This window comes from Sorangium sp. So ce1014 (genome assembly GCF_051521505.1).
Taxonomy (GTDB): domain Bacteria; phylum Myxococcota_A; class Polyangia; order Polyangiales; family Polyangiaceae; genus Sorangium.
This window is the reverse complement of record NZ_CP150356.1, coordinates 9,897,532-10,012,036: the sequence shown is the minus strand read 5'-3', so window position 1 is coordinate 10,012,036 and position 114,505 is coordinate 9,897,532. Positions and strand designations below refer to the sequence as shown.

Genomic DNA, 114,505 nt, shown 5'->3' with positions numbered 1-114,505 from the left:
GGGCCGGGCATCACGACGGAGGCCCACCTGCTCGGCACGCCGGCGTGCATGGCGCCCGAGCAGATCCGGGGGCAGGCTGCGGACGCGAGGACGGACGTCTACGCCCTCGGCGCGCTCGCCTACTACATGCTGACAGGCAAGCTCCCGTTCCTCGACTCGATGCTCGCGACGCTCCTGCACATGCACCTCTGGGTGCACCCGCCGAGCCCGAGCCGCGAGGCGCCCGTGAGCCCCGAGCTCGACGGCGTGGTGCTCCGCGCGATGGCGAAGGATCCCGCCGCGCGGCACCAGACGGCGGGGGAGTTCATCGAGGGGTTCCGGGCGGCCGTGGCCGCGGCGCGGAAGAGCGTCGCGCCGCTGCGCGGGGGCCCGGAGGAGCGCCGGGTGGGCGCGATTCACGTCGAGGTGTACGCGGAATGCGGCGCCACGGACGAGCCCGACGACGCGCTGCTCGCCGACCTGGACGGGGTGCTGCCGCTCGTGTCGCGCTTCCTCGCGGCGAGGGGCTTCGACGCGGCGATGGAGACGGGCAATACGCTGCTGTTCTTCAGGGAGCTCGCCGCCCCGGAGCCGTCGGACCGGGCGGCGCGACGGGAGATCGTGGAGGCCGCGCTGCTGCTCGAGCGCGCGCTCGTCGAGCGCGGGGGGCGCGACGCGAGGGTGCACGTGAACCTGTGCCTGCACGCGGGCCGGGTGCTGATGCGCTCGTCGGAGGTCGTCGGCGGAGAGCTCATGGAGCTCGATGCGTGGGCGCCGGAGATCCAGCTGCCCGGCGTCCTCGCGACGGCGGCGATGCTCGACGGGCTCGAGCTCGACGCGGAGCCGCCGGAGCACGCGCCGGGGCTCCGGCGCGTGACGGGCCAGACGACGGCGCCGAGCCCGCGCTAGCTCGGGACGTCAGGCATCCTGCCGACGAGGCCAGGCGGCGCTGCGGCCCTGGCGGCGCGGGAGGTCGGGGCGCGCCGCTACTGCGGCAGGTAGAGATAGGGATCCGCGACCCTGCCGATCGCGATATCGCGCGTCTGCTTCGCGTAGTACGTCGAGCCAGGTTGCGTGCTCCAGGTGTGTCCCGCGATCGCGCCGGTGGTGCTGCTCGCATAGAGGCGCATGACGCCCCGCCCGACGCCCGCGTGCCAGGAGCCGTCCGCGTTGTGCCGGGTGTCCGTCGTCCCGTGGCCCGTGGTGCTCGCGTCGAGGACGGCGAGCGCGTACTGGCTCGTCCCCGCGACGAGCGGGTAGGTCGCCGAGCGCAGCACCGCGGGCCCTGCCGCGATGGCGACGTGCCCGGAGGCCGTGTTCCCCCACGGATACTCGATCGCGATGATGTCGCCCTCCTCGATCTGGCTCACCGTCAGGACCTGCTCGAAGCCGACCTCATTGATGATCCTGTCGTGGTAGAGGACGGCGTTGGGGCTTGTGCTGCCGAACCACGTGGTCATGTCGTAGCTGGACAGATCATAGGCCCGCTTGAGGACGTGGGTGACGAACGACGCGCACAGGCTGCGGCTCCGGTACGCCGTCGCCCCTTCGATGCCGGCCCATTGAACATAGCTCGTGCCGCTGCCGTATTCGTTGTTCTCCGGGGCGATGTGGGTCACGAGGGTGTCGGCCCACCGGAAATGGATGGGCTCCCCGGCCGACTGGCCCTCTGCCGGGAGCGGCGCGAGCAGGCTCAATCCCGAAAGGACGACGGCCGGAAGCGCGCGAACAACGGATCGTGAGCTCATGCACTTGATTGCATTCATGCTTTCCTCCCGTGTGGAATCGATGGTCCCGCGTGGGCTGGGTATACCAGCACCAGCGGCTCCGCCGGCGTCGCGGTGGGGCGCCGGCCAAGCGAAGTGGGGGCACGAAGCTGCTCAACATACGCCGCTCGCTCGGCCGCTACAATCACCGTCGCGACAGCGAGCACGCGCGTCGCTCGGGTCGACGCGTCGGTTCGACGCTCGGGTCGACGCTCGGGTCGACGTGGGATTCCACACTCGGTTCCACACTCGGTTCCACGCGAGATTCCATTCGAACAGTGTTCCCTCCATTTCCACAGCCTGTCTCCTCCGGACGACACCCGTGCACGTCAGCTCCAGGCGCTCGCGAGGACGCTCCAGGAGAAGATCGTTCGCTCGGGGGGAGGCCCAGCGGCGCCGGCCGGCTCGCCGGCCCCTATCTCTGCCGTTTTGTTGACAGATCCGCGCAGTTGGATTGGATGGCCGCGTGCCCCCCGCGAAGCGCGCATCGACCGACCCCCACCCCGTCCTGACGCTCGGCGACGCGCTGGAGCACTACGCCTCCTGGCCGAGGCCCACGGTGATCGTCTCCGACGGCGCTTATGGCGTCTCCGGCTTTCCCGGCGACCCGCCGACGCACAAGGAGCTCGCCGCGTGGTACGCGCCCCACGTCGCCGCCTGGTCGGAGCGCGCCTTGCCGTCCGCCACCCTGTGGTTCTGGGGGACCGAGATCGGCTGGGCGACCGTGCACCCGCTGCTCGATCAGCACGGCTGGGAGTACCGGAGCTGCCATGTGTGGGACAAGGGGATCGCCCACATCGCGGGCAACGCGAACACCCGGACGCTGCGCAAGTTCCCGGTCGTGAGCGAGGTGTGCGTGCAGTACGTGCGCAAGGTCCTCCTGGAGAGCGGCGGCGCGGGGCTGCCCCTCAAGGACTGGCTACGGCACGAGTGGGAGCGCTCGGGCCTCCCGCTGCGCCACACGAACGAGGCGTGCGGCGTGAAGAACGCCGCCACGAGGAAGTATTTCACGCGCTGCCACCTCTGGTATTATCCTCCGGCCGAGGCCTTCGAGCGGCTCGTCGCGTTCGCGAACGCGCACGGCCGCCCCGAGGGGCGGCCCTACTTCTCGGTCGACGGCAAGCGGCCGCTGACGGGCCCTGAATGGGCCAGCCTGCGCGCGAAGTTCCATTGCGAGGTCGGGGTGACCAACGTCTGGCGCGAGCCCGCGGTCCGCGGCGCCGAGCGCTTCAAGGAGGAGACCCGCTCCGTCCACGGCAACCAGAAGCCCCTCAAGCTGCTCGATCGCATCATCCGGGCCTCTTCCGATCCGGGCGATGTCGTCTGGGAGCCGTTCGGCGGGCTCTGCTCGGTCGCGGTGGCGGCCTTCGCCGCGGGGAGGCGCTGCTACAGCGCCGAGATCGCGCCCGCATACCACGCCGTCGCGTCGAGCCGCCTCGCGAAGTGCATGCCGCGGCCGCGCGCCGAGATCTCGGCGGCGTGACGGCCGGTGTCGGGCTCGCTCCTCCGCATGGTACCCTGCTCCCCCATGGCGACGCCGAGGATCGTGACGGTGGGAGGAGGAACGGGCCATTACACGCTCCTCACGGGCCTGCGCGACCTGAGCGCTCGCATCACCGCGATCGTGACCATGATGGACTCGGGCGGGAGCTCCGGCAGGCTCCGGGACGAGTACGGTCTCCTGCCCCCCGGCGACTTCACACGTTGCCTCGTCGCCCTGTCCGAGCACCCGGCGGCGCTGAAGGAGCTGCTCGGCCATCGCTTCAGGTCGGGGAGCCTCGGCGGGCACACCCTGCGCAATCTGATATTCACCGCGGTGCAGGAGATCACCGGCTCGCTCCCCCTCACGGTCGAGCGCCTGCACGAGATCTTCTCCGTCAAGAACCGCGTCCTCCCCGTCACGATGGATCAGGTCGATCTCGTGATGCACCTCGAGAACGACCGGACCCTCCGCGGGGAGGCGTCGATTGACAACCTCTCCGACATGCTCGATGCGCCCGTGCTCTCGGTCTATCTGGATCCCGAGGCCAGGGCCTATCCAGCGGCGCTCGAGGCGATCGCGGACGCGGATCTCATCATCCTCGGGCCGGGCGACCTCTACACGAGCCTCGTCCCGAACCTCCTCGTCAAGGGGGTGCGCGAGGCCATCGCGGCGAGCCGCGCCCGCGCGCTGTTCGTGTGCAATCTCATGACGAAGCCCAACGAGACGCCCGGTTACACGGTCGAGGACTTCGTGGGGACCATCGCGATGTACCTCGGGGAGGCCCGGCTCGATGCGGTGCTGTTCAACGACGTGTGGCCCTCGGCCAGCTTCCCGGAGTACGCCTCCGCCGGCTCCGAGCCGGTCGTGACCTCGCCGGACAGGCGGCTCGCCTCCGACCTCCTCGTCCCCGCCGACCTGCTGTTCGGCGGCAAGCTGATCCGCCACGACCCGCACAAGCTCTCGTCCGCGATCGTGTCGCTCGCCCGGGAGCGCGCGTGGTGGTGAGCCCCTGAGGACGTCCGGCGCCCGCATGGAGTGCACCGATCGCGCGGGAGCGCTCGGTGCGGGATCATTTGCCACGCCTCACCAGGTTGCCCCATCGCTGGCGGGCGCCCGCGCACGCGACTCGCCCCGGCGGCCGCGGCAAGTGGCTCGGCTCATCGTCGCTGCGGCGTCCGTTGCGCCGTCGTCCAGATTGGTATGTGCTTCGCATAGAGCCGGGCTATCGCCATCTCAGAGGCTGATCATTTCAGGACGAGGTAGAGCGCTATGACCACCATCGGTAATGACCAGTACACTTCGACCGGGTACAAGAACGGAATCTACGAGGGCGGCGCGCAGGAGGGCGGCTCGCAGGAGTCGAGCTCGCAGCAGGCGCAGGGCGGCGAGGGCGGGGTGAGCCTCGACATGCTGCTCAAGTTCGCCAAGGACATCCAGGGCAAGGTCAAGGACGTCCCGTACATCGTTCCGCTCGCGATCGGCGGGGCGGCGTTTGCGCTCGGCGTGCTCGCGAGCTCGAAGATCCTGCGCCAGCTCACCCTCGTCGCCGGCGGCTACGTGGTCAAGTACGCGATCCAGAACGCCCCCAGGGATCAGATCGTCGACTTCGCGAAGAAGGTCGTGTCCGATTCGTTCAAGGCCTCGTCGCGGGTCTGAGCGCCCGCGCGTCGAGCCGCCGGGCCGCCGCGCCCGCGGCCCAGGAGGCTGCTCCGCAGGCCGCCATGACGGCCGCCATCGGTCGCGCGGAGCCGTCGTTCAGGAGACCGACCAGCGACGAGGCGCCGGCCGCGATCGCGAACTGAGTCGAGCCGAGCGCCGCGGAGGCGAGCCCGGCGCGGGCGCCCTGCCCGTCCATTGCCAGCGCCGTCGCGTTGGAGCCGATGAAGCCGAGGCTCGCCACGAATGCGAAGAGCGAGCCGACCATGGCGGGGAGCCCGCCCCAGCGGCTGACCGCGACGGCGAGGAGGACCGCGCCGACCGCGGTGATCGCGGCCGTCGCCCGCGCGAGCAGCCAGGCCGGCGAGCGACGCCCGAGCAGCCGGTGGTTCACCTGGGCGCCGGCGATGAGGCCGAACGCGTTCGCGCCGAAGAGCCAGCCGTAGTGCTGGGGCGAGACGTGAAATAGCTCGATGAGCACGAACGGCGAGCCCGAGATGTACGCGAACATGCCGGCCTGCGCGAAGGCGCCCGTCAGCGTGTACGCGACGAAGGCGCGATCGCGCCCGAGCTCGCGCAGGTGCGCGCCGATCGCCCGGAGATCGAGCCGCTCGGTCCGCGCGACAGCCGTCTCGGGGAGCGCCGCGGCCATCAGCGCCAGGCAGCCGAGGCCGAGCGCGGCGAGCAGCGCGAAGATGACCCGCCAGCCGGCGACGAGGAGCAACCAGCCGCCGAGGGTCGGCGCGAGGATGGGCGCGGCCCCCATGACGAGCATGAGCAGCGAGAGCAGCCGCGCGGCGGCGGCCCCTTCGTAGAGGTCGCGGACCACGGCCCGCGTCACGACCTGCCCCGCAGCGCCGCCGACGGCCTGGAGGAAGCGCAGCGCGATGAGCGACTGCACGTTCGGGGCGAGCGCGCACCCGATCGAGGCGAGCACGTAGAGCGCAAGACCGGCGTACAGGGGGCGCTTGCGGCCGAACCGATCGGTCAACGGTCCGTAAGCGAGCTGGCCCAGCCCGAGCCCCGCGAAGTACGCCGCGAGCGTGAGCTGCACCGCGGACGCGGTGGTGCCGAGGTCGCGCTGCAGCGTCGGCAGGCTCGGCAGGTACATGTCGATCGAGAGCGGACCCAGCGCGGTGAGCGCACCGAGGATGAGGGCGAGGAAAACGGGGCTCCTTCGCGGGACGGGCGAGCTCAGCATCTTGGGCGGACGAGCTATGTAGGACTCGCGGCGCCCCTCGGCCAGGGACGCCCGGTGCTCGCGGCGGATGCGAGCTCCGGCTTCCTGCGTCGGCAGCGCGGCGTCGCTCCATCGAGCACGTCCATCGCGTCCTGCCCGGCCTGTCTACCTGCGCAGGAGGCGCCCCTGCCGGGTCTTGCCCGTCAGCACGCCGTCCAGGGGAAGGCGTCGAAGGCGGCGTCGACCCCTCGGTCCACGGCCCGCTCGATCGCGCGGAGCACCCACCGCGTCGTGGGCCACGTTCGCCGGCCGATGAAGATCTGGTGCGAGAGCTGGTAGGCGAGATCTCCGTCCTTCAGGATCTCGGCGGAGTGCTCCACCAGCGGAACGGACGCATCGGTGACCGGGGCAGGGGAGTGCCCGCAATTGCCCGCCACCACGGTCGTGATGCCCTGAGCGACCATCGGCGCGAGGACGTCCTCGTGATCCGGCAGCGGGAGGAGCCAGTCGATGTGCGAGTGGATATCGATGAAGCCGGGCGCGACGGCGAGCCCGCCGGCGTCGAGCGTCCGCCCTCCCGCGAGCGCGCCCGGCCCGGCGATCGCGGCGACCTTGCCCTTCTGGATCCCCAGGTCCGCCAGGTAGCGAGGCTGGCCGCTGCCATCGAGGATCGTTCCCCGCGAAATGACGAGTTCGAACTCCATCCGCCGCCTCCTTGGGAAGGTCTGTCACGAACCATGCGATCCTGAGGAATTCAAGCGAAGCGGGGGCATGGGGGTTCCCCCGCGGGCATCACGCGCGATAGCCTCGAGCCCGTCTTTTTGCCTCAGGGAGATGCTCGCGTGATGGAGATCGCTTCGCATTCGCTGCTCGCGGAGTTTTTCGCCAGCTGTCCTGAACTGCTCTTCGTCGCGTCGGCCGCCGGCGGACTGCTCCACGAGAACGATGCTCTGCGAGAGGTCATCGGCCCCGCGAGCGAGGAGGGCACGATGCTCGCAGAGCTCGCTCACCCGGAGGATCGAGCCGCGTTCCTGGAGGTGTGGGCGAAGCTCGAGCAGACGGGCGAGCCGGCCTCGTTCCGCGTCCGCCTTCGCGACGCGCGTGGGGCATACCGGCCGCTGTCGTGCAAGGCGAAGCGATCGCCCGATCGCAGCGCGGTCTTCGGGGCGCTCCGGGCGATACCCGAGGTCGCCGAGGAGGAGCTGGCGACCCTCCGCAACAAGGCGCGCGTCCTGGACAGCATCGCCAAGCACGTCGACAACATATCGTTGTGGGCGCTCGATCCCGACGGGGTCTGTTTCTATCACGACGGCAGGGGGCTCGAGAGCGTCGGGCTCAAGTCCGGGCAGCTCGCCGGGGTCAACTGGATCGAGTTCTATGGAAAGCAGCCAGATGCAGGCGGCCCCGACATGCCCGACACCGAGATGCGCGACATGCGCACGTGGTTCGACGGGGAGGTGCGCCGCTTTCGCACGGAATCGCTCGGTATCCACTGGGACAACTGGGTCACCCCGCTTCACGACCGGCGCGGCGAGCCCGGGGGCGGCGTGCTCGGGTTGTCGTTCAACATCTCGGCGTCCAAGCGCACAGAGAACGAGCTGCGCGCTCAGCTGCACCAGATCGAGGCGCAGCAGCAGGTCATCCGCGATCTCTCCACGCCGATCATCGAGGTCTGGGACGGCGTGCTCACGCTCCCCATGGTGGGGACGGTCGACAGCGTGCGCACCGCCGACGTCATGGACAGCCTGCTCTCGAAGATCGTCGAGAAGCAAGCGCGCTACGCCATCCTCGACCTCACCGGCGTCGAGGTCGTCGACACCCAGGTCGCGAGCCACCTGATCGAGCTCGTCACCGCGATCCGGCTGCTCGGGGCCGACGGCATCGTCGCCGGCATCAAGCCGAACGTCGCGCAGACCATGGTCTCGCTCGGGCTCGATCTCTCGCAGCTCAACACGCAGCGAAACCTGCGCGCCGCGCTCAATTACGCGATCCGGAGCATGACCCGCGCCGAGTCGCCCGCGCGCTCCGGCCATCCGCCCGCCGGCAAGGCGCCGGCGAGCTGACGGCCCTGCGCCAGCGCTGTCTGGCGCGCGCGCGGCGAGCGCGCTAGTCGGTCCTCGTGCGCATGCGGATCGAGCAGCTCATCGAAGGCGGCTGGTTCGCCCTCCTCGATCCGTGGCTCCCGCGCGCGGAGGCGGACGCGCTCTTCGAGGCGCTGCGCGCCGGGGTCGCGTGGCGGCAGGACAAGATCAAGCTCTTCGGCAGCGAGTTCCTCCAGCCGCGGCTGTCGGCTTGGTACGGCGACCCCGGCGCGGCCTACACCTACTCGGGGCTGACGCTGGCGCCCGAGCCATGGTCGCCGCCGCTCGCCGAGCTCAGGGCGCGCGTGGCGTCGGCGTGCGCCGAGCTCCCCGTGGCCGAGCCTCCGCGCGCGTCGCGCCCGGCGTTCAACAGCGTCCTCTTGAATTATTACCGCAGCGGCGCCGACTCCATGGGCTTCCACGCCGACGCGGAGAAGGAGCTCGGGCCGAATCCGCTGATCGCCTCCGTGTCGCTCGGCGCGCCGCGCCGCTTCGTCATCAAGCCCGCCCGGAAATGGAAGGACGCTCCCGCCGTGGAGCTGGAGCTCGGCGGGGGAAGCCTGCTGGTGATGGGCGGGACCACCCAGCACCATCACCGCCACGGCGTGCCCAGGCAGCGCGGCGCGGGGCCGCGCATCAACCTGACCTTCAGGCACATCCTTGCGCAGGGCCCGCGCGCCGGGGCGGGAACGTAGCGCGGCAGCGCCGCCCTCGCGACGGCGCGCTGCGATGCGAGGTCGGCCCGCCGGTCCTCGCAGCGCGCCCCGTCAGGCGAGGTCGCCGCCGCCGAGGAGCAGCGCAGCGAGCTCCGCGGCGCGCTCCGGCGCCGCCACCTCCTGGGCAGCGACCGTAATTGCGCGAATGTTCTCGGTTTTCCAGCCGTCGCAGCCCCGCTCGCGCCCCGGGGCGGCCGCGACGATCCGGACACGCAGGAGCTCCCCGGACGCCACGACGGCGAGCTCCACGCCCCCGCCGCCCGACCCGTCCTCGTCGCGAGAGATCGGCACCACGACGGCGCCGCGCGCCTCGAGCGCCCGCGCGAGCCGCGCGCCCGGCGCCTCGGCCGGGCCGAGCGGCGGCGCGCCGCCGAGCGGGCGGAGCGCCGTGGCGAGCTCCACGGACGCGACCGCCTCGGCGGCGCGCGTGCCGGCGCTGCGCACGGCGCGCTGCAGCCGCTCCGCGCGCTCGCCGTCGCGGTCGAGCGCGGCGCGGTCCGCCGGGTCGAGCCGCACCACGCAGCGGACCAGCGGGACCCCGCCGCTGCCCGGGACCTGCGCTGCCTCGAGCCGCGCGCGGCGGAGCATCGCCGCGCCCCGCGCGTCGCCCGAGGCGTCGAGCAGCGCCGCCGCCCCGCCGAGGACCGCGTCGGGGTGCGGCCGCTCCGGCGCGGCCGGGAGCGCGGCCTCCCGGTAGACCTGGTTCCACCCGCGCCCGGCGCCGGGCAGGCGCAGGAGCAGCGTCAGATCGGCGAGCTCCGTCTCCGGGGTGCGGACCGCGCTCGCGAACGCCTCCTTCACCGCCGCGAGGCGGGCCGCGTCCGCCGTGAGCGCCGCGAACGCGGGCGCGTCGACGGCGAGCGAGAGGCGCGACGCGCTCACCTCGCGCGACCCCATCGTCCACCGCTGGGGCGGCCCGGCGACCGCGAGCTCGGCGCCGACGACGAGGGCGGAGAGCCCGCGCTCGCCGCGCGCCTCGAGCAGCGCCGCGACGGCGGCCTTCAGCGCGGTCAGCGCCGGGATCACGCCCCGCCCATGCGCCCGCGCCGCGCCGTCCGCTGCTCCTCGAGCGCGGCGTCCGCCTCGAGCGCCGCCTCGGCCTCGCGCTGCGCCTCGGCGTCGACCGCGCGGTGCCCCTCATGGACGCGCTGGGGCTTCGACTCGGTGACGGCCGCCTCCGCCATGGCCACCGCCGTGTGCCGCAGGTCGTCGTACGGCTTCGCCAGGTCGAAGATGACCTTTGTGTTGCCCTGGCTGAGGTTCGCGAGCGCCTCGAAGCGCCGGAGCTCCATCGCCCCGGGCGAGCGCGCGAGGATGCTCGCCGCCTCGGCGAAGTTCTTCGCGCTCTCCACGTCGGCCTCGCTCTTGATGACCACGTAGCGCCGATCGCGCTCGGCGATGGCCCCCTTCGCGAGCACCTCCTGCATCTGCGGCGGCAGCGCGATGTCCTGGAGGCCGATCATATCCACGTGCAGCCCCCACGCCTCCGCGACCGCCTCGACCTGCGCGCGCACCTTGGCGGCGACCTCCTCGCGGTGCGCGAGCAGCTCGTCGAGCCGCGTCTCGCCCACCACGTCGCGCAGCACGACCTTCGCGCGGTCCTTCATCGCCGTCTCGTAGTTCTCGACGGCGAGCGTGGCCCGCTCCGGATCGACGACGCGGTAGTAGACGACCGCATCGACCATGGTGGTCACGTTGTCGCGGGTGATCACCATCTGCTGGAGGAGATCGCGGTTCTTCATCCGCGTGTCGATGCGCCGGAGCTCCTGGATCCCCGGGAGGTACAGCGTGATCCCGGGGGTCACGCGGCCGGTCAGCTTGCCGAGCGTGAAGCGCAGCGCCACCTCCCACTGGTTGATCTGCCGCAGCCCCGACAGGAGGTAGAAGACCGCGAACGCCGCGAGCAGGGTGAGGATCAGGGACATCGCCTGCGACTCTAGCAGAGCGCTCCGCGATGGCCGCGCTGCCGGACGCTCGCGCCGCGCGGCCACCGCGGGCGCCCCGGCGCGGCTTCGCGCTGGTGTCGCTGCGCGGGCGGTGTACCCTCGCTCCCGCGATGGGTGACGAGCCGAGCCAGCCGTTGCGCGACGGGCGCTACGTGGTCACGCGCGCCCTGGGCGAAGGGGCTCAGGGGCACACGCTCGAGGCGGTCGACAAGCGGCTCGGCAAGCTCGTCGCGATCAAGCGGTTCCATATCCGCGGCGCCTCGAGCTGGAAGAGCGTGGAGCTCGCCGAGCGCGAGGCGCGCGTGCTCGCCTCACTCTCGCATCCGAGCCTGCCGGCCTACCTCGATCATTTCGAGGAGGACGGAGCGCTCTTCCTCGTGATGGAGAAGATCGACGGCGAGAGCCTGGGCGCGATGCGCCGCCGCCGCGCCGTGCTCGGGCCGGACGAGGTCGTCCGGTTCTTGCGGGACGCCTCGGGCGTGCTCGACTACCTGCACGGCCGCGCGCCGCCGGTCATCCACCGCGACATCAAGCCGAACAACGTGATCCGCCGGCCCGACGGCTCCTTCGCGATCGTCGACTTCGGCGCGGTCCGTGATCGCCTGCGCCCCGAGGGCGGGAGCACCGTGGTCGGCACCTTCGGGTACATGGCGCCGGAGCAGTTCCAGGGGCGCGCGCTGCCGGCGTCGGACGTCTACGCCGTCGGCGCGACCGCGCTCTGCCTGCTCACCGGCGAGGAGCCGGAGAACCTGCCGCACCGCGGGCTCGCGATCGACGTGCCCGCGGCCCTCGGCGGCCGCGCGGATCCGCGCCTCGTCCGGGCCCTCTCCGCGATGCTGGAGCCGGATCCGGAGCGCCGCGCCGCGCGCCTCGCGCCGCTGCTCGCGGAGCTCGACGCGGGCGGCGCGTCCCCCGAGCGGCCGCGCGCCGGGCGCCCCTCGGAGCGCGACGCGCGCAAGGCGTACAGCGACGCGCGCAAGGCGGAGCGCGACGCGCGCAAGGCGTACCGCGACGCGCGCAAGGCGGAGCGCGACGCGCGCAAGGCGGCGCGGCGCGCGCACGAGCAGGAGCGGCGCCCGCGCGGGCCCGAGGGGGTCACGGCGCCGTGGCGCGGCCTCGACGGCCTCCCGCTCGTGGGCGCGATGTTCGGCCTCACCGTCGCGCGCATCGCGGTCGGCCTCGCGCTCGGGGTGGTCGTCCCGACGGTGCTCACGCTGCTGTCGCTGGTGTTCGGCCGGGTGCTGCGCGAGCAGGCCGCGCCGAGCGTGCGCCGGGCCGGCCGCGTCGCCGAGCTCGCGCTGCTCCGCGCCACCCGCGTCGTTCGCGGGCGCCCCGCGCCGGACGGCGCCGCCCAGCGCGATCAGGGCGCGGCGGCGCGCGTGCGCGTCGAGGACCAGGAGCCCCCCGGGCGATCGCGCATCCACGACGTCGATCTCGACGAGGCGCAGGACGAGGAGCTCGGCGACATCGAGGCCGACGAGCGGGCCAGGTCGAGCGCCGCGTCGAGGCCGCCGCGCACGGGCAGGCGCTGAGCGCCGGTCGCGCTCGCGCTCCGGCCGGGCGCGGCGGTCAGATGCGCCCGCGCGCGGCGTCGAGCTTCAGGCGGAAGACCTCGACGATCGCCTCGGCGAAGATCCTCCGGCTCATCTTCGAGTGGCCGGCGCGGCGGTCGACGAACACGATCGGCACCTCGACCACGCGGAGCCCTTTGCGGAGCGCGCGGTAGGTCGTCTCGATCTGGAACGCGTAGCCGTTCGAGCGCACGCTGCCGAGATCGAGCGAGAGGAGCGCGCGCCGCGTGAACGCCTTGTAGCCGGTCGTGAGGTCGCGGACGCCGACGCCCAGGAGGGTCCGCGCGTAGAGCGAGCCGCCCTTCGAGAGCGCGTGCCGCCCGAGGCCCCAGCCCTCGACGCCGCCCCCCGGCACGTTGCGCGAGCCGAGGACCACGTCCGCGCCCCGGGCGATCGCGTCGAGGAAGGCTGGCAGGTGGCCCGGGTCGTGCGAGAGATCCGCGTCCATCTCGAAGGCGACGTCGTAGCCGCCGTCCAGCGCGCGCTGGAACCCCTCCAGGTAGGCGGTGCCGAGCCCGAGCTTGGCCGGGCGGTGGAGCACCTGGACGCGCCCGTCGCGGGCGGCGAGCTCATCGCCGAGGGCGCCTGTCCCGTCCGGCGACGCGTCGTCGACGACGAGCACGTGCGCGTCCGGGACCGTCGCGAGGACGGAGCTCACGAACTCGGCGAGGTTGTCTCGCTCGTTGTACGTCGGCGTGATGATGAGGATTCGGGGGGCCATCCTGGCTCGGCGCGGCGCGAGCGGACGCTCGCGCGCGGATCTACCAAAACGGCGGCGCGAGCGGAAGGATCTGCGGGGGGCGCGCCCGGGGCCTCGCCGGTTGGCGGTTGCCGGAAACGTGCGCGCCAGTTAATTTCCTTTCCCGACAGGGCGTCCGCTCTGCATCGGGCCGATCGGCTGGAACAGCCTCGGTCAACTCGTGGGGTCACACCCTGCGCACAGGGGTGCGGCCCTGAACCTGAACAGCGCGGCACCGACGGAGACAAACATGGCGAGCCAGAACGTCCACACCCTCACCGACCAGAATTTCGAGTCTGAAGTCCTGAAATCCCCCGTCCCCGTTCTCGTGGATTTCACGGCCACCTGGTGCGGGCCCTGCAAGGCGCTCGCCCCGATCGTCGACAAGATCGCGGACGATTTCCAGGGCAAGGTGAAGGTCGCCAAGCTCGACATCGACGGTGCTCCGGAGACCACCCGCAAGTACGGCGTGCGGAGCGTTCCGACGGTGATGGTGTTCCAGGGCGGCGAGAAGAAGGGCGTGCAGGTCGGCCTCACGAGCCGCGACAACCTGCTCCGGCTCCTCGGCGTCTGAGCGAGAGCTCCCCCGCCTCGAGGCCCGCGCGACGCAGCCCCGCGGCGCCGACCGAGCGCCTCGCCCGCTCGAACGCCGGCCAAGCGCCGGCCAGACGCCGGCCTAACGCCGGCCAGACGCCGACCGAACACCTCGCTCGATCGAACGCCCCGCCCGACCCACCGGCCCCGGCGCGCTCGCGCCACGACGCCCCGGCGAGAGGCCGCTTCGTCGCGTGCGCCGCGCGCGCTGAGGCTTTGCTTGACCGTCGCGCGCGAGGTGACTACGTATCGCGCCGGCCACTTTCCCAGGAGTTCGTGATGGCGACGAAGATCGCAATTAACGGTTTTGGGCGCATCGGACGTTGCATTGTCCGCGCGCTCGTCGAGCGCGGCGTGAAGGATATCGAGCTGGTCGCCATCAACGACCTGACGGATCCGAAGACCCTCGCCCACCTCTTCCAGTACGACTCGGTCCACCGCGAGTTCAAGGCGGCGAAGGTCGGCGCTGGTGACAAGCACATCAGCATCGGCGACCAGAAGATCGAGATCCTCGCGCTGAAGGACCCGGCCGAGCTGCCGTGGAAGAGCCTCGGCGTCGACATCGTCCTCGAGTGCACGGGCCTCTTCACGGACAAGGCCAAGGCCGCCGCTCACCTGAACGCCGGCGCCAAGCGCGTGATCATCAGCGCGCCGGCCAAGGGCCACGACCTCACGGTCGTGATGGGCGTGAACGACGAGCTCTACGACGCGCAGAAGCACACGATCATCTCGTGCGGCTCCTGCACGACGAACTGCCTCGCCCCCGTCGCCAAGGTGATGCTCGACAACTTCGGCATCGTCCGCGGCCTGATGACGACGGTGCACTCGTACACGAACGACCAGCACCTGCTCGACGTCCCGCACCGGAAGGGCGACCTGCGCCGCGCGCGCGCCGCCGCGGTCAACATGATCCCCTCGAGCACCGGCGCCGCCAAGGCGCTCTCCGAGGTCATCCCGGCGCTCAAGGGCAAGTTCGACGGGCTCGCGATCCGCGTCCCCACGGTCGACGTCTCGCTCGTGGACCTCACCCTCGAGACCGAGAAGCCGGTCACGAAGGAGAGCATCCACGCCGCGATGAAGCAGGCCGCCGACCAGGGTCCGATGAAGGACATCCTCGACTACACGGAGCGGGAGCTCGTCTCGGGCGACTTCATCGGCACGCCCGCGTCCAGCACGTTCGACGCCACCATGACGTCGGTCCTCGGCGACCGCTTCGCGAAGATCTTCTCGTGGTACGACAACGAGTGGGGCTTCTCGAACCGCATGATCGACCTCGCGCGGCTCGTGGCGAAGAAGGGCGTGTAGCGCCGTGAAGCTCACCGGAATCCGCTCCGTCGAGGACCTCGCCGCGGCCGGCGACGCCGGCGGCCTCAGCGGCAAGCGCGTCTTCATCCGCGTCGACTTCAACGTCCCGCTCGACAAGAAGACGGGCAAGATCACGGACGACTCGCGCATCCGCGAGGCGATCCCGACGATCAAGCTCGTCATGGAAGCGGGCGCGAAGGTGATCCTCGCGTCGCACCTCGGCCGCCCGAAGCCGGGCAAGACCGAGGGGCTCTCGCTGGAGCCGTGCGGGGGGCGGCTCAGTGAGCTCACCGGTTACGAGGTCCACCTGCCCGACGACTGCGTCGGCGACTCGCCCAAGAAGGTCATCTACGACCTGCGCGCGGGCCAGGTCTGTCTCCTGGAGAACCTCCGCTTCCACCCGGAGGAGGAGAAGGACGACGAGGGCTTCGCGCGCCAGCTCAGCGAGCTCTGCGACGTCTACGTCGACGACGCCTTCGGCGCCGTGCACCGCGCCCACGCGTCGGTGCACGCGCTGCCGCGCCTCGTGCGCGAGCGCGCCGCCGGCCTGCTCCTCCTGAAGGAGCTCAAGGCGCTGACCCGGCTCACCGATCGCCCGGAGAAGCCGTACGTCGCCGTCCTCGGCGGCGCCAAGGTCTCCGACAAGATCGACGTCGTCGACGCGCTCCTCAACGTGGTCGACACCCTGTGCATCGGCGGCGCGATGGCGAACACCTTCCTCGCCGCGCAGGGCAAGAACGTCCAGAAGAGCCGGATCGAGGAGGACAAGCTCCCGCTCGCGCGCACGATCATGAGCAAGGCGCGCGACCGGGGCATCCAGCTCCTGCTGCCCGTCGACGCCGTCGTCGCCTCGAGCATCGACGCGACGGAGGGCGAGCCCGCGTCGGTCGACGCGATCCCCGAGGGCACGATGGCGCTCGACATCGGCCCCCGCTCGATCGAGCTGTTCGGCAAGGCGATCGAGAAGGCGAAGACGGTTTTCTGGAACGGCCCCATGGGCCTCTTCGAGACGCCCGCCTTCTCCAGGGGCACGTTCGACGTCGCGCGCATCATGAGCGGCGCGTCCGGCTTCACGGTGGTCGGCGGCGGCGACAGCGCGGCGGCGGTCAAGCAGGCCGGCGAGCAGATCGCCCAGGGCTTCGACCACATCTCGACCGGCGGCGGCGCTTCGCTCGAGCTCATCGAGGGCAAGCGGCTGCCCGGCGTCGAGGCGCTCCGGTCGGCCGAGGTGAGCGAGTGAAGCCCGTGAACGACGGGGGCACGCCCGAAGCCACGGGCGTCGCCCCGCGGGCGGCCTCGCGTCGTCCGCTCATCGCCGGCAACTGGAAGATGAACGCCGGGGGGCAGGACGCCTGCCCGCTGGCGGCGGCCGTCGCCAAGGCGACCCGCGAGCTCACCCGGGCCGAGGTGGTGATCGCGCCGCCGTTCACCGCGATCGCCGCCGTGGCCCACGAGCTCGCGGAGGCGAGGAGCGAGATCGGCATCGCCGCGCAGAACATGAGCGCCGAGGTCTCCGGGGCGTTCACCGGCGAGATCGCCTCGGGCATGCTCAAGGACGCGGGCGCGACCTGGGTCATCCTCGGCCACAGCGAGCGGCGGCAGCTGTTCGCCGAGACCGACGAGTCGGTCGCCCGGAAGGTCGCCTCGTCGATCGCGGCCGAGCTGCGCCCCATCGTCTGCGTCGGCGAGACGCTCGAGCAGCGCGAGGCGGGCGAGACGCTCGCCGTGGTCGAGCGCCAGGTCCGCGCCTTCCTCGACGAGCTGGCCAAGCAGCCCGGCTTCGGCGTCATCGCCTACGAGCCGGTCTGGGCGATCGGGACGGGCAAGGTCGCCCGCGCCGAGGACGCCCAGGAGGTGCACGCGTTCATCCGCGGCCTGCTCGCGAAGGCCTCGGAGGACCTCGCTCTCGTCACGCGCATCCTCTACGGCGGCAGCGTCAAGGCCGACAACGCCGATGCGCTGCTCGCCCAGGACGATATCGACGGCGCGCTGGTCGGCGGGGCCTCGCTCGACGCCGCCGGCTTCGCCAAGATCGTCGAGGCCGCGCACCGACTGGCGGAGCGCGCCGAACAGGGGTAGATCGCGGGCCGCTCCCGTCTCGCGACGGGAGCGCCGGCCTGCCCCCTTGCCCCCTGGGCCCGTCGCGCGGGCCAGATCACCCAGCCGAAAGACGCCGATGCTTCACACGTTCCTCAACATCGTGCACGTGTTCGTCTGTCTGTTCCTGATCCTCGTCGTGCTCCTCCAGCAGGGCCGCGGGGGCGGGATGGGCTCGGCCATGGGCGGCGCGACGGCCCAGGTGTTCGGCGGCCGCGGCGCCGGCAACTTCATGACCCGCCTCACGGCCGCCTGCGCCGCCGTCTTCATGGCGACGAGCGTGTCGCTCGCTTACCTCTCGTCGGCGGGCGACCGCGCGCTGCGCGAGTTCGAGCAATCCCAGGAGAAGTAGGCCCGCGTGCTACGGCCCGCTCCCGCGTCGGGGAGGGAAGCGGGCAGGGCGCTCGACGCAGGGTCGTCCGCGGGAGGGGCCGTGGCCTCCGCCGCCCCTTTCGCGCGCGACCTTGCCCTCGTCGCCCTCGCCAAGGCTGCGGTTTCCGCGCTGGTCCTCGCGCTCGGCTTCCGGGCCGTGAGCGACGACGACTTCGCGCGCGTGGTCCTCGCGCAGGCGTGGGCCCACGCGCCCCGGCTCGACCCGACCGGGACGAGCTGGCTCCCGGCCCCGTTCTGGCTCCACGGCGCGCTCTTCCGCGCTCTTGGGCCCGTCCTCGCGCCGACCCTCGAGGTCGCCCGTGGCGTCGCCTTCGCGCTCGGCGTCGCGTCGGCCGCGCTCGTCTACATCTCCGCCCGCTGGATCACGGGCGACCGCCGCGCCGCGCTCGCCGGTGCGCTGCTCGCGGGCGCGTTTCCGTGGAGCGCCTGCCTCGGCGTGGCGACGGTCCCCGAGCTGCCGACCGCGGCCCTCTCGCTCGTCGCGGTGGCGTCGCTCGTCACGCCGCCGGCCGGGCCTGCGCCGCCGCCCGGGCGCGCCCTCCTCGGCGCGCTCGCGCTCGTGCTCGCGACGCTCTCCCGTTACGAGCCCTGGCCTGTCGCCGCCGCCTTCGCGGCGATGGCGCTGCTCGCGGCCGCCCGCCTCGGCCAGAGCCGCGCCGCGCAGGCGAAGCTCGCGCTCGCGGCGCTCGCGGCGCTCGCCGGGCCCGCCGCGTGGATCGCATGGAACCGCGTCGCCCACGGGGAGGCGCTGCACTTTCTGGCCCGCGTCGCCTCCTACCGCAGCGCGCTCGGCCCGGGCGATGACGGCACCCTGCTGCGGCTCTTCGCGTACCCCGCCGCGATGGTCCGCGAGGAGCCGGAGCTCTTTCTGAGCTCCCTCGCCCTCGCCCTCATCGCCTGGCGCGCCCGCCGCGGCGCCGCATCGGGGAGCGCCCGCCCGTTCCCGCCGCTCCTCCGCGCGGCCCGTCCGTACGCCCTCCCCGGGGCGGTCGCCGCCTTCCAGATCGCGGCGCTCTCGCTCGCCCTCGTGCGCGACGGCGCTCCCACGCATCACCCCGAGCGCGCGACCCTCCTCGCGTTGCTCCTGCTCGCCCTCGCCGTGGGGGATCTCTCGGCGCGCGCCTTCCGCGGCGCCTCGGCCGGGGCGCGCAGGGCGCTCGGCGGCGCTCTCCTGGCCGTGCTCTGCGTCGGCGTCTTCTTTCGGCCCCACCTGCGCCGTGAGCATTTCAACCCGCGGACGGACGAGGTCGCCATCGGCCGCGCCGCCGTGGAGCTCACGCCTCCCTCGGCGCCCGTCCTCGTCGAGGTCGCCGACTATGGCCACCTCGCGGCGCTCGCCGCCCTGGCCCGTCCCGGGGGCGCGCACCCGGATCGCTCGATCGATCCGCGCGATCCCCCCGTCCGGTCGAGCTTCGACGACCCCGCGTCGCTCGCGCGTCGCGTCGCCGGCCTGGGCGCGGCCTACCTCATCGGGCGCGTCAGGCCGCCCGCGATCGCCTTCGCCGGCCCGCCGCTCGCGACGCGCGGCGCCTGGGGGCTCTGGGCCGCGCCCTCGGCGGCGGGCGCCTTGCGGGCCGCCCCGGAGGACGGTTCCCGGCGCCCGGCGCCTCCCGCCGGCCCTTCGCCGGAGGAGGCGCCGTGAGCCAGCCCGCGAGGCCGTTCTTCGCGCACGCGTCGGCGTGCATCGACGAGCCCTGCGACATCGGCGAGGGGACGACGATATGGCACTTCTGCCATGTCTCCGCGGGCGCGCGGCTCGGCCGCGCCTGCGTCCTCGGCCAGAACGTCTTCGTCGCGGGCGGCGCCGTCATCGGCGATGGCGTCCGGATCCAGAACAACGTGTCTCTCTATGACGGCACCCTGGTCGAGGACGACGTGTTCCTCGGCCCCTCCGCCGTCCTCACCAACGTCATCAACCCGCGCGCGCAGATCGACCGTCGCGCCTTCCTCGACCGGACGCGCATTCGCCGCGGCGCCACCGTGGGCGCCAATGCCACCGTCGTCTGCGGCGTCACGATCGGTCGCCACGCGTTCATCGGCGCCGGCGCCGTGGTCACGCGCGATGTCCCCGACTATGCGCTCGTCACCGGCGTGCCGGCCCGGCGCGCCGGCTGGATGAGCCGGCATGGTCACAAGCTCGTCGCCTCGCGCGACGGCCTGATGCGCTGCCCCGAGAGCGGCTATCGCTACGAGCGACGCGGTGACGTCGTCCGTTGCCTCGATCTCGACGAGGACGCGCCGCTCCCGGCGCCCCGCGCCGCGGCCGGCCGCCATTACCGCGATCTCCCCGGAGCGGAGGACCTCGAGAGTTGACGCCGCCTGTCCCCTTCTTCGACCGTGCTCGCGGCGATCTCGCCATGCAGGACGAGCTCACCGCCGTGTTCCAGTCGGTCGTCCAGAGCGGCCGCTACATCCTCGGTCCGGAGGTCGATGCCTTCGAGTCGGAGTGCGCCGCGTATCTCGGCGTCCGGCACGCGATCGGCGTCTCGTCCGGCACGGACGCGCTGCTCGCCGCGCTGATGGCGCTCGGCATCGGCGCCGGCGACGAGGTGGTGTGCCCCGCGTACACGTTCTTCGCGACCGCGGGCGCCGTCCATCGCATCGGCGCGCGGCCGGTCTTCGCGGACGTGCTCCCCGGCTCCTTCAACCTGGATCCGGCCTCCCTGGCGCGCGCCCTCACCGCGCGCACCCGGGCGGTCATCGCCGTCCACCTCTTCGGTGGCTGCGCTCCCATGGACGAGCTCCTCGCTGTCGCGGGGGGCCGCGGCGTGCCGGTCATCGAGGACGCGGCCCAGGCCTTCGGCGCCGAGCGCGCGGGCCGCCGCGCGGGCGCGCTCGGGCTCATGGGGTGCTTCTCGTTCTTCCCGACCAAGAACCTCGGCGGCTTCGGCGACGGCGGGCTCGTGACCACCGACGACGGCGAGCTCGCCGCTCGCGTCCGGGCGCTGCGGGCGCACGGCGCTCGCAGGAAGCACCACCACACGCGGGTCGGCGGCAACTTCCGGCTCGACGCCCTCCAGGCGGCGCTCCTCCGGCGCAAGCTCCCGCGGCTCGGCGCGCTCCTCGACAGGCGGCGCGAGCACGCCGCGCAGTATGCCGCGCTGCTCGGCGGGGCGGGCCTGCCCCTGTCGTTGCCTGACACCGGCGCCGCCGGGCACAGCGTCAATCAGTACGTCATTCGTCTCGACGACGCGTCGCTGCGCGACCCATTGCGGAGCTCCCTGGCCGAGCGGGGGATCGGCACCGAGGTCTACTATCCAGCGCCGCTCCACCTCCAGCCCTGCTTTGCGTCGCTCGGCCCGCCGGCCGGCGCTCTTCCCGTCGCGGAGTCTGCCGCGCGCGAGACGCTCGCGCTCCCCATCTTCCCTGAGCTCACGCGCGAGGAGATCGCCCGCGTCGCGCGCGCCGTCACGGCCTTCTTCGTCTGACCGGCGTCGCGGCGGTGCTCCGTCGGTGGCTGCTGCCTCCTCCGATACTCCCGCTGCGAGGGCGAGGGATGTTTGCGCGTTGCGCGCGAGCGGCCCGCTCGGCGTTCTCTGCGCGCGCGCGCTGGGCTAGCCTCCCGCGCATGGCGTCGATCGTCCAACCCTCGCTCGAACGGATCGTCCAGGCGCAGTTGGCGGTATGGCCGGAGCACGAGGATTTCCTGCGGAAGCGCTTTGCTGCGACCGAGCTCGGCTTTGCGGAGCGCGTCGCGTCGCTCGCGCTGCGGCTCGCCGGCGACGACCTCCCGCGCATCTGCGCGGACTACAAGTGGATGTGCGAACGCATCCTCGAGGAGGAGCTCTCCTTCCGGCGCACCGGCCGGTATCGCCTCTCGACGCTCGCCGAGGCCCGGCGTGAGGTCTACGACGACCACGCTTACATGACGCAGTACATGCACGGAGTGCTCCTCTCCCACATCTTCTGGGCGAACCACACGGCGGTCATGGAGTACTACGTCGACACCTTCCTCGCGTCGAACCCACCGGGGTACCGCCACCTCGAGATCGGCCCTGGCCACGGCCTCTTGCTCTACTTTGCCGCCGAGGATGCGCGCGCGGGCGCGGTCACCGCGTGGGACCTCAGCGCGGCGAGCCTGGACGCGACCGGGCACGCCATGCAGGCGCTCGGGGTGCGGCGCGCGCCGCGCCTCGTGAGGCGCGACTTCGCCGATGCCGTGGACGACGGCGAGCGCTTCGACAGCATCGTGATCAGCGAGGTCTGCGAGCACCTCGAGGATCCCCGAGCCGCGCTCCAGAGCCTGCGGCGCTCCCTCGCGCCGGGCGGACGCCTCTTCGTCAACGTGCCGGTCAACAGCCCCGCGCCCGATCACCTGTACCTGCTCCGAACGCCGGAGGAAGCGGTCGATCTGGTCGCGAGCAGCGGCTACGCCATCGCTGAGACGCGCTTCTTCCCCATCACCGGCTACTCGCTCGAGCGGGCGCGCAAGACCGATAGCACGATCTCGTGCGTCGTCGTCGCTGGCCATCCGGCGTAATCGCGTCTCCACGACGTGGCCTGCCCTGCGGCGCTCCTCCGCTGAGCGGGCCCGGCCGCCGAATGGATCGGGACCCCCACGCATCCAACGCGATCCGGGGCAGCAGCCGTTCGGCTGCGCGTCCCGGGCAGCCCGGCAGGAGCGCTTGTTCCACCCCGGAGGCGGGTGTATTTTTGCGCCGCCCCGGGGGCCGTACGGCGTTCAACATCCCAGGGAGCCGTGTCCCATGTCGACGTTCGCGGAGCTGAAGCGTAACCTCAAGAAGGATTTCTCGCAGCTCAAGGGGGTCCGCCTCGCCGTGCTTGCGGACTCCGCGACCCAGCTGTGGGTCCAGGCGCTGCGTGGCTCGGGTTACGAGAGCGGTCTGAACATCGAGATCTACGAGGCCGACTACGATCAGATAGAGCGTCAGATCCTCGACACGTCCTCGGAGCTCCACCGCTTCAAGCCGCGGTTCGTGCTCGTGTTCTACGCCGCCGAGAAGCTGCTCGCCAGGTTCCAGGAGCTCCCGCTGGACGCAAGGGCCGGCTTCGCGGAGGGCCACATCGACACCCTCAGGCAGCTCGTCGACGTCCTGGGCCAGCACCTCGCGGCGACCGTGATCTGCACGAACTACCCCGAGATCGACGATGGGGTCTTCGGGAGCTTCGCCAACAAGGTCTCCTCGTCCTGGGTCTATCAGATTCGCAAGGCCAATTTCCAGCTGATGGATCTTGCCCAGTCGGTCCCCAATCTCCTCGTCAGCGATCTCAGCCTCCTCTGCAGCCAGCTCGGCCGCGACGCGATGACGGATCGCAAGATCGCGATCACCACGGACCTGCTCTTCAGCATCGACTTCTTGCCGGTCGCCGCGCGGAGCGTCGTCGACATCGTCGCGGCGGCGTCGGGGCGCTTCAAGAAGTGCCTCGTGCTCGACCTGGACAACACGCTGTGGGGTGGCGTCATCGGAGATGACGGCGTCGAGGCCATCGAGATCGGCGGCCTCGGCGTGGGCGCCGCCTACTCGCAGCTCCAGCGGTGGGCCAAGGAGCTCAAGAACCGGGGGGTCCTGCTCGCGGTCAGCAGCAAGAACGACCCGCGCGTCGCGGCCGAGCCGTTCCAGGTGCACCCCGACATGGTGCTCCGCCTGGACGACTTCGCCGTCTTCTGCGCGAGCTGGGAGAACAAGGTCGACAACATTCGACATATCCAGTCCATCCTCGAGATCGGGTTCGACTCCATGGTCTTCGTCGACGACGACCCGGCCGAGCGGGAGATCGTCCGGAGGAACCTGCCCGACGTGTGCGTCCCCGAGCTGCCTGACGACCCGGCCCTGTACCTGCCCTATCTGCAGCGGCTGAACCTCTTCGAGACCACCTCGTCCACGGCGGAGGACGGGGCGCGCACGCGGCAGGTTCGAGAGGAGGGCCGGCGGCGGGAGCTGAAGGCCACGTTCGCCACGGAAGAAGAGTTCCTGCGGAGCCTCGAGATGACCGCCGAGGTCGAGCCGCTCACCGCGTTCAACCTCCCTCGGGTGGCCCAGCTCATCCAGCGCTCCAGCCAGTTCAATCTCCGGACGATCCGGTACTCCGAGGACGAGGTGCACCGCATCGCGCGGTCGCCGCACCACCTGCCGTTCGCGGTGAGCCTGACGGACAGGCTCGGCAGCTACGGGCTGGTGAGCGTCGTCTTCCTCGAGCGGGCAGGCGACGCGCTGTTCATCGACACGTGGCTCATGAGCTGCCGGGTCCTGAGGAGGGGGCTCGAGAGCTTCGTGCTCAACGCCCTCGTGGACCGGGCTCGGCGCGAGGGCTACGCGACGATCGTCGGGGAGTATGTCCCCACCAAGAAGAACGAGCTCGCGAAGGACCATTACAAGACTCTGGGCTTCTACCCGCGCGACGGGCGGTGGCACCTCGACGTCCGCGACTACGAACTTCGCACAACCTTCGTCCATTCAAAGGTCTTGCCCCATGGCGAATGAAATCCTGAGCCAGATCAACGACATCATCAGGAAGGTGCTCGATAGCGATGACATCGTGGTTCAGGAGACCACCACGGCGAAGGAGGTGCCCGACTGGGATTCCCTCTCTCACGTTCAGATCGTGGCTGCCATCGAGAAGCACTTCAAGATCACCTTCACCTCGAGGGAGATCCATTCGTTCAAGAACGTCGGGGAGATGTGCGCCGCGGTCGCCGCGAAGCGCGCGAAGTAAAGCGCGCCGGACGGGCCGACGTGAACGCCCGCCCCTCGCGCCGGCGCGACGCCCGCCTGACGGCGGAGGTCGTCGCGGCAGCGGCCTCCCTCGGCGGGGCGGAGCACGCTCACGGTGCAGGTCGAACCTTGAACACCGTCACACATGTCGTTTAGCTCGCTTCAGTTCCTTCTCTTCTTCCCTGTCGTCGCGGCGATCTATTATCTCCTTCCGCACCGGCTGCGCTGGGTTCATCTCCTCATCGCCAGCTGCGTCTTTTACACGGCCTTCAATGCGGCCTACCTCGTCCTCGTCCTCGCGATGGCGGCCGTCGACTACTCGGTCGCGCTCGCGATGGCGAGGGCGGACGACTCCCGCCGGAAGCTCTACCTTGCCGTGAGCCTCACGATGAACCTCGGGATGCTGGGGTTCTTCAAGTACTACAACTTCGCCGTCGAGAGCGTGAACGCAGCCCTGTCGCTCGCGCGCGTGGGCGGGTCGGCTCCGGCGCTGGACATCCTCCTGCCGCTCGGCCTCTCGTTCCACACGTTCCAGGCGATGAGCTACACCATCGACGTCTACCGCGGCGATCAGGAGCCTGAGAGGCACTTCGGCATCTATGCCCTCTACATGCTCTTCTTCCCGCGCCTCTCCGCCGGGCCCATCGAGCGCGCGCAGCACCTGCTTCCGCAGCTCCGCGCCGAGCACCCCTTCGACTACGGGAGGGTCACCGACGGGCTCAGGCAGATGGCCTGGGGCTTCTTCAAGAAGACGGTCGTCGCGGATCGCCTCGCCCTCGGCGTGGACACCCTCTACCGCGAGCCTCGCCAGTACGGCGGCGTCGAGCTGACCCTGGCCTCCGTCTTCTTCGCGCTCCAGCTCTACGCTGATTTCTCCGGATACTCGGACATCGCCGTCGGCGCGGCCAAGGTGTTCGGCATCGACGTGACGAACAACTTCAGGCGTCCCTACTTTGCCACGAACCTGTCCGAGTTCTGGCGGCGCTGGCACATCTCTCTCTACAGCTGGTTCAACGATTACGTCTTCTCCCCGCTCGCGATCGCGATGCGCCATCGGGGCCAGATCGGCGTGGTCCTCGCCGTCGTCCTGACGTTCACCTTGAGCGGGCTATGGCACGGCGCCGCGTGGGGGTTCCTCGCGTGGGGGTTGCTCCAGGGGCTCGCCATGGCCTTCGAGACGCTCACGCGCAAGAAGCGCGCGAAGCTCATCAAGCGGCCCTCGCGCCTCGCGAGCGCCCTCGGCGTCGCGCTGACCTTCTCGTTCGTATGCTTCACGTTGATCTTCGTCCGCGCGAGGACCCTGAGCGACGCGGTCTACATCGTCACGCACCTCGGCTCGGGGCTCGCGGACTTCGCCGGGGACGCGCTCCGCCCCGGGCACCTCGCCCTGACGGTGGGCTCGCTGGGCTACTACAAGGAAGATTTCGTCATCGTGCTGCTCGCCACGCTCGTCATGCTGGTCGTCGAGCTCGTCCATGAGCGCCTCGATCTGCGGTCGTTCTTCGCGGCGAAGCCCGCCGCCCTTCGCTGGGCGGCCTACTACGCCCTCGGCGCGTCCATCCTGCTGTACGGCGCGCACAATGCGACTCAGACCTTCATCTACGTGCAATTCTAACGATGAAGCGATTCATCCTGAAGGCCTCGCTCCTCCTGTTGCCGTTCGCGCTCTACGCGCTCTGCATCGTGGTCATCGACCCCTTCGAGCGGTTCGGCGTGGGCCGCTTCATGCCTGTCCACGACAAAAGCAAGGTCGCGATCGCGTTCAATAGCCTTTTGTGGAAGGTCATCGAGTTCAACCGGGCGCCGCACCCGAACATCACCCTCGGCGCGTCCAAGATGAACCTCTTGACCCCGGACCTCCTGAAGGAGGCCTCCGCCGTCGACTACCACAACCTCAGCGTGGGGGGCGGGTCGGCGCTCGAGTTCATCCACCTGTTCTGGTTCGCGGCGAGCAGGGCGAAGCTCGAGCGGGTCGTCTTCGGGATCGGGATCGAGAACTTCAACGAATACATCAATCGTGACAGCGTGAAGGGCGCCGAGGCCACGGCGAGCAACCCGCTCCTCTATGTGATCAACCGCGATGTGGCCTCGGCGGCGAAGCACCTCGTGCTCATGAAATACTTCGGCGCAGCGCCCCCCTCGACCGCTCCGCCGATGAGAAAGGACGAGTTCTGGGAGGTCCAGCTCGACGAAGCGACCACCAGGATCTTCGCGAAGTACCGCTTCAACGAGGGCGCCTACGGCGAGCTCGCGGAGATCTCCGCGTATTGCCGGGAGCGGGGGATCGAGCTGACGTTCGCGATCCTGCCCAGCCATGCCGACGTGCACGAGCGGCTTCGGCAGCTCGGCGTCGAGGAGGAGTGGAAGAGCCTGCCTCTGCGGCTCGGCCAGCTCGGCAAGACCCACGACTTCGACGTCGACGACGAGCTCACGGCGAGCAGGGACAACTTCACCGACCCGTTCCACTTCGGTCCCGACGCCGCGCGTCGCCTCGCCGGCGCGATCGGGTCCGACGGCGGCGCTCGCGCCCGCTGAGGCGGCGCGGGCTCGCCGGGGCTCGCCTTGGGGCGGAGTTCCCACGGCGCCGGGCCGCGCGCCCCTGTCTGTGCTAGACGTGCGCGCCATGAGCGTCGAGGTCGGCATCGTCGGACTGCCCAACGTGGGCAAGAGCACCCTGTTCAACGCCCTGACGGCCGCGAAGGCCGAGGCGCAGAACTACCCGTTCTGCACGATCGAGCCCAACGTCGGCGCCGTCCCTGTCCCTGACGACCGGCTCGCGACGCTCGCCAAGTACATCAAGAGCGAGAAGATCCTCCCCGCCATGGTGCAGGTGGTCGACATCGCCGGCCTCGTGCGCGGCGCGAGCACGGGCGAGGGGCTCGGGAACAAATTCCTCAGTCATATCCGCGAGGTAGACGCGATCCTCCACGTTGTCCGCTGCTTCACGGTCGCGGACGTCGTGCACGTCGACGGCGGCGTCGACCCGCTCCGCGACATCGACACGATCGAGACGGAGCTCATGCTGGCCGACCTCGGCTCGCTCGAGGGGATGGTGGAGCGCACGCGGAAGCAGGCGAAGGGCGACAAGGAGCTTCTCCCGAAGATCGCGCTCATGGAGCGGTGTCTCGAGGCGCTCCAGGCGGGCAAGCCGGTCCGCGGGCTCTCCTTCGACGACGAGCAGCGGAAGGTCGTGAAGACCTTCGGCATGATCACCGCGAAGAAGGTCCTCTACGTGGCGAACGTCGACGAGGCCGACGCCTCCGGCGCGGGCCCGCTCGCGGCGAAGGTGCGCGAGCGCGCTGCCTCCGAGGGCAGCGGCGTCGTGCCGGTCTGCAGCAAGCTCGAGGCGGAGCTGAACGAGCTCGCGCCAGACGAGCGCACCGAGATGCTCGAGAGCCTCGGCATGAAGGAGCCGGCGCTCTCGACGCTCGCGCGCGAGGCCTACCGGCTCCTCGGCCTCCAGAGCTACTACACGGCCGGTCCCAAGGAGATCCGCGCCTGGACCATCCCGGTCGGGTGCACGGCGCCGCAGGCCGCAGGGGTCATCCACAGCGATTTCGAGAAGGGCTTCATCCGGGCGGAGGTCTACAACGTGGGGGACCTCGTCGAGCACCGGACCGAGGCCGCCATCCGCGCCGCCGGCAAGCTGCGCGTCGAGGGCAAGACGTACGTCTTCCAGGACGGCGACGTCGCGCACTTTCTCTTCAACGTCTGACTGTCCATTCCTCGGGCGCGCCCGCTCGCCGCCGCCGGCCCTCCCGAGCGCGCTCGCCGCGCCCCTGCATCGCGCTGCCCCCCGGTTCGCGCCGCACCCCTGCTTCGGGGGCGGCGCGGCACCGCCGTTGCTCCTCCGCTGTGCGCGCAGGCGCGGTGTGCCGGCCGCGACCGCCGGCGTTCCGTCGACCTTGCGCCTTCGTGGACGGAGGCAGGACGGTGCCCAGGGCGACGAGCGGCGGCGCGTGGTGTGTGCTGGTTCTCCTCACCTCGTCGGGGAGCGCCGCGGCGGGCTGCGTTGCCGCCGCGGCCGACGTCCCGCCCGAGGAGGTGGGCGCCCCGGACCCGGGTAGCGACGCGGCGCCGGCGCCCCGTCCGCCCGCGCCGTGCGCGCTGCCGCCCGGGTTCCTGGTGGGCGCGCCGCCCCGCTTCCCCGCGCCGCCCGCGCCGCCCCTCGGCCACAGGCCCTCGGCGGCTCCAGGCGGCGATGTCTTCGGTCGCTTCCTGCGGTCCACCGTCGTGTTCTGCGGGCCCGACGAGCGGCCGTACTTCCTCCGTTACCGCTTCTACCTCACCGGCCCGCTCTCGGGCCGCTGGCTGCGCCCGCCGCTGGTCCAGCCGCTCTGAGCGCGCCGCCCTGCCGTGCGGCCGGCCTCCTCGCCGCGCATTGGCCCATGGCGGCAGCGCGGCGTCCGGTTTTTTGACCCCCAGGATCCGCTCGGCTACCTCCTTCGCCCTCACGGGACGAAAGGACGATCATTTGGGCGCACTCAAAGGATCCATCTCATTCTCGAAGTTCTATGTCCGCGGCGAGCTCCCCGACGGGTTCCGCGACAGGTTCGCCGAGCGCATCCAGCTCCGCGCGTTCCGGCCGCTCACGGTCGAGGAGGACGCAGAGCAGCGCGCCGGGTGGTGCTCCATCGAGAACCCGCTCGATTGCGAGCTCGATCACGGCAAGATCTTCTTCAATTCGTACCTCAACCTCGGCCTCAGGACCGATCGGTGGCAGGTGCCCTCGGCGCTCTTCAAGGCGCACTTCGCCGAGGCGGAGCGGGAGCACCTCGCCAAGCGCGGGCGCGAGAAGCTCGGGCGGCGCGAGAAGGAGGAGCTCCGGGCGGTCGTGTCGAGGAAGCTCCGCGCGCAGCTCATGCCGGTGATGAAGGTCGTGGACCTCTCGTGGAACCTGGAGGCCGGCGTCGTGCGGTTCTGGAACCAGTCGCCGCGCGCGCACGAGGGGCTCGCGGAGCTCTTCGAGGACACCTTCGAGCTCGATCTCGTGCCCGAGAGCCCCTACACGGCCGCCCGCGAGCTCGGCTTGACGAGCGAGCAGCTGGCCGCGTTCGAGGTGCTCAAACCCACCGTCTTCCACGCCGAATCGCCCCTTGGAGGTGCCCGGTGAGCCTCGCCGAGCTGATCGAGCAGCGCCGATTCGTCGGCCGGGAGTTCCTTGTCTGGCTCTGGTTCGAGAGCGAGCTCTTCGAGGGCCGCTTCTCCCTGGACGCCCTCGGCGTCTGCGAGCTCTGGCTCGAGGGGCAGATCACGCTCGTCCAGGAGAAGGAGCAGAGCCGGCTCAAGGGCGCGGCGCCGAGCAGCGCCCCCGAGGCCCACGAGGCGCTGCGCCAGGGCAAGCTCCCCTCGCAGGCGCGCGTCCGCGTCACCCGCGGAGAGCTCGATTACGCCTTCCTCTTCAACGCCGACGCGTTCGCGCTGGCGGGCGTCAAGATCCCGAGCGTCGTCAAGGACGCCGCGGACGAGCAGTTCTACGAGCGCATGTACCTCATCGAGGAGCTCGAGACGCTCTTCACCGCGCTCTACGGCGAGTTCCTCGCCCTGCGGCTCAGCGCTGCGTGGGAGACCGGCGTGGCGCCGTTCGTCCGCGCCTGGGTCCGGGGCGAGCCGGTCGACGTGGCCGCCTATCAGAAGCTCCGGGGCAAGCTCGCGCCTGTCCGCGGCGCGGCGAGGTCGAGGACGACCCCGCCGCCCGCGCAGGCGCCCGAGCGCGCGGCGCGCGTGGTCGCCTGAGCCCGCCCTCGGCCGAGCGCCGGCCGCGTCGCGCGCGGCCGGCGCGCTCGCGCCGCTACTTCCCCTTCACCTTGCCGTGGATCTGCTTCGCCTGCGCGAGGTGCTCGCGCAGCTGCGGCAGCGTCGCGGCGGCGAAGGCCTTCAGATCGGCGTCCTTCGCCTCCTTCGCGGCTTTCTCGAACTTCTCGACGTCGTCCTCGTGGTCGTCGACCATCGCGCTCATGTAGGCCCGGTCGAACTCGGCTCCCGTCTTCTTCGACAGCTTGTCGACCTCCTCGCGGTGGTCCTGAGCGAGCTCTTGCGGCACGAGGAGGCCCTTCTGCTGCGCGAGCTGCGCGAGCCGCTTGTTCGCCGCCGAGTGGTCGTCGATCATCCGCTGCCCGAAGCGCTTCACCTCCGGGCTCGCGGCGCGCTGCTGCGCGAGCTGCCCGAGCCGCACCTCGAGGAGCCCCCCCTGGCCCGCCTTCTCGATGAACTCCCGATCGGACTTGCTGAGCTTGGTGTCGCCGGCCTGGGCCTGCTGCCCTGTCGAGCCCTGCCCCTGCGCAGCCGTCGAGGCCGGCAAGATCGCCGCCCCCAGCATGATGGTGAATAGAACAGGCTTGAGCATCTCAGTCCCCTCCTTGTCCGGCTCTCACCGGGCGGCCATGCCGAGCGCTCCATGGAACCGGCACGGCCGGACTCCACTGCTCGGCGCCTCCGGGTCGAGCCACCCGGCGTTTGTCGTGAGACCCTGGCGCTCTGGCAAGGGGCAGCGAGCATGGGGCGGCCCGCCCGCGGCCGCGCGGCAGGTGGGCGAGCGCATGGCGGCGGTGAGCGGCGAGCGGCGAGCGGCGAGCGTTTCATCGAACGAGCGCTGAAGGAGCCGGCGCGAACGGAGCGGACGGCGATGACGAGCCGGGACAACGCACGCGCCGAGGCGGGTGATTCGAGTTGACAGATCCATCCTGCCGGGCCTTGTATCGAGGCGGATGGACTCCGGAGCGACGCGCGCGCGCGGATCGGACAAGGCCCGTCTGGCCTTCGTCGGCGTCTATCCTCCGCCTTATGGAGGCGTGAGCGTCCATGTCCAGCGCGCAGCGCATCTGGCGCAGCGCCGGTTCGACGTGGAGGTCATCGACGTCCATGCGCCTCCGTCGCTGCCCACCGCGCCGACGTCCTTCCCCGTCTACCGGTGCGGCGCCGGGAGGGCCCCGATGCGCCTGCTTCGCGCGATGGCGCACCTCAGGCGCCGGGGGCGCGACCTCGTTCATTTCCACGTCTCGGCCCTCACGAACTTCAGGACAGCGGCGATCCCCCTTTTGGCGTCGCTGCCGCCGGGGACCTCGAAGCTCATCACGATTCACGGCGGGAGAATCATCTCGAATTACGAGCGTAGCGGCGGGCTCGCGAAGCGCCTCGCGGCGACCGTCCTCCGGCAGTTCGACCACTGCATCGCCGTCAATCGTGACCAGGTTCGGTTCCTGGAGCAGCTCGGCGTGGCTCCCGGCCGGATCTCGTGTCTCCCCGCCTTCTTGCCGCCGACGCCGGTGCGCGACGCGACCCTCGATGCCCGGGTCGAGCCGCTGCGGAGGGCGACAGGCGACCTCCTCCTCGTGTCCGGATTCGCTTTGCGGCTCTATGGCTTCGACGTCGCGATCGAGGCCCTCAAGCTCCTCCACCGCGAGACGGGAGCGAAGCCCGGCCTCATCGTCGTATTTTATACGCAGTACGACAGCACGTACGTCGCCGAGGTCGAGCGAGGGCTCGCCGAGTATGGCAGCGACCACAGCCTCGTCTTCCGAGATCTCGATCCAGGCAGCTTCTCCTACCTGCTCAGCCTGGCCGATATCTTCCTCCGGCCGACGACGACAGACGGCGATTCCGTCGCGCTCCGCGAAGCCGGCTACCTGGGCAAGCAGGCGATCGCCTCCGATTGCGTGGCGCGTCCCGAGGGCGCGTCCCTGTTCGAGACAGGGAGCGCGAGCTCACTCCGGCGCGCTATAGAGCGCGCGCTGTCCGACCGGAGCCATGGCCAGCTGTCGCTCGGCTCGGACGACAACGCATCGAAGCTCATGGTGATCTACGAGCAGCTCCTGGGTCGCTGAGGGGCCCGCGGCGGCGCTCGTGCCCGGGGGGGGCAGCGCGGGAGGCGGCGCCGCGTTGCAGGGCAAAAGACCCCAAGAACTGGGCCCCGGCCGCTCGCTCTGTCTACCCTCGGCGCCTGTGGTCGGCGATTTCTTCAAGCGCCTCACGAACGGCGTCGTGTTCCTCCTCGCCGCCCTGACCTTCTTCCTGGTCCCCGTCGGCAGGAAGACGGCCGCGCAGCACCTCGTCGCGATCGTCTCGACGCCGCCCGCCAGGGAGGCCGCCTCGGCTTTCGCCCACATCGCTCGGCGCATCACCACGGAGGCGCGTACCGAGCTCGACAAGCTCCGCAACCCGCCGCCCGCGCCGCGCGAGCCGAAGCCGCCGACGGCGAAGGTGAGACCGCCGTCCTAGCCCCGGCCCTGGAGGCCCGCGCTGGGGTGGGCGCGCGCAGGGCTCAGCCCTTGCGCGGATCCTTCACGTTCGGGTGCTCGTTGTAGAAGGCGTCGAGGCTCTCCCGGGAGATCTCCGCCTCGATCTCGCCGTCTCTCAGGATCTTCGCCTGACAGCCGAGGCGGCTGCTCGACCGCACGTCGAACGCCTTGTCGAGGATGTCCTCCTCGTCTTCCTCGGCCTCGCTGAGGAGCTCGCGCCCCTTCGTGACGTACACGTGGCAGGTCGAGCACGCGCAGACGCCGCCGCACGCGTCGCCCTCGGGGGCGCCCACGGCCTTCGATGCCTGGAGCACGGTCGATCCCACCGCGACCTCGGTCTCCCATGCGCGACCGTGCGCCAGAAAGCGGACCTTGACCATCAGCTCCTCCTCGCTTCGATGCCCGTCGATGCCGCGCTCGGGCCGCCCGTCTCGGTCGGCGCGCGGCTCGCGTCGTCCCCTCGGTGCTCGGCCAGGTGCGCGTCCACGCCCCTCGCCGCCGCGACCTTCGCCTCGACGTCCTCGACCTGCTTGCCCGCGATCGCCTTGGCCACGGCGCGGTCCATCCGCCGCCCCGCCCACGCGCGCGTCGCCTCGTCGAGCGCGTCCGTCCGCGCCTGGATCAGCCCCGGCCTGTCCCCGCGGATCGCCGCGTCGAGGGCGCTCAGCGCCCCCTCGATCGCCACGCGCTCGCCTGGCTCGAGCAGATCGGCGTCCGCGGCGAGCGCCTTGCGCGTCGCCATCGCCACGCGCTCGCCCTCGACCCGCGCCTCGACAAGCCTCCGCTTGAGCAGGTCCTCCTCCCCGTGGTCCAGCGCCGCGAGGAGCATGTTCTCCACCTCCTCGTCGGTCAGCCCGTAGCTCGGCTTCACCTCGACCTTCTGCTCGACCCCTGTCGTCAGCTCGCGCGCGGTCACGCCGAGCAGCCCGTCGGCGTCGACGCGGAACGTCACCTCGAGCCGCGCCATGCCCGCGGGCATCGGCGGGATCCCCTTCAGCACGAAGCGCGCGAGCGACCGGCAGTCGGCGGCGAGCTCCCGCTCGCCCTGCACGATGTGCAGATCGAACCCGGTCTGGTTGTCCGCGTAGGTCGTGAAGGTCTGCCGCGCCCCTGCCGGGATCGTCGTGTTCCTCGGCAGGATCTTCTCGGCCACGCCGCCCATCGTCTCGATGCCGAGCGACAGCGGCAGCACGTCGAGCAGCAGCACCTCGTCCGCGCGCTCCATCGAGCCGGCCAGGATGTCGGCCTGGATGGCCGCGCCGAGCGCCACGACCTCCTCCGGATCGATGTCCTTGAGCGGCGCCTTGCCGAAGAGCTTTGCCACGTGGTCGCGCACGTAGGGCACGCGCGTCGCGCCGCCCACGAGGATCACGCCGTCGACGTCCGCCGCCTGGACGCCCGCGTCGCGCAGCGCGCGGCGGCAGGCGACGCCCGTGCGCTCCAGGAGCGGCGCGATGAGCGCGTTCAGCTCGTCGCGGGTCACGGTGACCAGCTTCGACCCAGGCTGGCCGGAGCTCGCCTCGCCCGCCTGCACGGGCAGCTCGATCTCGACCCGCTCCGCGTCGGTCAGCGCGTGCTTGATGCTGCGGGCGGTGTCGAGCGCGAGCCGCACCACCTCGGGTGTACGCCGCGTCGCGCCCATCTCCTGGAGCAGCCGCTCGGCGAGCGCCCGGTCCATGTCGTCGCCGCCGAGCGCGCTGTCGCCCCCGGTCGACTTCACCTGGAAGACCCCGTTGTCGAGCAGGAGGACGGTGATGTCGAACGTCCCGCCGCCGAGATCGTAGACGGCGAACAGGCCGTTTTGCTGCTTGTCGAGCCCGTACGCGAGCGCCGCGGCCGTCGGCTCGTTGAGCAGGCGCAGCACCTCCAGCCCGGCCAGCCGGCCGGCGTCCTTTGTCGCCTGCCGCTGGGCGTCGTCGAAGTAGGCCGGCACCGTGATCACCGCGCCGCCGACGGACCGGAGCTCGCGCTCGGCCGAGGTGCGGAGCTCCTTCAGGATCTCCGCCGACACCTCGACGGGCGTCACGACCCTGTCGCGCACCTTGAAGCGCACGCTCTTCGCGTCCTCGGGGCCCCTCGGCTCCACGAACTCGTACGGCCCGAGCCGCCGCGTCTCCGGGTCGTTCGCGCCACGGCCCATGAAGCGCTTCACGCTGACGATCGTCTCGCGCGGGTGGCCCTGCGCCAGCCGTCGCGCGGTGTGGCCCACGATCGCGTTGCCGCGGTCGTCGTAGTGCACGACCGACGGCACGAGCCGCTCGCCGTTGCAGTCGTCGATGACCACCGGCCGGCCGTCGCGCACGCGGGCGACGATCGAGTTCGTCGTCCCGAGATCGATGCCGATCGGACTGGGCCTTGCCTTGGGGTCGAAAATTTCGAGGAGGGTCATGTCTGATCCGCGAGTTCTTCTTCGATTGCGCTCACTTCGTCGAGGAAGCGCCGGATGTAGCGGAGCTCGCTCAGCATGGCGAGCACGCCCTTCAGCTGTTCCGGGTCGTTCCCGGCGGCGGCGAAGGCCGCCTGGATCGCGGCGAGGGTCGCCTGCTCGCGCGCCCGCATCGCGCCGCCGAGGCGCGCGATCCGCGCGGGATCGCCCCGCTTCGCCGCCTCGGAGAGCTCCTCGCGCGACTCCATCATCTCCATCAGCAGGGCAGGGGAGGCCTTCTGCTCGCCCTCCTCCCCCCGCGCGATCCCGGCGCGCTGGAGCAGCGCATCGGCCCGGCGGATCGGATCCCTGAGGACGCGCAGCGCGTCGTTCGTCTCGATCGCGCGCCCCAGCGCGAGCCTTCGCTCGGCCGCGGGGGCGCCCGCGTAGCGATCGGGGTGGAGCGCGCGCGAGAGATCGCGGTGGCGCTGCTCCAGCGCGCGCAGGTCGAGGTCGAACCGAGGCTCGACGCCCAGGATATCGAAGGGATCGGTCATCACGTGCTCTGGGAGGGGCGCCTCGGCGGCGAGGGCGGGCGCTCCCTGCGGCGGCTCAGGCCACCGTGAACGAGTGCCCGCAGCCGCAGCGAGTCGCCTCTTGCGGGTTCTTGAACTTGAAGCCCTGGTACATGAGCGTCTTCTCCCAGTCGAGCACCGAGCCGCCCAGGTAGAGGATGCTCTTCTTGTCGCAGAGGACGCGCACCGTGGCCTTGTCCGGCTCGGTGAACTCCAGGACGAGATCGCCGGAGCGGGGCGGCTTGTCATCGAACTCGATGACGTAGGAGAACCCGGAGCAGCCGCCGCCGCGGATCCCGACCCGGATGGCGCCCTCGGGCGTGCCGCGCTTGGCGAGCTGGGCCCGGACCGCCTGGACCGCCGCGTCGCTCACCGCGAGCGTCCGCTTCGGCTTGGCCTCCGCCTCTGCCGCGGCCCCGTTGCTCTGCGCGGGCGCGGCATGGGCCGTCGTGGCGGGCGCGGGGTAGGCCCCGGCGTCCGCCGGCCTTGTCGTGGTCGTCTCCTCGCTGCTCTGCATGGCGCTGCTCCCTCTGCGGTGCTCCGGGCGCCTCCGCCCCGAAGCCGGTGCTGTTACTCCGCGCTGGCCGACGCGGCGCTCTTGGCGGCGCCTGAAGGCGCCGCGCCGGTGAGCTCCCTCTTCGCCTGCTGCTTGGCCCGGAAATCGGCGATCGCGCTCTTGATCGCGTCCTCGGCGAGGACCGAGCAATGGATCTTCACCGGCGGCAGGTGGAGCTCCTCGGCGATCATGCTGTTCTTGATCGTCTCCGCCTCGTCGATCGTCTTGCCCTTCAGCCACTCGGTCGCGAGCGACGACGACGCGATGGCCGAGCCGCAGCCGAACGTCTTGAACTTCGCGTCCTCGATGACGCCGCCCTCGCCGACCTTGATCTGCAAGCGCATGACGTCGCCGCAGGCCGGAGCGCCGACGAGCCCGGTGCCGACCTGCTCGTCATTCTTGTCGAGCGTGCCGACGTTCAGGGGGTTCTCGTAGTGCTCGATGACCTTATCGCTGTATGCCATGGCTCTCTCCTCGACCGTTTCCTTTCGTCTCGAAACCTTGCTCTGCCGGGCCGGCGCTGTCCGCGCCGCGCCTCAGTGGGCCGCCCATTGCACGCTGTTGATGTCGATCCCCTCTTTGTGCATCTCGTAGAGCGGCGACATGTCGCGCAGCTTGTTCACCTTGCGGATCACGAGGTCAGCGACGAAATCGACCTCCTCCTCGGTGGTGAAGCGCCCGAGCCCGAAGCGGATGGACGAGTGGGCGAGGTCGTCGCCGATGCCCATCGCGTGCAGGACGTAGGAGGGCTCCAGGCTGGCGCTCGTGCACGCCGAGCCGCTGGAGACCGCCACGTCCTTGATCGCCATCATCATGGCCTCGCCCTCGACGAAGCTGAACGACACGTTGAGGTTGCCCGGCAGCCGCCGATCGGGCGAGCCGTTCAGCTGGATGGCGTCGAGCTCTTTCCAGAGCCGGGTCCGGAGCCGCTCGCGCAGCGAAACGATGCGCGCCGACTCCGCCTCTCCCTCCTCGATGAGGAGCTCGGCGGCCCTGGCGAACCCGACGATGCCGGGCACGTTGAGCGTGCCGGACCGCATGCCGAACTCGTGGCCGCCGCCATCCATCTGCGACGTGATGCGGACGCGCGGCTTCGACCTGCGCACATACAGGCAGCCGATGCCCTTCGGCCCGTAGATCTTGTGGGCCGTCACCGACGCGAGGTCGACCCCCATCTGCTCGACGTTGAAGGGGATTTTACCGACCCCCTGCACCGCGTCGCTGTGGAGGAGGATGCCCTTCGACTTCGTGATCTTGCCGATCTCGGCGATGGGCTGGACCGTGCCGACCTCGTTGTTGGCGAGCATGATCGAGACGAGGATCGTCTTGTCGGTGATCGCGCTGGCGACGTCGTCCGGGTCGACCCTCCCGTACTTGTCGACCTTGAGGTAGGTGACCTCGTAGCCCTGCTTCTCGAGCCGCTTGCACGTGTCGAGCACCGCCTTGTGCTCGATCACGCTCGTGATGATGTGGTTGCCCTTGTCCTTGTAGAACTCGGCGACCCCCTTGATGGCGATGTTGTCGCTCTCGGTCGCGCCGGAGGTGAAGACGATCTCCTTGGGGTTCGAGGCGCCGATGAACCTGGCGAGCGTCTCGCGAGCGTGGCCGACGGCCTCCTCGGCGGTCCAGCCGAAGACGTGGCTCCGGCTCGCGGCGTTGCCGAACTTGCTGTTGAAGTACGGCAGCATGGCGTCGAGGACACGCGGATCGACAGGCGTCGTCGCGTGGTAGTCCATGTAGATCGGAAGTTGGATGGCCATGGTGTTCTCGCTCAGCGGTGATTCGAGCTCTGGCGGCAATGCCCATTGCCGCCGCGGATCCCGGCGACGAGCTCGGGCTCAGCCTTGCTCTTGTCGTGAAGATTACAGTTCGTGCAGGCGGCGACGAGCTCTGCCGGGTCGCACGTCTCGCAGGTGTCGAGGTAGGCGAGGCTCGCGACGAGCTCGTGCTCGAGGTTCTCGAGGTGCGCGATCTGCTCCCGCACCTCTTCGAGCTTCTGCTGGTAGACGTCCCGGATCCGCGACATGGCGCCGGGGGCCGACGAGGACGCCTCCCAGGTCGAGACGATCTGCTGGATCTGGCTCAGCGACAGGCCGAGGTCGTGGAGCTTGCCGATCCACCGGACCCGGCTGAGGGCGGCGTGGTCGTAGAGCCGGTAACGCCCCTTGGAGCGGGCGTGCGGCGTGAGCAGCCCCACCTCCTCGTAGTGGTGGATGGCCCGCACCGTCTTCCCGGTCGCCTTGGCGATGTCGCCCACCTGGAGGAGGCGATCGTCCTCCTCGGCCTCAGCGCAACCCCCGGGCGCATCCGTTCTGGACGTCCCGGACAGGATGGACCCGCCGGTGCCATGCTCGTACGCGACAGGAAGGTGGTGCCGTGTCGTCATAGGTACGCTGCGCCAGGTTGAAACCCTGACCCTTACGTATGCGTGAGGGTTGCGGACCTTCTAGGGCGCTGGACGGAGGCTGTCAACCGGCTTGTACGGGTGCCGACGTAGCGGCGTATCGCGCTGGTGGAGCGCGATACGCCGAGCGCGACGGTGGGCCGGCGGGCGCTACAGCTCGACGCTCGTGTTGTCCTGACGGGCTCGCTCGATCGCGAAGGTCGCGCGCGTGGTCGCCTCGATGCTGTTCCAGGGGATCGGGCTCGGCGCTCCGGCGTTGCACGCCCGCACGAACGCCTCGATCTGCGCCGCGTGGCCCTTGTCGGCCTTCAGCGCGCGCGTCGTGCGGGTCTTGCCGCGCTCGGTCAGCGAGAGCGCGCGCCAGTCGTGGAGCTGCGCGACCTTGCCCTCGCAGAGCACCTCGTAGCTCTCCTTGGGGACGCTGGGATCGCCCATTGACGTGTAGATCAGCGTCCCCACGCTGCCGTCGCCGAAGGTCAGGGTGACGATGACGTTGTCGTCGCGGTGGTACGCCCCCTCGGCGCCGATGGCGTGCGCGCTCACCCGGACCGGCTCGGCGTTCGCCCAGTACGAGAAGAGGTCGACGAAGTGGCAGCCCTCGCCGACGATGCGCCCTCCGCTCTCGGCCGTGTCCGCGATCCAGCTCGTGCCGGGGACGCGGCCCGCGTTGATGCGCGCGATCATGACGAGCCCCGCGCGCCGCTGGGCGAACGCCTCCCGCACCGTGATGGCGAAGGGGGCGAAGCGGCGGTTGTACCCGACCTGCAGGCGGCCCTTCGCGCCCGCGACGGCCTGCGCGAGCTCGGCGAGCTGGTCCTCGCTGATCGCCGCGGGCTTCTCCAGGAACACGTCCCGGCCCGAGGCGAGCGCCTTCGCGGCCTGCGCCGCGTGGCCCGCGTGCCGCGTGGCGATCATCACGGCGTCGACGTCGGGCAGCGCCAGCGCGGCGCCGAGGTCGGCCAGCACGTGCGCGGCGCCGAAGCGGTCCGCCGCGTGCCGCGCGGAGAGCCCGCGGCCCGACACGGTCGCCACGAGCTTCGCGCCGGCGGTCTTCGCCAGGGCTGGCAGCAGCACGCTCGACGCGAACGCGCCGGTGCCCACCATCGCCACGCCGAGCGTCGACCGGTCGCGCCGCGCGTGCGTCGTCGCCGTCGTCACCTCTGCGGGCTGCTCCGCGCGGCCGGCAGGGTAGGTCAGCAGCACGCCCAGGTGAGGCTCCTGCCGCTCGCCGGTCACCACCGCGTACGCGTCGAGCGCGTCCTCGAAGGCGAAGCGGTGCGTCACGAGGCCCTGCACGTCGAGCCGCTTTGTCTCGATCGCGCGCAGCACCGCCTCGAAGTTGCGGCGCTCGGTCCAGCGCACGTAGCCGATCGGGTAATCGCGGCCGCGCTCCTCGTACTCGGGGTCGTAGCGGCCGGGGCCGTAGCTGCGCGAGACGACGAGCTCGAGCTCCTTGTCGAAGTACGTCTTGCGCGGCACATCGATCGGCATCAGCCCGACCATCACGATGCGCGCGCGATCGCGCGCGAGCTCGCCCGCGGTGACGAGCGGCTCGTTCGTCGGCGACGAGGCGGTGATCACCACCGCGTCGGCGCCGCGCCCCTGGGTGAACGCGCGGACGACCTCGATCGGGTCCTCGCGCGAGGGCACCGCGCCGGCCACCGCGCCGCGCGCCTTGGCGCGCTCGACCTTGGCCGGATCGATGTCGATGCCGATCACGTCGCAGCCGTGCGCGGCGAGCAGCTGCACCGCGATCTGCCCGAGCAGCCCGAGGCCGATCACCGCCACGCTCGTGCCCAGCGTGGGCCGGGCGAGCCGCACGCCGTGCAGCGCGATCGCGCCCACGGTCACGAACGAGGCCTCCTCGTCCGTGACGCCGTCCGGCACCGGCACCACGAGGTTCAGCGGGACCGCGTTGACCTCGGCGTGGTTGGCGATGCCCGCGCCCGCGCACGCGACGCGGTCGCCGCGCGCGAAGCCCGCGGTCCCGGCGCCCACGGCCGCCACGCGGCCCGCGAGCGAGTAGCCGAGCGGGATGGGGTTGTCGAGCTTGGTGCGCACGGCGTCGAAGGCGGCCAGCACGCCCTCGCGCTTCGCCTTGTCGATGACCTTCGCGACGAGGTCCGGCCGCTCCTTGGCCTTGGCGATCAGGTTCTTGCGGGCCATGTCGACGATGGCGCGCTCCGTACCGGCCGAGATCAGCGAGACCGTCGTGTCCACCAGGACGCCGCCCGCGGGCGCGCGGGGCGCCGCCGTGTCCACCACCGCGAGCTTCCCCGTCCGATAACTCTGAGATACCTGACGCATACCGACTCTCCTCGAACCTACCTGTTCAGTGCCCATCGGCGCACGCTGGCGCGATGGAGCTCGCTCCTATACACCGCCCCGGGGCGCGCTGCTGGCGTTGATCGGCGAGCCGCTGCGGCTCGCGCGCTCGCGCTCCACGCCGCGCCCCGCGGGAGCGCGGCGTGGAGCGCGCGTCGCGCCGGGACTCCCCCTCATGGGTTGAGCCATGACGTCATGCGCTGACGGGATCTTCGCAACCGAAGAGACACCCCAGGAGGAACCGTTCCTGGGATGCGGCGAGGAGTCCTATGCCGGGCTGGTGCGGCTGAGCTCGTCATAAGCATCCTCCGGGCCAACGGCGCCGTGGAGGGAGCGCCTCCAACATGGCCGTCGCGGGCAGCTCGTCGCTGCGCATCGCACCTGTGACGAACGGTGAGGCGCTTTGTACTCGAACCACAGACCGCCGTAGACCGCCGTAGACCGCCGGAGATCGAGCGATCAGCACGTCTGAGTGCGAATCGGCTGCCGACGAGCCGCGCGACAACACGGCAATCGGTGGGCACCAGGGCCGCATTTTTCCGCTCGATAGGCCACCGGAAACGCCCTTGGATGTGAATAATTGCAGTGAGGATGTAAAATGTGAGATCTATCACCATGGTGGAAGGTTAGCTTACTAGGGGTTTTACTTACTCGCGTCTCACACTTCTGTCCGTTCCTTGCCCGACGGTTGTCTCAGGCGCTTGCATGGGGTAGTAGGGGCACATCGACGAAGGCTTTTTCTGGCATTTTATGATCACGAGCTATGAATATCGCGCTCCGCGCTGCACCAAAGGGGGGCGTAACTCCCAAAGGGAAGGAGAGCGATGGTAAGTACGCTCACTGCGGTCATCCTTGCGCTGGTGCTCTCCTGGGCGACGACGCCGCTCGTGCGCCGTTTGGCGCTCACCGTGGGGGCGGTGGATGAGCCGACCGCGCGCCGCGTGCACACCCGATGCATCCCGCGCCTGGGCGGGCTCGCCATCGTGGCAGGCTTCATACTGCCTCTCTTCATTCTCGTGGCGCTGCAAACGCAGATCGCGCTTCAGTGGTTCACGCAGCACTCGCTGGTGGTCGGCCTGCTGGCTGGCGGGCTGACGATCGCGGCGGCGGGCGCCTGGGATGACATCAAGGGAATGCGCGCACGGCACAAGCTGCTCGCGCAGATCCTCGCAGCCTCGCTCGCGTGGGCCTTCGGGCTCCGCCTCGAGTGTGTGACGCTGCCATACTTCGGCCACGTCTCCTTCTGGCCGCTGTCCTTCTTCGTGACAATCCCTTGGTTCGTCGCGATCATCAATGCCGTCAACCTGATCGATGGGCTCGACGGGCTCGCCGCGGGGGTGGGCTTCTTCGCGTGCGTCGCCAACTTCATCACCGCCTACCTGGGCGGTTACCCGGGCAACCTGGTGATTTGCCTGCTCGCGGCGACGCTCGCCGGCGCGATCGTCGGATTCCTGTTCCACAACTTCCACCCGGCGACGATCTTCATGGGCGACACCGGGAGCATGTTCCTCGGGTTCATGCTCGCGGCGATCCCGCTCTTCGGCGTGGGCACGCACAAGGGCGGCACCGCGCTCGCGGTCCTCGTGCCGTTGCTCGCGCTGGGCCTGCCGATCTTCGACATGATCTCGGCGATGGTGCGGCGCTTCATCGCCCGCAGGCCGATCTTCTCGGCGGACCGGTCGCATATCCATCACAAGCTGCTCGACAAAGGCCACTCGCACCGCGGCGCGGTGCTGATCCTCTACGGGCTGAGCCTGCTCTTCACCGTCGTCGCGCTGGTGGCGTACGTCGGCCGCTCGCACGAGATCGGCTTCGCGCTGCTGGCCTGCAGCGCGGCGCTCTTCATCGTGGTGCGCGCGGCGGGCTCGTTCGCGCTCTTCGGGGCGCGCCCCGCCGCCGCCAAGCGCCCGCGCGAGATGGTCGTGGAGGCGCTGCGCCGCGCGGTGCCGCGGGCGCTGCTCGAGATCGAGACCGCGAGCGGTCCCGAGCGGCTGCGCGTGGTGCTCGAGCGCTTCGCGGCAGAGGCGCGGCTCCTGGCCATGGAAGTGAGCTCCAAGGGGGCGAACGGCAACGCGCGTGTGAGGCCCTGGACCTGGACGCGGGACACGGCGACGCCGCTGAGGCTCCGTGAGGCGGTCGCCGCGGTGTTCACGATCGAGCTCGCCGGCGAGATCGTCGAGCTGCGGTTCCGCTGGGACAGCGAGGAGAGCGCGGTCAGCCCGCAGGCGGACATGCTGCTGCAGCTCGTGGCGGACTCGGCGGAGCGGCTGCTGCTGCGCCGGCCGTCCTCGCGCACGCTCGAGCCGCTTCCCCAGGGGCGCCTGTCGGTGGTTTGAGCCTTCATCCAGCGGCTGGCGGGCTCGCGCAGCTCGGCCAGACGGACGACCTAGGAGAGACAGTGGAGATCATCCGTAAAGCCGTCGACTTCAATACAAAGACGAACGCGCTTTATTACAAGTTCACGGATCGCCAGCATTACTGGAAGGCCTACCAGGGGTTTGTGGACGAGGCGGTCCTTCCAGCGAAGGACGTGATCCACCTCGGCTGCGGGCCGCTGTGGTTCGGCAAGGTGGCGACCGTGCCGCTCGACGGAAAGACCATCTACGCCGTCGATCCGGACGAGCAGGCGCTCGCGCGCAACCCGGCGCCGCAGCACGTCTGCGCGTTCGGCGAGTCGGTCCCGCTGCCGGACGGCTGCGCCGATGCGATCGCGGCGGACCACCTGCTCGAGCACCTCGAGCGGCCGGAGGCGGTGCTGCGCGAGGCGCACCGGCTCCTGCGTCCGGGCGGGCGATTCGTGTTCACGGCGCCCAATCTCCTGTCGTATTCGGGGCTCGCGACGCACATGACGCCGCAGTGGTTCCACGATTTTTATGTGGGCATGCTGCGCGCGTCGAACGGCAGCAACAACCCCAAGCCGTACCAGACCTACTTCCGCATGAACACCGTGTGGGCCGTACGCCGCATCGCGAAGGCGACAGGCTTCCGCGTGGACAAGCTCTATACGGGGGTCGATCACCCGAGCTATACGGTGTTCTTCCCCGGCTTCCACCAGGCAGCGCTGGCGCTGCACCTGCTGCTCGACAAGGTCGAGGCGCTCGCGCCGTTCCGCATCACGCTCACGGGCAGCCTCGTGCGCGAGTGAGGCGCGGCCCTCGCGCGGGGACGCGAGGTCGTCGCGGCTCCCGGCGCGCTCGGCGAGGAGCGCTCACCACCGGATGCGAAACCCGCCGCGCCAGCCACCCTGTACCTGGCCGCTCCCCGAGAAGACCACCGCCGCCCGCGGCTGCCGGAAGCAGGGGAACCAGACACCCGAGCTCCGGTCCGGCGTGAGCCCGCTGCCCTCGATCGCGATCGACTGGCTCCGCCAGGCGGCTTCGTCGAGCCTGAGCCGGGAGCACGCGCTCGTCCGGCCGCCGAGGATCTCGTCGTGGATCGCGAGCTCGCGCTCGGAGAGATCGAGCGCGCGTCGATGCACGGGGGCCCCGGGGAGGAACCGGTATCCGTTGTGCTCGGCCTCCACGGCGACATGCGCGCGGGCCTGCTCGAGCCGCCGCACCTCGGCGCGCGCCCGGCGGCCGACGCGGAAAGCGCTCCACACCTCGCTCGAGTCGGCGCCGCCGAGCTCGATCGTGTTGTGCGCGCGCGTGGCCCGGGTCTCCCCCCGGTCGCGATCCGCCTTGTAGCTGGAGACGCCGTAGTCGACGACTGCGCGCTCGCCCCCGAGCCACAGCTCGAACGTGAGCGCGTCGGCGTGCACGTGGCCGGGCTGATACGAGGCCCCGTCCGCCCCCGCGTCGAACGCGAGCCAGGCCCGAGCGCCGGACCGCAGGATCACCCAGCCGGTCGCGGTGAGGTGCTGGAGCGAGGGCCCGTCGTCCAGCGCTGCGCCGGGCGCTCGGGCCGGCACGAAGAGGCCGAGCTCCGCGCCGAGGCCGAGGACGCGATCGAGCTCGGGCGCGGCGTCGAGCGCGGCGTCGTTGAACAGGGGGTAGGTGCCGTCCGGAGCGCGGACGGCGGCGGCCCATGACAGCGCCCGCCGCGCCGTCGTCCGCCAGAGCTCGGGCACATCGCGCCCCGACGCCTGCGTGAGCTCGATCGCCTCGAGCAGCCCGGCCGTCAGCGCGAGGTGGTACGAGACGGAGAGCTCGAAGTGCCCACCGTCGTCCAGGAACTGCTCCGGGAGCTGCCAGGCGAGGAGCGCCGAGCCGAGCGTCCACCACGCCTCCGCCTCGATCCCGTGGGTGACCGCGCCGCCGCACACGAGCCCGATGGCATTCTCCAGCAGGTGGTTGGCGAGCAGGTGCAGCTCGAGGCCGAGCGCGACGGCCCGACAAGCGCGCGCCAGCTCGGCCGAGAGCCCAGGGCGCCCGAGGCGCGCGGCGACCGCAAGCCGGCGGGCGCGCACCGAGGCGGGGAAGGGATGCGACGCGATGGGGGCGTCCCACGTGCCCGGGGCCTGGAGCGTCGGATCGGCCCCGAGCTCATAACCGTAGGCGCGCTCGTACGCATGCAGCAGCGAACCCTCGGGAATCGCGGCCAGGCGCGCGCCGCCGCGCGCTCTCTCGGCGTCCGCGAAGGCCGCGAAGCGCGCGCTCGGCGGGGCGAAGCCGGGGCGGAGGCGCGGAGGCCGCGCCGCGGTGGGGACCTTGCCGAGCGCGCGCTGAGCGAGCGCGATCGGACGGGCGAGCACCTGAACGGGGTGGAGCTGCGCCACGGTGCGGGCGACCCGCGGGAGGTTCATGGCCTGTCTCTCCGCTGATCTCCGCGAGATCCCGAACGAAGGACCACGCGCTCCAGCACCTCGATGTAGTCGCGCGCGAGGGCGTCGCGATCGAACGAACGGATGACGTAGGACCGCCCCGCTTCCCCCATGCGCCTCCGCCTGTCGGCATCGGACGCGAGCTCGACGATGGCCCGGGTCATGGCCGGCACGTCCTCGGGCGGAGCAAAGATGCCGGCGCGCGCCTCCTCGACGATCGCCCGTGCCTCGCCGTCGACCGAGATCACGACCGGGCGCGCCATGGCGAGGATCTCGAAGATCTTGGAGGGGATCACGGTCTCGAAGAGCTCGGTCTTGCGCAGGGGAACGAGGCAGATATCGGCGGTGGCGTACACCTCGGTGATCGCGTCGCGCGGGAGCGCGCCGAGGAACGTCGCGTTGGTGAGCCCGAGCTCACGTGCGCGCGCTTCCAGGCTCGCCCGCTCGGCCCCCTCTCCGACGAAGAGGAAGCGAATGTCGTCGCGCGCGAGCAGGCCTCTCGCCACGTCGAGCACCGCGGAGAGGCCGTGCGCCATCCCGTGCGTGCCGACGTACGCCACGACGAGGCGGTCCCCGAGGTCGAGCTTCGCCCGGAGCGGCGTGTCGCGCGGCGACGGCGTGAAACGACCGAGATCCACGCCGTTGCGGACGACGTCGATCTTGTCGGCGGGCACGCCTCGGGCGACGAGGCGCTCGCGGAAGCTCTGCGTGACGACGACGATCTCGTCGGCCGCCCGGTAGAGCTGCTCTTCGACGAGGGTGAGCCCCTGCACGACCGGATGCCCTGCCGGGAGGGCGCCCACGGCCACGATGGACTCGGGCCAGAGGTCGCGCACCTCGAACACGAACGGCAGCCGGCGGAGCCTGGCGAGCCCGTAGCCGGCCACGGCCGTGAGAAAGTGGGGGCTCGTCGCGATGAGCACGTCGCTCGGGGGCAACGCGAGCTGCGCGAGCGTGAGCGCGGAGGCGGCGAACGAGCCGTACGCCAGCGAGCGACGCACCTTGCCCCGGTTGGCGGCGGCGTAGATCCACGTGCGGAGGACCCGCACTCCATGGAAGTCCTCCTCGATGCGGACCCGACCTCGATACTCGGGCGGGACGACCCCGGTCGGGTGGTTCGGAAGGCCTGTGAGGACGGTGACTTCGTGCCCAGTGCGGCGCCAGGCTCGGGCGAGCTCCGATACGCGCGCCGCGGGGGCGCCCGGCTCGGGCGGAAAGTAAGGGGAGACGTAAAGGATGCGCATGGTCCGCGTGGCGCTTCAGGCCAGGTTCTCGTTGGAGGTTCGTTCTGCCGTTCTCTTGGTGGAGCTGTTCGCGCCCGCGGCCGCCGCGGCCTCGCACCGAGGCGAGGCCGTCGGTCGGCCGCCGGAGGGCAGCGCGGGGACCCTACTGGCTCGACGACGGCTGGCCGAGGCGTGCTTGGCGCAGGGGCCGCTCAGGTCCATGGCGCACTGTACCCATTGCAGAGAGCTTGTGCCGCACGTGCTTGACGAGCGAGGCCATCAGGACCCCCACGAGCATCGCGGCCCCCAGCGTGAGCGTGATCTTGAGCAGGGAGCTGAGCTCGCCCCGGAACTGGTAGTACGCGAACGAGGCGAGGCACACGGCGGTCGCACGGCTGAACAGCGGCGTCTCGCGCGCGGCCGCCATGACGAGCGGCAGCATGAAGAAGACGGCGCTCATCACCGAGATCTGGATGAACGTACCGAGGAAACCGAGGTTCAGGTATCCCTCGGTGGCAGCGCTCATGGCGAAGCCGCCGCCATGGCGCGCAAAGTCAGGATCCATCCACAGGACATAGCGCTCCGATAGCGCGAGCGGCCGTTCGTGCCAGATCGGCTTGGGCACCAGGATGAGGACGGCGTTGATCCAGCTCTCGCCCGGGTAGGCTACGAGGGGAGGCCTCTCGTTCACGATGGTGACGAGGTTATCGTAGACGCGCTGGAGCTCGCTGATCTCCAGCACGTTCTCTGTCTGATCGAGGCGCAGTACCGCCGACTCGATCTGCGCGTCGAGCCCGCTGCCCTGCTTGAACCGGGCGCCGTCCATCGCGATGCCGTAGAAGAGGACGCACACCATGCCGATGGCCAGCCACAGGCGCCGGATCTGGACACCGAAGGCATGCAACCCGAGCCCGACGGAGAGGATAGCAAAGATGAGAGGACCTCGCCGCCCCGTCGCCGTGTTGAGCAGGAAGGTCATGAGGAGCAGCATCCCGGCGACGTACACCAGCATCGGGACCCGCAGACGGGCCTTGCGGAGCGACGCGATCCGGAGAAAAAAGTAGACGGCCGCGATCTGGATCAGGTACCAGCCCGAGATCAACAGGCCCTTGCCATGCCCTTCCAGGTGGGTGGCCCCGTAGCTCAGCGTGAAGAACCGCCCCAGGCCGATCGAGGCGATCCACGCGAATACGAGCCCGATCCCGAGCGCTCCGGCCGCCATTGTCCCCCAGTCCTGGTCCAGGATCGCCTTCGGGTTGTGCATCGGCACCAGGCGATCGAGGTTCGGCGCTTCGGGGGCCCGGCTCAGGGCGGTGCACACGAGCGCGCATCCAGCTGCGCCGACGTAGGCTACCTCCATGGCCGCCTCGTCACGGCTCGACAGATGGAGTCCAGTGGACATGAGCAGGCGCAGGACGGGAGTGTAAGCGACGCTGAGGAAGTACGTGGCCGGCACGTACGTCTCCGGATCCAGCGGATGGAAGCGGGGACCGCCGGCGCGGGCGAGCGACGGGGCGAGCATCAGGACCAGGAGGCCGACGGTCCACCCGATCCCGTCGCCGAGCGTCCCCTCGAGGACGGGGCCGAGCGCTGCCAGGGCGGCGACGAGCACCGTCGCCCAGAGCCGGACGCGGCGCGTCCTCGCCCCGGCGGGGGCTGCCTTGGCGGCGCGCCGAGCGCCGTGTGCGCGGGGGATGCCCCGTGCGCCGGGGAGCCTCAAGGAGAGCAAGGGCCGGCGCTCCTCAATTCGGCAGCGGAGGCGGAGGCGGCGCCGCTGGGTCGGAGGGCGCCGGCTCGGCAGGCGTCTGGTAAGGTTCGTCGCTCTTGTAGCCGTAGTAGCGATAGCCGCCGTACTCTTGCCGGCTCAGGTTCACGGCGTTCAGCACGACCCCCACCGTCTTGCCCCCGACGTCGTAGAGCGCCCGGATCCCATGGCGCGCGAAGTCGCGCGTCGTGACGGATGCTCGTACGACGAGCACGGTGCCGTCGACCAGCGTGGACAGCACGGTGCCGTCGGTCACCGCGAGCAGGGGAGGGCTGTCGATGAGCACGCGGTCGAAGCGGCCCTGGAGCTTGCGGAGCAGCGCCTTGAAGCGATCGCTGTGCAGGAGCTCCGCCGGGTTCGGCGGGATGGGGCCCGCGGGGATGACATAGAGATTCTCCACCTCCGTCCTGAGCGCGCTCTCGTCGTCGACCACCGAGTCGTCGAGCAGCGCGCTCGTGACGCCGATCTCCATGCCTTTCCCGAAGATGTGATGGAGGCGCGGCTTGCGGAGGTCGCAATCGATGAGGACGACCTTCTGTCCTGCCTGCGCCATGGCGACGGCGATGCAGCAGCACGCCGTCGTCTTTCCCTCCGCGGGCCCGGCGCTCGCGACGAGCAGCGTCTTGTAGGGGTGGTCGGGCGACATGAAGAGCAGGTTGGTCCGGATCGCGCGGGCCGCCTCCGCGATCCCGCTCTTCGGCTGATCATGGACGACGAGCTCGTGCCGGCCCGGCTGGGCAGCGCGCCTGCCGCGGCGGTTCGCCTTGCGGAGCTCGGCCTCCTTCTTGCCCCGATTGTCGAACTCCGGCAGGAGGCCCAGGAGGGGTAGGCCGAGCTCCCGCTCCACCTCATCCGGCGTCTTCAGCGTGCGATCGAGCAACGCCCGCCCCAGCGCCGCCCCGATCCCGAGGAGCAGCCCGGCGAAGATGCCGACCGCGATGTTGGTCCCGACGCGGGGACGCAGCGGGATGAGCGCGAGGCTCGGCCTGTCGAGGACGCGAATGTTGTTCACCCGCATCATCCGCTGCAGGTCGCTCTCCTTCGTGCGCTCGAGGACGAGCTGGTAGAGCTTCTCCGTGTTGTCCTTCGTCCTGCGGAGGCGGTCGTACTCGATCTTCAGAGAATTCAGCCCGAAGGCCTGCTTTCTCGAGTCCTCGAGCAGCGCCGCGAGGCCCGTCTCCTGGCGCTTCACGATGGCGAGATCGCGGCTCACCGCGCCCTGAACATTCTTGACCTCGGCGATGAGCGCGTTCCGGTTGGCGGTAATCCGCTCGTTGGCGGCGCGGACGTCCGGGTGGTTATCGCCCTTGCCAGAGCCGAGGAGCGCGTCGCGCTCGCGGACGCACTCCTCCTGGCGCGCGCGCAGCATCTGGAGGACCGGGCTCTGGATGAGCTCCGAGGCGGGGAGGTCGGTCGGGTTGTTCGGGTCGACCTTCGACAGCTCGTGGTTCCTCGCGGCGAACTCCTCCCGCCGCGTGCGCACGGACGTGAGGGCGTCATTGATCTGCTTCATCTCCTCACGAAGCAGGTTGGTCTTGTCCTCGAAATCCACGTCGAGGATGTCATGGCTGAGCTTGTATTCGTGGAGCGAGGTCTCGCTCGCCTCCAGGTCATTCTTCAGCTTGTCGAGCTGTATCCTCAGCCAGTCGACGGCCGAGGTCGTCGAGGCGAGCGCTTCATCGAGGTTCTGCTCGATGTAAACATCCATCAGCGTCGAGAGCACGCGCTGAGCCCGCTCGCGATCCGCATCGATGTAACGCACGACCGCGAGGCGGCTGTCCTTCACCGGCTCGATCAGGAGCCGTTCGAGCACGAGATCCGCGGCCTCCTCAGCGGTCACGGTCTTCGGCGCGGGGGCCGCCGCCTCCTTCGGGAGGTTTTCCAGGAAGTAAACGTCGCTCTGCAGGCTCAGCTGGGCGACGACCGCGAGCGCCACCCGCATCGACCGGATGACCTTGTACTGGGTCTCGTAATACTCTCGGTTGTTCCAGTACGACCCAGCGCCCATGTCGACCACGGTGTCGACTCCGCGGCCGAGCGGCCTCGGAGGATTCGGATCGAACTGCACTGTCGTCGTCGACTGATAAATTTTCTTCTGCCCGAGCGTGTAGAACGTCACGCTGAGGGCGACGAAGAGCAGCGTCGAGAGCGCGGTGGCCCAGTGCTTGCTAACGATGCGCAAGGCCGCTACGAGATCGAACGAGCGCTCGGTGGAAGCGTCGTTTGGGGACAGGGATGTCGAGGGGGCTCTGAGTTCGTCGGCCATAAGTCGTGCGTTAGAGGCGCGTTTCCCAGGGTAGGGGTCCGCGCGGAGGGCTAAGGTGCGCCCCAGGTCCCCAAAATTCAAGCCGGCGTTCCGAAATGGGAGCGGATGTAGTATAACATCCGCAGCTCGGGCTGTCTACGGCCCGAATGCCCGGTCGCGGGCGCGGCAGAGGTCCCAGCCGGGAGGACTTTTGCCGGCTGCTGCCGCTCCGCCGGGATGGACTACACTTCGGCCGCGTGCGCAGCGCTACGCTCGCTCGCTGAGGACAAGCAGAATGACACGGTCATCGATCGTCACGCGTGCAGGCGCGATGGCAGCGTGCTCCGCGCTCCTCTTCGCCGGGAATGACGCGTTCGCAGACTGGCCTTCTGCCCGTCACGACCCGCAGCGCACGGGCGCCACGCCGTCCACGAGCAATATCGTCAAGCCGGCGCCCTACTGGCGCTCGTACCTGGGCGGAGCGCTCCTGTCCAGAAGCGTGTTCGCTGGCGACGTGAACCAGGATGGCGAGCTCGACGTGCTCTTCGCCTCCGGAGGGCGCGTGACGCTCTCCGATCCGCAGGGCTTCACCCGCTGGAGGACCCCTTCGATGGGCTTCCGGACGCTGCACGCCGTCGAGGATCTCGACGGAGACGGCCTGCTCGAGGTGATCGTCCTGACCGGCGCGGGGGCGGCCGTGCTCGATGGGGCGAGCGGGGTCATCCTCTGGATGGAGGACGCTTCGGAGCTCGGCGTGCTCGGCGCGGCGCGCCTCGCAGACTTCAATGGTGACGGCCACCTCGATCTGTTCCTCGACGAGTGCGGCTGCTGCGCGGTGCGGACCGACAGCCCGGGCGTCATCTACAGCTTCGCGAGGGGGTTCAGCGCCGTGGAGAGGCTGCCCTCCCCGCCGAAGCGCGCGCGCTGCAACGCCTCGATCGACACCGTGGGCGACTGGGACGGGAACGGAGCCGCCGATCTCCTCGTATCCTCTCAAGACAGACTGTTATTTGTCTCCGGGGCTGGGGACGTCTTCGCGGAGTCCGCGATCGTCGGAGCGCACCTCGGCGGCGCGTCGTGCGAGGCCGTGACCCTGGGCGACCCCCCGAGCCCCCAGCGAGCGCTCTGCTTTCAGAATCGGGTGTTCGGCGTGGAGGGGGCGCGCGAGGTCTCCCTGCTCGCGTACAGGCCGGGCGAGAGCCCATCGCTGGCCGTCGTCTGGCGAAAGACGCTCAGCCCCAACGACGGCGGCGACGCCCGGGCCCCGACGCGCCTCGCCTGGGATCTCGACGGCGACGGCGCGCTCGAGGTGCTGGCGAGCGGCAAGACGGGCGAGACGTGGACGTCGTTCGTGCTCGACGCGGCCACGGGCGCCGAGCTCGCCGTCATCCCCGAGGAGATCGCGCAGGGCGCGATCCCCGGGGAGGCCGGCGCCGGGCAGTGGATCATCACGTCGCGCGAGGACCGCGTGTCGGCGTTCCGGTTCAGCCGCGCAGCCGGACAGCGCGTCGAGCGGCTCTGGTCGCGCGATGGGGAGCTGGTCCGCACGCGGCTCGACTGGGGGCGAGCGCAGCGGACGGGGCTCAGCCAGGCGCTGGTCACGCCGGATCTCGACGGCGACGGGCGCGGTGAGCTCGTGCTCGAAGCGACCTCGGCGCCGGTGGCGCTCACCGCCTACGAGACGCGCGCGGCCGGAGCCTCGCCTGCCGCGGTGTACCGGGTCGACCTCGGCGTCGGCGTCGCGGCGCTCGACGTGCCGGCGGCGACGTCTCCGGCGGCGCCGCGGCTCATGGTCTCCCGCGAAGACGGGTTCGTCGCGCTGCTCGACGCCTCGCTCGCGCCGACGAACCTCATGCACGAGGGGCGCGAGGTCGTGCCGGGCCTGCGCGTTGGCAGTTACAGCACAGGCCCCGGTGCGTACGTGGACTTCGGCCGCGCTCCGATCGCGGCGAAGCTGTCGCCGGGGGACGCGGCCGCCAGCGTGGTCGTCGTCGACAGCCGGGGTGATCTCCTCCGGATCGCGTCCGAGGACGCGAGCAATGTCGCGCCGGCCAAGGCGGCCTGGCGCGTCATCGACGCGTTCGGCGCCTCCATCTGGCCCGCCGACGACCGCACGCCGGCGACCCTCGCGTGCTTCAGGCGACGGCACCCGCTCGTCGATCCGCCGAGGTACGCGGTCGTGGCGCTCGACGCGAACGGCAGGCAGACGAGCGAGACCGCGGTGCAGAAGCCGCCCGCGTGGGACGTGCTGCACGGAGACCTCGACGGCGACGGCGCGCCCGAGCTCGTGGCGCTCACGGTCGATCCCACCTATCGCACCGAGATCCTCGCGCTCGATCGGAGCGGCGGGATGCGATGGAAGCATGACATCAACGCCTCGGCCGGGACCCAGGCCGTCGCGATCGCCGACTGGGACGGAGACGGGGCGGAGGACGTCGCCGTGGCGATCAACTCCGCCCGCGTGCTGTCGGGCCGAGACGGCAGCGCCCTCCGCGAGAGCACGGAGCGGTTGCCCTATTTCATGCCGATCCTCGCCGACGTGTCGGGAGACGAGCGGCTCGAGATGACGCTGCAAGGGGGGTATCACCCCGAGAGGACGCTGCCGCACGATCTAAGCGCCGCGCTCTGGAGGGGCCCCGTGGGCAGCCGCCCGTACCCGCACGGCGCGATCGCCAGGTGCGACGGGAGGCCCCTCCTCGTCGAGGGCTCGTACGTGCACCCGGCGCGCCTCTCGTTCACCAAGCTCGACGGCCCCGGCGCTGGCCGGTCGAGTTTCGTCGTGCTCGCCGGCGACGCCTCGTTCGCCGACGAGCACGCGGCCGAGCAGGCCGGCGCGGTCATGGGCCAGCTCGGGGACGCCGCGATCTCGCAGAACCTCACCGGGCTCGCGGCCGCAGGCCCCACCGTCGTGGTCGGCTCCACGAACGGCTTCCTCTACGCGGTCGACGCGTGCTCGGAGCGCCTGCTGTGGTCCTATGCCTTCGGCGAGCCCGTCGGCGCGCCGATCCTCGCGGACACCGACGGCGACGGCCATGACGACATCGTCGTGAGCGTCGCGGACGGCTACCTCTACAACCTGCGGCACGAGAACCTGCCCGCCCCCGATTACGTCTGGGAGATCGACCCGAGCACGAGCGGCTCCAGCGAGGACGTCGACGAGATCGAGACCCGGGACACGCTGTACGTGGCGTGGTCGAAGGTCCCGACGGCCACGTCCTACGAGGTGGCGGTCGTGGGCGGCGAGGGGAACTACGTGAGCTCGCCGGCGTGGCGGGAAGTCGGCGACGTCAGCGAGGCCTCTATCAGCAGGCTGCCGCTCCTCGACGGGGCGAAGTACTACGTCGGCGTCCGCGCGGTCTCCGCCGCCGGGCTCTCCCCCGATCGCGGCTCGGACGGGGTGATCGTGCGCATGCCGCAGGGCGAAGGCGGCGCCGGTGGAGACGGCGCCGGTGGGGCCGGTGGAGACGGCGCCGGTGGGGTCGGCATCGGCGGGGCCGGGGCCGGTGGGGCCGGCGGTGGCGGGGCCGGGGCCGGTGGGGTCGGCGGTGGCGGGGTCGGCGTGGGCGGCGTGGACCGGGCGCTGCCGGGGGACACGCTCCTCTACGGCCGGGGCTGCGTCTGCTCCGAGGCGCCCGGGCAGCCCGGCGCCTCGTGGACGGCCGGCCTCGGCGGCATCGCGCTCGCGCTCCTCGCCCTCGGCAGGGCCCGGGCCAGGGCGGCCGCTCCGGCGAGCTACCGGGCGGCGCGCCGCGGAAGCACCGCGCGAGCCTAGCCTCGACGTGGATGGCTGCCTGACACGGGCCAGCGGTGCCCAGGTCGAGGCGAGTTACTGGAAGCTCACGCCCGGCCCGAGCGCCAGCGCGACGGCGAACGCGGCGATGAGCAGGACCATCGCTCCGAGCGCGTACCGTCGCATGGGCGCGTCGAGCACGAAGGCGAGGCGCGCCACGCCGACCAGCACCGACGGGCCAAACACGCCGAAATGCCGGACCAGGGGCTCCGGCGCCAGGAGAAGGCACCCGGCCACGCACGCGCTGCTCAGCACGCTGCCGACGGGGAGCGCGCGGCGCGAACGCGGGCCGGAGAAGTAGACGCACAGGGCGTCGGTGATGAGCGGACCCGTCGCGGAGACCAGCATCGTCGCGGTCATGGCGTCACGCGCAGCCCCCGTGTGAGGGAGCCAGGGGATCGGGATCGCGAAGAGCGCGTAGATGAGCGCACCGGCGGCCGAGAGCGCGACCGCCGGCGGCAGCCACGCGCGCAGGGCGCGCGTGTGCCAGGTCGCCTCGTCTCCCGATCCGCTCGCGCCCGCGACGGCACGCGCGGCGAACGCCTGGGAGGCGTTCGTGAGGGCCAGGGCAAAGGACCAGTAGAGCACCTGCTGCCCGACCCGATGCTCGCCGATGTACTTCAGGTTCACGCTGAGCGAGATGGGATAGACGACCACCGTCGAGAAGTTCGCGATGGAGTGCGGGGCCGCGCGCCGGATGACGAGCATCGCATAACGGGCAGCGCGCCGGAGCCGGGTCGGACGCAGCAGGAGCAGCGCGGGCGAGGCGCCGGCGAGCCCGATGGCCGTCGCGACGGCCCAGGGGCGGCCGCTCAGCGCGGCCAGCATGGACGCGCCAGGCGAGAAGACGAGGAGCACCGCGAGCGCCTGGAGGTATCGGCCCTCGCGCTGGAAGAGCGGCCAGATGCTGGGCGAGGCGGCGGCGAGCAGCGTGCACGCGCTGAAGAACGCGGTGACGAGCCCCGCCGTGCCGCCCAGCCCGAAGGCGAGCTCGTGGGCGAGCGTGCTGCTGAAGGCGATCGCGGCGATGATCGCGAGCGCGCCGCCGGCGAGCGCGCGGCCCGCCTTCGTCGAGAGCGCGCGCGTCCGGCGCGCCAGGATGGGCGCGAGGCCGGCGGCGACCAGCGAGACGACGACCATCCCTCGCGACGTGTAGTTGGCGAGCGCGGCGAGCGCCGCGGGCTGGGCCGAGAGCGCGAGCACCCACTGGGCGGCGAGCGAGACGGCGCGCGGCAGGAGGACGGCGAACGCGACCCCCGTGCCCCCGTGCATCAGGGCGCGCGGCAACGACGACAGCTTCACAAGGCGCTTCGCTGGAGGCGGACAGAGGCGCGCATGGCCACAGGGGGCGCGCAGTCTACCTACGGCGCGAGCGAAGGCGCCAGGGCCTTGGCCCGCTCGTCGAGGATCCTCTTGCGCAGCTCGGTGTCGTGGCCGCCGCGGCGCTGCAGCAGGCGCTCGAGCGCGGCCGCCGCCTCGACGTGCGCGCCCGCCCCGCTCGCGGCGTCGGCGAGCTTGAGGAGGCGCTCCTCCGTCGGCTCGTCCTGCGCCGCCCGCGCGTAGTAGGTCACGGCAGACGAGTAGTCCTTGCGCGCGGCGAGCAGGTCGCCGACCCAGGTCGCCGCCGACGCGCACGCCGCGTGGGCGCTGCACGACGCCAGCATCAGGTCGCGGCTCGCAGGGAGGAGCCGCTCGGAAGAGCCGAGCTGCGCCGCCGCGACGACCCGCAGGCGGAGACAGCCGAGCCGGTTGTCGAGCCGCTCGCAGCTCCCCGCGAGCAGCTGCTCCGCCTCCGCGCTCTTCTTGCGCAGCAGGAGGAGCCGCGCCCGCAGCTGGACCGCGTAGAACGAGTCGCCCTTCGACTCCTGAATCGCCGCCGCGTGCGCCTCGATCTGCCGCTCGCAGGCGCCCCGCTGCGCCTCGTCGCCTCCCGCGTCGCCGCAGCGGGCGGAGCTCGGATCCTCCAGCATCGCGAGCAGCGCGTTGCCCGCGGCCCAGCGCGCGCCGACGCGCGTCGGAGCGCGCGCGATCGCTTCCTCCGCGCAGCGCAGGCGCAGGTCCAGCTCGTCCCGGCGGTCCCCCGCGGCCGCCATCCGCTCGAGCAGCTCGACGCCGGCCTTTCCCTCCGGCACGGCCCGCAGCAGCTCGTCCCAGCGCCGGGTCCATTGCCGGGCGAGGCCCGCGGCCGTGCCGACCACGTCGGGATCGTCCTCCACCGCGAGCCGGAGGCTCAGGAGCGCCTGCTCCGTGGCGCCGCGCGACGCGAGCACCTCCGCGAGCAGGAGGTGGGCGCGCCCGTGGCGGCGCGAGCGCTCGAGCGTGCGCTGGAGCCACGGGATCGGGCTCTCGCTCCGGCCCTGCAGCACGGTGACCGCGCCGAGCAACGGGAAGTACGGCTCCGCGGGGTGGCGGAGCATCGCCGCGCGGAGCTCCTCGCGGAAACGCGGCCAGCCGGCGCCGCTCGCCGCGCCGGCGTCGCTCAGAGCGCGCAACGCTCGGCGGTCGTGGTCGACGTCGCGCCAGCCGAAGCGCACCATCAGCGCGACGAGCGTGAGCCCGGCGGCCGCGGCGCACGCCGCCGCCTGCCACGGTCGCCACCGTCCGGCGACCGGCTCGTCTGCCGGAGCATCGCGCCGCGGGCGCTCGCGATGGGCCTCACCCCAGAGCGAGCCCAGGGTCGCCGCGAGCGCGATGGTGACACCGGGCACCTCGAGCCCGAGATCGAACAGGTTCTGGAGGAGGAGCACCACGCAGCCGACCCACGCGGCCAGCGTCGCCGTGCTCCCGCGCAACGCGATCTTGCCAGGGCGAAACGCGAACCCGAGCGCGACGAGGGCGGCCGCGGCCGCCGGAATGCCCCACTCCGCCGCCCACTGGAGCACGAAGTTCTCCGCGTGCGTGAACACGATGTTCCCCGGTGACCGCCGGTAAGCAGGGAACACCGTCTCGAAGGCGCCGCGCCCGATGCCGAGGAGCCAGTGATCCGCGAGCAGCGGGAGCGTCGAGTAGAAGAACGACAGCTTGTCGAGGTTATCGTCCGCGATCTCCGTGAGGGTGCGGTTCGTGGCGGCGAGCGCGGCCAGCACCGCGCCGCCGGCGATGGCCACGCTCAGCAGCCAGGTCGCTGGGCCCCGCGCGCGGGCGCCCGAGCGCCGCCTGCCGCGCCTCTGCCGCGAGAGCAGCGCGAAGAGGGCGAGGCCGAGCGGCAGCACGAGCAGCCCTCCGCGGGACGACGCGATGATGCCGACCCCCACGATCGCGGTGAGCCCGACCCCGGCAACCCAGGCCGGCAGGAGCGGCCTGCTCGTGAGCAGCAGCCCGACCCCGGAGAGGATTCCGAGGTTCAGGTAACCGGCGAGGTTGTTCGGGTTGAGCAGCGGCCCGATGTGCCATGACGCGACCGAGAAGCGCGGCTGATACAGGCCAAAGACCTTCGTCGCGCCGAGCAGCCCGTGGGCGATCGTCGTGAGCGCGGCGAGGAACGCGCTGCCGAAGACGAGGGTGATTCCAAGCTTCGCGCCGTGCCTGGCGCCGACGAACGCCGCGGTGATGAAGATGCCAGCATACGTGAGCCATTTCACGGCCTCGACCCGCGTCGCCCCTGGATCGAGCGAGATGCTGGCGTACCGCGGCGCCGCCTCGCCGAGCGGCATCAGGGCGCGCGACCAGATGTCGGCGCTCGCCGGCGAGAGCCTCTCGAGCCACGCGAGCGGCAGGGGCGCGGTCTGCAGCAGCGTATAAGCGGTCAAGCCGAGCAGCGTGAGCACCGGCAGCGTCCTCACAGAAGACGGCCCGTCGGTGAGGGCGCCGGCGCGGAGAGAGAGCGCGGCAGCGATCGCCGTGACCGAGGAGATCCATGCCAGCGTGGGCGTATGGACCGCGCCGATGGCGAGCACGGACCCGGCGACGGCGGCCCCGAGCAGCCATGGGATCACGCGCTCGGCGAGCGGCGCCGCGGCGCCTCCTGGTCGGCTCCACGCCGCGGCGCCCATCGAGCGCCGGCGCTCCATGGGCGACCTCGGCTTCACGCGCGTGTAGTCCGGATCCACGGCCCGCGAGGGTAGTCGATCCGGGTCGCGAGCGGACGAGATTGACCACGGCATTCAAGGGCTCGATCTGCGCGCGCTGCCGGGATTGGCGAGCTGGAGGGGTGGGTCGAGGTACCCATCGAGTTCGCGCCCAGCTACGCCTCTGGCGAGCAGCTCGCCGATATCGACGCTCGCGCGTCTGCCGCGGACGCCGCTCGCGCGGCCGCGCCGCTGGTGTAGAGTGCGCCGCGTGCTCACGATCTCGGCGCATCCCCTGCTCGAAGCCGCCGCCTTCGTCACGACCTTCCCCGCGCCGCTCGGCGAGCTGCCGGTGAGCGACGCGCTCCGCGGCCTCCTGTCCGACAAGGCCTCGGCCCCGTTCCGCTCGGACGACGCCGTGCGGTCGGCGGTGCGCGATCTGCTCCGGCACGGCGGCTACAAGCCGACCGGCCGGGGCAAGCCGGCCTCCGAGTACCTCCTCCGCGCCGCCGAGGCGGGCTCGCTCGCGACCATCAACGCGGCCGTGGACGCGTGCAACGCCGTGTCGCTGCACACCGGGCTGCCCATCAGCGTGATCGATCTCGACCGCGCAAGGCCCCCGCTCCGCATCGACGTCGCGCCCGCCGGCGCCCGCTACGTGTTCAACGCCTCGGGGCAGGAGATCGACCTCGAGGGGCTCCTCTGCGTCTTCGATGCAGGAGGCCCGTGCGCCAACGCCGTGAAGGACGCGCAGCGGACGAAGACGCACGCCGGGACGACGCGCACGCTCTCGGTCCTCTGGGGCAGCCGCGCGCTGCCGGGCCGCGCGGCGGAGGCGGCCGCCTGGTACAGGGAGCTGCTCGCCGGCGTCGGCGCGGCGACCTCGGACGCGCCGATCGCGGCCTGAGCCGCCGGCGCGAGGCGCGCTACGGCGCCGGCGCAGGCCGATCGACGGGCGTCGTGACCACGGTCTCGTCCTTCTCGGTGAGCCACACCCAGTTGTCGACGAGCCCGGTCGAATCGAGCTCGTGATCGCCGGCGTCGTACGCTCCCCACCGGATCTTGATCTCCTGGTTCGGCTCCACGGGCGCCGAGGTGACGAGCCAGCCCGTCCCAGCGCGGCTCTCGAACCCCGTCCCGAGCAGCTCGCTCGTCTCGCTCGTGCACGCGTACACCCGGCCGTCGAGATCGCAGGGGGGGCCGCCCTCGCAGGCACAGACGTCGATCAGGGTGTTGTTGATGCTCATCGCGTTCTTCTTGTCGTCGAAGAGGATGTGCCCATCGATGAGGTTGGCTGGCCGCGGCGTGAGGAAGGCGACGAAGTAATCGTTGAAATCGTTGCAGGCATGCGGCCAGTCGTAGGTGAGATAGTAGCTGTTGAACGCGAAGCCGCGGACGTTCGACGGGACCCGGATCGTGATCTCGATGGCGGTCGGGTCGGACGGCTTCGCGGGCACGAGACCCTCGCAGCCGTGCGGGGCCTTCGGGAAGTTCTGGGGGAACTCGCCCTCGTACTTCTTGTTGAACCCCACCGGGCTCTCGAAGCCCTCGTCGTCCTGCTGCCGCGCCGTGCCGCTCGAGAGGGCGAGCAGCCGCGCGCCTGCCTTCGGCGGGACGTTGCGCCCGAACCTGGGCAGGATACCGTGCCCGAGGTGGAAGTTGGCGTGCTGCTCCTCCCCTTCCGGGGGCGGCGCGCCGTCGACCATGACCCAGGCCGCGGAGAGCACCCCCCAGTCGCCGGGCCAGCGCGGCGTCTTGCACAGCTCGACCGCCCTTGCGGCGCTGAACGGCTCCGCGTCGTCGATCGCGATCCCGTCGTCGCACGGCTCGGGCACGTTGTCGACGAAGGTGTCGCAGTCGTCGTCGACAGGCTCCGGCGCGGCGCCCCCTTCGCCGCCGACCGTCGCGAGCTCCAGCGCCGCCGGGTTGACCAGCGCGTTGCAGTCGTCGCAGTCGCCGAGGTCCTCCGTGAAGCCGTCGCCGTCCGCGTCGTCGTCCGGCGAGCCGCCGCAGTCCGCGCCCCCCGCTGCCCCCGCGCCCTCAGTGCCCGTGGTGGTGGTCGCCGCGTCGGTCGTCGCGGGCGGCGGTATCACGTCGGCGCCCGAGGTGCTCCCGGCGCCGCCCTCCCCGCCAGCGGCGAGGCCGCCCACCGGTCCGATGTTCCCGGTGCAGGCCACGCCCATGCAGCCCGCCGCGGTCATGAAGCTCAAGAAATTCAACCAACGTGTCATCGGTGCTCCTCGAGGTCGCATGGAACCAGGGCGGTTCAGGGCGAGCCGGCGATACGGGAGTCGACGATGATTTTATCAGCAGAAGCCGCAGCAACAGTCAGCCCATCCCGGCGAAGCGCGGTGCTTTTTTGTGAGTCGGATTCGCACATCGTGGCACCGGCTCCCGGGACAGGCGCCAGCGCCCAGCGCGTTTCACAGGAGGCGAGCCGCAGCGACAGATCGTCGACAAAGCAGAGAGCGCCGGCGCTTTTACAGCGCCGGCGCTCTCTGTCCCCGTGAGGGGCTTGGGCCGCCAGAACGTGCCCCGCGCCACCTGCGCCGGGCGGGACGTTCTGGACGATCAGGCCTGGGCGCCCACTTCCTTCTTGCTCTTGCGCTTCGACTCCTTCTTGCCGGAGCCGTTCACGGTCACGGGCACCGCGGAGAGCGTCGGGCGCAGCAGATCCTCGGCCATCTTGGCGGCGCGGGTCGTCTTCTCCCAGCTGAACTCGTCGCGGCCGAAGTGGCCGTACGCCGCCGTCTTGCGGTAGATGGGCTTCAGCAGGTCGAGCTGCTCGATGATCGCCTTCGGCCGCATGTCGAAGTTCTGCATGATGTACTTCTCGAGCACCTCGTCACCTACGCGGCCGGTGCCGAAGGTGTTGATGTGCACGCCGACCGGCTGCGCGACGCCGATGGCGTAGGCGATCTGCACCTCGCAGCGCGAGGCGAGCTTGGACGCGACGACGTTCTTCGCGACGTAGCGCGCGTAGTAGCAGGCGGAGCGATCGACCTTCGTCGGGTCCTTGCCGCTGAAGGCGCCGCCGCCGTGCCGGCCCATGCCGCCGTAGGTGTCGACGATGATCTTGCGGCCGGTGAGGCCGGCGTCGCCGAACGGGCCGCCGACCACGAAGCGGCCGGTCGGGTTCACGTACACCTTCGTGTTCCGATCCATCAGCTTCGCCGGGATGCTCTTCTCGATGATCATGCTCCGCACGGCGTCGACGATCGTCTTGTGCTTGACCTCGGGGCTGTGCTGCGTCGACACGACGACGGCGCTCACGCGGATGGGCGTGTACTCCTCGTACTCGATCGTGACCTGGGTCTTGCCGTCGGGGCGCAGCCAATCGAGCTTCTTCGACTTGCGGAGATCGGCGAGCTTCCGGGCGAGGCGGTGGGCATAGGTGATCGGGGCGGGCATCAGCTCCGGCGTCTCGTCGGTCGCGAAGCCGAACATGAGCCCCTGATCGCCGGCGCCCTGCTCCTTGAAGAGGCCCTCGCCCTCGGTGACCCCGCGGGAGATATCGGGCGACTGCTTCTCGATCGCCGTGAGCACCGCGCAAGTCTCGTAGTCGAAGCCCATCGAGGCATCGGTGTAGCCGATGTCCTTGATTGTGCTGCGCACGACGACCGGCATATCGACCCACGCCGAGGTCGTGATCTCGCCGGCCACGACGGCCATGCCCGTCTTCACCAGGGTCTCGCAGGCGACGCGGGCCGTCGGATCCTTCTCGATGATGCCATCGAGGATCGCGTCGGAGATCTGGTCGCACACCTTGTCGGGGTGACCTTCGGTGACGGACTCGGAAGTGAACTGGTAACGGCGCATGAATCGCTCCTTCGGCGGGCTCGAAAACGGACCTCTCGCATAGTTCGAGCGCGGGGAACCGTCAACGCGGGCCGCGGCCGGTCGGGGACAAAAGCGCCGGCCGGACGCGCTGCCGGCTGGGCCGGCCCGCGCGGCCCGAGCGCGATGTCGGCGCGCGCCGCTGCGTGGGCAGCACCTGGCCTGCCGGCGCGCCGCCGTGGCCGGCGCCAGGCGAAGGAGCTGCGCCGCCGACGGGGATCTCGCCGGGCGGCCCGCGAGATCGGACGATCGCGGCGCGTCCGCCTCCCGCTTCCCGTCCAGCGCACTCCCGGAGGCGCGTCTCCAGCGGCTATGATGCCACGCATGACGTTCGACGAGATCAAGACCTGCCTCGAGCGTGAGGGCTGGGCTGTGGAGGTCGTGTCCACCGACACGCTGCGCAGCGACTTCCAGGGGGCCGAGCGGCTCTTCCCTCTGTTCGTGCGGCTCTCACCTCCCTTCGTCGTCTTCGCGGTGATCCCGTTCGTGCGGCTCCCGATGGATCTCGAGGAGGGCGACGCGATCGTGCGGCGCCTCCTCCAGCTGAACCGCGAGATCAACATGGCCAAGCTCTCGGCCGATGAGGAAGGCGACGTGATCCTCAGTGTCGAGTATCGCCTCCAGGACCTCGATCCGAGCGAGGTGCGCGACGCCGTCGACGTGCTCTCCTTCTATGCGAACAAGCACTATGCCGAGCTCGTGGAGCTCGCCGCGCCGTGAGGCGCCGGCCGGCGCGTCATGGCACGATCTGCTCTTCTCTCGGCTTGAGCCCCTCGTGCGCCTTCAGCTCGCTGCGCACGACCCGGACGCGCCGCACGTCGCTCCCGCGCACGACCGTGATCTCGACGGCGCTCCCGACGGCGCCGCGGAGCCGATCGCGCAGCTGGGCCGACGAGAGATCCCGGACATAGACGCCATCGATCATCACGAGCTCGTCGCCCGGGATCAGCCCGGCCCGCTCGGCGGCGAGCCCTCGCGGCACGTCGCGCACGTAGAGCGCCTGCGACTCGTTGTCTCTCCCCAGGACGGCCCCGATGGATCCCACGCTGGCGGTGCAACCGGCGGCCATGAGGAGGAGCGCCGCGCTCCAGGATCTGCTTGCCACGGCGACACCATAGCGCCCCCGGGGCCTCCCGTACGCCCCTCGACCAGCGCAGATCAGATAAAGCAGCTGATCCGGGCGGAGACATCGCCGCTCAGGCGCCTCCTCGTCGCGCTCTGGGCGATAAGCAGGTCGGTGAAGCTCCGTTGACGGCGCTGCCGTGGCCGTCGCTGCCGTCACACCGTTGGCCAGCCCCGCCAGCGCCGGGGCAGCTTCAGCCGTCGCCGTCGATCACGCCGCGCAACCGGACCAGCCCCGGGCCGGCGCGGAGCACCGCCTGGCAGGCGAGGCGCAGGCGCGGCGGGGCGCCGAGGCGCTCGAGGCGATCGAGCTCGCCGCGCGTGGGCGGCTCGAGGTGCTGCTCCCCCTCGACGACCTCGACGCGGCAGGTGGCGCAGCGCGCGTCGCGGCACGAGAACACGACCGGAGCGCGCGCGTCGTCGCAGACATCGATGAGCCTGCCCGCTCCCGCCTCCGCGGAGACGGCGGGACCGAGCGCGCTGGCCTCGAACACAACCGTGGGCATCGCCGCTTCCTCCTGCACCGTGACCGCGGGGCCACCGCCCGAGCGGCGGGGGCGTGTCGGCTCGCGGCGCTGGCGCCGAGAGCGCATTTTCGCGGGCGTCTCCACGCACTATACGACGGGCGCATGACGGATCGCTGGGACGCAATCATCCTCGGCGGCGGGCCGGGTGGGTCGACGCTCGCCGCGTCGCTGGCCAGGCTCGGCCGCCGGGCCCTCGTGCTCGAGCGGGAGAGGTTCCCTCGCTTTCACATCGGCGAGTCGTTGCTGCCGCGCTCGCGCGAGATCTTCGAGCGGCTCGGGCTGGACGAGAAGCTGGACGCGCTCTTCCTCCGCAAATACGGCGCCCGGTTCCTGTGCTCGTCGACGGGGCGGATGCGGACGTACAGCTTCGCCGACGCGTTCGAGCCGAAGTTCGAGTTCGCTTACCAGGTGCAGCGCGACGCGTTCGACCAGCTGCTGCTGCGGCACGCGGCGGACCTCGGGGCGGAGGTGCGCGAGTCGTGGGAGGCCGTCGAGGTGCTGTTCGACGGCTCCCGCGCGGTCGGGGTGCGCGCGCGGCCTCGCGCTCGGTCCGGCGACGCCGCGCTCGCCGACCCGAGCGACGCCGTCGAGCTCCGCGCGCCGGTGATCGTGGACGCGACGGGGCGGGACACGCTCCTCGCCTCGAGGATGCGGCGCAAGGCGCAGGTGGCCGAGCTCGACAAGACGGCGCTCTTCGCCCACTACGAGGGCGTGGTCCGCGAGGAAGGGATCCACCAGGGCAACATCCAGGTGATCATCTTCGAGCACGGGTGGTTCTGGTTCATCCCGTTCCGCGGCGAGGTGACGAGCGTCGGCGCGGTCGTGTCGTCGAGCTGGCTCCGGAGCCGGAGGAAGGGGGAGAGCCTGGACGAGCTCTTCGACCGCACCGTCGCCGAGAGCGGCTGGGCGCGGGAGTTCCTCGCGAACGCGCGGCGCACCAGGCCGGTGGGCGCGCTCGCCGACTTCTCGTACCGGATCGATCAGCTCGCCGGAGACGGCTGGCTCTTCGTGGGCGACGCGGGCGGTTTCCTCGACCCGCTCTTCTCGACGGGCGCGCACCTCGCCATCAAGGGCGCCGATCTGGCGGCCACGGCGATCCACCGCGCGCTCGAGGCCGGGGACACCTCGCGCGCCGCGTTCGCGGGCTACGAGGCGGAGGTCCGTTACGCCGTCGATCTCTTCCTGGGCGTCGTGCAGGGCTTCTACAAGGGCCACTTCCGGGAGACCCTGTTCGAGGAGAACCAGCGGCCCACGATGCGCAAGCTCATCACCAGCATGCTCGCGGGCGACGTGTTCCACGCCGAGCGGCGCCCGCAGTGGGCGTCGTTCCTCCAGCAGTACTATCCGCCGGAGGTGCCCACCTTCACGTGACGCGCGGCGAGCGGCTCCGCGCGCTCGGTCAGCGCGCGGCCGCGCGCTCGGTCAGCGCGCGGCCGCAGGCGTCGCGGCCCCGGACCTCGTCGCTCATCTGCTTGCAGGCGGCCGACAGCGCGCCGCGCGCCTCCGCCCTCGCGTCGCCCTTCAGCGCCTCGTCGTCGGCCTCCGCCTTCGCCTCGAGCACGTCGCGCGCGATCCGGATCGCGGCCTCGTGGCCCTTCCTCGTCTCCGCGGGCAGCTTGCTGGCGCAGGCGGTCATCGTGGCCAGGTAGCCGTCGCACGCGTCGACCCCCGTGCTGTCGAGGTCGGTATTCCCGGCCTCGCCGCCGGCCGTGCCGCAGCCGAGGACGGAGGTGCCACACAGGAGGAGAAGTCCGAGGAGTGCTCTTGCCATCGTCGCGCGCCCGGGGCGTCGCCGGCGGCCGGTGCCGGCCGCGTCACGCCCTGCTCGAGGCCGGGGCACCCTGCCATGGGCCCGCGCCGCGGGGCAATTTTCGGCCGATCAGGCGCGGATCAGCAGGATGGCGTGCTCGTGGCGCGGGCGTCGCTGGAAGGCGCGCGCCGTCGGGCGGTGGAAGTGGGGGCGCGGCTGCGAGGCGACCGCGCGGACCGCGAAGCGCGCCCCGGACGCCGCGGCCCGGACCACGTCGACCGCGTAGACCGGCGCGCCGGCCACCACGCTGTCGGCGAGCAGCAGCACGAGCGGCGCCCCGCTCCGGAGGACGCGCGCGAGCGCGACGAGCACGCCGCCGAGCTCCTCGCGCCAGCGCACGCGGCCGGCGTCGGGGCCGAGCGGATCGAGGTGCCGGCGGGCGCCGATCTCGTCCTGCTCGAAGCGGGCGCTCCGGAGCCGGAGCCAGCGCAGCCTCGCCTCGTGGTGGGCGAGGTAGTCGTAGACGCCCGGGTAGGGCGGCGACGTGACCGCGAGGTGGACCGAGCCGGGCTCGACGCCGCGCAGCACGCGCGCGTCGCCCTCCTCGATGAACGCGGGCGGGCTCGCGGACAGCGGCGCGGCGACGTCGGCGAGGCGCTGGGCGAGCTCCTCCGCCTTGCGGATGAACAGCCGCGCCGGATAGCCGGCGGCGATCCGCCGCGGCAGCTCGTGCTCCGACGTGTCGGACGTGCGGCGGCTGAGCTTCGTGAGGATGGCCGAGAGGACGAGCTCGAGATCCGCGCGCAGCGCGTCGGCGCCGTGGCCCGCGAGGCGGTCGAGGCCGACGCGGAGCCCGTCGAGCTCGAGCAGCACGTGCGGCTCGAACAGGGCGACGTCCTCGGGGCCGTACCTGTGGCTCGGGCCGGCGCGCGCCTTGCGGCGCTCATCGGCGGCGGACGCGACCTCGCGGGCCGCGGCGACGAGCCGCTCGCGCTCGCCCGGGGTGCTGTCCTGCACCTTCAGGCGGGCCAGGCGTACGGCGAGGGGGTTCGCGTCGACGCCGATCGCTGCCCGGCGCGCGAGCCGGGCCTCGACGAGGACGGTGCCGCTGCCGCAGAACGGATCGAGCACCCGCTCGCCCGGCCTGGAGAGCGCCTCGATGAGCCGCCGGGCCGTGTCCGGATGCATCCGCGCCGGGTAGCTGTGGAACCCGTGGACGTGGGCGCGGGCCGCTTCCTCCGCCGTGCTCGAGCTGGCGACATCGAGCGCGTGGGCGAGCATCGCCGCGTCGGCCGGATCGCCCTCGAGCCGCGTCGCGCCGCCGACGTTCGTCAGGGCGCGGCGCGCCTGTGGCGCAGGCCGGATCGCGCGGGTCTTCTGCCGCGGGGCGTCCGGCTTCGGCTTGGGATCAGCGCTTCGTGGGCTCGACATGGGCGGTCCGTTGCGTCAGGGGCTCGGCGGTGAGCGCTTCGTCCTCGGCGGCGAGGGCGTGCGCCGCGCTCTCGGCCCCGGCCTCGCCGGCCCCGAGCTCGACCGCCGGCGAGGCGCCGACGCGGAGCTTCGGCGCGTAGCCGAACTCGCCCGCGGGGCTTATCGCGCCGCGCACGACATCGTTGACCTCGAGCAGCGCGAGCAGCTCCTCGGCCTGGGGCTCGGCGATCCGGAGGGTCGAGGCGAGCCCGCCGGCGGTGAGCGGGTGCTCGGTCTGGCGGGCGACGTCGGACGCGACGGAGACCCACGCCGCGTCGAGCGCGGGCGCGATGTCCCGGCTCCGCGACTTGGCCCGCCGGAACGACAAGAGGGCGAAGGCGGCGACGGGCGCCATCGTCAGGAGGCCGGCGGCGAAGAGCCCGACGCTCGCGTCGAGGACGAGCAGCAGCACGGCGAACAGGAACACCTCGAAGCCGAAGAGCGCGCTGGCCGCGATGCCCGCGGCCCGCCAGACCGAGCGCGCCGAGGTCGCGGCGCGCGCCTTCTGGAGCAGCGGCAGCTCGCGGCCGGATCGCTTGACGCGGGCGTCGGTCACCGGGACGCGCGGGCCGCCGCAGACATCGCACCGGAAGCGCAGCTCGGGGTGCGCAGAGACGCCGGCCACGCCGCCGCAGTGCGGGCACGCCTCGGCGCGCGGGTCCGCGCCGCACTGCCGGCAGCGATCGCTCCCCGGCGCGAGCGCCGCGGCGCACACATGACAGCGGGCGTCGCCGGCCGACGCCTGGGTCACGGCGCGCTCGCGGCGGATACCGAGCGGGCGCCGCTCACGTGGTGCAGCACGGCGTCGAACAGGGCGCGCCCGTCCGCGCAGCCCTGGAAGGGCACGCTCATCCGTTCGGGGTGGGGCATCAGCCCGAGCACGTTGCGCCGGGGCCCGCCGTAGATGCCGGCGATGTCCATCGCCGATCCGTTGGGGTTCGCGTCCCCGCCGACCAGCCCCTCCCGGTCGCAGTACTGGAGCGCGATGGCGCGATCCTCGACGAGCTTGCGGAGCGTCTCCGGATCCGCCTGATACCGCCCCTCGGCATGGGCGATCGGCAGGCGGAGCACCCGAGGCAGGCCGCTCGTGAACGGCCCTTCCGCGCGCGGCGTCACGAAGATGTCGCGGCACTCGAAGCGGAGGTGCGCGTTGCGGGTGAGGGCTCCCGGGAGCAGCCCCGCCTCGGTGAGGATCTGGAACCCGTTGCAGACGCCGAGCACCAGGCCGCCGCGCTCCACGTGCCGCCGGATGGCGGGGACGATCTGGCTCGTGCGCGCGATGGCGCCGCAGCGCAGGTAGTCTCCGTAGGAGAACCCGCCGGGGATGGCGACGAGGTCGGTGCCAGCGGGGAGCTCGGCGTCGCGGTGCCAGGCGGTCGACGTGCGGACCTGGAGCACGTCGCGGAGCGTATGGATCATTTCGGCATCGGCGTTGGAGCCCGGGAAGATGACCACGGTCGCGTGCATGGGCGTCGACGTAGCCCGGTTGCAGCCGCTCGGCCAGGGGTCGTGAGGGTGCGCGCCGCTTCACCGCCTTCTGGCGGCGTGCCATGATGGGACATGCCTTCGCGATGGGCGCGGACCGGCCGGACCGACGCGACGATGCGCGCGGCTTCCGGCTACCTCGTCCTCGCCGCGCTGGCGATCGCGCTGGCCCTTGTGCTGCGGGATGGACTGCCGTGGATCCACCCGAGCCCGTGGCTGTCGTTGCCGCCGCTGGCCGCGCTGCTGACGAGCGCAGCGCTGGGTCTCACGCTGGCGGCCGGGCTGGTCGTGATGACGCGCGTCGCGGTGGCCCGGTTCGACTGGGCGCGGCGGCTGCACAGCGAGCTCCGCCCTGTCGCGCTGGACCTCTCGCTCGGCCAGATCCTGCTCCTCGCGGGGCTCTCGAGCCTCGGGGAGGAGCTGCTCTTCCGCGGGCTCCTGACGCCGCTCCTCGGCGTGCTCCTGAGCGCGCTCGTCTTTGGCCTGGCGCACCAGATGCGCGGCCCGAGCCGCTGGGTCTGGGTGGGGTGGGCCATGGCGGTCGGCGCCGGGCTCGGCGCCATCTTCGCCGCGACGGGGTCGCTCGTCGGGCCGTTCCTTGCGCACGCCGTCGTGAACGCGGTGAACCTGAGCTACCTGCGCGACCACGATCCGGGCGAGGCGGGGCGGCAGGCGGCGCTCTAGTCGGTTGGGGAGAGGTCTTGCCGAGCTGCCCGGCCCCCCTGGGAGGAGAGAGGGGGGACCCCCGCCCTCAACGTTTCTTCGCGTCGGGGCGGGGAGGCCTGGCGGGCACCGGTCGCTGGGGGACCGGGCTCGTGCGCGACGGCTCTTCGTGGCTCGCCGGCCGGGGCGTCGAAGGCGCGAGGGTCCTGCGGGAGAGCTCGCCCGTCTCCGCGGCGCCCTGCCCCTCGCCGTCGCGTCCCGGCGAAAGCGGCGGCACGGCCGAGCGGCGAGACGGCGGCCGTGAGGGCGAGGTCCGACGCCCGCCCCGCGGGACCGTGGGAGGCTCGCTCTCCGCCGCGCCGCGCCGGCTCGACGGCGGCTTCGCGGTCATGCGGGCGAGCGAGCGCAGCGTCGGGGGCGCCCCCGGGGACGCAGCCTCGAGCTCGAAGCTCAGCTCGAGCGACGGCGGCACATCGGAGACGGTCAGGACGCCGTCGGCCGCCTTCCGCGGCGTGACGCCGGGCCCGCGGCGCAGGCGCTCCTCGAGCGGCGCGCGCGACGACGGCGGCGCGACGTCGTCCAGGAGGGACGACGGCCCGCCGAGCGCCGTCGTCGCGATCCGGGGCTCCGAGCGGCGCCGCGGCGGCGAGAGCTGCAGCTCGACACGGGTGCTCTCGTCCTCGAGCCGGGTGGCCTCGAGCAGGTAGGCGGCGATGGATTTTCGCTCCGACGGCACGGGGCGGCTGCCCGGAACGAACGCGAACCGTCCGACCTTCCAGGCCAGCATGGTGCGGAGCGCGGCGAGCGCCGAGACGCGCGTGCCGCCCACGGTCCCCTGGACGATGCACCCCTCGGCGATGTCGAGCTGAGCGCGCCGCTTCTTGCTGCTCACCTCGAACACGCCCGACCGCCGCTCCATCTCGAGGACCGTGAGGACCGTCGCGATGGACATCTGGCTGAGGTCGCCCTCGATCGCGGTCTGGTCGACGGAGGCAGGGATGGACATGAGGCTGTCCCGCCGCTGGCGGAGGCGGGACGCCATCTGCACGAGGGCGCCGATCTGCGCGACGACCTCGCCGACCCGGAACGGCTTGGTCATGTAGACGTCGGCGCCGACGTGGAACCCCTCGAGGCGGGACTGCTGGTCGTCGAGGGCGGAGAGGAAAAGGAAGGGGGTGACGGACACCCGCGACGGCTGGGTGCGGACGTTGCGGGCGACCCAGTAGCCGTCGTGGTCGGGCAGGCCGACGTCGCAGACGATGCACTCGGGCTCCAGGGTGCAGGCGGTCGAGAGCCCGGCCTCCGCGGTGGCGCAGTAGATGACCTCGTAACCCGCCTCGCGGATCGCGGTGGCGAGCAGGTCCGCGACATACTCCTCGTCCTCGATCACGAGCACGACCCCGCTCGGCATCTGGCAGACGGTACACGCGCGTCGCGCGGCTGGCCAAGGGTGAATGGCGGCGAGCCGATCTGATCCTCCGGCTGCGCGCGGCTGCCCCGCGCGTGTTCGCCCGTGGCGCCCGACCGCGGCGAGGGATTCACGCTATAAGAACGGAAATGGCAACTCCTGTCCGAGAGGCCGACGGTACGGCGCAGCCCGGCGAGCGGCCCTCCCCGGGCGCTCGCGTCTTCATCGCGATGAGCGGCGGCGTCGACTCCGCGGTCGCCGCGGCGCGCCTCTGCGACGCTGGTTACGAGGTCGTCGGCGTGACGCTGCACCTCTGGGACTACCCCGACGACGGCAGCGTCAAGAGCCGCTGCTGCGCGCCCGAGGATCAGCACGACGCCCGCCGGGTCGCCGACCACCTCGGGATCCCGCACTACACCTTCGACCGCCGCGCCCTGTTCCGCGAGCACGTCGTCGATCCGTTCGTCGACGCCTACCTCGCGGGCGAGACGCCGAGCCCGTGCGTGGCCTGCAACCGCTCGGTCAAGCTCCGGGAGCTGTTCCCGCTGGCGGAGCGGCTGGGCGTCTCGTGGGTGGCGACGGGCCATTACGCGCGGGTCGTCGTGGAGGAGGGCGGCGCCCGGCTCTACCGCGGCCGCGATCGACACAAGGATCAGAGCTATTTCCTGCACATGCTCCGGTCGGACGAGCTGTCGCGGCTCCTCTTCCCGCTCGGCGACTCGACAAAGGAGGAAGTGCGCGCCGAGGCGATCGCCCGCGGGCTCCCGGGCGCCGAGAAGGGCGAGAGCCAGGAGCTCTGCTTCATCCCCTCCGGCCGCTACGCGCCCTTCGTGGCCGAGCGCGCGGCGGACAGGCTCCGGCCCGGCCCCATCGTCGATCGGGACGGCCGCGTGGTCGGGTCGCACGGCGGGGTGCACGGGTTCACGGTGGGCCAGCGCAAGGGCATCGGCGTCTCGCTCGGCCGCCCCGCGTTCGTCGTGGGCCTCGACGCGGGGTCCGGCGCGGTGCACCTCGGCGACGAGGGCGACCTCTACGCCGCGGGCGCCGAGATCACCGACGCCGTGTGGTGCGACGACGCGATCTTCCCCCTGGAGGCCGAGGTGCGGGTCCGCGCGCGGCACGAGGGGGCGCCCGGCGTCATCGAGCGGCGGCGCGACCCTGCGACGGGCGCGGAGAGCTTCGTGGCGCGGTTCGCCAGCCCGGTGCGCGCCGTCTCTCCCGGTCAGATGGCCGTGGTTTACCGGGGCGACCGCGTCCTCGGCGGCGGCCGCATCCAGGCCGCCCTTCGCGCGGGGGCGGCGTCGTGACGGCTCGCCTGCTCGTGCCCGTTGCCTGCGCTCTCTCGCTGGGGTGCTCGCTCGGGCAGGGGGACGGCGAGGTCTACAGCTCGCGGCTGCGGGCTGCGGGCTGCTGGGACGACAGCTACGACATGCGCCCCGACTTCTTCGCCGCGGTCCCCTACCGCTCCACGCTGCTGATCCGGGTGCAGCGGGGCAGCGATCTCCAGGAGGTCTCGGACGGCCTCGCGGTCCTGATCGATGACGTCGACCTCATCCGCGGGGACGATCAGGTGAACAAGCTCGACGTCGACCTGAGCGTCGGGCTCCCGCCCGGCGTCGAGCTGCCGGGCTCGCCTCCGCCGACGCCGAAGCCGGAGGGGCTCGCCCCGCTCGTTCACATGGCGCTTTACCTCCAGAGGTCGTGCCACAACCAGAACACCGTGCTCTACGCCGTCGATGGGACCATCAAGTTCCACGCGCTGTTCAGCGGCGATCCCAACGAGACGGCCGCGGTCGACAAGTACACGGACGCGACGTTCGACATCTGGGTCGGTGATCCTCGCGACGCCGGGCTCGGCCATCCAGCGGACGCCATCCCGCAGGAGCTCCTCTCGCGGGTCACCGGGAGTTTCCGGTTCTACTTCGAGCGAGGTCAACCTGGGCAACCGTTCCCCTGAGCCCGTCGCCACTCCGTCCTGGGTCTCTGGTGGCGTCCTACCTGTCGGGACAGGAACCTTCAGCACCCAGGTGGATTGAAGCTGACCATCTGCCAGGTCTCCCGGCCGAGACGACATGGCAAAGCGCCGCGAACTCGCGGTAAAGTAGTGACCGCTCATGCCCCAACCCCCGCCGCGACCCGCATCACGAATGGGCGGACCTCACAGCCCCGGGTCGACCCATTCATCGCCAGAAGCGCGCGCGAAGGAGTCCGAGAAGCAGCAGGGGACCTACTTCCTGGGTCGTTACCGCGTGGTCGACGAGATCGGGGTGGGCGGAATGGCGAGCGTTCACCTGGCCCGCATGGATGGTCCGGGCGGCTTCCAGAAATGGGTCGCGATCAAGCGGATCCACCCTCATCTGGTCGAGGACGATCAGTTCGTCGACATGTTCCTGGACGAGGCGCGCATCGCGGCTGGCATCAACCACGCCAATGTCGCGCAGGTCTTCGATCTCGGGAAGGACGACAACACCTACTGGATCGCCATGGAATATCTCCACGGCGAGCCGCTCCGGGAGGTGATGCGCCGCGCAGAGGAGCGCCGGCTGCGCCTCTCGCCTGAGCTCGCTGCGCGCATCTGCTCGGATGCAGCAGAGGGGCTCCACGCCGCCCACGAGCTGCGGGGAAAGAACGGCCAGCTGCTCGGCCTGGTGCACCGCGACGTGACCCCGCACAACCTGTTCCTCACCTACGACGGCTACACCAAGGTGGTGGATTTCGGGATCGCCAAGGTCGCCGATCGGCTGTCGTCCACCCGCGCGGGGACGCTGAAAGGCAAGTTGGCGTACATGTCTCCCGAGCAGGTGCGGGGCATCGAGGTCGATCGCACGACCGATGTGTTCGCGCTCGGGGTCGTCCTCTGGGAGCTCACGACGAACCAGCGTCTCTTCCGGATGGACACGGATCTCGACACCCTCGAGAAGGTGCAGGCCTGCGTGGTCCCGCCGCCGTCCACGATCGTGCCCGACTACCCCATCGAGCTGGAGAGCGTCGTCATGAAGGCGCTCGCCAAGCACAAGCAGGACCGCTTCCAGACGGCGCGCGAATTTTCACGGGCCTTGCAAAATTTCCTGATGAGGAGCGGGATCTTCGTCGGCTCCGAAGAGGTCGCGCACTTCGTGCAGCAGGTGTTTGTCGACCGCATCCAGAAGCGCGAGGCGCACCTCGCGTGGGCGGCGGAGGTGACGTCCACGATCAACGTCGAGCAGGTGCGGGGGCGAAGCTCGACCACGGCCACCGACAGCGTCGGGCTCCGCGGCCGCGGCCGGGAGCCTGAGCCGCACGAGCGCCTCACGCCGCCGCAGGTCTCGCGACAGAACGCCGCGCCGGCGAGCGGGATCGCACCGGTCGGGCGCACGCCGCAGCGGGACGCGGCCGGCCGGCAGATGGTGGCCACGTCGCTGATGGACGACGACGAGGATGTCCCGACGACGGTCGCGACGCGCGAGCACGCCGAGCCGGCGCGGTCGCTTCCGCACGGCGAGCGCCCGATGCTGCGCCCGGCGGCCGGCATGGTGCCGGAGCGGGCGCCAGCGCCGCCTTCTCAGCGCGGCGTCCGGTCTGCTCTTCCCACGGTGCGTCCCGGCGCGCCGCCCGGGTACGCGAGCCCACCGCGCACGCCCGGCGGCCACCCCATGGCTCCGCCTCCGCCGATCCCAACTCCACCGCTCGACCTCGACACGGACGATCGGATCACTCTCCCCAAGGGGAACCTCCTGGACAGCGATCTGGACGATTCGCTCGCGTCCACGATCGCGCTCCCGCAGCAGGTTCCGCCCCGGACCCCAGCTCAGGTCCCCCATGGCTCGAGCGATGCTTTGCGTTACCGGCAGGTGAGCAGGACCCCTGCCTTCGACGCGCCGCCGCAGGGGCAAGCGGCCGTCCCGTACGCGCTGCCGTTCAACGGCCAGGGTTATGCCCAGGTTCCTCCGCCTCTCGCCGGCCCGCCCGCACCGGCGTTCCCGCCGCCGGCATCGACGACCTCGGGGCAGGCCCAGCTGTTCGCGCCCACCGCGCCGGCGCAGCCTCCCCAGTCGCAGATCGAGACAGCGCTCTCCCTGCCGCGCCCCGATCCGGCGGCCATCTGGGCCGCCACGCAGGACGCGGTGTCCAAGGGAAATGGCAGGAACACGCTCGTGCTCGTCGCCGTCATCGCCCTCACCGCGCTGTGCGTCATCGGCATCGGCGCGCTGATCTACATGAAGACGATGACCGTGCAGCCCTCGCCCTCCAGGGGCGTCGATGCTGCGCCGCCCGCCTCGACCGGCGCGACCACCACCGGCCAGCCGCGTTCCGGTGCGTACGTGCGGTCCGCGGGGGACCGGCGCGAGCGCGCGCTCGCCCTCGTCGGCGAAGCTTCTCTCGTCCACCGCGACCCGACGGGCCCGCGGCGCGTTACGATGAAGGGATGAAGGCTGTTCAGCGCCGATCGAGCGGTGCCAGGGCGCGGCCCCGCGCCGGCGAGCGAGCTCAGGTGCGCATCGATGCGCTCGCCGCAGGCGGCGCGGGGGTCGGTCGGCTCGCGGGCGAGGTCGTCTTCGTTCCCGCGACGGCGCCGGGGGATCTCGTGGAGGTCGAGCTCGATCGGAGCGCGCGCCCGGCGAGGGGCAGGCTGCTCCGCGTGGTCGAGCCGAGCGCCGACCGCATCGCTCCGCCCTGCCGCTTCGCGGACGCCTGCGGCGGCTGCGACTGGATGCACGTCCGCGTCGAGGCGCAGCAGGCCGCGCACGAGCAGATCCTCCGGCAAGCGATCGCGCGGGCGACCTCGCTCACCGACGCCGATCTGCCGCCGATCCGTGTGCATCCCGCGCCCCAGCCGCTCGGCTACCGATCGCGCGCGCGGCTGTTTGCGCGCGCCGAGCGCGGCGAGGTGCGCGTGGGCTACCGCGCGCCGAGGACGCACGCCGTCGTGGCGATCGACCGCTGCCTTGTGCTCGTCGACGCGATCGCGCCGCTCGCCGGCGAGCTGCCCGGCGTCCTCCGCGGGGCCGAGGGGGAGGGCGATGTCCTCATCTCGCAGGGCGCCTCGGGCCGCCCGGTGGTCGAGATCCTGTGGCGCGGCCAGCTGCCGCCGGCCGTGTGGCAGCTGCTCGACGAGCGCACGGCCCGCGGCGCGTGGGCCGGCGCCCGCGTCACGCTGGACGGCGCGCGCGAGGCCGCGTCGTTCGGTGATCCGCGGCCGGCGATCGTGGGCGCCGACGGCCTGCCGTTGCTCCTCGCTCCGGGCGGCTTCGGGCAGCCGTCCGAGGAGGGCGGCGCCGTGCTCGCCCGCCGCGTCGCCGAGCTCGCTCACCTCGACTCGACCCGGCCGCCGCACGTCCTGGAGCTGTTCGCCGGGAGCGGGACGCTCTCGGCGCTCCTCGCGCGCGGCGCGCCGCGACCTTCCCCGGTCGCCGCGCCTGCCGACGCCTCCGCCCCGGGGGCTCCGGGGCTCGCGTCGTTCACGGCGGTGGAGCTCTCGCCCGACGCGGTCGCTTGCCTGCGTCAGAATCTCGCCGCCCGCGGCCTCGCTGGCCGGGCGATCGAGGCGGACGCCGATCAGGTCCCGATCCCGGCGCGCTCCGACGTCGTGGTGCTGGATCCTCCACGCGGCGGGGCGCCCGGCGCGGCGCGCGCGATCGCGGCCTCGGGCGCGCGCGTGGTCGTCTATGTCTCGTGCGACCCGGCCACCCTGGCGCGCGACCTCGGCGTCATCCTCCGCGGCGGCTTCGAGATCACGGACATCGAGGCGGTCGAGCTCTTCCCTCAGACGAGCCACATCGAATCGATCGTCCGCCTCACCCGCGCCCGCCGGTCGGCTCGCTGAGCTGCGTGGTCTCACGGGGCAGCTCGCCGCGCTGCGCGGCCCCGCCGGTCAGCCCGTCGCGCTGCAGGCAGCGCCGCCGAGCCCGGATCGAGGGCTGCGGAGCGGCCGCATGGCGCCTCCGCCCAGCGGCTTGCGCTACGCTGCGGGGATGATTCACCACCTCGACGAGCGCCTCCGCGACGAGGCGCGGCGCTATCGTCTCGTGTTCGCCTGCCCCGATTGCGCCTCGTTCGATCCGGCGGAGACCGAGCGCGGCGAGGGCGTCGCCGCGCCTCCTGAGCGCGCGCCGCGCTGCTCGCTCGGTTACCCGGTCGCGCCGCACGTGAGCCCGTCGCTCGACGACCGCGACGAGATCATCTTCTGCAAGGCGTTCGAGCTGCGATGAGCCCGTCCCCCGGACCTCCCCCGCCGCCCAGGCGGGGCCGGTCGCACCCCCCGTCGCTGATCCGCCTGGCCGAGCGGCTGATCCGGGACGAGCGGCTGCTCGCTCGCGGCGACGTGGTCCTCTGCGCCTGCTCTGGAGGCCCCGACTCGACGGCGCTGCTGCACGTCCTGGCGCTGCTCCGGCGGCGGATCGGCCACGAGGTCGTCGCGCACGGCGTCGACCACGGCCTGCGCCCGGCGGCCGCGGCCGAGCTCGCGATCGCGCGCGACCTGGCCGAGCGGCTCGGCGTCCCCTATGCCAGCACCCGTGTGGACGTGGCGCCCGGCGCGAATCTCCAGGCCAGGGCGCGTGCCGCCCGGTTCGCCGCGCTTGCGGCTGCCTCGGCGGCGCACGGCGCCCGCGCGATCGCGACCGGTCACACCGCGGACGACCGGGCCGAGACGGTGCTGTTGCGCCTGCTGCGAGGCGCGGGGCCGCGAGGGTTGGCCGTGCTGCCGCCGCGCGCTCCGCTCTGGCCTGACGCCGGCGCGGCGTGCAGCGGTGTGGAGCCGGGCTCGGCAGCCGGCGTCGAGCTCATCCGCCCATTGCTCCTCGCCCGCCGCGCCGACGTGCTGGCCCACCTCAGCCGACATCATCTGGCCTTCGCGGAGGATCCCAGCAACGGGGACCCCCGCTTCACCCGCGTTCGCGTTCGCCGCGAGCTCCTCCCGCTCCTCGAGGACCTGTCGCCGGCGATCGTCGAGCACCTCTGCGCGCTCTCGGACATGCTCGTTGCCAGCCGAGATCGGCCTTCCGGCGTGGAACCGGCCGTCCTCAACGGCAGCGAGCCGCTCTCGGTGCCGCTCGGCCGGGCGCAGCGGCTCGCGATCGAGCGGGCTCGCAAGCTCGGGCGGCCGCTGCGCGTCCGGGTTCGCGGTGGCGGAGAGATTGCCCTGGGCTTTCCAGAGGAGTCCAGCGTGCTTATCAAGGACAAGTCTGTACGTCGCGGGGCCTGACCGCATGCACCCCACCCGCGTCCCCCTGTCGAGTTCCCTTTTTCGCCGTGTCACCGCGGGGAAGACCCGCGGTCGAGCGGTCGACGACCGAGCTGACGGGTGGCATGCTGACTGGAACACGCGTACAATTTCGGTACACGCCGGCTCGCCGCGCGAGCTTAGAGGGTCCTCGTGAAGCAATCGCACAAGACGCTGCTGCTCTGGGTTCTGCTGATCATGATGTTCTTGGCGATCTGGCGGTTCTTGAGCCCGGATTCCCGGCCCGCCACGCAGGTCGCGTTCAGCGAGTTCATTGCCCAGGTCCAGGTCGAGGCCAAGGACCAGGAACCGCACGTCGAGTCGGTCACCATCAAGGACCGCGAGTACACCTTCTGGGTCAAGGACCCGAAGAGCGGGGCGAAGACGAAGAAGGTCACGATCGGCCCTGAGAACGCCGACCAGATCACGAAGACGATCGTCGACAACAAGGTCGCGGTGTTCTTCGAGAAGGAGGACGCCTCTCCGTTCTGGCCGGGGGCCATCATGTACCTCCTGCCGACGATCTTCCTGCTCGTGATGTTCTACCTGTTCATGCGCCAGCTCCAGGCCGGCGGCGGCAAGGCGATGAGCTTCGGCAAGTCGCGCGCCCGGCTGCTCAGCGAGGCGCAGAACAAGGTGACGTTCGCCGACGTCGCGGGCATCGACGAGGCGAAGGACGAGCTCGAGGAGATCATCGCGTTCCTCAAGGACCCGAAGAAGTTCCAGAAGCTCGGCGGCAGGATCCCGAAGGGCGTCCTGATGATGGGCCCCCCCGGGACGGGCAAGACGCTCCTCGCGCGCGCGATCGCCGGCGAGGCGGGGGTGCCGTTCTTCTCGATCTCCGGCTCGGATTTCGTCGAGATGTTCGTCGGCGTCGGCGCGAGCCGGGTGCGCGACCTGTTCGAGCAGGGCAAGAAGCACGCGCCGTGCATCATCTTCATCGATGAGATCGATGCGGTCGGCCGCCACCGCGGTGCGGGCCTCGGCGGCGGTCACGACGAGCGCGAGCAGACGCTGAACCAGCTGCTCGTCGAGATGGACGGCTTCGAGTCGAACGAGGGCGTGATCATCGTCGCCGCGACGAACCGCCCCGACGTCCTCGACCCTGCGATCCTGCGGCCTGGCCGCTTCGATCGGCGCATCGTCGTGAACCGCCCCGACGTGCGTGGCCGCGAGGGCATCCTCCGGGTCCACACGAAGAAGGTCCCGCTCGGCCCGGACGTCGACATGGAGATCCTGGCGCGCGGGACGCCCGGCTTCGTGGGCGCCGACATCGAGAACCTGGTCAACGAGGCGGCCCTCCTCGCGGCGCGTCAGGACAAGGACGTCGTCTCGATGGTCGACTTCGAGATGGCCAAGGACAAGGTGATGATGGGCGCCGAGCGCCGCAGCATGGTCATCAGCGACGAGGAGAAGCGGACCACGGCCTACCACGAGGCCGGGCACGCGCTGGTCGCGACGCTCCTGGAGAAGTTCTCGGATCCGGTCCACAAGGTGACGATCATCCCGCGCGGCCCGGCGCTCGGCCTCACGCAGCAGCTGCCGAAGGAGGACCGGCTCAGCATGTCGCGGGACTTCGCCAAGGCGCGGCTCTCGGTGCTGATGGGCGGCCGCGTCGCGGAGGAGATCATCTTCGGCCAGTTCACGACCGGCGCGGGCAACGACATCAAGCAGGCGTCGAACCTCGCGCGGCGCATGGTGACCGAGTTCGGCATGAGCGACGTCGTCGGGCCGATCTCGTACGGCTCGGACGAGGAGAGCGTGTTCCTCGGGCGCGATTTCACGAGCCGGCGCCGCGACTACTCGGAGACGATCGCCAACCAGATCGACGACGAGGTGCGGCGGTTCATCCTCGACGCCCACGCCGAGGCGCGGCAGCTCCTCACCGACAACCGCGAGATCCTCGAGCGGCTCGCGACGGCGCTCCTCGAGCGCGAGACGCTGGACGCCGAGGAGGTCGACGCCATCGTCTCCGGCCGCGAGCTGCCGCAGCGCCAGCGCGTCGTGATCCCGAGCTACAGCGATCGCGATCGCGCAGCCAAGGAGAAGCGCCGCGCGGCCAGCATCTTCGGCACCCCGAAGCCTGCCCCGAGCACCTGATCGCGAAGCGCGCGGGGGCCGCGCCCGGCCAACAGGGCGAGCCCCCGCACCGCCGCGGTGCCGCGGCACGGCACGGCGCAGCACCCGAGACGCCTCGAATTCCCCTCACCTCCGAACGGCGGCGCACGCGGCGCACTGACGCGCGCGGCCAAGCGTAGCCCTGGCTCGTCTCAGGGGCGCTCAGCACGGCGGTGCGCGCGGCCAAGCGTAGCTCTGGCTCGCCTCAGGGGGCGCTCAGGGTTGTCTGCAAGAACGCCCACTGCTGCAGGTCTGCCGGGCGGCCGTCGTCGTGCGCGCGGTTCGCCTTCCCGACGATCGCCTGGGCGCCGTCGCCGAAGATGAACAGGCCGTAGCCGAGCGCGAAGCGCAGCGACTCCCACGGCTGGAAGGCGAGCGAGACGTCGATCTCGTGGCCCAGCGTCCGGCTCTCGTTGTCAGCGGCGGCGCCGACTGGAAGGAGGCGCGCGGTCACCCACCTGCCCCCGGGCGAGGCGAGGCCGACGAACGTATACCCGGCGGCGACGGTCATCGCCTCGAGGGGAGAGGCGCGGACGCCTCCGCCCGCCTCGATCACGTTGGACCACGCGTAGAGCCCCATGGGGCCGTGGTTGTCCTGCGCGTCGGGCAGGATCGGATCGAAGCGGCGCTGCGTCTCGCCCTCCTCGAGCGCGCCGTCGTCGCCCGTCGCGTAGGCGCCGCGGGCGCTGAAGGTGAGGCGGGCGGGGAGGGAGGTCTCGAGCGCCGCCCGCGCGGCGGCCGCGAACGCGCCGAGCGGGCGATCGGCCCCGAAGGTGGCGACGCGGCCGAGCTGGTAGGCCCCTTCGAGCGCATAGCGGAAGCCCCGACGTTCGCCGGAGACGCGCGCGTCGAGGACCACGGTATCTCCGGGCGTGAGCCAGCTCGGCCGCGGCTCGCGGGCGATACGCGCGAGCGCCGTGGCCTCGAGGTGGAGCAGGGGAGCGACGCGCCAGATCGCGTTAAGGCCATAGAGCTGCGTCCCCGTCCCGGCGGAGATGGGCTTGCGCGTCCCGGCCACCTCGGGCGGAGCGCCGCCAGGCGCCGCGAGGAGCACGGCCATCGCCTCGAGGTCGACGTTGCCGAGCTGCACCCCTGCGCGCACGCCATCGAGCGAGCGCGCGGTGAGCGTCTCGTCGTCCGCCCCGATCAGGCGACCGTCGCCCCACGCGATCCGTTGCCGGCCCAGCCGGACGAAGGCGCGGCGTCCCGAGCGCGTGTGCAGGTCGACGTAAGCCTCGTAGGGCGCCGTCTCCGGGAGGGACGGCTCGCCCGCCCCGACGAAGATCGCGTCGTCGCTCCCCCAGAGCCGCGCGTCCTGCAGCGTGAGGACGCTCGTGACGGGCCCGTGATCGACGGCCAGACCGAGGCGCGCGCGCTGGGCGAAGAACCACTGGGTCTTGACGACGTTGCCGCTGTCGAGGAGCGGCGGCAGCGCGCCCCCGAAGCCCTCGGCGAGCACCGCGTTCGAGCTGTAGACGTCGCCGCCCGTGTCCACGGGGTACCGGCGGAACTCGCCGCGGAGCCGGAGCTTCACCGACGGGCGGAACGTGAACCCGCCGAGGGGCACGCCCTCCGACTGCGGCGGCGCCTGAGCCGCCGCAGTCCGGGGCGCGAGCGCGATCGCCAGGAGCGCCGATCCCAGAGCGATGGAGGCGAACGGCAGGGATCGGATCATCAGCGAGGAGGGCCGGAGCGCGGGGTCGTCGAACGGCAGATGCGCGGCCCGGCGCGCGGCGTTCAGGCGGGCCGCGCTCCTGGATCGCTCGCGGAGGATAGGCGTCCCGACGCTCGTCGGACAAGTGGGGAAGCAGCGCCGCTCCCGTCCGGCGGTGCCGGCGTCGGACAAACGCGAGCCGCCGCGCCGGCGGCGTCAGGGATCGAAATCGTCCTCGCCGTGCGGCGGCGGCGGCGGCGGCGGCGGCGGCTTCGGCGCGGCCCCTGCGCCGCTCCCGCGCTGCGGCGGCGCCTTGACGCTGCCGGCAGGCTGCCTCGACAGGGGTCGCCTCGCCGCGCCCCGCCGCGCCGGAGCGCCGCTCGCGCCGCCTGCATCGACCGCGAGCACCAGATCGAGCGCGAGCTTCGACGCCCTGCCGGCGTGCCGCTCGGCGGACGCGCCCGCCTCGGCGAGCACGCGCTCGGTCGCAGCGAGCTCGCGTTTCACATCGCGGCGCTGCGGATCGCCCGCCATGGCCTCGGCCGACTCGGCAGCCAGCGACGCCCGCTGCTTCTCGAGCTCCGCGGCGCGCCTCGACAGCTCACCGAGCTGCTTCGCCGCCGCGAGGGAGCTCTTCAAGGACGCCTCGAACGCCTCGATGACGCCCCTGTCGTCCGCGTCGGGCGAGCGCCCGCCCCGGGCGTTCACGAGCCGCGCTTCTGGCACGAGCTCGACGTGGAGCCGCACGCCCGACGCGCGGAGCTTCGCGGCGCGCGCGCGCGCCGCGTCGAGCATCGCATCGCCGGTCGACCTGCGATCGACCTCCAGCGCGCGCGCGAGCTCGGCCTGCGCCGCGTCCGCGAGCTCCTCGGCCTTCAGCGTCTCCTCGCGGAGCGCGCGCGCGGCCTCGAAGAACTCGTCGTAGGGCTGCTTGCCCGTGCGCAGGGCCCGACCCTGCTCGATCTGCGACGTCTGCGCGGCGCACGCGGTGATCATTGGCGCGTGCGCCGCGACGAGCAGCAGCGCCAGCGCCGCCGCCCGGAGTCGGCTCACGCCGTCCGAGGCCCTTGTCATCCACATTGGAGGATGACCCCCCAGAGCTCGTAGCTCGCGGCGGGCTTCGAGAGGAACACCACGCCCACGTAGCCCGATCGCGGCGAGACGCCGAGCACGCCCTGGCCGAAGTTCCCGGCGGGGGGCGAGAGCGCGATCGGATCTCCAATCGGGGAGAAGTTGGGCGCCAAGGTCTGCGCGCGCATGGCGCGGCTCCCTGGAGGGCCTTCGGTCCACACGAGAAGCCAGCGGCCATCGCTGAGCCCCGCGATGTCCGGCGCGAACGCGTCGCCGCCAGGGCCGCCGGAAGGGAGCGGGATCACCTGGGTCGACGCGGGGATATCGCCCGACGCGGCTTGCCCGGCGCGGATCTCCCATCGCCCGTCCATCGGCCGATCGGCGAAGACGACGGCGAGCGTGCGCTCGTTCCATCCGAGCGACGGCTTGCCGATCGCGCCTCCGGAGCCCGTCACGCGGGTGAGCTCGCCGGCGGGCCTGCGCTCGGCGTCGAGCCAGCCTGTCCACACGGCCTTCTCGCGGCGGAACGCGACGGCGTAACCGCGGGCCCCGGCCGCGAGGGCGCGCGGCGACTCGAGCGGCTCGTCGCCTTGCACCGGCCAGAGCCGGGAAGGCGTGGCGCCGGGGTCGTCGGCCGCCACCACGGCGCCGTCCGCCAGACCGACGACGAATGGCCGTGGCCCCGGGACGTTGACCGGGGAGCGGATGGCCTGCTGCGCTGACGTGAGGACGGTGAAGGCGTCCTCGACCGGCGAGATGCTCACGATGTCGGCGGCCTCTCGGTTCGAGAACCGCTCGCTCCGCTCGCCGGTCGCGGGATCGACCTCGAGGCCGACGGCCTCCATGGCGCTCTTGGCGTAGCCCACCAGGAGCTTGCCGCCCTTCGTCGCCGTGACCTCGAAGGGGATGCTCTTCGCAACGAGCGGCGCCCACTGCTGCGGCTGGCGTGCCACCCAGCAGGGCTTCAGCGGGACGGGGATCGCCGAGCGCGCGACGTCCTGCGCGGCGCCGAGCGCGGGGCGCGCCGTCGCGACCGGCGGCCGCCGTGGGGCTGCGACGGAGTGGCGCCCCGCGAAGAAGGCGGCGACGCTCATGAGCACCGCGGCCCCGCAGATGCCGAGGAGCGACGAGACCGGCACGGACACCGCCGTGGAGAAGCGCTTGCCATCGCCCCGCGCCAGCGTGCTCGACGAGCCCGCGAGGGGCGGCTGAGCGCGTTGCGCCGCGAGCGCGCGCGGATCGAGCGCGGGCGGGCCGCCGCTCGATCCCGGGACGGAGCTGCGATCGGAGCGCTGGCCCGGCGAGAGCGGCGCGTCGGCGGCTGCTGGACCGCGCTGCGAGCTCTGCAGCCCGGGCAGCAAGCCTGGCCATGAGCGCGCGGCCGGGCTCCCCTGCGGCGAGCCTGCGCCGACGCCGGCCGAAGGGATCGTCGCGTACTCGCGGCGCCCCATCGACGCATCGTCGGGCAGGGGGGAGCGCTTCGTCTCGCTGGGCACGGGCGCAGCGGAGTGCTCCTTGGCCTCGCGGTGCGGTACTGTCGTGGTGGAGGGCTCGGGGGCCTCGCTGTCGGCGCGGCTCGCGGAGGGATCCCGGCCGTCGTCGACCGACGTGCTCTCGGCGCTGCGGGGCAGGAGACCGTCGCCGGACGTCGCCGGGCTCGCAAGGCCTGCAAGGCGAGGTCCACTGGCCTCGAGCGCCGCGGTGGCGGCGGCGCTCGAGATGGGCGCTGCGTCGGCGGCGGCGATCGGGGGAGCCGGGGGCAACGGGAGCGCTACCGCCGGCTGCAAGGGCAGCGGCGGCGGTGCCACCGGCGTCGCGTGGGGAGCCTCCGCGGGAGGGCGCGGCGGCGGCGCGGGGAGCGAGCCGAGGCGCACGAGGGCGCTCGCGCCTGCCGCCGTCCGAGCCTGCGCTTCGGGCGTCTGCGCGCCCGAAGGCCTCCTCGCAGGAACCGCGGGGAACCGGACCGGCACGGGCGGCGGCGGCACGGTGCGTCCCGCCGCGGGCGCGGGCCGCTTCGTGCCCCGGCTGGAGCTCGACGGCGCGGGCGGCGTTGCCGAGAGAGGCTTGACGGCGCCCGGATCCGCGCTGCTGCGCGCATCGTTCTGCGGCGCAGCGCCGGCGGCCGCCGCATCGCGGCCGACAGGGAGGGGCGGGGGCCGGGGCGGTCTCGCCGCGCGCGGCGACGAGCCCGCGGCCCTCGGCGCTGCGCCCGGCCTGCTGGGCGCTGCCGCGCCCGGCGCGCGCTTCGGCGCCGCGGGCCCGTCGCCGTCCCTCGTCGCGCCGGCGCCGCCCGCGGCCACGTCTGCGTCGCCGGCCGGACGCTGACCGGACGACGTATCCTCGTGCTCCTCCGACGCTGAGGGGAGCTTCGGCGCGCGCGGGATAGCGGGCGCTCCCTCGTCGCCCGTCGAGGAACCGTCGTAGCGGGGCAGCTGCGTGATCGCGCGGGCGACCCCCGCGTCGAACGTTCCGCCCGCCGCTGGCACGACGATCGGAGCGCTCTGTCCGCTGGCCGGCGCGCTCGCCGGAACATCGACCCCCGTGAGCGTCCTCATGGACTCGCGCTTCCGCGGCGGCGGGGGCGGCGGCTGCGGGCGCGGGCGCGCCGTGGCTCGGCTCGGGTGCGCCGCCGGCCTCCGCTCGTTCGCGGACCTGTCCGGGGACGCTGGGCCGGTGCGCTGACCGGGGTGGGCGGGCGCCGGGTCCAGCTCCTCGACGAGCTCGAGCTCCAGCGTCGCGCTGCTGTCGCGAGCCGACTCCCCGGCGGGCGGCTCCTCGGGCGCAGCGGCGCCCGCCTCCGGCTTGCGGCGGAGCTGCGCGGCGTCGGCGAGCTCCGGCAGCCTGGAAGCCGGCGCCCACGCCTCCATACCCTGGCGCCACACGAGCGTGGAGCCCGGGATGACCCCGGCGGCCAGCGCGCTGCGCAGCTCGGCGGTGCTCACGAGCCGCTGGACGCCGCGCTCATCCGTCCATCGCCACGCGCTCAACGGCGGCCCCTCTTCCCCCTGCGAGAGCGCCTGAATTTCAGGACGTGATCCACGGCTCCGCGATCGTACCGCGCGTTCTTTGCAAAGAGATCTTCTTTCGTGCGCTCGCGCAACCGCGCGTTCGCTCCTGACGACGATCGGGCTGCCAGCCCATGAGCCCCTCCCACGCCCTCGTCGCCGCTGTCCGCTTCCTCGCCGCCGCCGCTGCGCGTGCGCTCAGCCCGCCGTCCTGCGCTGGCTGTGACGCGCTCATCGCAGATGCCGCGGTGTTTTGCTCGGACTGCGCGCGGACCGCCGTGCCCTACGCAGAGCGTCCGCCGCGAGAGGCGGCGGGCTCCAGCGCCGCCGCGGGCGCCGATCTCGTCGCGTTCGCTCCGTTTGGCGGGTCGCTCGCGGAGGGGATCCGGCGCTTCAAGTACGGAGATCGCCCGGATCTCGCGCGTCCGCTCGGTCGGTTGCTGCTCGGCGCGGCGCGTGAGGCGGGGATGAGCGTCGACCTCGTGGTCCCGGTGCCGCTGCATCCGCGCCGTCTGGCCGAGCGGGGGTACAACCAGGCGGCCTTGCTGGCCGCGCACGTCGCTGACGGACTTCCGGCGTCGCTGGCCCCGCGGGCCCTCTGCCGTGTCCGGTCCACCGCGCAGCAGGCGCAGCTCTCGCGCGATCTCCGCCTGCAGAACGTGGTGGGGGCATTCCGGGTCCGCGCGCCGGAGCGCGTCCAGCGCCGGAGCGTCGCGCTCGTGGATGACGTGGCCACGACCGGCGCCACGCTCGCGGCGTGCCGGGAAGCGCTCCTCGGCGCGGGGGCTGCTTCGGTCACCTATCTCGTCCTCGCCACCGCCGAGAGCGGCGCGGACGAGCTCAGAAGCTCGCCTCCGTCAGCGTCCCGCACTTGATGCGGACGCTCCTGCCCTCGGTGAGCCATCGCGTGCCGTCGGGCGTCGGTTCCCCGATCCGCACGAAGCGGCGCCCGCAGCGCACCTCGATGGGCTGATTGCTGGGCCCCACCGCCACGCCCAGCACGTACACGGTCGCGTTCTGGGAGGAGTTGAGCTTGAGGAAGCCGTAGCCGGGGCGTGGGATCGGCGGAGCGCTCGCTCCGGCCTCGACGGCCGGCTGCTGTGGAGGCGCCGGCGGCTCGGCGCTCGGCGGTGCTGGAGGCGCCGGCGGCTCGGCGCTCGGCGGTGCTGGAGGCGCCGGCGGCTCGGCGTCCGACGGCGGTGGTGCGGCCAGTGCCGCAGCGTCGGTCGTGCTCGCCGGGGGCGGGGCTGCCAGCTGCTCGGGAGCGTCCGCTTGCTTCGATGCTGCGGCGATGACGCGCGCAGGGCCGTCGCCCGCCGCCTTTGCCGGCAGAGCCTCTCGGCTGCGCGTCTCCAGCCTGGGCAGGCTCGTCTCGACCGCGTAGATCCCCAGCGCAAACACGACGGCTGCCGTCGTGAGCGCAACTCCGATGGTGCCGAGCGGCGAGATCGGCTTCGACGGGTGGTTCCCAGCCGACCGAGGTTGGGGCGCGTCCCCATCTGACCCAGGTTGGGGCACGTCCCCAGCCGACCCAGGTTGAGGCGCGTCCCCAGCCGACCCAGGTTGGGGCACGTCCCCAGCCGACCCAGGTTGGGGCACGTCCCCAGCCGACCCAGGTTGGGGCACGTCCTCAGCCGACCCAGGTTGGGATGCCTTCTCGGCCGAATCAGGTTGGGACGCGTCCGTCGAGAACATCGGCCGTCAGTCTAGCCGCATCGTCCGCTGCCGAACCGAACTCTCCCGCTCGGCGGCCCACCAGACGGCGCACTGGAGCGTTTCCTTCGGAGCCGCTCCGGAAAGCAAGCACGGACGCTGTTTGTGTGCTGGAATACATTCGTGTACGTCGTCGCACATCCACTGACGTGGATTCGCAGGGGGATGCCGCGCGGTCGTCGTGCGCTGGCCGCCGGGGTGCTCGACACCCTCGGGCTCCTGGATCGCTTCCTGTGGCTGCGCGCGAAGCTCCGGCTGCCCGTGCTCTCCGTGTTCACCTACCACCGCATCGCGGAGCTCTCCGACGTGGACGAGCTCGATCCGGGGGTCGCCGAGGTGAGCGCGCGCGAGTTCGAGGAGCAGCTCGCGGTCATCAAGGCGCACTGCACGGTGGTGTCGCTCCGGGACGTGCGGCTCTTCGCCAAGGGCCGGAAGCTCCCGCCGAACCCCGTCATGGTCGCGTTCGATGACGGCTACCGCGACAACCACGACGTCGCCTTGCCCATCCTCCAGCGCGCCGGCGTCGCGGCCACGTTCTTCATCGCCACCGAGTACCCTGACAGGGGACGCCTCTTCTGGTGGGACCGCGTCGCGCTCCTCATGCACCGGTGCCGGAGAGCGCGCGTCGAGATCGCCTACCCCACGAAGCTCGTGCTCGAGCCGCTCCGCGACCCGATCGCCGCGGCGACGCGCGTCTGCCAGACCTTCAAGCGCACGTCCGGCGTCGACATCGGGCGCCTGTGGGACGAGATCGAGCGCGCCACGGGGGTGTCGATCGATCTCGGCGAGGAGCGCGCGCTCGCGGCCAGGACGATCATGGACTGGAACCAGATCGCGGCGCTGCGGCGGGCGGGCATGGACGTGCAGTCGCACTCCCACAGCCACCGGGTCCTTCAGACCCTGTCGCCCGACGAGGCCACGCGCGACCTCGCGCGCTCCCGCCGCGTCCTCTCCGAGGCCCTGAACGAGGCGGTGCACGCGGTCGCCTACCCCGTCGGATACCGCCTGTGCGGCGCGTTCCATCGCGCCGTGAAGGAGGCCGGCTTCGAGATCGGCTTCACCAACAACTCCGGCCTTTGCATGCTCTCGTCCTTCGACCCCCTGAACTTCCCGCGCATCGCCATGGACCGCGGGCAGATCGGCGCCCTCTTCAAGCTCAAGCTGCTCATCGGCCAGCGGCCCGGCTCTCGGGCCGGCCGTTGATCGAGCCAAGCCCCCCGCGCCCCTCCGCCGCCGCGCTCCCCGCGTCCGCCGCCGCGCTCCCCGCGTCCGCCGCCGCGCTCCCCGAGCGCCCCCGCTCGCTCGTGGCTGCCTCGACCGGCGCGCGCGTGGCCTGAGCTGTGCACGTGCACCGTCGCTGGGCCGGTTCTGCACGCGCATGGCCTCGGTGGCCAGGAAGCTGCTTCGCAGCCTGTCCGACGAAGGAGGCTCTCGTGAAAGGCACAATCCGTGGTCGCAGCTCCCGCGCCGCCTTCTACCTGCTCGGCGCGGCCTCGCTGATCTCCGCAGCCCTCGCCTCGGGATGCGGTGGCTCACCGCCACCTGCGGCTTCCGCCAAGGCCCCCGCGCGGCCCGCGCCCGAGGCGCGCGACGGGCGGGGGGAGCGGAAGGCGACCGTCGAGCAGCGCGAGCAGCGCGAGGCCCAGCGCGCGTGGTGCGTGTACCTCGAGGAGCTCTACGAGCGGGCCACCGAGCAGGCGAAGGGCTGGCCGAAGTTCGAGCAATGCACCCAGATGACGACGATGGCCTCGCCGGCGATGCTCCGCGCCACCTCGGAGTGCTCGCTGGCAGCGCTGCGGCGGTTCGAGGGCGATCCCTTCACCGCCGCCTACGCGCAGGAGGTGAGCCGCTGCGGCTCCGAGGCGATGACGGCCACCACGCTCCCGCGCTCCGATCTCGCCCCGTTCATGGCCGTCCTCTGCGGCCGCCTCGCGGGGTGCGGAGACCTCGACTACGACACTTGCCGGCAGAGCCTGGAGGACGGGCTCGGCCCGCAGCTCGAGCGGGCGATCGGCGCGATGAACAGCCGCGGCCGCCAGGAGGTCCGCGCCTGCTTCGGCAAGCTCGCGTGCGGCGGCGAGTTCGGCCCCCAGATCTCCGCGTGCCTCGAGCCCATCATGGACGACCTGCTCTGGCTGCCGGGGTGAGCGCACGGCGCCGCGCTCGGGGCGGCAGCGCCGCGCGGCGCGGCGATCAGCCGGAGTCGCCCGGCAGGCGGCAGCGCGCGATCAGCGGGACGTGATCGGAGAGCCCGGCGAACGCGCCCTTGTGCCCGAACGGGTGCGTGCCCGCGAAGTCGATCCAGTCGAGGCGCTCGGACGAGTACACGTGGTCGAGGTGCATGCGCAGGTTCATGAAGCCGGCCGTCGGGAAGGCGCGCGCCTCGCGCTCGGAGAGGCAGCGGACCCTGGCGAACGCGTCCACGAAGCCGATCTCCTCGCGCAGGAAGCGATCGACCGGCGAGCCCGGCAGCGAGTTGAAGTCGCCGACCACGACGAAGTTGTCGGTCCGCTGCTCGCGGCGGACGAAGTCGGCGAGCACCCGCGCCTCCTCGAGCTGGTTCGGTCCGAACCCCATCCGCGCCTCGCCCGTCCAGAACTCCCTCGAGAACACGCTCGGCAGGCTGAGGTGGGTGTTGAACACATCGAAGCTCTGCCCGCTCTCGTGCTCGAACGATACGTGCGCGCAGATGCGCGTCTGCTTCAGGCTCTTGACCCTCCGCCGGTGGGTGATGTCGTGGGGGCGCTCTGCGTTGTGGTGTCCGATGCGGAACGTGTCGCGCGCGATCACCGCGAGCCCGGTCGTGTAGATGTTCGTCCGCGAGGTGAGCCTGTAGGTGTGCGCGGGGAAGTAGTAGGCGACGTAGCGCTCGGGCCGCTCTGCATGCGCCAGCGCCGCGTGCAGCTCGCTCATCAGGCGCTCGAGCTGCGTCTCCTCCGGGTGCCACCGCGGGTTCATCGTCGAGGAGCGCAGCGACTGCGTCTCCACCTCCTGGAGGCACACGAGATCGGGCAACGGGGACAGCCCCGCCAGCGTCGTCGCGATCCGGGTGATCGCGGCGCTGGTCGAGGCGATGCCCCGCGTGCCGTGCCCGAAGTAGCGGACGTTATAGGTGATGATCCTGAGCGGCGTGCCGCCGTCCACCGGCGCCTCGGCGCCGCGGCGAGCGCCGTGCACCGCAGCGCTCGCGGAGCGGCCGTCGGGCGCCGAGTCCTCGGGGATTGTGCCGTTCGAACCAGGTGGGAGGCGCCGCTCGGTCATGTATCCTCTCGCCCATGGGCAAGAACATCATCGTTTCCGAGGATACCATTCGTGACCTGCTGGAAGCGCATGCCTCCCTCTCCGCCTGGTACTATGAGCTTTGGTCGGCGCTGCGGGTCGCGAAGGCGTCGGCGACCGCCCCCGATGATGCGGCCCGTGCAGCGTTTGTCGAGCGGATGGCCACGAGCTTCCCCGAGGTCGCGTCGATCGCCCGTTCCATCCGGGTGCCGAGGATGTTCGTCCCACCTCCGCCCGCCGTGAGCATACCCCCTGTCGCGACAGGGGAGGGCGAAGGGACGGAGGAGGCCCCGACGGCGATCGAGCCCGCGCCCGCCCGGCTCCGCGAGCTCCACGGCCAACCACCCAAGAGCCAGCCGGGCGCGGGAGACACCGATGAGCCCGCTCCGGCGCCGTCGCAGCCCGCAATCGCTCCTCCACCGCTGGTGGTCCCGTCGACGGTGAAATACGACCCCTGACGTGGCTGACGTCGCTGACGTCGCTGACGTCGAGATTTCCTCGGCCTGACTTGCGCGCTCGAGCACGGCGCACCTCGCGTGTTCAGCTACATCGAGCCCGTCAGCGGGCCGAGCCGCCGAGGGGCTTGCGCCGCGCAAGGAGCTGCTCGGCCTCGGCGGCCCCTGTGCTGTCGAACGTCGGGTTCAGATCGAGCGCAGCCCGCACGAGCTGCTCGCCTTGCTTCACGTCGCCCAGGGCGATCCGGATCGCCCCCGCGTGGTAGAGCAGACGCGCGTCCCTGGTGCCGAGCGCCAGCGCTCTGTCGCTCGCCGCACGCGCTTCGGGCAGCTTGCCGGCGCGGTACAGCGCCCAGGCGAGGGTGTCCTCCGTGTAGACGTCCCCGCGGAGGGCGCGCTCCGCGGCGGCGAGCCGCAGGGCCTCGTCGGGATCGAGACCCTTTGTCGCGTAGTACAGCGCGAGCGTCCGGCGGTCCGACCTACGCCCCGCGTCGACCGCGCTGGCGTAGGCCTGCGCCGCGCCGGCGTGGTCGCCGGCTGCCGTCCTGGCGTCGCCGAGCAGCCACGCGATCTCCGCCTCCGGGCTCCGCCGGTGGGCCCGCTCGAGCAGCTCGACGGCGCGCCCAAAGGCGCCGCGGGCCAGCGCGACGCGCGCTCTGCCGGCGAGCGCCGGTGGATACGCGTCCTGCGCGGCGAGCGCCCGCTCGAAGCCCCGGTCCGCGGCCTCGTGGTCGCCCTCGTGCCAGAACATCGCGGCCGCCTGCGCCAGGGTCCACGCGAGCGCCTCGGGCTCGCGCGGATCGCCCGCGTCGATCGCGAGGCGCATGATCCGCTTCGCGCTCGCCACGTCGCCCTGGAGCCAGCGCAGGTGCGCGGCCCGCGCGTAGGACGGCAGGCCGGGCCGCTGGTCGACCATCCGCTGCGCCGCCGCGGCCGCCGCTTCGAAGTGGCCGAGCTCGAGCGCCGCGTCGCTGAGCGTCCCGAGCGCGCGCGCGTCGCCCTCATCGCGCGAGAGGATCCGCTCGGCGGCGTCGCGCGCCTCGGCGAACCGGCGATCGTGGAGCAGCACGAGGCCGAGCAGGTTGAGCGACGCGCGATCGCCGTCCGCCAGCGCGAGCGCGACCTCCGCGCACGCGTGAGCGCGGAGGTAGAGCGACGGATCGCTCGACGCGCGCGCCTTCCTGATCCACGCGTAGCCCAGCGCGCTCCAGAGATCCGCGCCCCCCGGCGCCTTCGTGAGCCGCCGCGAGAGCGCCTCGATCTCGCGATCGACGGCGCTCGCGCCCGCCGGGGCCGCGAGGGCGAGCCCGCGCGCCGCGTCGAGGCTCGAGGGCGCTGGCGCCGCGGCGGGGCGCTCGAGCGACGCCGGCGCCGCCGGGACGGCCTCGGCGCGCGATCGCTCGGTGCAACCGGGGCTTCCGCTCAGGGCAACGCAGGCGAAGAGGAGACCCGTTCGTCGCAGCATCGGAGCGCTGACCTCCTGGCGCGCTGGAGCTCCGCCCGGGGCGAGCCGCGCCTCTCGCCGGGGCGTCGCGACCTCGATCCGGTCGTGAAAGAGCTTGCCTCGCCGGTCTGCGCCGGCAAGCTCGCCGCTCCAGCGCATCGCTCGATCGAGAAGCAGCGCGCGGCGCGGAGGAGATCGCATTGCCTGTCTCGACGGATGGCGACCGCCTGCGACGGCGCTGCGCCGCGGCGCTGCTCCTGCAGCTCGTCGCCGCCTGCGCGCGCGCGCAGCGCAGCTCGCCGGACGCGGGTGCGACCGCCGCGTCCTCGCCGGACGCGGGTGCGACCGCCGCGCCCCCGCCGGACGCGGGTGCGACCGCCGCGCCCTCGCTGGACGCCGGCTCCTCGACGACGGCGCCGGCCGACACCCTGGCCGGCGACGAGATCGCCCCCGTCTATCCGAAGGCCGAGGGCGAGCCGGATCCGCTCGCGGCGCGGCTGTGCGAGGCGCTGCACGCGCTCCCCGCGCGGCGCAAGGCGGCGTGCTGCGGCGGCGGCGCGGGCTTCCACGCGGGCGCCGAGTGCGCGCGCGCGCTGAGCTTCGCGGCGCGCGCGAAGGCGGTGACGCTTTCGGCCGACGAGGTCAGCCGCTGCGTCGAGGCGATGGGGCGATCGCTCGAGGGGTGCGACTGGGTCTCTCCGCTCGCCGCCCCGGTCCCACCTGCTTGCGAGGGGATCGTGCGGGGGTCGCTCGGCGAGGGGGCGCGGTGCCGGTCGTCGCTCGAGTGCGCGGACGGGCTGCGCTGCGACGGCGCCGGGCCCACCGACGCGGGCATCTGCCGCGCCCCGCGCGCCGCGGGCCCCTGCGGCCTCTCCGTCGACGCGCTCGCCGCGGTCACCCGCCAGACGCGCTACGCCGAGTCGCACCCCGAGTGCCGCGGCCGCTGCGCCGGGCGCGCGTGCGCGGACGACGTCCCGCCCGGCGGCCGCTGCGAGGCGCACGCCGACTGCGGGCGGGGCCGTCGCTGCGTCGATGCGCGCTGCAGCGCGGCGCCGCTCCCTCCCGCCGGCGCCGCCTGCCTCGGCGGGCTCTGCGCGCCCGGCGCGCGCTGCGTGGACGGGCGCTGCGCCGCGCCCAGGGCCGAGGGCGCGGCCTGCGCGCGCGACGGCGAGTGCCGCGCCGCGTGCGTTCGACCGGGCGGGCGCGCGGGCGGCGCAGGCGGCGTGTGCGGGATGCGGTGCGCGGCGCCGTGACAGACGAGCGGCGTGCCGCGCTGGGCCGCGCCGGGCGGCTCAGGGCCGGAAATGGCCCTGGGTCGCGCCTTCCCAGGCCGTCGCGAGGTAGGGGAAGGCCTGCAGGAACCGCGCGTCGTTCGCCGCGACCCCGTCGCCCGCCGTCGCCCCGGGAGCGCCGGTCAGGAGGAGCGTGAACAGGGCGTCGGTGACGTCGGTCTGCTCATGGTCCGCGCCGGGGACCAGCGCGCGGCCGTTCGGAAAGCCCGACGGCATGCCCAGATCGATCCGGAGCACGTCGCCGACGGTCTCCAGACTGTGTCCCCCGAGGCTCGATGGCTTCAGGTTGAACCTGTCGATGAGATCGGTCCGGTTCTGCTTGAGCGCCTCCGGATCGAAGGCCGCGAGCGGCTGGCCGGCCCGGTAGAGGCCCGCGAACTCGGCGTCACGCACCAGGATCGGGTTCAGGAAGTACGCCCCGAAGTGGGCGAGGTCGTCGCGCGGGTGCGCGCGGTTGTACTTGTCCTTGTCCTGCAGGCCGATGATCCACGTGTTGACGAGCGGCAGGCCGACCCGCGACACCTGCACCCAGGGACCCAGGCCGTCCTCCTTGCCGTTCGCGCGCAGGATCCGCACCTTGCGTCGGCTCGCGGAGGCCCAGATGCCGAGCGTCTGCCGGTCGCTCGGCCCCCGCGTCGGCTCCGCTCCGCCGTTGGCCATCGCCAGCGGGATCTCGAGCGCGAGCGTGTGCACGTTGAAGCCGGCGAGGTTGTCGCGCGCGGTGCACGACGGGTTCGGCGCCGAGAGCAGCGGGCACAGCCCCGCGAGGTCGAACGCCCGGCCGAGATCCGCGTAGAAGCCGTCGTCGCGCGGCCCGGCCCAGGCGCGCCCCTCGCCGCCGGCCATCCGCTTGAGGAACTTCGAGGACGTCGCGAAGGCAGGGTAGCCGCCGCCGGTGATCTGATAGGCGAGCTCGTTCGTCCGCCTCCCGATGTTCGGCGGCGCGACCGGGGCGTCGGCGAGGAGGACCGTCGACGCCCCGCCCTCGATCTTCGTGATGGTGTACGTCTGCTCCGCGCCGGCGAGCTGCGCGAAGAACTCGTTGCCGCCGCTCGGCGCCGGCGTGAGCCCCGCCGGATCCTCCGCGCGGTACGGCGTGGTCGAGAACCGGAACTGGTAGGTCAGCGCGTCCTCTAGGCTCGACGGCCCGCGGGCGACGTGCACCTCGTAGAGCACGTCGTCCGAGAAGCCGTGGAAATTCGGCCCGCCGGCGGGCTCCTCGAGCGGGCTGTAGCTCGCGAGGATCACGAGGTTTCCGCCCTCCACCCACGCGTACAGATCGGTGTTGTCGGCGGCCGGATCCCCCGCGATCGCCGGCGCCTCGCGGTGGCTCGACGCTGTAGCAAGGCCGGGTGCGCTGAGCGCGACGCACGCCGCGAAGACGGCGGCGGCGCGCGACGGTCTCTGGATCATGCGTGCGGGTCCTCCCATCGCTCCTCTGCGGCTCATTGCCTGAGCAGGAACACCGAGCCCTGCTCCTGGGCCCTGTGATCGACGAACGCGAAGACGTCGGCGCCCTTCGCCCGGTGCAGCCCGCCGGGCTCGTCGTGGCTGGGGGCGCCGGTGGCCGTCGCCGAGCGCGCCCCGGACGCCACCTCGATCCGCACGACCTCGTCGGCGCCTCGGGCCACGTTGCGCGTGAGCACGAGCAGCGCCGCGTCGTCGCGCGTCAGCGCGAGGCCGCACGGATAGCCGACGTGGAGCCCGGTCGCGAACACGCTCACGAAGCCATCCTCGATCCTGAAGAGGGTCGCCGTCCTGTCGGGGCTCGCGAGGGTGTCGCAGACGAAGATGTCGCCCCCGCTGGCGACGGCGACGCCGCTGGGATCGACGAGCGGACTCCCGGTCGCGATCGCGGAGGCCTCGCCGCCGCCGGACGGCAGGGCGAACACGCCGGGCTGGCCCCCGTCGCGATCGCGCCCCGAGAAGACGATCCGCTCCTCGCTGTCCGCGCCGCGGACGACCTCCAGGCCGCGCGCACGCATCCCCTCGCCGCCGCGGACCGGCGTGACGGCGCCGCCGGGCAGGTCGATCGCGAACAGGGCGCCCGCGTCGTCGAGCGCCGCGCTGCCCGCGCCCGGATCGGCCACGAAGAGCCGGCCGCCGCCCGCGCTCGCCGCGATCCCGAGCGGCGCGACGAAGGGCGGTCCAGCCGCGATCTCGGTGGAGCCAGCGCCGCCGTGCGCGCTGGTCCTGAAGACGCCGGCCCTGCCGCCCGCGTCGATGCCCGTGAAGTACACGTACGCCGCGCCCGCGTCCGGCGTCGCGTCGAACGCCGTCGCCGGGGCAAGGGTCGAGATCGCATAGGGAGCATCGCCTCCTGCGCCGCCCCCACCGCCCGTACCGCTCGTACCGCTCGTACCGCTCGTCGTGTCCGCGCCCGCCGTCCCCGCGGCGGAGCCCGCGATGGTCCGTCCAGGCGCGTCCTCCGCGCGGCTGCAACCCGGGTGGCCCGCGGCGGCCGCAAGCGACGCGACCGCGCACAGCACACCGGCGCTTCGCCGGAAGTCCCCCCTGGCTTCCGTCATGCTTGCTCCTCCCCGGCAGCGTCGCTCGTGCGCCCGGCTCGCGCGAGCCGCACGGCGATCGCGCGGCGCCGAACGCGGCCGTTCTGCCACGGCCCTCCCGGATCGAGTAGGCCGCGGCCGCGCCACGCGCGACAAAGCCCCGCGCATCCTGCCTCTCGTGTCCGGGGTCGCCCGCCGGCGCTCAGGCCGGTGAGCAGCGCCGCGCGGGACGGCCGTACGGCGTTCCCCCGTCGACCCGCTGGCAGCCCCGTTTTATAACGACAGCCATGTTCGATGTCGCTCGGTCATTGTACGCACGGGCGTTGGAGGACATCCGTGCGGCGGGCCTCTACAAGGAAGAGCGGATCCTCGCGACGCCGCAGGGGCCGTCGATCCGGACCGAGGGGGGCGTCGAGGTCCTCAATTTCTGCGCGAACAACTACCTTGGCCTGTCGTCGCACCCGGCGGTCATCGGCGCGGCGAAGCAGGCGATCGACTCGCACGGCTTCGGCCTCTCCAGCGTCCGTTTCATCTGCGGCACGCAGGACCTGCACCGGCGGCTCGAGTCCAGGATTGCCCGCTTCTTCGGCACCGAGGACGCGATCCTCTATTCGTCCTGCTTCGACGCGAACGGCGGCCTGTTCGAGACGCTCCTCGGCGACGAGGACGCCGTCATCTCGGACGCGCTGAACCACGCCTCGATCATCGACGGCATCCGCCTCTGCAAGGCCGAGCGGCACCGTTACCCGAACGGGGACATGGCCGCTCTCGAGGACATCCTCCGCAAGACCGCCGGCAAGCGGCTCCGGCTCATCGCCACCGACGGCGTGTTCTCGATGGATGGATATCTGGCGAAGCTCGATACCCTCTGCGATCTCGCCGACAAGTACCGCGCGATGGTGATGGTCGACGACTCGCATGCGACCGGGTTCATCGGGCCGACGGGGCGCGGGACCGCGGAGCTCTGCGGGGTCCTGCACCGCATCGACGTGATCACCTCCACCCTGGGCAAGGCGCTCGGCGGCGCGAGCGGCGGCTTCACGACCGGCCGGCAGGAGATCGTCGATCTGCTGCGTCAGCGCTCGCGGCCCTACCTGTTCTCCAACACGCTCGCCCCCGCGATCGCCGGCGCCTCGATCGCCGTGTTCGACCTCATCGACGCCGAGCCCTCGCTGCGCCAGCGAGCGATGGAGAACGCGCGCCGGTTCCGGCAGGGGATGGCGCAGGCCGGGTTCACCATCCGGCCGGGCATCCACCCGATCGTGCCCATCCTGCTGGGCGAGGCGCGCCTCGCGAACGAGATGGCAAAGGCGCTCCTCGCCGAGGGCATCTACGTCATCGGCTTCTCGTACCCCGTCGTGCCGAAGGGCGAGGCCCGCATCCGGGTGCAGCTCTCCGCCGCGCACGAGCCCGCGCACGTCGACCGGGCGATCGAGGCCTTCCGGAAGGTCGGCCGGCAGCTCGGCGTCGTCGGCTGACCGGCTCAGTACCGGAGGATCACCTTCGGGTGGCTCGAGATCGCCTCCTGGAAGGCCGCCGCGTCGTAGTCCTGGAAGTCGAACACCGTCCCCTGGCCCCGGTTCAGGACGACCTCCCAGATGAGGTCGTGGATGTTCGGATCGCGCGACTCGAGCAGGTGGCGCGTGATGTGCCACGTCTCGAAGATGCGGCGGCCGATCACGCTGTGGAGGCTGATGCCGTCCACGATGAGGCGGTCGAAGTTCTCGATCACCGCGTCGCCGCTCTTCAGACCGAACAGGATGACGTCGCCCCCGCGCCTCGCCGCGTGGATCGCGTTGTTCACGCTGCTGTTCACGCCGCTCATCTCGAGCACGACGTCGACGCCGACCCCGTCCGTCAGCTTGCGCACCTGCTCCGTCAGCTCCGGATCGCTCGCGTGGGGCCGGTCGGGGCTCGCCCGGTGCGGGCGCAGGACCACGTCGGCGCCCAGGCGGCCGGCCATCTCAGCGTTCCGCTCCGCCGGCTCCACGCCGATGATGTAGACGGCCCCCATCGCGCGCGCGATCGCGACCGCGAAGAGGCCGATGGTGCCGCAGCCGAAGATCGCCACGCGCTTGCCGCGGAGGTTCACCTTGGTGCACGCGTGCACGGCGTTGCCGAACGGCTCCTGCACCGCGGCGACCTCGGGCCGGATCCTGGCGATGTCGGTGCGCCACAGGTTCTTCGCCGGCAGCTTGACGAGCTCGGCGAAGCAGCCATCCTCGCTGATCCCGATGATCTTGTCGTCGGCGCACACGTGGGTGTCGCCGACGCGGCACTGGTAGCAGGCGCCGCAGGCGATGTGGCTCTCGGTCGAGACGATGTCGCCGACCTCCAGCCCGAACGTCCGGCGCGCGTCGGTCCCGAGGTCAACGACGCGGCCGAGCAGCTCGTGGCCGATCGTGCGCGCCGCCTTCCGGTCGCGATCGAGCGACTTGAAGATCATGTCCTTGAAGGCGCTGCGGAACCAGATGCCGCGATCCGAGCCGCAGAAGCCCGTCATGATCGGCTTCACGAGGACGCTCGCGCGGTCGCGGTAGTCCTTGGCCTCGTCGATCGCCGGGCGCTCGACCTCGTCCTTCGACAGCCCGACGGTGGACTCCCACGGCTGCTTCTCGCGGTTGTACGTCAGCGCCCACATCGCGTCGCTCATGCACCTGGCTCCTGTCTCCCGGCTCCGAGGCGCGCAGCTGGCGCTCGGGCGCCTCAGGCGTGTGTAGCGTGGCGCGTGGACGAGCGAGCGCCCATCAGAAAATTGCGCTCGGGCTGCTCACTTCTTCAGCAGCTCTACCCCTCTCTTCAGCTCGATCTTGCGCCGACCCGTGCCGCCGTCCGCCGCGCCCGCGTCGGGGGTCGTGGTGGCGCCGGCCGCACCTGCATCGCCGGTCGTCCCGGCGTCGGGGGTCGTGCCGGCGCCGGTCGCCCCTGCGTCGCTGCCGGTCGTGCCCGCGTCGCTGCCGGTGGCCCCGCCGGTGGGGGCGCCCGCATCGGCCGTCTTGGGCGCAGGGGTCGCCGTCGCCTGGGGGACGTCGGCGTCCGTCGCGGTCGTCGCGCGGCTGTCGTTCGTCTTGAGCTCGATCCATCCGAGCGTGGGCTGGCCCTCGCTCTGGAAGGCGACGAGCATCCAGTCCTTGTAGCTCGCCTTGAGGTCGACGAGCGCGCCGCTGTCGAGCCGCGCGAGCTCCTTCGACTGGGCGTCCGCCGACGGGTGCACGGCGAACTGCTGCAGCAGGCGCCGGCGCCCGGGCTGGGGCTCCATGGTCGGGTAGGTGGCCACGTACCCGACGAGGTCCGTCGCGGCGGGCGCCGCCGGGGGCGCGGGGGGCGCCGGGGGCTCCGCCGAGGTCGCTGCGCTCGTCGTCGAGGCTCCCTCCTTGTTGCACCCTGCTCCAGCGAGCAAGCTGCCCGCGAGCACAAGGCTCCACATCTCGACCGCACGTGCCATCGTCTCCTCCGTCTCCTCGGGCCGGGGGACTCGCTGCGTCGGCCTGAGGCCGGGGCACCGTACACGAGCCCCGCGGGGAGCGCAGCTCCCCCCGCGCGCTCGTTTTGGCGGCCTCAGCGCTTGGATGGCACGCGCGCGGGCGCCGGCGGCGGGGTCGTCTCGGAGACGGGAGGCCGCTCGCGCAGGCACTTGTCGAGGCCTTCTTGCAGGGTCGCCTCGTGGGCGCCGGGGAGCTTCGGGCGGCCCATCACGTTCACGAAGAGGCGATCCTGCGCGATGCCGCCGCCCGGACCGAAGCTCATCCACACGAACATCGCGCGCCCCTTGATGTTCTCGAAGGGCACGCCCGCGCCGAGCCCGCCGCGCCAGCTGCGCGAGTCGTGGCTGTTGTTGCGGTTGTCGCCCATCACCCACGCCTCGTCGGCGGCCACCTTGAAGGGGCCCTGGAGCATGCCGCAGACGCCGCCCCGGCACGTGGAGCCCGGCGTGCAGTCGTCGCTCGCCACGCACATCGTCTCGTCGGGGTTCATGTCGTAGAGCGTGAAGTACGACTTCTCCCCGAGGAACTCGACGAACAGCTCCGCCTGCCGGCCCTCGTAGCGGTACGGGCCGACGTGGCAGTGGGGGACGAGCCAGCCGTTGAGGATGGGACGGCCGTTGATCGCCTCCAGCGTGTCGCCCGAGACGGCGATCGTCCGCTTGATGAAATCCTGCTCCTTGTTCTCGGGGAACTTGAACACCATCACGTCGCCGCGCGTCGGCGGCAGGCGAGGGAAGAGGCGCTGGTCGGTCCAGGGGATGAGCGGGCCGTAGGTGAACTTGTTGACGAAGATGTGGTCGCCGACCATGAGGGTCGGGATCATCGAGCCGCTCGGGATCTTGAACGCCTCGACGACGAAGGCGCGCAGGAGGAGCGCCACGGCGACGGCGATGCCGATCGACTCGGCGTACTCGCGCATCTCGCCCTTGCGCCAGCGGCCGAGGTGCTCGCCGACCGCGCGATCGGCGCGGCTGTGGGCGGCGTCGAACTCGTCGGCGTCGAACGTCTCGGAGCTCATCGTGCGCTCGAGGGCGGCGATCGCCTGCATCACCTGCTCGCGCTCGCCGCTCGTCAGCTCGCGCTCGACGTCGCGCTTGCGGCTGCGCAGGATCCGGTGGGCCTCCTCGAGGAGCGCCGCGGCGTCCTCGAAGCGGGCGCGCGCCTTCGGCGGGATGTCCCGGCGGCCGCCGACGCCGATCGCCGACGCGAACGGCAGCTCGTGGCGGAACCGCCAGAAGATCATCGCGAAGATCGTGAAGAGCACGATGCCGGCCGGGATCTGCTGCTCGCCGACGAAGACGCGGAGCGGCTGGGTGCTCCCGCTCTCGGACGACGGGGTGAGCAGCCAGACGCTCACGACCGCGAGCGCGAACGGCACGAGGCAGATCCACACGAGGTGGAACAGGAAGCGCAGCACCCGGCCGTCCCTGCCTCCCGGCGGAGGAGCGCTGCCGGCTCCGCGCGGGTCCGCGCCTCCGGTCGCCTTGGCCGCGCTGACGCGGGGCTCCGAGCTAGCGTTTCCCCTCATCGAGGGTCTGAACTCCGAGCTAGCGGGCCGATTGGCCGCGACCGACGGTACGCTCTGGGGTTGTTCATCGGGGCGCGGCGGCATTCATCGGGGCGCGGCGGCAAGAGAGAGCTTATGTATACGCCGCCCCTCGCCGCGGCAAGTGCGCAGGCGCGGCAGGCGACGAGCGGTCCGTCGTTGTCATCCTCGTCGTCATCCTCGTCGTCACCCTCGCCGTTTCCCTCGTCAGGGCGCGTCCCCGATTTCGACGGCGTAGCTCACCAGGGCGGCCCGGTCGTCGCGGGCGTATGTCGTCGGCTGCGTCCGCCCAGCGGCGTTCGTGTTGTCGATGACCAGGTAGTACTGCCCCTCGGGCAGCGGCACCGTCCGCCGCCAGGGGGCGCCGGAGTACACCGGTTCGTCGAGCAGGGGCGCCGCGGAGAGCGGCGGCGGCGCGGGCTGCGTCAGGTACGCCTGGAGCCACTGCTCCCCGGTGCCCCGGGGCACGAGGATCACGTCCACGCCCGGCGCGCCGTCGACGGCGAGCGTGAGCGTCATGGCCTCGCCGCTGTCCGTGATCTCCAGCGGCCCGATGTAATCGCGCTGGCCCTGGTGCACCTCGGTGCGCTCGTTCGCCAGGAGCAGCTTGCCGTTCTCGCGCCGCGCGTAGGGAGCGTGGGGCCGCTGCCCCTTCTCGATGATGCCGAGGCCGAACTGCACCGCGCCGTCGTCGTCGCGGATGACCGTGAATCCCCGGGCGATCTCGGTCTTCACGAGCTGGGCGCCGAGCGCGTTGGCGTACGCGCTGCCCTGGGCCAGCGACACGCCGCCGAGCGAGATCGCGGCGGGCTGCTCGACGAGCTTGGTCGTGAAGCTCGCCGCCGTGGTCGATCGCTGACGGAAGTACACGTACATCGTGTCGCCATCCATCAGGAAGTCGTGATCGTACTCGACGGCGGCGCTCGCATCGAAGCTCATGCGCTTCGTCAGGTTCGTCCAGACCACGCCGCTGCCCCCGAACTGGAGGAAGAGGTGGCCGTTCGCGAGCTCCTGGGCGACGCACGAGCCCGGGTAGAACCGGCCGGTCACCGGATCCTCGTCGCGGAGGCGCAGCGGCACGCTCCGCTTCCGCATCTCGCTGCAGAGCTGGCTCGTCGCGAAGGACAGGATCGCCCTGCGCAGCGACAGGTTCCCCGGATCGTTCACGATGCCCGGCATGACGCCGAGCGCGCCCTGGCCGCACGCGCCGCACACCGTCCCGAGCAGGGAGAGGCAGAGCGCGAGGCCGAGCGCGCGCAGCGCGGCGGTGCGGAAGAGCATGGGCGCAGCATAGTCGAAACACCGGCGGATCGAGCGGCGCGCGTGCACGGCGCGCGGGCGGGGCACGTCGCTTTCGGCCGGGCGCGCGGGTGATGGTAGGGTCGCCTCCATGGCGAACGTCGCAGTGATCGGGGCCGGCGCCTGGGGGACGGCGCTGGCGAAGTTGCTGGCGGACAAGGGCAACCCCACCGCGCTCTGGGCGCACCAGGGGGAGCTCGCCGAGCGCATCGGCCGTGAGCGCGAGAACCCCCGGTACCTGCCGGGCGTGGCGCTGCCCGCGAGCCTGCGCGCGACGAGCGATCTCGAGGGCGCGCTCCGCGGCGCGGAGCTCGTCGTCGTTGTCGTGCCGTCGCACGCGCTGCGCGAGGTGGTCCGCGAGGCCGAGCCCCACATCCCGCGGGACGCGCTCGTCTGCAGCGCGACGAAGGGCATCGAGAACGACTCGCTGATGTTGATGAGCGAGGTGCTCGTCGACGAGCTCGGGCGCGAGGCCGAGCCGCGGCTCTCGTACCTGTCGGGCCCGAGCTTCGCGCGGGAGGTCGCGGCCGGCCAGCCGACCACCGTGGTGGTCGCGGGCAGGAGCCCGCCGGAGACGCACGCGGTGCAGCGCATGCTCGCGACCGATCGGTTCCGGGTCTACTCGTCCGATGACGTCGTGGGCGTCGAGGTGGGCGGCGCCCTCAAGAACGTCGTCGCCATCGCGGCCGGCATCTGCGACGGCCTCGGCCTTGGCCACAACGCGCGCGCCGGGCTCATCACGCGCGGCCTCGCGGAGATCGGCCGCATGGCGGCGGCGAAGGGGGCGAACCCGCTCACCCTGGCGGGGCTCTCCGGGATGGGCGACCTGGTGCTCACGTGCACGGGCGAGCTGTCGCGCAACCGCACCGTCGGGCTCGAGATGGGCAGGGGACGGAAGCTCGAGCAGATCCTCGAGGGGCTCGGCCACGTCGCCGAGGGGGTGAAGACGGCGAAGAGCGCGTACGACCTCGCGAACAAGCTGGGCGTGAGCGCGCCGATCACGGTCGAGGTGTACAGGATGCTCTACGAGGGAAAGCCGCCGCCGCAGGCCGTTGTCGACCTCATGACGCGCGCCCTCACGAAGGAGTGAGGCGCGGGGCTGGCTCGCCGGAAGGCGCTTTCTCGCGCGGCCCGCGCGCCTCGCCTCGCGCGAGCGTGTAAAGTGGCGGCGCGATGCACACGCGACCTCTCGTGAGTCTCCTCTCCGCGCTCCTCGTGTCGAGCGTCAGCTGGACGGCCGCTGCCCAGTACGGCGCGCCGCCCTATGGTGGCCAGCAGGGCGGCGCGTACGGGGGCCAGTACGGCGCCCCGTACGGCGGCTACGCCTACGCGCCGCCGCAGAAGAAGAGCCTGCCCAAGTCGACGCCGCTCGAGGTCGGCTATCTCTACGCCACGTCCGTGGCTTACGGCATGGGGACCGGCATCTGGTTCGACGCGCTCGTCGGCATCGACGATCCCGGCGTGCAGTTCATCGCGCCCGCGCTCCTCGGCGTCGCGGCGCCGGTCGGGGTCTACTTCCTCGACTCGCCGCCGATGCCGCGCGGCATGCCCTCGGCGATCGCCACGGGCATGGTGATCGGCGCGGGCGAGGGGCTCGGCATCGCCTCCTACCAGCACGTCAGCGCGCGGAAGGGCAAGGAGTGGGGGTTCCTCGAGCTCGCCACCTCCGAGGTGATCGGCTCCACCGTCGGCGGCGCGGCGGGCTGGGGTTTCTATCATCTGCTCCGGCCCAAGCCGCAGACCAACATGCTCATCGCCTCGGGCGCGGTGTGGGGCTCCCTCATCGGCAGCGAGTTCGGGGCCGCCGCCAGCAACGGCGGATGGAGCGAGTCGAACGACAGCATCTCGCTCGGTGGCCTGATCGGGTTCAACGTCGCGACCGCGGGCGCCGTCGGCCTGTCCATCGGCTGGACGCCGTCGTGGAACCAGCTCGCGTGGATGTGGGGCGGCCTCGGCATCGGCACGGTGGTGTCGTTGCCCATCTACTTCGCGTACATCGGCAGCGATCACGACCCTCGCCGCGGCCTCATCGCCCAGGGCGCGGCGGGCACCCTCGGCATCGTGGCGGGCGCCTTGTTCCTCGGCAGGCCCGACCCGAGCGGCGACGTCGCCCTGGACGAGCAGGAGGAGCGCGGCGATCCCCCGTTCGCGCGCGTGCTCGGCGGCGGCATGGTGCCTTACCCAGGCGGCATGGGCGCGGTCGTCATCGGAGAGCTCTGGTAAGCCGCGGTGTGCAGGCCAACACGGCTGCATGAGGCCGCGGCACGCCTGCTATGCTGCTCTCGATGCCGACCCTGAAGTATTTCGCCTCCGAGGGCGCGCCACGCCTGTACAGCGTCCACAAGCCGGTCACGACGCTCGGCAAGGCGCTCGGAAACGACGTCGCGGTCGCGGGGGCGGGGGTGCTGGATCATCACGCGCAGATCGTGTTCGACGGGCGTGATTTCGTGCTCGAGGAGTGCGAGCGCGACGGCGAGATCGCGATCAACGGCAAGAAGAAGCGGCGCGCCCGGCTTGTGCACGGCGACCGGCTCCAGCTCGGCACGGTGGAGGTCGGGTTCTCGATGTTCGCCGATGCGCCCACCGTCCAGGAGCGGCTCCCGGCGTGCGACGGCGAGTCGGAGCGGCCCGCGCCGCCGCAGGGTTCGTCGGAGCTCGCGGGCGTCCGCAAGCTGTTCGCGTTCAGCGAGAAGCTCATCAACCGGCGCAGCGTCGACGAGCTCCTCGAGGCGATGCTCGACGACGTCATCGAGCTGACCCACGCCGACAAGGGCTTCCTGTTGCTCCTCGAGGGCGCGGAGGCGGCGGCCGACTCGGCGGTCCGCGGCGGCGCGCCGGCCGCGACGTCCGCGGGCGGCGACCGCAAGCTCGCGGTGCGCGCGTCGCGCAACATCCGCAAGGAGGCCATCACCGACGCGGCCGGGGGGATCTCGGACAGCATCGTGCGGCAGGTCATCGCCTCGGGCCGCCCCGTGATCGTCTCCGACGCGCTCGCCGACACCCAGTTTGGCCGGAGCGACAGCGTCATCGCGATGAAGCTCTCCAGCGTGATGTGCGCGCCGCTCCTGTCGCAGGGCCAGATCCTCGGCGCGCTCTACGTCGGCAACGACAAGATCAAGCACCTCTTCGATCGCGCCCAGCTCGATCTGCTCAGCATCTTCGCGTCCCAGGCCTCGCTCATCCTCCAGAACGCGATGCTCCTGAACGCCCTCAGGGCCGACAAGGCCAAGCTCGTCGCCGAGCTGCACGACAAGAAGTTCGGCGAGATCATCGGCGTCTGCCCATCGATGCTCGAGGTGTTCCGCAAGCTGCAGAAGGTCGCGGCGACCGACATCAGCGTGCTCATCACCGGGGAGACGGGGACCGGGAAGGAGCTCATCGCGAAGGAGCTGCACCGGCGCAGCCCGCGCGAGGGCGGCCCCTTCGTCACCATCAACTGCGGCGCGATCCCCGAGAACCTCATCGAGAGCGAGCTCTTCGGCCACGTGAGGGGCGCCTTCACCGGCGCCATCGCCAGCCGCCCGGGCAAGTTCCAGGTCGCCGACAAGGGCACGCTGTTCCTCGACGAGATCGGCGAGCTCCCGCTGAACCTCCAGGTGAAGCTCCTCCGCGCCCTCCAGGAGCGGGTCGTCTTCCGCGTCGGCGACTCGAAGCCCGAGAAGGTCGACATCCGCATCGTCGCCGCCACAAACCGGAACCTCGAGGAGGAGATCCGCACCGGCAACTTCCGGGAGGATCTCTACTACCGGCTCAACGTCGTGAACCTGTGGCTCCCGCCGCTCCGCGAGCGCGGCGACGACGTGCTGATCATCGCCAAGGTCCTGCTCTCGAAGTACGCGGACGAGCTCGGCAGCGCCGTGCGCGGCTTCAGCCCCGCCGCGCTCGCCGCGATCAAGAAGTACTCCTGGCCGGGCAACATCCGGCAGCTCGAGAACCGCATCAAGAAGGCGCTCGTCCTCTGCGATCAGGCGCTCCTCGCCGTGGAGGATCTCGATCTCGGCCCTGGCGCCGAGGCGTCCGTCATGCCGCTGGAGAAGGCCAAGGAGGAGTTCCAGCGGCGGTACGTGCTGGAGGCGCTCGAGCGGAACAACGGCAACCGCACGCAGACGGCGCGTGACCTCGGCGTCGACCCGCGCACCATCTTCCGCTACCTCGAGAAGGAGCAGAACCCGATGCCGAGCGGGGCCGGCGGCGTGGCCCGCGATCCGACCGAAGCGTGATGGAATACAACCCCGAAGGGCCCTTCGCAGATCCCTGTCCGACCAAGACCCGCGCCGACCTGGAGTGGGACCGCATCCTCGAGGCGCTCGCGGAGCGCTGCGCGTCGCGCGCCGGCAAGCGGCTCGCCCGGGCGCTGCCGTTCGCGTCGACGCGCGCCGAGGCGCTCACCACGCTCGCGGAGGTGCGCGAGGCGGTCGAGCTCGCCCGGGCTGGGGAGCCGGTCCCGGCGCGCGACGTCGCGGAGCTCGAGGACGCGCTCGATCGCGCGCGCATCGGCGCGTCGCTCGCGAACGAGGAGCTCCGCGCCGTGCTCGGCCTGCTCGATGCTGCGCGCACCGCGAGGCAGTACCTGCAGAGCCGGCGTCAGATCGCGCCCGCGCTCTACGCGGCGTGCGCGACCAACCCGGAGCTCGACGCCGTCGCGCGCGATCTCGCGGCGGCCTTCGATCCGGACGGCACGCTCTCGGATCGCGCCTCGCCCCGCCTGGAGGCGCTGCGCGCGGAGCGGCGCGCGGTGCGCGATCGGCTCGTCCGCCGCCTCGAGGATCTCATCCAGAAGCACGAGGACATCCTCCAGGACCGGTACTGGACCGAGCGCGACGGGCGCTACGTGCTCCCGGTGCGGTCCGACGCGCACGAGCGCTTCCCTGGCATCGTCCACGCGACCAGCGCGAGCGGCGCCACCGTGTTCGTCGAGCCCCGGGTGCTCGTCGAGACGGGCAACCGGATGAAGATGGTCGACGCCGAGGTCGCGCGCGAGGAGCAGGCGATCTACGCGGCGCTCACCGCCCGCGTGACCGAGGACATCGAGAGCGTCGCGGCCGCCGCCCGCGCGCTGGCCCACGCCGACGTGAGGTCCGCCGCCGCGCGGCTCGCGCGCGACCTCGACCTCACCTTCCCGGAGGTCCCCGAGGGCGCGTTCGCCGTGGATCGCGGCGCCTCCGAGGCCGCGGCGCGGCCGAGCTCGATCGCCCTCAACGGTGGTCGCCATCCGCTCCTCGCGCTCGACGGCGTGAAGGTGGTCCCGAGCGATCTCTCGATGAGCACGGGCCGCGCGATGATCGTCTCCGGGCCGAACGCCGGCGGCAAGACCGTGGCCCTGAAGACGCTCGGGCTCGCGGCGCTGATGGTCCGCGCGGGCCTGCCGGTCGCGGCGAGGGACGGCTCCCGCGTCGCGCTCTTCGACGTCGTGCTGACCGACGTCGGCGACGACCAGAACCTCCACAAGAACCTGTCGACCTTCAGCGCCCACGTGAAGAACCTCGGGCAGATCCTCGGCGAGACGCGCCCCGGCGCCCTCGTCCTGCTCGACGAGCTCGCCGGCGGCACCGATCCGCGCGAGGGCGAGGCGCTCGCCGCGGCCGTGCTCGACTCGCTCTGCGCGCGCGGCGGCACCGTCGCCTGCACCACGCACTACGAGGGCCTCAAGGCGCTCGCGCTGGGCGATCAGCGCTTCGAGAACGCCTCGGTCGGCTTCGATCTCGCCACGATGAGCCCGACCTTCCGGCTCGTCGTCGGCGTGCCCGGCGCCTCGAGCGCGCTCGCCGTCGCGCGGCAGTTCGGGATCCCGGGCACCGTGCTCGAGCGGGCCGAGCGCTTCCTCACCAAGGAGGCGGTCACCTTCGAGCAGATGGTCGAGAAGCTCGCCGCCGAGCGCCGCGCGCTCGAGCTCGCGCGCGAGGACGCCGAGCGGGAAGCGGGCGCCTCCCGCGCGAAGCGGCGGGAGCTGGAGGGGGAGCTCGAGCGCCTCCGGGAGAAGGAGCGCGGCGTGATCACGCGCGAGGGAGAGGCGCTGCTCGCCAGCCTGCGGCGCGCGCGCGAGGACCTCAAGGCGGCGCAGTCGCGGCTGCGCGGCAAGCCCACCGAGGAGGACGTGCGGGCGGCCGCGCGCGCCATGGATGCGGTCGGACAGAAGACGTCGATCGGCGGCGAGCTCGAGCTCCGCCCGAGGGACGAGCCGCCGGCGCGGCCGGCGATCGATCCGGCGGCCGTCCGCGTCGGCACCCGCGTCTACGTGCCTCGCCTGCGGGCCGAGGCCGAGGTCGTCGAGGTCCTCTCGGGCGGCCAGCTGCGGGTCGCCGCCGGCGCGCTCAAGCTCACGACCTCGATCGCCGAGCTGCGCGGCGCTGCTGCGGCGCCGCCGGCGGCCGCGGCGCCGCAGCAGCGCCGCGTCGACCTGGACGCGGCGGCGGACGCCGATGTCCCGATCCAGACGGCGGACAACACCGTGGATCTCCGCGGCCTGCGCGCGCACGAGGCGGTCGCGATGGCCGAGCAGTTCCTCGACCGCTCGCTCGGCGCGGGCCGCCGGGTCACGTTCTTCGTCCACGGGCACGGCACGGGCGCCCTGCGCGACGCCGTCCGCGAGGCGCTGCGCGGGAGCCCCTACGTGGCGCGCCTCCGCCCGGGCGGCCCCAGCGAGGGCGGCGACGGCGTGACGGTCGCGTGGCTGAAGTGGTGAGCCGCGCGCGCCGCGGCGCTCAGCGATCCCGGTCGACGCGGCCGAGGTTCTCGGCGACCCGGTCGAGCACGCCGTTCACGAAGGCGCCGCTCTCCTCGCTGCCGTAGCGCTTGGCGAGCTCGACCGCCTCGTCGAGGATGACCGCGCGCGGCACCTCCGGGTGGTTCATGAGCTCCCACGCGCCGAGCCGGAGCACGTTCCGATCGACCCGCGCCATCCGCTCGAGGCGCCAGTTCGTGCTCGCCTTGCGGATCGCCTCGTCCACGGCCGCGAGGTCCTTGGCGACGCCGATCGCCACCTCGTCCGCGTAGGCGCGCCCCTCCGGGTCCCCGGGCGTCTCGCGCCAGAAGCTCGCGACGACGCGGGGCGCCGGGTTTCCGCCGGCCTCCAACGCAAACAACATCTGCAAGGCCGCCTCGCGGCCGGTAGAACGCGCACCCATCTCTCAGAACCTTCGTCTAGAGGCCAGCTGCGTCCAGCGCCGCGCCGAGCGCGAGCATCTCGATCGCGCTGACGGCGGCCTCCCACCCCTTATTGCCATGTTTTGTGCCCGCCCGCTCGATCGCTTGTTCGATCGAGTCGGTCGTGAGGACCCCGAACGTGACCGGCACCCCGGTCTGGAGCGAAACGGTCGCGATCCCCTTCGTGACCTCGGCCGCCACGTAGTCGAAATGCGGGGTGGAGCCCCGGATCACGGCGCCCAGCGTGACGATCGCGTCGACGCTCTTCTTCTGCGCGAGCCTCCCCACGATGGTGGGCATCTCCCACGCGCCCGGGACGCGCACGATGGAGGTCCGCTCGAGGGCGCCGCCGTGCCGCGCGATGGCGTCGAGCGCGCCCTCGACCAGGCGGTCGACGATGAAGTGGTTGAAGCGGCTCGCCACGACGGCGAAGCGCGCCCCCGGCGGGACCACCAGGTTTCCTTCGATCACCCTCGCCTGTGCCTGCCCGACCGCTTGCTCTGCCATCCGCCGTTCCTCTCTCCTGCCGCGCGGGGTGCGCGGTCGCTGCGCTCGCGATCCTGATCCGAGCGCCCCTTCTACCTGCGCGACCCGTGCGCGTCAGCGCGCGTCAGGCGTCGCCCTTCATCGAGACGAGCGGCACCCGCTCGGTCACGGTGAGCCCGAAGCCGGTGATCCCGACGATCTTCGGCTGGCTGTTCGTGAGGAGCCGGATCTGGTGCACCCCGAGGTCCGCCAGGACCTGCGCGCCGAGGCCGAACTCCCGCAGCGTCGACGGCTGCTGCGTCCTCACCACGGGGGCGCTCTCGTCGGGGCCCGGGCCCTTCAGCTGCTCCAGCTCGCGGCTCAGGTCCCCTCGCGACGGGATGTAGACGACCACCCCGACGCCGGCGCCCTCGATCGCGAGGAGCGCCTCGCGCAGGTTCGAGCCGCCGTCGAAGGGCGTCGAGCTGAAGAGATCCGCGACGGTCGAGCCGGAGTGCACGCGGCAGAGGATGGGCTCCGTCGTCGCGACCACGCCCTTGGTCAGCGCGAGGAACTGCCGTTGCTCGTTGATGATCTCGTAGACGTACGCGGTCCACTCCGTGCCCGTGAGGTCGAGCCGGAGCGTCCGGTCGCTCACGCGGCGGACCAGCCGTTCGGTCTGGAGCCGGTACTGGATGAGGTCCGCCACCGTCACGATCAGCAGGCCGTGCTTCGCGGCGAAGACCTCGAGGTCCCGCATGCGGGCCATGCTGCCGTCGTCGTTCATGATCTCGCAGATCACGCCCGCCGGCCGCAGCTCGGCGAGCCGCGCGAGATCCACGGACCCCTCGGTCTGCCCCGTCCGCACGAGCACGCCCCCGCGGCGCGCCTTCAGCGGGAAGACGTGCCCCGGCGTGACGAGATCCTCCGGCCTGGCGTCGCGCGCGCTCGCGACCCGGATCGTGTGCGCCCGATCGGCGGCGCTGATCCCCGTCGTCACCCCGGAGCGCGCCTCGATGCTCACGGTGAAGGCGGTGCCGAGCGGCGGCCCGCTCCGCCCCGGCGCCGACATCATCGGCAGCTCGAGGCGCGCGACCTGCTCCTCGTCGAGGGCGAGGCAGATGAGGCCGCGCCCGTGCATCGCCATGAAGTTGATGGCCTCGGGGGTCACCGCCTCCGCCGCCATGCAGAGGTCCCCCTCGTTCTCGCGATCCTCGTCGTCGACCAGGATGACCATCTTGCCCGCGCGGATGTGATCCAGCGCGGTGTTCACGCGGTCGAGGACCGCCTTGTCGATGGTCAGCCGGTGAGGCATCGGACCCCCGGACGTCATGTCGAGGCCGAGCTTGCCGCTCGAGGCGGACAGCGCCTCACCAGAATCCCCCCGCGCGCAGCTTTGCGAGGAGTCGTTCGTCGTGATCCGCATGCTCTCCCGTATTTCCACGCTCTTCGCCGCGCTCGGCAGAGGCATCGCCGTCGCGCGCGTCCCTGCTCGAGAAGCTCTGCAGGCCGGCGAGCGACGCGACCTGGAGCGTCCGCGCCACGTAGCGCGCGAGCACGTCAACTTCAAGGTTGACGGCTGCGCCGGGGCGGAGCTCGCCGAGGAGAGTCCGGCCGATGGTGTGCGGCACCAGCATCACGTCGAACCAGGTCTCCGCGGAGCCTGGCGTGGACACGTCGTTGAGCGTGAGGCTCGCGCCGTCGATGGCGATTGAGCCCTTGGGAGCGAGGAAACGAGCGAGCTCGTCCGGGGCGCTCACCCTCAGGCGGACCGCGTCGCCGGCCCGCGACTGCTCGACGACGCGGCCGAGCCCGTCGACGTGGCCGAGCACCACGTGCCCGCCCATGCGCGCGCCGAGCGGCGTCGCCCGCTCGAGGTGGACCCGCGCGCCGATCTGCAGCGCGCCGAGCGTCGTGCGGCCGAGGGTCTCGGAGGACATGTCGCACTCGAACCCGCCGGGCGCGATGCGATCGACGGTGAGGCAGGCGCCGTTCACGCTCACGGACTCGCCGAGCGTCAGCGGCCCGAGGCTCGTCTCGACGAGCGCGCGGGCCACGGCGCCGCCGCTCCGGCGGCGGAGGATCCCGATCGTCTCGACAAGCCCGGTGAACATCGCCGACGCCCCTCTGCCTATTCCTTCGAGGTGCGGTGTCCCTGGCTGGTCAGGAGCTTGTCGATGAGCCCCTGCGAGTAGCTCGACAGCTCGGTGAAGACGACGCCCATCCCCTGCGGATCGTCGTGCACACGCACGACCTCGCCGACGCCCTCGATCGTCTCGATGTCGTCCATGATCACGGTGAACCGGAGGTTCACCTGCGTCCCGACGGCGAGCGGCGTCTTCGATCGGACGAACACGCCGGTGCGCGAGATGTTCGTCACGTACTCGTTGATGAACGCGTCATAGGACTCGAACTCCTTGTTGATGGTGACGCGCTCTTCCTTGCGTCCCGTCTTCGCGTCGATGCTCTCCGGAGAACCCTGATCGTCCGCCATGGCGCCTTACTTACCTTGCAGATCGAACTGCTCGAGGTGGTACTCCTTCCGGGGTACGAGATCGATCCGGCGCTGGAACAGCCGCTCCGCCTCTTGCACGGCGATGCGCTCGTCGTTCTTCAGGAGGTCGATCACGGCCGGATGCGCGTTGACCACGACCGAGTAGCCGGGCAGGTTCATCCGTTCGCGCCGTATCTGCCTCAGGATCTCGTAGGCGACGGTCTGCTTGGATTGCAGCTGGCCCGTCCCGTCGCAGTAGAAGCACGGCTCGAGGATCGTCCGCCCGAGGCTCTCCCGCGTCCGCTTCCGGGTCATCTCGATGAGGCCCAGATCGGAGATCCGGTTCAGCGTGGTCTTCGCCTTGTCCTTGGAGAGCAGGTCCTCGAGGCGGCGCCGCACCTTCTCCCGGTTCTGGGTGCGCTCCATGTCGATGAGGTCGAGGATGATCAGCCCGCCGATGTTGCGGAACCGGAGCTGATAGGCGATCTCCTCGACCGCCTCCATGTTCGTGGTCAGGATCGTCTCCTCGAGATCCTTCGACCCCTTGCCGACGAACCGCCCCGTGTTCACGTCGATCGCGGTGAGCGCCTCGGCCTGATCGATGATCAGGTGCCCCCCCGACGGGAGCGGGACCTTCCGCGACAGCGCGCGCTGGATCTCGTCCTCGATCCCGTACGCGTCGAAGATCGGCTCGGTGCCCTCGTAGAGCTCCACCGCGTCGGCGCGCTCGGGCATGAACATCTCGACGAAGCGCCGCAGGCGGATGTACTCATCGCGGTCGTCGATCACGATCTTCTCGATGTCGTCGGTGAAGAGGTCGCGTGCGGTCTTCAGCACGAGGTCGAGCTCGGTGTAGAGCACCGCCGGCGCCCTCACGTCGCTCTCGCGCTTCTTCGCCACCTCGCCCCAGAGGCGCACGAGGTAGCCCACGTCGGCCTTGAGCTGCTTCTTCGTGAGGCCCTCGGCGAGCGTGCGCACGATGAGCCCGCCCTGCGGCGGCTTCATCGCCTCGATGGCGTCGCGCAGCCGGGAGCGCTCCTTCTCCGAGCCGATCCGCTTCGAGATCCCGATGTGATCGACCGTCGGCAGGTACACGACATAGCGGCCGGGGAGCGAGATGTGGCTCGTGACCCGGGCGCCCTTCGTCCCGATGGGCTCCTTCGAGATCTGGACGATGACCTCCTGCCCCTCGCGGACGACCTCGCGGATCGGGGTCGATTTCGAGATGCGCGGCGGCTCGTTCTGCCAGTTGCGCGCGTTCTGCTGGCCGCGCGCGGCGCCCTTGCCCTTGCCGTCCCGCGGCGGCTCGCGCCCGCGCTCTCGCGTCCGCTGCTCGCGCCCGCGCCCTTCGCGTCCGCCCTGCTGTCCTTTCCCGCCCCGGTCACGTCCTTCGCGCGGCGGCTCGCGCGGCGCCTCACGTCCTTCGCGCGGCGGCTCGCGCGGCGCCTCACGTCCTTCGCGCGGCGCCTCGCGCCCTTCGCGTCCTTGGCGTCCCTCACGCCCTTCGCGCGGCGCCTCGCGCGCTTCCGTGGCGACCACTCCCTCGGGCGCGCCGCTGGCGCCCTCCAGGTTGGCGCGCCGGTCGCGCGTCCGTCCCGACCGGCGCACGCGCGCCTCCCGCCGTCCGCGTGTGCGCCC

Annotated in this window: 98 protein-coding genes (2 of these 98 running past the window's edge); 50 read left to right on the top strand and 48 right to left on the bottom strand. The window is 71.9% G+C overall.

Annotated features, from left to right (window positions below; translation table 11 throughout):
* A protein-coding gene (locus tag WME75_RS37990; RefSeq protein WP_437481479.1) for a serine/threonine-protein kinase crosses the window boundary here: on the top strand, positions 1–888 show its 3' portion. It extends 606 nt beyond the left edge of the window; 888 of the gene's 1,494 nt are visible here — the last part of the coding sequence; its start codon lies beyond the left edge, outside the window; its stop codon occupies positions 886–888.
* A 77-nt stretch (positions 889–965) separates the two neighbouring features.
* On the opposite strand, the gene WME75_RS37985 is transcribed toward WME75_RS37990, so the two are convergent.
* Entirely contained in the window at positions 966–1,727 is a 762-nt protein-coding gene (locus WME75_RS37985; RefSeq protein WP_437481477.1) for a hypothetical protein, read from the bottom strand.
* 742 nt (positions 1,728–2,469) lie between these two features.
* Here WME75_RS37985 and WME75_RS37980 point away from each other — a divergent pair.
* From WME75_RS37980 to WME75_RS37970, 3 genes are all read left to right on the top strand, one after another.
* Entirely contained in the window at positions 2,470–3,228 is a 759-nt protein-coding gene (locus tag WME75_RS37980) for a DNA methyltransferase (protein WP_437495010.1), read from the top strand.
* A 45-nt stretch (positions 3,229–3,273) separates the two neighbouring features.
* Positions 3,274–4,233 (top strand): gluconeogenesis factor YvcK family protein, encoded by a 960-nt coding sequence (locus tag WME75_RS37975; protein WP_437481475.1) that lies wholly within the window; start codon positions 3,274–3,276, stop codon positions 4,231–4,233.
* Positions 4,234–4,497: 264 nt separating this feature from the next.
* Positions 4,498–4,884: a hypothetical protein gene (locus WME75_RS37970; RefSeq protein WP_437481473.1), complete on the top strand. Its 387-nt coding sequence runs from the start codon at positions 4,498–4,500 to the stop codon at positions 4,882–4,884.
* Here WME75_RS37970 and WME75_RS37965 read toward each other — a convergent pair.
* Both WME75_RS37965 and WME75_RS37960 read right to left on the bottom strand, forming a co-directional pair.
* Positions 4,862–6,085 carry a Bcr/CflA family multidrug efflux MFS transporter gene (locus WME75_RS37965; RefSeq protein ID WP_437481471.1) on the bottom strand — a complete coding sequence of 408 codons (1,224 nt, stop codon included), beginning with the start codon at positions 6,083–6,085 and terminating at the stop codon, positions 4,862–4,864. The two genes, WME75_RS37970 and WME75_RS37965, sit on opposite strands and share 23 nt — an antisense overlap.
* Positions 6,086–6,267: 182 nt before the next feature.
* A complete protein-coding gene (locus WME75_RS37960; protein ID WP_437481470.1) occupies positions 6,268–6,768 on the bottom strand; it encodes an amidohydrolase family protein in 501 nt (166 codons plus the stop codon).
* Positions 6,769–6,909: 141 nt separating this feature from the next.
* On the opposite strand from WME75_RS37960, the gene WME75_RS37955 reads away from it, so the two are divergent.
* Positions 6,910–8,127, top strand: a complete 1,218-nt coding sequence (locus WME75_RS37955; protein WP_437481468.1) for an STAS domain-containing protein — start codon at positions 6,910–6,912, stop codon at positions 8,125–8,127.
* A 62-nt stretch (positions 8,128–8,189) separates the two neighbouring features.
* The gene (locus WME75_RS37950) at positions 8,190–8,840 is read left to right on the top strand and encodes an alpha-ketoglutarate-dependent dioxygenase AlkB family protein (RefSeq protein WP_437495008.1); all 651 of its coding nucleotides are present in this window, start codon (positions 8,190–8,192) and stop codon (positions 8,838–8,840) included.
* 72 nt (positions 8,841–8,912) lie between these two features.
* Here the strand turns inward: WME75_RS37950 and WME75_RS37945 are convergent, their stop codons facing one another.
* The gene (locus WME75_RS37945) at positions 8,913–9,887 is read right to left on the bottom strand and encodes a hypothetical protein (protein ID WP_437481466.1); all 975 of its coding nucleotides are present in this window, start codon (positions 9,885–9,887) and stop codon (positions 8,913–8,915) included.
* Entirely contained in the window at positions 9,884–10,786 is a 903-nt protein-coding gene (locus tag WME75_RS37940; RefSeq protein WP_437481464.1) for an SPFH domain-containing protein, read from the bottom strand. Before WME75_RS37940 ends, WME75_RS37945 begins: the two co-directional genes overlap by 4 nt.
* A gap of 131 nt (positions 10,787–10,917) precedes the next feature.
* On the opposite strand from WME75_RS37940, the gene WME75_RS37935 reads away from it, so the two are divergent.
* Positions 10,918–12,339 carry a serine/threonine protein kinase gene (locus tag WME75_RS37935; protein WP_437481463.1) on the top strand — a complete coding sequence of 474 codons (1,422 nt, stop codon included), beginning with the start codon at positions 10,918–10,920 and terminating at the stop codon, positions 12,337–12,339.
* A gap of 37 nt (positions 12,340–12,376) precedes the next feature.
* Here WME75_RS37935 and WME75_RS37930 read toward each other — a convergent pair whose 3' ends face one another.
* Positions 12,377–13,099 carry a polyprenol monophosphomannose synthase gene (locus tag WME75_RS37930; RefSeq protein WP_437481461.1) on the bottom strand — a complete coding sequence of 241 codons (723 nt, stop codon included), beginning with the start codon at positions 13,097–13,099 and terminating at the stop codon, positions 12,377–12,379.
* 268 nt (positions 13,100–13,367) lie between these two features.
* Between WME75_RS37930 and trxA the strand changes: the two genes are divergently transcribed.
* The 17 genes from trxA (at position 13,368) to WME75_RS37845 (ending at position 29,916) form a co-directional block, all read left to right on the top strand.
* Positions 13,368–13,691 carry a thioredoxin gene (gene trxA / locus WME75_RS37925; protein WP_437481459.1) on the top strand — a complete coding sequence of 108 codons (324 nt, stop codon included), beginning with the start codon at positions 13,368–13,370 and terminating at the stop codon, positions 13,689–13,691.
* A gap of 299 nt (positions 13,692–13,990) precedes the next feature.
* Entirely contained in the window at positions 13,991–15,016 is a 1,026-nt protein-coding gene (gap, locus tag WME75_RS37920) for a type I glyceraldehyde-3-phosphate dehydrogenase (protein WP_437481457.1), read from the top strand.
* A 4-nt stretch (positions 15,017–15,020) separates the two neighbouring features.
* The gene (locus tag WME75_RS37915) at positions 15,021–16,256 is read left to right on the top strand and encodes a phosphoglycerate kinase (protein ID WP_437481455.1); all 1,236 of its coding nucleotides are present in this window, start codon (positions 15,021–15,023) and stop codon (positions 16,254–16,256) included.
* A gap of 5 nt (positions 16,257–16,261) precedes the next feature.
* Positions 16,262–17,095 carry a triose-phosphate isomerase gene (tpiA, locus tag WME75_RS37910; protein WP_437495006.1) on the top strand — a complete coding sequence of 278 codons (834 nt, stop codon included), beginning with the start codon at positions 16,262–16,264 and terminating at the stop codon, positions 17,093–17,095.
* A 97-nt stretch (positions 17,096–17,192) separates the two neighbouring features.
* Positions 17,193–17,465: a preprotein translocase subunit SecG gene (gene secG / locus WME75_RS37905; RefSeq protein WP_437481453.1), complete on the top strand. Its 273-nt coding sequence runs from the start codon at positions 17,193–17,195 to the stop codon at positions 17,463–17,465.
* Positions 17,466–17,546: 81 nt separating this feature from the next.
* Complete coding sequence (locus tag WME75_RS37900; protein ID WP_437481452.1) at positions 17,547–19,148, top strand: hypothetical protein; 1,602 nt, start codon at positions 17,547–17,549, stop codon at positions 19,146–19,148.
* The gene (locus WME75_RS37895; RefSeq protein ID WP_437481450.1) at positions 19,145–19,819 is read left to right on the top strand and encodes an acyltransferase; all 675 of its coding nucleotides are present in this window, start codon (positions 19,145–19,147) and stop codon (positions 19,817–19,819) included. The genes WME75_RS37900 and WME75_RS37895 overlap by 4 nt, the downstream gene beginning before the upstream one ends.
* On the top strand, positions 19,816–20,934 hold the full coding sequence (locus WME75_RS37890) for a DegT/DnrJ/EryC1/StrS family aminotransferase (protein ID WP_437481448.1): 1,119 nt from the start codon (positions 19,816–19,818) through the stop codon (positions 20,932–20,934). Before WME75_RS37895 ends, WME75_RS37890 begins: the two co-directional genes overlap by 4 nt.
* A 140-nt stretch (positions 20,935–21,074) precedes the next feature.
* Positions 21,075–21,986, top strand: a complete 912-nt coding sequence (locus WME75_RS37885) for a class I SAM-dependent methyltransferase (RefSeq protein ID WP_437481446.1) — start codon at positions 21,075–21,077, stop codon at positions 21,984–21,986.
* Positions 21,987–22,212: 226 nt separating this feature from the next.
* Positions 22,213–23,949, top strand: a complete 1,737-nt coding sequence (locus WME75_RS37880) for an HAD-IIIC family phosphatase (RefSeq protein ID WP_437481444.1) — start codon at positions 22,213–22,215, stop codon at positions 23,947–23,949.
* Complete coding sequence (locus tag WME75_RS37875; RefSeq protein WP_437481442.1) at positions 23,939–24,181, top strand: acyl carrier protein; 243 nt, start codon at positions 23,939–23,941, stop codon at positions 24,179–24,181. Before WME75_RS37880 ends, WME75_RS37875 begins: the two co-directional genes overlap by 11 nt.
* Positions 24,182–24,325: 144 nt before the next feature.
* A complete protein-coding gene (locus WME75_RS37870) occupies positions 24,326–25,795 on the top strand; it encodes an MBOAT family O-acyltransferase (protein WP_437481441.1) in 1,470 nt (489 codons plus the stop codon).
* 2 nt (positions 25,796–25,797) lie between these two features.
* Positions 25,798–26,715 carry a hypothetical protein gene (locus WME75_RS37865; RefSeq protein ID WP_437481439.1) on the top strand — a complete coding sequence of 306 codons (918 nt, stop codon included), beginning with the start codon at positions 25,798–25,800 and terminating at the stop codon, positions 26,713–26,715.
* An 88-nt stretch (positions 26,716–26,803) separates the two neighbouring features.
* Positions 26,804–27,895, top strand: a complete 1,092-nt coding sequence (gene ychF / locus WME75_RS37860) for a redox-regulated ATPase YchF (protein ID WP_437481437.1) — start codon at positions 26,804–26,806, stop codon at positions 27,893–27,895.
* Positions 27,896–28,113: 218 nt separating this feature from the next.
* The gene (locus WME75_RS37855; RefSeq protein WP_437481435.1) at positions 28,114–28,521 is read left to right on the top strand and encodes a hypothetical protein; all 408 of its coding nucleotides are present in this window, start codon (positions 28,114–28,116) and stop codon (positions 28,519–28,521) included.
* Between the two features lie 133 nt (positions 28,522–28,654).
* Positions 28,655–29,293, top strand: coding sequence for a hypothetical protein (locus WME75_RS37850; RefSeq protein ID WP_437481434.1), 639 nt, complete (start codon positions 28,655–28,657; stop codon positions 29,291–29,293).
* The gene (locus tag WME75_RS37845; protein WP_437481432.1) at positions 29,290–29,916 is read left to right on the top strand and encodes a hypothetical protein; all 627 of its coding nucleotides are present in this window, start codon (positions 29,290–29,292) and stop codon (positions 29,914–29,916) included. Before WME75_RS37850 ends, WME75_RS37845 begins: the two co-directional genes overlap by 4 nt.
* A 55-nt stretch (positions 29,917–29,971) precedes the next feature.
* On the opposite strand, the gene WME75_RS37840 is transcribed toward WME75_RS37845, so the two are convergent.
* Entirely contained in the window at positions 29,972–30,526 is a 555-nt protein-coding gene (locus WME75_RS37840) for a DUF4142 domain-containing protein (protein ID WP_437481430.1), read from the bottom strand.
* A 445-nt stretch (positions 30,527–30,971) separates the two neighbouring features.
* Between WME75_RS37840 and WME75_RS37835 the strand changes: the two genes are divergently transcribed.
* On the top strand, positions 30,972–32,003 hold the full coding sequence (locus WME75_RS37835; protein WP_437481428.1) for a glycosyltransferase family 4 protein: 1,032 nt from the start codon (positions 30,972–30,974) through the stop codon (positions 32,001–32,003).
* Positions 32,004–32,121: 118 nt separating this feature from the next.
* Positions 32,122–32,397 carry a hypothetical protein gene (locus tag WME75_RS37830; protein ID WP_437481426.1) on the top strand — a complete coding sequence of 92 codons (276 nt, stop codon included), beginning with the start codon at positions 32,122–32,124 and terminating at the stop codon, positions 32,395–32,397.
* Between the two features lie 43 nt (positions 32,398–32,440).
* Here the strand turns inward: WME75_RS37830 and WME75_RS37825 are convergent, their stop codons facing one another.
* The 8 genes from WME75_RS37825 to WME75_RS37790 all read right to left on the bottom strand — a co-directional run bounded on the left by WME75_RS37825 (position 32,441) and on the right by WME75_RS37790 (position 40,624).
* A complete protein-coding gene (locus WME75_RS37825; RefSeq protein ID WP_437481425.1) occupies positions 32,441–32,797 on the bottom strand; it encodes a 2Fe-2S iron-sulfur cluster-binding protein in 357 nt (118 codons plus the stop codon).
* A complete protein-coding gene (hscA, locus tag WME75_RS37820) occupies positions 32,797–34,806 on the bottom strand; it encodes a Fe-S protein assembly chaperone HscA (protein ID WP_437481423.1) in 2,010 nt (669 codons plus the stop codon). Before hscA ends, WME75_RS37825 begins: the two co-directional genes overlap by 1 nt.
* Entirely contained in the window at positions 34,803–35,339 is a 537-nt protein-coding gene (gene hscB, locus WME75_RS37815; protein ID WP_437481421.1) for a Fe-S protein assembly co-chaperone HscB, read from the bottom strand. Before hscB ends, hscA begins: the two co-directional genes overlap by 4 nt.
* Before the next feature lie 55 nt (positions 35,340–35,394).
* Positions 35,395–35,874 carry a HesB/IscA family protein gene (locus WME75_RS37810; protein WP_437481419.1) on the bottom strand — a complete coding sequence of 160 codons (480 nt, stop codon included), beginning with the start codon at positions 35,872–35,874 and terminating at the stop codon, positions 35,395–35,397.
* Positions 35,875–35,927: 53 nt separating this feature from the next.
* On the bottom strand, positions 35,928–36,377 hold the full coding sequence (iscU, locus tag WME75_RS37805) for a Fe-S cluster assembly scaffold IscU (RefSeq protein ID WP_437481418.1): 450 nt from the start codon (positions 36,375–36,377) through the stop codon (positions 35,928–35,930).
* 72 nt (positions 36,378–36,449) lie between these two features.
* A complete protein-coding gene (locus tag WME75_RS37800) occupies positions 36,450–37,667 on the bottom strand; it encodes an IscS subfamily cysteine desulfurase (RefSeq protein WP_437495005.1) in 1,218 nt (405 codons plus the stop codon).
* Positions 37,668–37,684: 17 nt separating this feature from the next.
* Positions 37,685–38,299, bottom strand: a complete 615-nt coding sequence (locus tag WME75_RS37795) for a MerR family transcriptional regulator (protein WP_437481416.1) — start codon at positions 38,297–38,299, stop codon at positions 37,685–37,687.
* 168 nt (positions 38,300–38,467) lie between these two features.
* A complete protein-coding gene (locus WME75_RS37790) occupies positions 38,468–40,624 on the bottom strand; it encodes a bi-domain-containing oxidoreductase (protein ID WP_437481414.1) in 2,157 nt (718 codons plus the stop codon).
* An 842-nt stretch (positions 40,625–41,466) separates the two neighbouring features.
* On the opposite strand from WME75_RS37790, the gene WME75_RS37785 reads away from it, so the two are divergent.
* Both WME75_RS37785 and WME75_RS37780 read left to right on the top strand, forming a co-directional pair.
* Positions 41,467–42,978, top strand: a complete 1,512-nt coding sequence (locus tag WME75_RS37785; protein WP_437481412.1) for a glycosyltransferase family 4 protein — start codon at positions 41,467–41,469, stop codon at positions 42,976–42,978.
* Positions 42,979–43,040: 62 nt separating this feature from the next.
* Complete coding sequence (locus WME75_RS37780) at positions 43,041–43,787, top strand: class I SAM-dependent methyltransferase (protein ID WP_437481410.1); 747 nt, start codon at positions 43,041–43,043, stop codon at positions 43,785–43,787.
* A 63-nt stretch (positions 43,788–43,850) separates the two neighbouring features.
* Here the strand turns inward: WME75_RS37780 and WME75_RS37775 are convergent, their stop codons facing one another.
* From WME75_RS37775 to WME75_RS37760, 4 genes are all read right to left on the bottom strand, one after another.
* Entirely contained in the window at positions 43,851–45,386 is a 1,536-nt protein-coding gene (locus WME75_RS37775; RefSeq protein ID WP_437481408.1) for a heparinase II/III domain-containing protein, read from the bottom strand.
* Positions 45,383–46,648 (bottom strand): glycosyltransferase family 4 protein, encoded by a 1,266-nt coding sequence (locus tag WME75_RS37770; protein ID WP_437481406.1) that lies wholly within the window; start codon positions 46,646–46,648, stop codon positions 45,383–45,385. Before WME75_RS37770 ends, WME75_RS37775 begins: the two co-directional genes overlap by 4 nt.
* Positions 46,649–46,790: 142 nt before the next feature.
* A complete protein-coding gene (locus tag WME75_RS37765; RefSeq protein ID WP_437481404.1) occupies positions 46,791–48,356 on the bottom strand; it encodes an O-antigen polymerase in 1,566 nt (521 codons plus the stop codon).
* A 13-nt stretch (positions 48,357–48,369) separates the two neighbouring features.
* Complete coding sequence (locus tag WME75_RS37760) at positions 48,370–50,574, bottom strand: GumC family protein (RefSeq protein WP_437481402.1); 2,205 nt, start codon at positions 50,572–50,574, stop codon at positions 48,370–48,372.
* Between the two features lie 394 nt (positions 50,575–50,968).
* Here WME75_RS37760 and WME75_RS37755 point away from each other — a divergent pair, with 394 nt between their 5' ends.
* On the top strand, positions 50,969–54,409 hold the full coding sequence (locus WME75_RS37755) for an FG-GAP-like repeat-containing protein (protein ID WP_437481401.1): 3,441 nt from the start codon (positions 50,969–50,971) through the stop codon (positions 54,407–54,409).
* A 54-nt stretch (positions 54,410–54,463) separates the two neighbouring features.
* Here WME75_RS37755 and WME75_RS37750 read toward each other — a convergent pair whose 3' ends face one another.
* Together WME75_RS37750 and WME75_RS37745 are read right to left on the bottom strand one after the other, a co-directional pair.
* Positions 54,464–55,729 carry a hypothetical protein gene (locus WME75_RS37750; protein WP_437481399.1) on the bottom strand — a complete coding sequence of 422 codons (1,266 nt, stop codon included), beginning with the start codon at positions 55,727–55,729 and terminating at the stop codon, positions 54,464–54,466.
* 59 nt (positions 55,730–55,788) lie between these two features.
* The gene (locus tag WME75_RS37745; RefSeq protein ID WP_437481397.1) at positions 55,789–58,476 is read right to left on the bottom strand and encodes an O-antigen ligase family protein; all 2,688 of its coding nucleotides are present in this window, start codon (positions 58,474–58,476) and stop codon (positions 55,789–55,791) included.
* 229 nt (positions 58,477–58,705) lie between these two features.
* Between WME75_RS37745 and WME75_RS37740 the strand changes: the two genes are divergently transcribed.
* Positions 58,706–59,341, top strand: coding sequence for a phenylalanine--tRNA ligase beta subunit-related protein (locus WME75_RS37740; RefSeq protein ID WP_437481395.1), 636 nt, complete (start codon positions 58,706–58,708; stop codon positions 59,339–59,341).
* A gap of 19 nt (positions 59,342–59,360) precedes the next feature.
* Here WME75_RS37740 and WME75_RS37735 read toward each other — a convergent pair whose 3' ends face one another.
* Positions 59,361–60,665 carry a hypothetical protein gene (locus tag WME75_RS37735; protein ID WP_437481393.1) on the bottom strand — a complete coding sequence of 435 codons (1,305 nt, stop codon included), beginning with the start codon at positions 60,663–60,665 and terminating at the stop codon, positions 59,361–59,363.
* 340 nt (positions 60,666–61,005) lie between these two features.
* Positions 61,006–62,253 (bottom strand): methionine adenosyltransferase, encoded by a 1,248-nt coding sequence (metK, locus tag WME75_RS37730; RefSeq protein ID WP_437481392.1) that lies wholly within the window; start codon positions 62,251–62,253, stop codon positions 61,006–61,008.
* A gap of 342 nt (positions 62,254–62,595) precedes the next feature.
* On the opposite strand from metK, the gene WME75_RS37725 reads away from it, so the two are divergent.
* Positions 62,596–62,991 carry a YbjN domain-containing protein gene (locus WME75_RS37725; RefSeq protein ID WP_437481390.1) on the top strand — a complete coding sequence of 132 codons (396 nt, stop codon included), beginning with the start codon at positions 62,596–62,598 and terminating at the stop codon, positions 62,989–62,991.
* 16 nt (positions 62,992–63,007) lie between these two features.
* On the opposite strand, the gene WME75_RS37720 is transcribed toward WME75_RS37725, so the two are convergent.
* The gene (locus WME75_RS37720) at positions 63,008–63,376 is read right to left on the bottom strand and encodes a PDZ domain-containing protein (protein WP_437481388.1); all 369 of its coding nucleotides are present in this window, start codon (positions 63,374–63,376) and stop codon (positions 63,008–63,010) included.
* 211 nt (positions 63,377–63,587) lie between these two features.
* Positions 63,588–63,899: a 2Fe-2S iron-sulfur cluster-binding protein gene (locus WME75_RS37715; RefSeq protein ID WP_437481386.1), complete on the bottom strand. Its 312-nt coding sequence runs from the start codon at positions 63,897–63,899 to the stop codon at positions 63,588–63,590.
* Positions 63,900–64,022: 123 nt separating this feature from the next.
* Here WME75_RS37715 and WME75_RS37710 point away from each other — a divergent pair, with 123 nt between their 5' ends.
* Positions 64,023–65,291 carry an NAD(P)/FAD-dependent oxidoreductase gene (locus WME75_RS37710; RefSeq protein WP_437481384.1) on the top strand — a complete coding sequence of 423 codons (1,269 nt, stop codon included), beginning with the start codon at positions 64,023–64,025 and terminating at the stop codon, positions 65,289–65,291.
* Positions 65,292–65,319: 28 nt separating this feature from the next.
* On the opposite strand, the gene WME75_RS37705 is transcribed toward WME75_RS37710, so the two are convergent.
* The 4 genes from WME75_RS37705 to purQ form a co-directional block, all read right to left on the bottom strand.
* The gene (locus WME75_RS37705; protein ID WP_437481382.1) at positions 65,320–65,691 is read right to left on the bottom strand and encodes a hypothetical protein; all 372 of its coding nucleotides are present in this window, start codon (positions 65,689–65,691) and stop codon (positions 65,320–65,322) included.
* Positions 65,692–65,799: 108 nt separating this feature from the next.
* Entirely contained in the window at positions 65,800–67,101 is a 1,302-nt protein-coding gene (locus WME75_RS37700) for a DNA methyltransferase (protein WP_437481380.1), read from the bottom strand.
* Entirely contained in the window at positions 67,079–67,891 is an 813-nt protein-coding gene (locus tag WME75_RS37695; RefSeq protein ID WP_437481378.1) for a zinc ribbon domain-containing protein, read from the bottom strand. The genes WME75_RS37700 and WME75_RS37695 overlap by 23 nt, the downstream gene beginning before the upstream one ends.
* Entirely contained in the window at positions 67,888–68,607 is a 720-nt protein-coding gene (gene purQ / locus WME75_RS37690) for a phosphoribosylformylglycinamidine synthase subunit PurQ (protein ID WP_437481376.1), read from the bottom strand. The genes WME75_RS37695 and purQ overlap by 4 nt, the downstream gene beginning before the upstream one ends.
* 93 nt (positions 68,608–68,700) lie before the next feature.
* Between purQ and WME75_RS37685 the strand changes: the two genes are divergently transcribed.
* Positions 68,701–69,309 (top strand): CPBP family intramembrane glutamic endopeptidase, encoded by a 609-nt coding sequence (locus WME75_RS37685; RefSeq protein ID WP_437481374.1) that lies wholly within the window; start codon positions 68,701–68,703, stop codon positions 69,307–69,309.
* 67 nt (positions 69,310–69,376) lie between these two features.
* Here the strand turns inward: WME75_RS37685 and WME75_RS37680 are convergent, their stop codons facing one another.
* Entirely contained in the window at positions 69,377–70,699 is a 1,323-nt protein-coding gene (locus tag WME75_RS37680) for a response regulator (RefSeq protein WP_437481372.1), read from the bottom strand.
* A gap of 146 nt (positions 70,700–70,845) precedes the next feature.
* On the opposite strand from WME75_RS37680, the gene mnmA reads away from it, so the two are divergent.
* From mnmA to ftsH, 7 genes are all read left to right on the top strand, one after another.
* The gene (mnmA, locus tag WME75_RS37675) at positions 70,846–72,003 is read left to right on the top strand and encodes a tRNA 2-thiouridine(34) synthase MnmA (RefSeq protein ID WP_437481371.1); all 1,158 of its coding nucleotides are present in this window, start codon (positions 70,846–70,848) and stop codon (positions 72,001–72,003) included.
* On the top strand, positions 72,000–72,653 hold the full coding sequence (locus WME75_RS37670) for a hypothetical protein (protein WP_437481369.1): 654 nt from the start codon (positions 72,000–72,002) through the stop codon (positions 72,651–72,653). Before mnmA ends, WME75_RS37670 begins: the two co-directional genes overlap by 4 nt.
* Before the next feature lie 190 nt (positions 72,654–72,843).
* Complete coding sequence (locus WME75_RS37665; protein WP_437481367.1) at positions 72,844–75,105, top strand: protein kinase domain-containing protein; 2,262 nt, start codon at positions 72,844–72,846, stop codon at positions 75,103–75,105.
* Positions 75,102–76,499 (top strand): class I SAM-dependent RNA methyltransferase, encoded by a 1,398-nt coding sequence (locus tag WME75_RS37660; protein WP_437481365.1) that lies wholly within the window; start codon positions 75,102–75,104, stop codon positions 76,497–76,499. Before WME75_RS37665 ends, WME75_RS37660 begins: the two co-directional genes overlap by 4 nt.
* 148 nt (positions 76,500–76,647) lie before the next feature.
* On the top strand, positions 76,648–76,884 hold the full coding sequence (locus WME75_RS37655) for a hypothetical protein (RefSeq protein ID WP_437481363.1): 237 nt from the start codon (positions 76,648–76,650) through the stop codon (positions 76,882–76,884).
* Positions 76,881–77,879, top strand: a complete 999-nt coding sequence (gene tilS, locus WME75_RS37650) for a tRNA lysidine(34) synthetase TilS (protein ID WP_437481361.1) — start codon at positions 76,881–76,883, stop codon at positions 77,877–77,879. The genes WME75_RS37655 and tilS overlap by 4 nt, the downstream gene beginning before the upstream one ends.
* 171 nt (positions 77,880–78,050) lie before the next feature.
* The gene (ftsH, locus tag WME75_RS37645; protein ID WP_437481359.1) at positions 78,051–79,997 is read left to right on the top strand and encodes an ATP-dependent zinc metalloprotease FtsH; all 1,947 of its coding nucleotides are present in this window, start codon (positions 78,051–78,053) and stop codon (positions 79,995–79,997) included.
* A 223-nt stretch (positions 79,998–80,220) separates the two neighbouring features.
* Here ftsH and WME75_RS37640 read toward each other — a convergent pair whose 3' ends face one another.
* The 3 genes from WME75_RS37640 to WME75_RS37630 form a co-directional block, all read right to left on the bottom strand.
* The gene (locus WME75_RS37640; protein WP_437481357.1) at positions 80,221–81,690 is read right to left on the bottom strand and encodes an alginate export family protein; all 1,470 of its coding nucleotides are present in this window, start codon (positions 81,688–81,690) and stop codon (positions 80,221–80,223) included.
* 195 nt (positions 81,691–81,885) lie between these two features.
* Entirely contained in the window at positions 81,886–82,743 is an 858-nt protein-coding gene (locus WME75_RS37635) for a hypothetical protein (protein WP_437481356.1), read from the bottom strand.
* Positions 82,740–85,727 carry a GYF domain-containing protein gene (locus tag WME75_RS37630; RefSeq protein ID WP_437481355.1) on the bottom strand — a complete coding sequence of 996 codons (2,988 nt, stop codon included), beginning with the start codon at positions 85,725–85,727 and terminating at the stop codon, positions 82,740–82,742. Before WME75_RS37630 ends, WME75_RS37635 begins: the two co-directional genes overlap by 4 nt.
* A gap of 152 nt (positions 85,728–85,879) precedes the next feature.
* On the opposite strand from WME75_RS37630, the gene WME75_RS37625 reads away from it, so the two are divergent.
* Positions 85,880–86,620, top strand: a complete 741-nt coding sequence (locus WME75_RS37625; RefSeq protein ID WP_437481353.1) for a ComF family protein — start codon at positions 85,880–85,882, stop codon at positions 86,618–86,620.
* On the opposite strand, the gene WME75_RS37620 is transcribed toward WME75_RS37625, so the two are convergent.
* Positions 86,586–87,146: a hypothetical protein gene (locus WME75_RS37620; RefSeq protein ID WP_437481351.1), complete on the bottom strand. Its 561-nt coding sequence runs from the start codon at positions 87,144–87,146 to the stop codon at positions 86,586–86,588. The genes WME75_RS37625 and WME75_RS37620 overlap by 35 nt on opposite strands.
* A gap of 477 nt (positions 87,147–87,623) precedes the next feature.
* Between WME75_RS37620 and WME75_RS37615 the strand changes: the two genes are divergently transcribed.
* Positions 87,624–88,661: a polysaccharide deacetylase family protein gene (locus WME75_RS37615; protein WP_437481349.1), complete on the top strand. Its 1,038-nt coding sequence runs from the start codon at positions 87,624–87,626 to the stop codon at positions 88,659–88,661.
* A 230-nt stretch (positions 88,662–88,891) separates the two neighbouring features.
* Entirely contained in the window at positions 88,892–89,605 is a 714-nt protein-coding gene (locus WME75_RS37610) for a hypothetical protein (protein WP_437481347.1), read from the top strand.
* A 46-nt stretch (positions 89,606–89,651) separates the two neighbouring features.
* Here WME75_RS37610 and WME75_RS37605 read toward each other — a convergent pair whose 3' ends face one another.
* Entirely contained in the window at positions 89,652–90,719 is a 1,068-nt protein-coding gene (locus tag WME75_RS37605; RefSeq protein ID WP_437481345.1) for an endonuclease/exonuclease/phosphatase family protein, read from the bottom strand.
* 14 nt (positions 90,720–90,733) lie between these two features.
* Here WME75_RS37605 and WME75_RS37600 point away from each other — a divergent pair, with 14 nt between their 5' ends.
* On the top strand, positions 90,734–91,195 hold the full coding sequence (locus WME75_RS37600; RefSeq protein ID WP_437481343.1) for a hypothetical protein: 462 nt from the start codon (positions 90,734–90,736) through the stop codon (positions 91,193–91,195).
* Positions 91,196–91,295: 100 nt separating this feature from the next.
* Here the strand turns inward: WME75_RS37600 and WME75_RS37595 are convergent, their stop codons facing one another.
* The gene (locus WME75_RS37595) at positions 91,296–92,657 is read right to left on the bottom strand and encodes a tetratricopeptide repeat protein (protein ID WP_437481341.1); all 1,362 of its coding nucleotides are present in this window, start codon (positions 92,655–92,657) and stop codon (positions 91,296–91,298) included.
* A gap of 179 nt (positions 92,658–92,836) precedes the next feature.
* On the opposite strand from WME75_RS37595, the gene WME75_RS37590 reads away from it, so the two are divergent.
* Complete coding sequence (locus tag WME75_RS37590) at positions 92,837–93,889, top strand: hypothetical protein (RefSeq protein ID WP_437481340.1); 1,053 nt, start codon at positions 92,837–92,839, stop codon at positions 93,887–93,889.
* A gap of 39 nt (positions 93,890–93,928) precedes the next feature.
* Here the strand turns inward: WME75_RS37590 and WME75_RS37585 are convergent, their stop codons facing one another.
* The gene (locus WME75_RS37585; protein ID WP_437481338.1) at positions 93,929–95,341 is read right to left on the bottom strand and encodes a DUF4331 domain-containing protein; all 1,413 of its coding nucleotides are present in this window, start codon (positions 95,339–95,341) and stop codon (positions 93,929–93,931) included.
* A gap of 32 nt (positions 95,342–95,373) precedes the next feature.
* Complete coding sequence (locus WME75_RS37580) at positions 95,374–96,456, bottom strand: hypothetical protein (protein WP_437481336.1); 1,083 nt, start codon at positions 96,454–96,456, stop codon at positions 95,374–95,376.
* A gap of 266 nt (positions 96,457–96,722) precedes the next feature.
* Between WME75_RS37580 and kbl the strand changes: the two genes are divergently transcribed.
* Positions 96,723–97,913 (top strand): glycine C-acetyltransferase, encoded by a 1,191-nt coding sequence (gene kbl / locus WME75_RS37575; RefSeq protein ID WP_437481334.1) that lies wholly within the window; start codon positions 96,723–96,725, stop codon positions 97,911–97,913.
* 5 nt (positions 97,914–97,918) lie between these two features.
* Here the strand turns inward: kbl and WME75_RS37570 are convergent, their stop codons facing one another.
* The 4 genes from WME75_RS37570 to WME75_RS37555 form a co-directional block, all read right to left on the bottom strand.
* A complete protein-coding gene (locus WME75_RS37570; protein WP_437481332.1) occupies positions 97,919–99,088 on the bottom strand; it encodes a zinc-binding dehydrogenase in 1,170 nt (389 codons plus the stop codon).
* Positions 99,089–99,205: 117 nt separating this feature from the next.
* Positions 99,206–99,880 carry a hypothetical protein gene (locus WME75_RS37565; RefSeq protein ID WP_437481330.1) on the bottom strand — a complete coding sequence of 225 codons (675 nt, stop codon included), beginning with the start codon at positions 99,878–99,880 and terminating at the stop codon, positions 99,206–99,208.
* A gap of 113 nt (positions 99,881–99,993) precedes the next feature.
* A complete protein-coding gene (gene lepB / locus WME75_RS37560; protein ID WP_437481328.1) occupies positions 99,994–101,448 on the bottom strand; it encodes a signal peptidase I in 1,455 nt (484 codons plus the stop codon).
* 225 nt (positions 101,449–101,673) lie between these two features.
* Entirely contained in the window at positions 101,674–102,747 is a 1,074-nt protein-coding gene (locus tag WME75_RS37555) for a hypothetical protein (RefSeq protein ID WP_437481325.1), read from the bottom strand.
* A 109-nt stretch (positions 102,748–102,856) separates the two neighbouring features.
* Between WME75_RS37555 and WME75_RS37550 the strand changes: the two genes are divergently transcribed.
* The 4 genes from WME75_RS37550 (at position 102,857) to WME75_RS37535 (ending at position 109,447) form a co-directional block, all read left to right on the top strand.
* Positions 102,857–103,855: an NAD(P)H-dependent glycerol-3-phosphate dehydrogenase gene (locus WME75_RS37550; RefSeq protein WP_437481323.1), complete on the top strand. Its 999-nt coding sequence runs from the start codon at positions 102,857–102,859 to the stop codon at positions 103,853–103,855.
* Between the two features lie 83 nt (positions 103,856–103,938).
* Positions 103,939–104,988, top strand: a complete 1,050-nt coding sequence (locus WME75_RS37545) for a hypothetical protein (RefSeq protein ID WP_437481320.1) — start codon at positions 103,939–103,941, stop codon at positions 104,986–104,988.
* 50 nt (positions 104,989–105,038) lie between these two features.
* Entirely contained in the window at positions 105,039–106,985 is a 1,947-nt protein-coding gene (locus tag WME75_RS37540) for a sigma 54-interacting transcriptional regulator (protein WP_437481317.1), read from the top strand.
* Positions 106,985–109,447 carry an endonuclease MutS2 gene (locus tag WME75_RS37535; protein WP_437481314.1) on the top strand — a complete coding sequence of 821 codons (2,463 nt, stop codon included), beginning with the start codon at positions 106,985–106,987 and terminating at the stop codon, positions 109,445–109,447. The genes WME75_RS37540 and WME75_RS37535 overlap by 1 nt, the downstream gene beginning before the upstream one ends.
* Before the next feature lie 19 nt (positions 109,448–109,466).
* Here the strand turns inward: WME75_RS37535 and nusB are convergent, their stop codons facing one another.
* From nusB to WME75_RS37505, 6 genes are all read right to left on the bottom strand, one after another.
* Entirely contained in the window at positions 109,467–109,889 is a 423-nt protein-coding gene (gene nusB / locus WME75_RS37530; RefSeq protein WP_437481311.1) for a transcription antitermination factor NusB, read from the bottom strand.
* Between the two features lie 16 nt (positions 109,890–109,905).
* Positions 109,906–110,415, bottom strand: coding sequence for a 6,7-dimethyl-8-ribityllumazine synthase (ribH, locus tag WME75_RS37525; RefSeq protein WP_437481309.1), 510 nt, complete (start codon positions 110,413–110,415; stop codon positions 109,906–109,908).
* 103 nt (positions 110,416–110,518) lie between these two features.
* Complete coding sequence (gene ribB / locus WME75_RS37520; RefSeq protein WP_437481307.1) at positions 110,519–111,799, bottom strand: 3,4-dihydroxy-2-butanone-4-phosphate synthase; 1,281 nt, start codon at positions 111,797–111,799, stop codon at positions 110,519–110,521.
* Complete coding sequence (locus WME75_RS37515) at positions 111,744–112,487, bottom strand: riboflavin synthase (RefSeq protein WP_437481304.1); 744 nt, start codon at positions 112,485–112,487, stop codon at positions 111,744–111,746. Before WME75_RS37515 ends, ribB begins: the two co-directional genes overlap by 56 nt.
* Positions 112,488–112,504: 17 nt before the next feature.
* Positions 112,505–112,867 carry a PilZ domain-containing protein gene (locus WME75_RS37510; protein WP_437481302.1) on the bottom strand — a complete coding sequence of 121 codons (363 nt, stop codon included), beginning with the start codon at positions 112,865–112,867 and terminating at the stop codon, positions 112,505–112,507.
* Positions 112,868–112,873: 6 nt separating this feature from the next.
* Positions 112,874–114,505, bottom strand: partial view of an Rne/Rng family ribonuclease gene (locus WME75_RS37505; protein ID WP_437481299.1) — the 3' portion only. The gene runs 1,041 nt beyond the window's last position; only the last 1,632 of its 2,673 coding nucleotides appear in the window; its start codon lies off the right edge, out of view; the stop codon is at positions 112,874–112,876.

Excerpts from the sequence above, each read along its gene's own strand:
- WME75_RS37665 (WP_437481367.1), top strand. The coding sequence starts at position 72,844 with ATGGGCGGACCTCACAGCCCCGGGTCGACCCATTCATCGCCAGAAGCG.
- hscB (WP_437481421.1), bottom strand. The coding sequence starts at position 35,339 with ATGACCGATCCCTTCGATATCCTGGGCGTCGAGCCTCGGTTCGACCTC.
- WME75_RS37795 (WP_437481416.1), bottom strand. The coding sequence starts at position 38,299 with ATGACGACACGGCACCACCTTCCTGTCGCGTACGAGCATGGCACCGGC.
- WME75_RS37930 (WP_437481461.1), bottom strand. The coding sequence starts at position 13,099 with ATGGCCCCCCGAATCCTCATCATCACGCCGACGTACAACGAGCGAGAC.
- WME75_RS37685 (WP_437481374.1), top strand. The coding sequence starts at position 68,701 with ATGCCTTCGCGATGGGCGCGGACCGGCCGGACCGACGCGACGATGCGC.
- WME75_RS37600 (WP_437481343.1), top strand. The coding sequence starts at position 90,734 with ATGGGCAAGAACATCATCGTTTCCGAGGATACCATTCGTGACCTGCTG.
- WME75_RS37725 (WP_437481390.1), top strand. The coding sequence starts at position 62,596 with ATGACGTTCGACGAGATCAAGACCTGCCTCGAGCGTGAGGGCTGGGCT.
- secG (WP_437481453.1), top strand. The coding sequence starts at position 17,193 with ATGCTTCACACGTTCCTCAACATCGTGCACGTGTTCGTCTGTCTGTTC.
- kbl (WP_437481334.1), top strand. The coding sequence starts at position 96,723 with ATGTTCGATGTCGCTCGGTCATTGTACGCACGGGCGTTGGAGGACATC.
- WME75_RS37635 (WP_437481356.1), bottom strand. The coding sequence starts at position 82,743 with ATGACAAGGGCCTCGGACGGCGTGAGCCGACTCCGGGCGGCGGCGCTG.
- trxA (WP_437481459.1), top strand. The coding sequence starts at position 13,368 with ATGGCGAGCCAGAACGTCCACACCCTCACCGACCAGAATTTCGAGTCT.
- WME75_RS37810 (WP_437481419.1), bottom strand. The coding sequence starts at position 35,874 with ATGCAGAGCAGCGAGGAGACGACCACGACAAGGCCGGCGGACGCCGGG.
- WME75_RS37875 (WP_437481442.1), top strand. The coding sequence starts at position 23,939 with ATGGCGAATGAAATCCTGAGCCAGATCAACGACATCATCAGGAAGGTG.
- WME75_RS37680 (WP_437481372.1), bottom strand. The coding sequence starts at position 70,699 with ATGCCGAGCGGGGTCGTGCTCGTGATCGAGGACGAGGAGTATGTCGCG.
- WME75_RS37540 (WP_437481317.1), top strand. The coding sequence starts at position 105,039 with ATGCTGCTCTCGATGCCGACCCTGAAGTATTTCGCCTCCGAGGGCGCG.
- WME75_RS37615 (WP_437481349.1), top strand. The coding sequence starts at position 87,624 with ATGCCGCGCGGTCGTCGTGCGCTGGCCGCCGGGGTGCTCGACACCCTC.
- WME75_RS37565 (WP_437481330.1), bottom strand. The coding sequence starts at position 99,880 with ATGGCACGTGCGGTCGAGATGTGGAGCCTTGTGCTCGCGGGCAGCTTG.
- WME75_RS37655 (WP_437481363.1), top strand. The coding sequence starts at position 76,648 with ATGATTCACCACCTCGACGAGCGCCTCCGCGACGAGGCGCGGCGCTAT.
- ribH (WP_437481309.1), bottom strand. The coding sequence starts at position 110,415 with ATGGCAGAGCAAGCGGTCGGGCAGGCACAGGCGAGGGTGATCGAAGGA.
- WME75_RS37955 (WP_437481468.1), top strand. The coding sequence starts at position 6,910 with ATGGAGATCGCTTCGCATTCGCTGCTCGCGGAGTTTTTCGCCAGCTGT.
- WME75_RS37555 (WP_437481325.1), bottom strand. The coding sequence starts at position 102,747 with ATGCTCTTCCGCACCGCCGCGCTGCGCGCGCTCGGCCTCGCGCTCTGC.
- WME75_RS37865 (WP_437481439.1), top strand. The coding sequence starts at position 25,798 with ATGAAGCGATTCATCCTGAAGGCCTCGCTCCTCCTGTTGCCGTTCGCG.
- metK (WP_437481392.1), bottom strand. The coding sequence starts at position 62,253 with ATGCGCCGTTACCAGTTCACTTCCGAGTCCGTCACCGAAGGTCACCCC.
- purQ (WP_437481376.1), bottom strand. The coding sequence starts at position 68,607 with ATGCACGCGACCGTGGTCATCTTCCCGGGCTCCAACGCCGATGCCGAA.
- mnmA (WP_437481371.1), top strand. The coding sequence starts at position 70,846 with ATGGCAACTCCTGTCCGAGAGGCCGACGGTACGGCGCAGCCCGGCGAG.
- WME75_RS37705 (WP_437481382.1), bottom strand. The coding sequence starts at position 65,691 with ATGGCAAGAGCACTCCTCGGACTTCTCCTCCTGTGTGGCACCTCCGTC.
- ychF (WP_437481437.1), top strand. The coding sequence starts at position 26,804 with ATGAGCGTCGAGGTCGGCATCGTCGGACTGCCCAACGTGGGCAAGAGC.
- WME75_RS37975 (WP_437481475.1), top strand. The coding sequence starts at position 3,274 with ATGGCGACGCCGAGGATCGTGACGGTGGGAGGAGGAACGGGCCATTAC.
- WME75_RS37515 (WP_437481304.1), bottom strand. The coding sequence starts at position 112,487 with ATGTTCACCGGGCTTGTCGAGACGATCGGGATCCTCCGCCGCCGGAGC.
- WME75_RS37580 (WP_437481336.1), bottom strand. The coding sequence starts at position 96,456 with ATGACGGAAGCCAGGGGGGACTTCCGGCGAAGCGCCGGTGTGCTGTGC.
- WME75_RS37840 (WP_437481430.1), bottom strand. The coding sequence starts at position 30,526 with ATGCTCAAGCCTGTTCTATTCACCATCATGCTGGGGGCGGCGATCTTG.
- WME75_RS37940 (WP_437481464.1), bottom strand. The coding sequence starts at position 10,786 with ATGTCCCTGATCCTCACCCTGCTCGCGGCGTTCGCGGTCTTCTACCTC.
- WME75_RS37960 (WP_437481470.1), bottom strand. The coding sequence starts at position 6,768 with ATGGAGTTCGAACTCGTCATTTCGCGGGGAACGATCCTCGATGGCAGC.
- WME75_RS37570 (WP_437481332.1), bottom strand. The coding sequence starts at position 99,088 with ATGAGCGACGCGATGTGGGCGCTGACGTACAACCGCGAGAAGCAGCCG.
- WME75_RS37535 (WP_437481314.1), top strand. The coding sequence starts at position 106,985 with ATGGAATACAACCCCGAAGGGCCCTTCGCAGATCCCTGTCCGACCAAG.
- WME75_RS37510 (WP_437481302.1), bottom strand. The coding sequence starts at position 112,867 with ATGGCGGACGATCAGGGTTCTCCGGAGAGCATCGACGCGAAGACGGGA.
- gap (WP_437481457.1), top strand. The coding sequence starts at position 13,991 with ATGGCGACGAAGATCGCAATTAACGGTTTTGGGCGCATCGGACGTTGC.
- WME75_RS37825 (WP_437481425.1), bottom strand. The coding sequence starts at position 32,797 with ATGGTCAAGGTCCGCTTTCTGGCGCACGGTCGCGCATGGGAGACCGAG.
- WME75_RS37965 (WP_437481471.1), bottom strand. The coding sequence starts at position 6,085 with ATGCTGAGCTCGCCCGTCCCGCGAAGGAGCCCCGTTTTCCTCGCCCTC.
- WME75_RS37870 (WP_437481441.1), top strand. The coding sequence starts at position 24,326 with ATGTCGTTTAGCTCGCTTCAGTTCCTTCTCTTCTTCCCTGTCGTCGCG.
- WME75_RS37640 (WP_437481357.1), bottom strand. The coding sequence starts at position 81,690 with ATGATCCGATCCCTGCCGTTCGCCTCCATCGCTCTGGGATCGGCGCTC.
- iscU (WP_437481418.1), bottom strand. The coding sequence starts at position 36,377 with ATGGCATACAGCGATAAGGTCATCGAGCACTACGAGAACCCCCTGAAC.
- lepB (WP_437481328.1), bottom strand. The coding sequence starts at position 101,448 with ATGAGGGGAAACGCTAGCTCGGAGCCCCGCGTCAGCGCGGCCAAGGCG.
- WME75_RS37970 (WP_437481473.1), top strand. The coding sequence starts at position 4,498 with ATGACCACCATCGGTAATGACCAGTACACTTCGACCGGGTACAAGAAC.
- nusB (WP_437481311.1), bottom strand. The coding sequence starts at position 109,889 with ATGGGTGCGCGTTCTACCGGCCGCGAGGCGGCCTTGCAGATGTTGTTT.
- WME75_RS37710 (WP_437481384.1), top strand. The coding sequence starts at position 64,023 with ATGACGGATCGCTGGGACGCAATCATCCTCGGCGGCGGGCCGGGTGGG.
- WME75_RS37985 (WP_437481477.1), bottom strand. The coding sequence starts at position 1,727 with ATGAGCTCACGATCCGTTGTTCGCGCGCTTCCGGCCGTCGTCCTTTCG.
- WME75_RS37700 (WP_437481380.1), bottom strand. The coding sequence starts at position 67,101 with ATGTCGAGCCCACGAAGCGCTGATCCCAAGCCGAAGCCGGACGCCCCG.
- WME75_RS37595 (WP_437481341.1), bottom strand. The coding sequence starts at position 92,657 with ATGCTGCGACGAACGGGTCTCCTCTTCGCCTGCGTTGCCCTGAGCGGA.
- WME75_RS37785 (WP_437481412.1), top strand. The coding sequence starts at position 41,467 with ATGGTAAGTACGCTCACTGCGGTCATCCTTGCGCTGGTGCTCTCCTGG.
- WME75_RS37935 (WP_437481463.1), top strand. The coding sequence starts at position 10,918 with ATGGGTGACGAGCCGAGCCAGCCGTTGCGCGACGGGCGCTACGTGGTC.
- WME75_RS37790 (WP_437481414.1), bottom strand. The coding sequence starts at position 40,624 with ATGCGTCAGGTATCTCAGAGTTATCGGACGGGGAAGCTCGCGGTGGTG.
- WME75_RS37550 (WP_437481323.1), top strand. The coding sequence starts at position 102,857 with ATGGCGAACGTCGCAGTGATCGGGGCCGGCGCCTGGGGGACGGCGCTG.
- WME75_RS37885 (WP_437481446.1), top strand. The coding sequence starts at position 21,075 with ATGGCGTCGATCGTCCAACCCTCGCTCGAACGGATCGTCCAGGCGCAG.
- WME75_RS37755 (WP_437481401.1), top strand. The coding sequence starts at position 50,969 with ATGGCAGCGTGCTCCGCGCTCCTCTTCGCCGGGAATGACGCGTTCGCA.
- WME75_RS37950 (WP_437495008.1), top strand. The coding sequence starts at position 8,190 with ATGCGGATCGAGCAGCTCATCGAAGGCGGCTGGTTCGCCCTCCTCGAT.
- WME75_RS37660 (WP_437481365.1), top strand. The coding sequence starts at position 75,102 with ATGAAGGCTGTTCAGCGCCGATCGAGCGGTGCCAGGGCGCGGCCCCGC.
- WME75_RS37545 (WP_437481320.1), top strand. The coding sequence starts at position 103,939 with ATGCACACGCGACCTCTCGTGAGTCTCCTCTCCGCGCTCCTCGTGTCG.
- WME75_RS37735 (WP_437481393.1), bottom strand. The coding sequence starts at position 60,665 with ATGACACGTTGGTTGAATTTCTTGAGCTTCATGACCGCGGCGGGCTGC.
- WME75_RS37775 (WP_437481408.1), bottom strand. The coding sequence starts at position 45,386 with ATGAACCTCCCGCGGGTCGCCCGCACCGTGGCGCAGCTCCACCCCGTT.
- ribB (WP_437481307.1), bottom strand. The coding sequence starts at position 111,799 with ATGCGGATCACGACGAACGACTCCTCGCAAAGCTGCGCGCGGGGGGAT.
- WME75_RS37585 (WP_437481338.1), bottom strand. The coding sequence starts at position 95,341 with ATGATCCAGAGACCGTCGCGCGCCGCCGCCGTCTTCGCGGCGTGCGTC.
- WME75_RS37880 (WP_437481444.1), top strand. The coding sequence starts at position 22,213 with ATGTCGACGTTCGCGGAGCTGAAGCGTAACCTCAAGAAGGATTTCTCG.
- WME75_RS37625 (WP_437481353.1), top strand. The coding sequence starts at position 85,880 with ATGAGCCCCTCCCACGCCCTCGTCGCCGCTGTCCGCTTCCTCGCCGCC.
- WME75_RS37605 (WP_437481345.1), bottom strand. The coding sequence starts at position 90,719 with ATGACCGAGCGGCGCCTCCCACCTGGTTCGAACGGCACAATCCCCGAG.
- WME75_RS37715 (WP_437481386.1), bottom strand. The coding sequence starts at position 63,899 with ATGCCCACGGTTGTGTTCGAGGCCAGCGCGCTCGGTCCCGCCGTCTCC.
- WME75_RS37770 (WP_437481406.1), bottom strand. The coding sequence starts at position 46,648 with ATGCGCATCCTTTACGTCTCCCCTTACTTTCCGCCCGAGCCGGGCGCC.
- hscA (WP_437481423.1), bottom strand. The coding sequence starts at position 34,806 with ATGACCCTCCTCGAAATTTTCGACCCCAAGGCAAGGCCCAGTCCGATC.
- tilS (WP_437481361.1), top strand. The coding sequence starts at position 76,881 with ATGAGCCCGTCCCCCGGACCTCCCCCGCCGCCCAGGCGGGGCCGGTCG.